The 115,343-nt window shown below is 62.5% G+C and carries 97 protein-coding genes and 4 pseudogenes; 48 read left to right on the top strand and 53 right to left on the bottom strand.

Translation table 11 applies throughout. The annotated features are described in order from the left end of the window. The first annotated feature begins 168 nt into the window (after positions 1 to 168). From NCS28_RS26260 to NCS28_RS26245, 3 genes and pseudogenes are all read left to right on the top strand, one after another. Complete coding sequence (locus tag NCS28_RS26260) at positions 169 to 1,008, top strand: hypothetical protein (protein ID WP_250516702.1); 840 nt, start codon at positions 169 to 171, stop codon at positions 1,006 to 1,008. A 196-nt stretch (positions 1,009 to 1,204) separates the two neighbouring features. After that, positions 1,205 to 2,784, top strand: a pseudogene (locus tag NCS28_RS26255) (GGDEF domain-containing protein). Positions 2,785 to 2,896: 112 nt separating this feature from the next. After that, positions 2,897 to 3,541, top strand: a complete 645-nt coding sequence (locus NCS28_RS26245; protein ID WP_250516699.1) for a LysE family translocator — start codon at positions 2,897 to 2,899, stop codon at positions 3,539 to 3,541. A gap of 121 nt (positions 3,542 to 3,662) precedes the next feature. On the opposite strand, the gene NCS28_RS26240 is transcribed toward NCS28_RS26245, so the two are convergent. After that, the gene (locus NCS28_RS26240) at positions 3,663 to 3,857 is read right to left on the bottom strand and encodes a hypothetical protein (protein ID WP_250516698.1); all 195 of its coding nucleotides are present in this window, start codon (positions 3,855 to 3,857) and stop codon (positions 3,663 to 3,665) included. A gap of 434 nt (positions 3,858 to 4,291) precedes the next feature. Here NCS28_RS26240 and NCS28_RS26235 point away from each other — a divergent pair. The 3 genes and pseudogenes from NCS28_RS26235 to NCS28_RS26225 form a co-directional block, all read left to right on the top strand. Further along, positions 4,292 to 4,522: pseudogene (locus tag NCS28_RS26235) on the top strand (cytochrome C); the annotation flags it as partial. Positions 4,523 to 4,666: 144 nt separating this feature from the next. After that, positions 4,667 to 4,852 carry a hypothetical protein gene (locus NCS28_RS26230; RefSeq protein WP_250516697.1) on the top strand — a complete coding sequence of 62 codons (186 nt, stop codon included), beginning with the start codon at positions 4,667 to 4,669 and terminating at the stop codon, positions 4,850 to 4,852. A gap of 213 nt (positions 4,853 to 5,065) precedes the next feature. Then, positions 5,066 to 6,115 carry an FUSC family protein gene (locus NCS28_RS26225; RefSeq protein ID WP_250516696.1) on the top strand — a complete coding sequence of 350 codons (1,050 nt, stop codon included), beginning with the start codon at positions 5,066 to 5,068 and terminating at the stop codon, positions 6,113 to 6,115. Here NCS28_RS26225 and NCS28_RS26220 read toward each other — a convergent pair. The 7 genes from NCS28_RS26220 to NCS28_RS26190 form a co-directional block, all read right to left on the bottom strand. After that, positions 6,112 to 7,260 (bottom strand): DSD1 family PLP-dependent enzyme, encoded by a 1,149-nt coding sequence (locus NCS28_RS26220; RefSeq protein WP_250516695.1) that lies wholly within the window; start codon positions 7,258 to 7,260, stop codon positions 6,112 to 6,114. The genes NCS28_RS26225 and NCS28_RS26220 overlap by 4 nt on opposite strands. Positions 7,261 to 7,353: 93 nt before the next feature. Then, complete coding sequence (locus NCS28_RS26215; protein ID WP_250516694.1) at positions 7,354 to 8,592, bottom strand: CaiB/BaiF CoA transferase family protein; 1,239 nt, start codon at positions 8,590 to 8,592, stop codon at positions 7,354 to 7,356. Beyond that, positions 8,589 to 8,948, bottom strand: a complete 360-nt coding sequence (locus NCS28_RS26210; protein WP_350029823.1) for a hypothetical protein — start codon at positions 8,946 to 8,948, stop codon at positions 8,589 to 8,591. Before NCS28_RS26210 ends, NCS28_RS26215 begins: the two co-directional genes overlap by 4 nt. A 92-nt stretch (positions 8,949 to 9,040) precedes the next feature. Continuing rightward, positions 9,041 to 10,330, bottom strand: coding sequence for an MFS transporter (locus NCS28_RS26205; RefSeq protein ID WP_250516693.1), 1,290 nt, complete (start codon positions 10,328 to 10,330; stop codon positions 9,041 to 9,043). 253 nt (positions 10,331 to 10,583) lie between these two features. After that, the gene (locus NCS28_RS33560; RefSeq protein ID WP_250516692.1) at positions 10,584 to 13,622 is read right to left on the bottom strand and encodes an FAD-binding and (Fe-S)-binding domain-containing protein; all 3,039 of its coding nucleotides are present in this window, start codon (positions 13,620 to 13,622) and stop codon (positions 10,584 to 10,586) included. 56 nt (positions 13,623 to 13,678) lie between these two features. Further along, the gene (locus tag NCS28_RS26195; RefSeq protein WP_250516691.1) at positions 13,679 to 14,443 is read right to left on the bottom strand and encodes a 2-keto-4-pentenoate hydratase; all 765 of its coding nucleotides are present in this window, start codon (positions 14,441 to 14,443) and stop codon (positions 13,679 to 13,681) included. Next, entirely contained in the window at positions 14,440 to 15,660 is a 1,221-nt protein-coding gene (locus NCS28_RS26190) for a pyridoxal-phosphate-dependent aminotransferase family protein (RefSeq protein ID WP_250516690.1), read from the bottom strand. Before NCS28_RS26190 ends, NCS28_RS26195 begins: the two co-directional genes overlap by 4 nt. A gap of 164 nt (positions 15,661 to 15,824) precedes the next feature. Between NCS28_RS26190 and NCS28_RS26185 the strand changes: the two genes are divergently transcribed. Together NCS28_RS26185 and NCS28_RS26180 are read left to right on the top strand one after the other, a co-directional pair. After that, on the top strand, positions 15,825 to 16,580 hold the full coding sequence (locus NCS28_RS26185) for a GntR family transcriptional regulator (RefSeq protein ID WP_250516689.1): 756 nt from the start codon (positions 15,825 to 15,827) through the stop codon (positions 16,578 to 16,580). A gap of 83 nt (positions 16,581 to 16,663) precedes the next feature. Next, on the top strand, positions 16,664 to 17,026 hold the full coding sequence (locus NCS28_RS26180) for a hypothetical protein (RefSeq protein ID WP_250516688.1): 363 nt from the start codon (positions 16,664 to 16,666) through the stop codon (positions 17,024 to 17,026). A gap of 15 nt (positions 17,027 to 17,041) precedes the next feature. On the opposite strand, the gene NCS28_RS26175 is transcribed toward NCS28_RS26180, so the two are convergent. Then, on the bottom strand, positions 17,042 to 17,209 hold the full coding sequence (locus tag NCS28_RS26175) for a hypothetical protein (RefSeq protein ID WP_250516687.1): 168 nt from the start codon (positions 17,207 to 17,209) through the stop codon (positions 17,042 to 17,044). 164 nt (positions 17,210 to 17,373) lie between these two features. On the opposite strand from NCS28_RS26175, the gene NCS28_RS26170 reads away from it, so the two are divergent. Together NCS28_RS26170 and NCS28_RS26165 are read left to right on the top strand one after the other, a co-directional pair. Then, a complete protein-coding gene (locus NCS28_RS26170; protein ID WP_250516875.1) occupies positions 17,374 to 18,297 on the top strand; it encodes a DNA-3-methyladenine glycosylase family protein in 924 nt (307 codons plus the stop codon). Between the two features lie 229 nt (positions 18,298 to 18,526). Beyond that, positions 18,527 to 20,536, top strand: coding sequence for an MFS transporter (locus NCS28_RS26165; protein ID WP_250516686.1), 2,010 nt, complete (start codon positions 18,527 to 18,529; stop codon positions 20,534 to 20,536). 17 nt (positions 20,537 to 20,553) lie between these two features. On the opposite strand, the gene NCS28_RS26160 is transcribed toward NCS28_RS26165, so the two are convergent. Further along, positions 20,554 to 21,702, bottom strand: a complete 1,149-nt coding sequence (locus tag NCS28_RS26160) for a peptidyl-alpha-hydroxyglycine alpha-amidating lyase family protein (RefSeq protein ID WP_350029822.1) — start codon at positions 21,700 to 21,702, stop codon at positions 20,554 to 20,556. 139 nt (positions 21,703 to 21,841) lie between these two features. Between NCS28_RS26160 and NCS28_RS26155 the strand changes: the two genes are divergently transcribed. Both NCS28_RS26155 and NCS28_RS26150 read left to right on the top strand, forming a co-directional pair. After that, on the top strand, positions 21,842 to 22,264 hold the full coding sequence (locus tag NCS28_RS26155) for a hypothetical protein (RefSeq protein WP_250516684.1): 423 nt from the start codon (positions 21,842 to 21,844) through the stop codon (positions 22,262 to 22,264). Positions 22,265 to 22,330: 66 nt separating this feature from the next. Then, positions 22,331 to 22,885: a TetR/AcrR family transcriptional regulator gene (locus tag NCS28_RS26150; RefSeq protein ID WP_250516683.1), complete on the top strand. Its 555-nt coding sequence runs from the start codon at positions 22,331 to 22,333 to the stop codon at positions 22,883 to 22,885. An 8-nt stretch (positions 22,886 to 22,893) separates the two neighbouring features. Here NCS28_RS26150 and NCS28_RS26145 read toward each other — a convergent pair whose 3' ends face one another. After that, the gene (locus NCS28_RS26145) at positions 22,894 to 23,847 is read right to left on the bottom strand and encodes a D-2-hydroxyacid dehydrogenase family protein (protein ID WP_250516682.1); all 954 of its coding nucleotides are present in this window, start codon (positions 23,845 to 23,847) and stop codon (positions 22,894 to 22,896) included. A gap of 209 nt (positions 23,848 to 24,056) precedes the next feature. Between NCS28_RS26145 and NCS28_RS26140 the strand changes: the two genes are divergently transcribed. The 3 genes from NCS28_RS26140 to NCS28_RS26130 all read left to right on the top strand — a co-directional run bounded on the left by NCS28_RS26140 (position 24,057) and on the right by NCS28_RS26130 (position 28,052). Further along, entirely contained in the window at positions 24,057 to 24,986 is a 930-nt protein-coding gene (locus NCS28_RS26140; protein WP_250516681.1) for a hypothetical protein, read from the top strand. Positions 24,987 to 25,128: 142 nt separating this feature from the next. Beyond that, positions 25,129 to 26,469, top strand: coding sequence for a TAXI family TRAP transporter solute-binding subunit (locus tag NCS28_RS26135; RefSeq protein ID WP_502801237.1), 1,341 nt, complete (start codon positions 25,129 to 25,131; stop codon positions 26,467 to 26,469). Between the two features lie 14 nt (positions 26,470 to 26,483). Beyond that, the gene (locus NCS28_RS26130) at positions 26,484 to 28,052 is read left to right on the top strand and encodes a phospholipase D family protein (protein WP_250516679.1); all 1,569 of its coding nucleotides are present in this window, start codon (positions 26,484 to 26,486) and stop codon (positions 28,050 to 28,052) included. A gap of 30 nt (positions 28,053 to 28,082) precedes the next feature. Here NCS28_RS26130 and NCS28_RS26125 read toward each other — a convergent pair whose 3' ends face one another. Beyond that, a complete protein-coding gene (locus NCS28_RS26125) occupies positions 28,083 to 29,060 on the bottom strand; it encodes an aldo/keto reductase (RefSeq protein WP_250516678.1) in 978 nt (325 codons plus the stop codon). A gap of 157 nt (positions 29,061 to 29,217) precedes the next feature. Here NCS28_RS26125 and NCS28_RS26120 point away from each other — a divergent pair, with 157 nt between their 5' ends. Further along, positions 29,218 to 30,069, top strand: coding sequence for an oxidoreductase (locus NCS28_RS26120; RefSeq protein WP_250516677.1), 852 nt, complete (start codon positions 29,218 to 29,220; stop codon positions 30,067 to 30,069). A 63-nt stretch (positions 30,070 to 30,132) separates the two neighbouring features. Here NCS28_RS26120 and NCS28_RS26115 read toward each other — a convergent pair whose 3' ends face one another. The 3 genes from NCS28_RS26115 to NCS28_RS26105 are packed head-to-tail and all read right to left on the bottom strand — an operon-like array spanning position 30,133 to position 37,122. Beyond that, positions 30,133 to 31,029 carry a transglutaminase family protein gene (locus NCS28_RS26115; RefSeq protein WP_250516676.1) on the bottom strand — a complete coding sequence of 299 codons (897 nt, stop codon included), beginning with the start codon at positions 31,027 to 31,029 and terminating at the stop codon, positions 30,133 to 30,135. Further along, positions 31,026 to 33,650 carry a circularly permuted type 2 ATP-grasp protein gene (locus NCS28_RS26110; protein ID WP_250516675.1) on the bottom strand — a complete coding sequence of 875 codons (2,625 nt, stop codon included), beginning with the start codon at positions 33,648 to 33,650 and terminating at the stop codon, positions 31,026 to 31,028. The genes NCS28_RS26115 and NCS28_RS26110 overlap by 4 nt, the downstream gene beginning before the upstream one ends. Positions 33,651 to 33,687: 37 nt before the next feature. Next, positions 33,688 to 37,122 (bottom strand): transglutaminase family protein, encoded by a 3,435-nt coding sequence (locus tag NCS28_RS26105; RefSeq protein ID WP_250516674.1) that lies wholly within the window; start codon positions 37,120 to 37,122, stop codon positions 33,688 to 33,690. Between the two features lie 161 nt (positions 37,123 to 37,283). On the opposite strand from NCS28_RS26105, the gene NCS28_RS26100 reads away from it, so the two are divergent. Beyond that, on the top strand, positions 37,284 to 38,354 hold the full coding sequence (locus tag NCS28_RS26100; RefSeq protein ID WP_250516673.1) for a zinc-binding metallopeptidase family protein: 1,071 nt from the start codon (positions 37,284 to 37,286) through the stop codon (positions 38,352 to 38,354). A 10-nt stretch (positions 38,355 to 38,364) separates the two neighbouring features. Here NCS28_RS26100 and NCS28_RS26095 read toward each other — a convergent pair whose 3' ends face one another. Together NCS28_RS26095 and NCS28_RS26090 are read right to left on the bottom strand one after the other, a co-directional pair. Then, complete coding sequence (locus tag NCS28_RS26095) at positions 38,365 to 39,372, bottom strand: alpha-E domain-containing protein (protein WP_250516672.1); 1,008 nt, start codon at positions 39,370 to 39,372, stop codon at positions 38,365 to 38,367. A 60-nt stretch (positions 39,373 to 39,432) separates the two neighbouring features. Beyond that, positions 39,433 to 40,905 carry a circularly permuted type 2 ATP-grasp protein gene (locus NCS28_RS26090; RefSeq protein WP_250516671.1) on the bottom strand — a complete coding sequence of 491 codons (1,473 nt, stop codon included), beginning with the start codon at positions 40,903 to 40,905 and terminating at the stop codon, positions 39,433 to 39,435. A gap of 411 nt (positions 40,906 to 41,316) precedes the next feature. Between NCS28_RS26090 and NCS28_RS26085 the strand changes: the two genes are divergently transcribed. The 6 genes and pseudogenes from NCS28_RS26085 to NCS28_RS26060 all read left to right on the top strand — a co-directional run bounded on the left by NCS28_RS26085 (position 41,317) and on the right by NCS28_RS26060 (position 47,208). Then, positions 41,317 to 42,024: a YceH family protein gene (locus tag NCS28_RS26085; RefSeq protein WP_250516670.1), complete on the top strand. Its 708-nt coding sequence runs from the start codon at positions 41,317 to 41,319 to the stop codon at positions 42,022 to 42,024. 3 nt (positions 42,025 to 42,027) lie between these two features. Further along, positions 42,028 to 42,744: pseudogene (gene mnmC2 / locus NCS28_RS26080) on the top strand (tRNA (5-methylaminomethyl-2-thiouridine)(34)-methyltransferase MnmC2); the annotation flags it as partial. Positions 42,745 to 42,955: 211 nt separating this feature from the next. Further along, positions 42,956 to 43,156, top strand: a complete 201-nt coding sequence (locus tag NCS28_RS26075; protein ID WP_250516668.1) for a DUF3311 domain-containing protein — start codon at positions 42,956 to 42,958, stop codon at positions 43,154 to 43,156. Continuing rightward, positions 43,153 to 44,634 carry a monocarboxylate uptake permease MctP gene (gene mctP, locus NCS28_RS26070; protein WP_250516667.1) on the top strand — a complete coding sequence of 494 codons (1,482 nt, stop codon included), beginning with the start codon at positions 43,153 to 43,155 and terminating at the stop codon, positions 44,632 to 44,634. The genes NCS28_RS26075 and mctP overlap by 4 nt, the downstream gene beginning before the upstream one ends. Positions 44,635 to 44,739: 105 nt before the next feature. Continuing rightward, entirely contained in the window at positions 44,740 to 45,699 is a 960-nt protein-coding gene (locus NCS28_RS26065; protein WP_250516666.1) for an LLM class oxidoreductase, read from the top strand. A 27-nt stretch (positions 45,700 to 45,726) separates the two neighbouring features. Further along, entirely contained in the window at positions 45,727 to 47,208 is a 1,482-nt protein-coding gene (locus NCS28_RS26060) for an amidase (RefSeq protein WP_250516665.1), read from the top strand. An 18-nt stretch (positions 47,209 to 47,226) separates the two neighbouring features. Here the strand turns inward: NCS28_RS26060 and NCS28_RS26055 are convergent, their stop codons facing one another. Beyond that, positions 47,227 to 47,691, bottom strand: a complete 465-nt coding sequence (locus tag NCS28_RS26055) for an H-NS histone family protein (RefSeq protein WP_250516664.1) — start codon at positions 47,689 to 47,691, stop codon at positions 47,227 to 47,229. Between the two features lie 285 nt (positions 47,692 to 47,976). After that, positions 47,977 to 48,417 (bottom strand): DUF3331 domain-containing protein, encoded by a 441-nt coding sequence (locus NCS28_RS26050; RefSeq protein WP_250516663.1) that lies wholly within the window; start codon positions 48,415 to 48,417, stop codon positions 47,977 to 47,979. Positions 48,418 to 48,874: 457 nt separating this feature from the next. Between NCS28_RS26050 and NCS28_RS26045 the strand changes: the two genes are divergently transcribed. After that, positions 48,875 to 49,144, top strand: coding sequence for a DUF1488 family protein (locus NCS28_RS26045; protein ID WP_250516662.1), 270 nt, complete (start codon positions 48,875 to 48,877; stop codon positions 49,142 to 49,144). Here NCS28_RS26045 and NCS28_RS26040 read toward each other — a convergent pair. The 4 genes from NCS28_RS26040 to NCS28_RS26025 form a co-directional block, all read right to left on the bottom strand. Beyond that, positions 49,141 to 50,409 carry a cytochrome c gene (locus NCS28_RS26040; protein ID WP_250516661.1) on the bottom strand — a complete coding sequence of 423 codons (1,269 nt, stop codon included), beginning with the start codon at positions 50,407 to 50,409 and terminating at the stop codon, positions 49,141 to 49,143. The genes NCS28_RS26045 and NCS28_RS26040 overlap by 4 nt on opposite strands. Before the next feature lie 10 nt (positions 50,410 to 50,419). Next, positions 50,420 to 52,654: a xanthine dehydrogenase family protein molybdopterin-binding subunit gene (locus NCS28_RS26035; RefSeq protein ID WP_250516660.1), complete on the bottom strand. Its 2,235-nt coding sequence runs from the start codon at positions 52,652 to 52,654 to the stop codon at positions 50,420 to 50,422. A gap of 1 nt (position 52,655) precedes the next feature. After that, positions 52,656 to 53,111 (bottom strand): (2Fe-2S)-binding protein, encoded by a 456-nt coding sequence (locus NCS28_RS26030; RefSeq protein ID WP_250516659.1) that lies wholly within the window; start codon positions 53,109 to 53,111, stop codon positions 52,656 to 52,658. Positions 53,112 to 53,385: 274 nt separating this feature from the next. Beyond that, on the bottom strand, positions 53,386 to 54,252 hold the full coding sequence (locus tag NCS28_RS26025) for a LysR family transcriptional regulator (protein ID WP_250516658.1): 867 nt from the start codon (positions 54,250 to 54,252) through the stop codon (positions 53,386 to 53,388). A 100-nt stretch (positions 54,253 to 54,352) separates the two neighbouring features. On the opposite strand from NCS28_RS26025, the gene NCS28_RS26020 reads away from it, so the two are divergent. Further along, a complete protein-coding gene (locus NCS28_RS26020) occupies positions 54,353 to 55,357 on the top strand; it encodes a zinc-dependent alcohol dehydrogenase family protein (protein ID WP_250516657.1) in 1,005 nt (334 codons plus the stop codon). A 4-nt stretch (positions 55,358 to 55,361) separates the two neighbouring features. On the opposite strand, the gene NCS28_RS26015 is transcribed toward NCS28_RS26020, so the two are convergent. Together NCS28_RS26015 and NCS28_RS26010 are read right to left on the bottom strand one after the other, a co-directional pair. Continuing rightward, complete coding sequence (locus NCS28_RS26015) at positions 55,362 to 55,889, bottom strand: chromate transporter (protein WP_250516656.1); 528 nt, start codon at positions 55,887 to 55,889, stop codon at positions 55,362 to 55,364. Between the two features lie 4 nt (positions 55,890 to 55,893). Further along, positions 55,894 to 56,505 (bottom strand): chromate transporter, encoded by a 612-nt coding sequence (locus NCS28_RS26010; protein WP_250516655.1) that lies wholly within the window; start codon positions 56,503 to 56,505, stop codon positions 55,894 to 55,896. A gap of 333 nt (positions 56,506 to 56,838) precedes the next feature. On the opposite strand from NCS28_RS26010, the gene NCS28_RS26000 reads away from it, so the two are divergent. Together NCS28_RS26000 and NCS28_RS25995 are read left to right on the top strand one after the other, a co-directional pair. After that, positions 56,839 to 57,963, top strand: coding sequence for a VIT1/CCC1 transporter family protein (locus tag NCS28_RS26000; RefSeq protein WP_250516654.1), 1,125 nt, complete (start codon positions 56,839 to 56,841; stop codon positions 57,961 to 57,963). A gap of 103 nt (positions 57,964 to 58,066) precedes the next feature. Next, positions 58,067 to 58,432, top strand: coding sequence for a VOC family protein (locus tag NCS28_RS25995; RefSeq protein ID WP_250516653.1), 366 nt, complete (start codon positions 58,067 to 58,069; stop codon positions 58,430 to 58,432). Positions 58,433 to 58,473: 41 nt separating this feature from the next. On the opposite strand, the gene NCS28_RS25990 is transcribed toward NCS28_RS25995, so the two are convergent. The 6 genes from NCS28_RS25990 to NCS28_RS25965 are packed head-to-tail and all read right to left on the bottom strand — an operon-like array spanning position 58,474 to position 64,516. Further along, positions 58,474 to 59,511 carry an NAD(P)-dependent alcohol dehydrogenase gene (locus NCS28_RS25990; protein ID WP_250516652.1) on the bottom strand — a complete coding sequence of 346 codons (1,038 nt, stop codon included), beginning with the start codon at positions 59,509 to 59,511 and terminating at the stop codon, positions 58,474 to 58,476. A 31-nt stretch (positions 59,512 to 59,542) separates the two neighbouring features. After that, on the bottom strand, positions 59,543 to 60,289 hold the full coding sequence (locus NCS28_RS25985) for an SDR family oxidoreductase (RefSeq protein ID WP_250516651.1): 747 nt from the start codon (positions 60,287 to 60,289) through the stop codon (positions 59,543 to 59,545). A gap of 10 nt (positions 60,290 to 60,299) precedes the next feature. Beyond that, complete coding sequence (locus NCS28_RS25980; RefSeq protein ID WP_250516650.1) at positions 60,300 to 61,292, bottom strand: sugar-binding transcriptional regulator; 993 nt, start codon at positions 61,290 to 61,292, stop codon at positions 60,300 to 60,302. A gap of 33 nt (positions 61,293 to 61,325) precedes the next feature. After that, positions 61,326 to 62,177 (bottom strand): carbohydrate ABC transporter permease, encoded by an 852-nt coding sequence (locus NCS28_RS25975; RefSeq protein WP_284506105.1) that lies wholly within the window; start codon positions 62,175 to 62,177, stop codon positions 61,326 to 61,328. Between the two features lie 11 nt (positions 62,178 to 62,188). Next, the gene (locus NCS28_RS25970; protein ID WP_250516648.1) at positions 62,189 to 63,118 is read right to left on the bottom strand and encodes a carbohydrate ABC transporter permease; all 930 of its coding nucleotides are present in this window, start codon (positions 63,116 to 63,118) and stop codon (positions 62,189 to 62,191) included. A gap of 27 nt (positions 63,119 to 63,145) precedes the next feature. Continuing rightward, a complete protein-coding gene (locus NCS28_RS25965; protein ID WP_250516647.1) occupies positions 63,146 to 64,516 on the bottom strand; it encodes an ABC transporter substrate-binding protein in 1,371 nt (456 codons plus the stop codon). Positions 64,517 to 64,694: 178 nt separating this feature from the next. Here NCS28_RS25965 and NCS28_RS25960 point away from each other — a divergent pair, with 178 nt between their 5' ends. Both NCS28_RS25960 and NCS28_RS25955 read left to right on the top strand, forming a co-directional pair. Further along, a complete protein-coding gene (locus tag NCS28_RS25960) occupies positions 64,695 to 65,816 on the top strand; it encodes an ABC transporter ATP-binding protein (RefSeq protein ID WP_250516646.1) in 1,122 nt (373 codons plus the stop codon). A gap of 286 nt (positions 65,817 to 66,102) precedes the next feature. After that, positions 66,103 to 66,987, top strand: coding sequence for an EAL domain-containing protein (locus NCS28_RS25955; protein ID WP_250516645.1), 885 nt, complete (start codon positions 66,103 to 66,105; stop codon positions 66,985 to 66,987). A gap of 276 nt (positions 66,988 to 67,263) precedes the next feature. Here NCS28_RS25955 and NCS28_RS25950 read toward each other — a convergent pair whose 3' ends face one another. From NCS28_RS25950 to NCS28_RS25940, 3 genes are all read right to left on the bottom strand, one after another. Further along, positions 67,264 to 69,171: a M60 family metallopeptidase gene (locus tag NCS28_RS25950; RefSeq protein ID WP_250516644.1), complete on the bottom strand. Its 1,908-nt coding sequence runs from the start codon at positions 69,169 to 69,171 to the stop codon at positions 67,264 to 67,266. Positions 69,172 to 69,303: 132 nt separating this feature from the next. After that, the gene (locus tag NCS28_RS25945; RefSeq protein WP_250516643.1) at positions 69,304 to 69,591 is read right to left on the bottom strand and encodes a DUF4148 domain-containing protein; all 288 of its coding nucleotides are present in this window, start codon (positions 69,589 to 69,591) and stop codon (positions 69,304 to 69,306) included. Between the two features lie 131 nt (positions 69,592 to 69,722). Then, a complete protein-coding gene (locus NCS28_RS25940; RefSeq protein ID WP_250516642.1) occupies positions 69,723 to 70,166 on the bottom strand; it encodes a MarR family winged helix-turn-helix transcriptional regulator in 444 nt (147 codons plus the stop codon). 144 nt (positions 70,167 to 70,310) lie between these two features. On the opposite strand from NCS28_RS25940, the gene NCS28_RS25935 reads away from it, so the two are divergent. Continuing rightward, a complete protein-coding gene (locus NCS28_RS25935; protein ID WP_250516641.1) occupies positions 70,311 to 71,852 on the top strand; it encodes a DHA2 family efflux MFS transporter permease subunit in 1,542 nt (513 codons plus the stop codon). 5 nt (positions 71,853 to 71,857) lie between these two features. Here the strand turns inward: NCS28_RS25935 and NCS28_RS25930 are convergent, their stop codons facing one another. The 4 genes from NCS28_RS25930 to NCS28_RS25915 form a co-directional block, all read right to left on the bottom strand. Further along, positions 71,858 to 72,247 (bottom strand): hypothetical protein, encoded by a 390-nt coding sequence (locus NCS28_RS25930; protein ID WP_250516640.1) that lies wholly within the window; start codon positions 72,245 to 72,247, stop codon positions 71,858 to 71,860. Between the two features lie 100 nt (positions 72,248 to 72,347). Continuing rightward, positions 72,348 to 74,417 (bottom strand): putative bifunctional diguanylate cyclase/phosphodiesterase, encoded by a 2,070-nt coding sequence (locus NCS28_RS25925; RefSeq protein ID WP_250516639.1) that lies wholly within the window; start codon positions 74,415 to 74,417, stop codon positions 72,348 to 72,350. A gap of 105 nt (positions 74,418 to 74,522) precedes the next feature. Beyond that, positions 74,523 to 75,797 (bottom strand): cardiolipin synthase, encoded by a 1,275-nt coding sequence (cls, locus tag NCS28_RS25920; protein ID WP_250516874.1) that lies wholly within the window; start codon positions 75,795 to 75,797, stop codon positions 74,523 to 74,525. A 95-nt stretch (positions 75,798 to 75,892) separates the two neighbouring features. Continuing rightward, positions 75,893 to 76,702 carry a DUF4410 domain-containing protein gene (locus tag NCS28_RS25915; protein ID WP_250516638.1) on the bottom strand — a complete coding sequence of 270 codons (810 nt, stop codon included), beginning with the start codon at positions 76,700 to 76,702 and terminating at the stop codon, positions 75,893 to 75,895. Positions 76,703 to 77,293: 591 nt separating this feature from the next. Here NCS28_RS25915 and NCS28_RS25910 point away from each other — a divergent pair. Continuing rightward, a complete protein-coding gene (locus NCS28_RS25910) occupies positions 77,294 to 78,082 on the top strand; it encodes an SDR family NAD(P)-dependent oxidoreductase (RefSeq protein WP_250516637.1) in 789 nt (262 codons plus the stop codon). A 2-nt stretch (positions 78,083 to 78,084) separates the two neighbouring features. Here the strand turns inward: NCS28_RS25910 and NCS28_RS25905 are convergent, their stop codons facing one another. Both NCS28_RS25905 and NCS28_RS25900 read right to left on the bottom strand, forming a co-directional pair. Beyond that, entirely contained in the window at positions 78,085 to 79,500 is a 1,416-nt protein-coding gene (locus NCS28_RS25905; protein ID WP_250516636.1) for a UdgX family uracil-DNA binding protein, read from the bottom strand. Then, positions 79,500 to 80,711 (bottom strand): putative DNA modification/repair radical SAM protein, encoded by a 1,212-nt coding sequence (locus NCS28_RS25900; RefSeq protein WP_250516635.1) that lies wholly within the window; start codon positions 80,709 to 80,711, stop codon positions 79,500 to 79,502. The genes NCS28_RS25905 and NCS28_RS25900 overlap by 1 nt, the downstream gene beginning before the upstream one ends. Positions 80,712 to 80,827: 116 nt before the next feature. Here NCS28_RS25900 and NCS28_RS25895 point away from each other — a divergent pair, with 116 nt between their 5' ends. The 3 genes from NCS28_RS25895 to NCS28_RS25885 all read left to right on the top strand — a co-directional run bounded on the left by NCS28_RS25895 (position 80,828) and on the right by NCS28_RS25885 (position 82,068). Further along, on the top strand, positions 80,828 to 81,049 hold the full coding sequence (locus NCS28_RS25895; RefSeq protein WP_250516634.1) for a hypothetical protein: 222 nt from the start codon (positions 80,828 to 80,830) through the stop codon (positions 81,047 to 81,049). A 68-nt stretch (positions 81,050 to 81,117) separates the two neighbouring features. Next, positions 81,118 to 81,486, top strand: a complete 369-nt coding sequence (locus NCS28_RS25890) for a hypothetical protein (RefSeq protein WP_250516633.1) — start codon at positions 81,118 to 81,120, stop codon at positions 81,484 to 81,486. 270 nt (positions 81,487 to 81,756) lie between these two features. Continuing rightward, on the top strand, positions 81,757 to 82,068 hold the full coding sequence (locus tag NCS28_RS25885) for a hypothetical protein (protein ID WP_250516632.1): 312 nt from the start codon (positions 81,757 to 81,759) through the stop codon (positions 82,066 to 82,068). Positions 82,069 to 82,080: 12 nt separating this feature from the next. Here NCS28_RS25885 and NCS28_RS25880 read toward each other — a convergent pair whose 3' ends face one another. Both NCS28_RS25880 and NCS28_RS25875 read right to left on the bottom strand, forming a co-directional pair. Beyond that, entirely contained in the window at positions 82,081 to 83,013 is a 933-nt protein-coding gene (locus NCS28_RS25880; RefSeq protein WP_250516631.1) for an aldose 1-epimerase, read from the bottom strand. Continuing rightward, on the bottom strand, positions 83,010 to 83,810 hold the full coding sequence (locus NCS28_RS25875) for a phytanoyl-CoA dioxygenase family protein (RefSeq protein ID WP_250516630.1): 801 nt from the start codon (positions 83,808 to 83,810) through the stop codon (positions 83,010 to 83,012). The genes NCS28_RS25880 and NCS28_RS25875 overlap by 4 nt, the downstream gene beginning before the upstream one ends. A 208-nt stretch (positions 83,811 to 84,018) precedes the next feature. Between NCS28_RS25875 and NCS28_RS25870 the strand changes: the two genes are divergently transcribed. The 5 genes from NCS28_RS25870 (at position 84,019) to NCS28_RS25850 (ending at position 89,806) form a co-directional block, all read left to right on the top strand. Further along, positions 84,019 to 85,107 (top strand): LacI family DNA-binding transcriptional regulator, encoded by a 1,089-nt coding sequence (locus NCS28_RS25870; protein ID WP_250516629.1) that lies wholly within the window; start codon positions 84,019 to 84,021, stop codon positions 85,105 to 85,107. A gap of 128 nt (positions 85,108 to 85,235) precedes the next feature. Further along, complete coding sequence (locus NCS28_RS25865; RefSeq protein ID WP_250516628.1) at positions 85,236 to 86,243, top strand: ABC transporter substrate-binding protein; 1,008 nt, start codon at positions 85,236 to 85,238, stop codon at positions 86,241 to 86,243. Positions 86,244 to 86,312: 69 nt separating this feature from the next. After that, a complete protein-coding gene (locus NCS28_RS25860; RefSeq protein WP_250516627.1) occupies positions 86,313 to 87,875 on the top strand; it encodes a sugar ABC transporter ATP-binding protein in 1,563 nt (520 codons plus the stop codon). Further along, positions 87,865 to 88,845, top strand: coding sequence for an ABC transporter permease (locus NCS28_RS25855; protein ID WP_250516626.1), 981 nt, complete (start codon positions 87,865 to 87,867; stop codon positions 88,843 to 88,845). Before NCS28_RS25860 ends, NCS28_RS25855 begins: the two co-directional genes overlap by 11 nt. Positions 88,846 to 88,852: 7 nt before the next feature. Next, the gene (locus NCS28_RS25850; protein ID WP_250516625.1) at positions 88,853 to 89,806 is read left to right on the top strand and encodes an ABC transporter permease; all 954 of its coding nucleotides are present in this window, start codon (positions 88,853 to 88,855) and stop codon (positions 89,804 to 89,806) included. A 329-nt stretch (positions 89,807 to 90,135) separates the two neighbouring features. On the opposite strand, the gene NCS28_RS25845 is transcribed toward NCS28_RS25850, so the two are convergent. Both NCS28_RS25845 and NCS28_RS25840 read right to left on the bottom strand, forming a co-directional pair. Further along, positions 90,136 to 91,524 carry an MFS transporter gene (locus tag NCS28_RS25845; RefSeq protein ID WP_250516624.1) on the bottom strand — a complete coding sequence of 463 codons (1,389 nt, stop codon included), beginning with the start codon at positions 91,522 to 91,524 and terminating at the stop codon, positions 90,136 to 90,138. A gap of 220 nt (positions 91,525 to 91,744) precedes the next feature. Further along, on the bottom strand, positions 91,745 to 91,999 hold the full coding sequence (locus NCS28_RS25840; RefSeq protein ID WP_250516623.1) for a DUF6723 family protein: 255 nt from the start codon (positions 91,997 to 91,999) through the stop codon (positions 91,745 to 91,747). A 162-nt stretch (positions 92,000 to 92,161) separates the two neighbouring features. Here NCS28_RS25840 and NCS28_RS25835 point away from each other — a divergent pair, with 162 nt between their 5' ends. Together NCS28_RS25835 and NCS28_RS25830 are read left to right on the top strand one after the other, a co-directional pair. Then, positions 92,162 to 92,938, top strand: coding sequence for a substrate-binding domain-containing protein (locus NCS28_RS25835; RefSeq protein WP_250516622.1), 777 nt, complete (start codon positions 92,162 to 92,164; stop codon positions 92,936 to 92,938). Between the two features lie 185 nt (positions 92,939 to 93,123). Beyond that, entirely contained in the window at positions 93,124 to 97,983 is a 4,860-nt protein-coding gene (locus tag NCS28_RS25830) for a response regulator (RefSeq protein WP_250516621.1), read from the top strand. A 5-nt stretch (positions 97,984 to 97,988) separates the two neighbouring features. Here NCS28_RS25830 and NCS28_RS25825 read toward each other — a convergent pair. Further along, a pseudogene (locus tag NCS28_RS25825) lies at positions 97,989 to 99,796 on the bottom strand (GGDEF domain-containing protein). Positions 99,797 to 99,936: 140 nt separating this feature from the next. After that, a complete protein-coding gene (locus tag NCS28_RS25820) occupies positions 99,937 to 101,055 on the bottom strand; it encodes a 3-deoxy-7-phosphoheptulonate synthase (RefSeq protein WP_250516620.1) in 1,119 nt (372 codons plus the stop codon). Between the two features lie 157 nt (positions 101,056 to 101,212). Between NCS28_RS25820 and NCS28_RS25815 the strand changes: the two genes are divergently transcribed. Together NCS28_RS25815 and NCS28_RS25810 are read left to right on the top strand one after the other, a co-directional pair. Beyond that, positions 101,213 to 101,887 carry an HAD family hydrolase gene (locus NCS28_RS25815; RefSeq protein WP_250516619.1) on the top strand — a complete coding sequence of 225 codons (675 nt, stop codon included), beginning with the start codon at positions 101,213 to 101,215 and terminating at the stop codon, positions 101,885 to 101,887. Between the two features lie 13 nt (positions 101,888 to 101,900). Continuing rightward, a complete protein-coding gene (locus tag NCS28_RS25810) occupies positions 101,901 to 102,926 on the top strand; it encodes an aldose epimerase family protein (RefSeq protein ID WP_250516618.1) in 1,026 nt (341 codons plus the stop codon). A gap of 7 nt (positions 102,927 to 102,933) precedes the next feature. Here the strand turns inward: NCS28_RS25810 and NCS28_RS25805 are convergent, their stop codons facing one another. From NCS28_RS25805 to NCS28_RS25780, 6 genes are all read right to left on the bottom strand, one after another. Continuing rightward, on the bottom strand, positions 102,934 to 104,070 hold the full coding sequence (locus NCS28_RS25805; protein WP_250516617.1) for a porin: 1,137 nt from the start codon (positions 104,068 to 104,070) through the stop codon (positions 102,934 to 102,936). Between the two features lie 187 nt (positions 104,071 to 104,257). After that, positions 104,258 to 105,763, bottom strand: a complete 1,506-nt coding sequence (locus tag NCS28_RS25800) for an ATP-binding cassette domain-containing protein (protein ID WP_250516616.1) — start codon at positions 105,761 to 105,763, stop codon at positions 104,258 to 104,260. Then, positions 105,760 to 106,686: a branched-chain amino acid ABC transporter permease gene (locus NCS28_RS25795; RefSeq protein WP_250516615.1), complete on the bottom strand. Its 927-nt coding sequence runs from the start codon at positions 106,684 to 106,686 to the stop codon at positions 105,760 to 105,762. The genes NCS28_RS25800 and NCS28_RS25795 overlap by 4 nt, the downstream gene beginning before the upstream one ends. Before the next feature lie 2 nt (positions 106,687 to 106,688). Then, on the bottom strand, positions 106,689 to 107,564 hold the full coding sequence (locus tag NCS28_RS25790; protein ID WP_250516614.1) for a branched-chain amino acid ABC transporter permease: 876 nt from the start codon (positions 107,562 to 107,564) through the stop codon (positions 106,689 to 106,691). A gap of 101 nt (positions 107,565 to 107,665) precedes the next feature. Beyond that, entirely contained in the window at positions 107,666 to 108,904 is a 1,239-nt protein-coding gene (locus NCS28_RS25785; RefSeq protein WP_250516613.1) for an ABC transporter substrate-binding protein, read from the bottom strand. 196 nt (positions 108,905 to 109,100) lie between these two features. Then, complete coding sequence (locus NCS28_RS25780) at positions 109,101 to 109,997, bottom strand: LysR family transcriptional regulator (protein ID WP_250516612.1); 897 nt, start codon at positions 109,995 to 109,997, stop codon at positions 109,101 to 109,103. A 92-nt stretch (positions 109,998 to 110,089) separates the two neighbouring features. On the opposite strand from NCS28_RS25780, the gene NCS28_RS25775 reads away from it, so the two are divergent. The 5 genes from NCS28_RS25775 to NCS28_RS25755 all read left to right on the top strand — a co-directional run bounded on the left by NCS28_RS25775 (position 110,090) and on the right by NCS28_RS25755 (position 114,805). After that, positions 110,090 to 110,869 carry an NAD(P)H-dependent oxidoreductase gene (locus NCS28_RS25775; protein ID WP_250516611.1) on the top strand — a complete coding sequence of 260 codons (780 nt, stop codon included), beginning with the start codon at positions 110,090 to 110,092 and terminating at the stop codon, positions 110,867 to 110,869. 120 nt (positions 110,870 to 110,989) lie between these two features. Beyond that, on the top strand, positions 110,990 to 111,616 hold the full coding sequence (locus NCS28_RS25770; RefSeq protein ID WP_250516610.1) for a glutathione S-transferase family protein: 627 nt from the start codon (positions 110,990 to 110,992) through the stop codon (positions 111,614 to 111,616). A gap of 16 nt (positions 111,617 to 111,632) precedes the next feature. Beyond that, complete coding sequence (locus NCS28_RS25765; protein ID WP_250516609.1) at positions 111,633 to 112,268, top strand: glutathione S-transferase family protein; 636 nt, start codon at positions 111,633 to 111,635, stop codon at positions 112,266 to 112,268. Positions 112,269 to 112,361: 93 nt separating this feature from the next. Next, positions 112,362 to 114,005, top strand: a complete 1,644-nt coding sequence (locus NCS28_RS25760; protein WP_250516608.1) for an acyl-CoA synthetase — start codon at positions 112,362 to 112,364, stop codon at positions 114,003 to 114,005. 20 nt (positions 114,006 to 114,025) lie between these two features. Next, complete coding sequence (locus NCS28_RS25755; protein ID WP_250516873.1) at positions 114,026 to 114,805, top strand: enoyl-CoA hydratase; 780 nt, start codon at positions 114,026 to 114,028, stop codon at positions 114,803 to 114,805. 4 nt (positions 114,806 to 114,809) lie between these two features. Here the strand turns inward: NCS28_RS25755 and NCS28_RS25750 are convergent, their stop codons facing one another. Next, positions 114,810 to 115,199 (bottom strand): DUF779 domain-containing protein, encoded by a 390-nt coding sequence (locus tag NCS28_RS25750; RefSeq protein ID WP_250516607.1) that lies wholly within the window; start codon positions 115,197 to 115,199, stop codon positions 114,810 to 114,812. Positions 115,200 to 115,343 lie beyond the last annotated feature (144 nt).

The following is a 115,343-nucleotide window of genomic DNA, read 5'->3' as shown; positions in this document are numbered from 1 at the left end:
ATAGCGCCGACACTTGCTGCGCTTACGAAGGCTTTACTTGTCTATCGGCACTCAAACGACACTCGCAATGGATCGAATTCAATATGACGCATGCAAGATGCCGATCCGCGCGCTTCGTTTTAAGATAGCCACTTCATCGTTACCGGCCCGATGCGCCAGGAGTGGCAGGTGCTTCTATTGAAACGTGGACGTGGCGCGGCGCTATGCATGACCTGCGCGTTGTCGTGCGGATGGATGTGCGCTTTCGCCGCCGCGCCGCACGGCGGCCATGCGGCGAGTGCTGTCAAGGCCGCGAGCGGCGCGTCGGCGCATGGCATCGTGTGGGCCGATGCGCTTGGTCCGAACTTCACCGGCGACGATCCCGAGCACGTCCGCGACGCGCTCGCGGGTCATCCCGCGCCGGGACAACCGGCGTCGATCACGAACCGCGTACGGGCATTTCTCTCGCGTCCGTTCCGCAAATCGCAGCAAGGCGCGTCCGCGGCTGTGAGCGCGAGTCAGACGCGCGAGCAGACCGATCGCACTTTCACGTTTGTCATTCCGGTTTCATATGGCGTGCGCTATCTGTCGAAGAAGAAGGTGCTTTCGGTGAACGTCTCGCTGGCGGCGCCTGAAAATCCCGACGCCATTCTGCTCAAGCAGACGGTAAAGGGACAAAGCGGCCGCAAGCTCGTCGTTGCGCCCGAGGCCAAGGAGAAGGGATTCGTTCAAACCTTCGATATCATCCAGTTGAAGCCGCAAAGCGGCATCAAGACGGCCGTCAGCGGCCGGATCGTGCTCCCGAGTTTCGATCACGAGCGTGGCAGCGGCGACTTCGCGATCGTGCTCATCTGCTCCCTCGCGCCGCCCTATCTGACCGATGACGTCGAGCACAGCGCGCCCACCGACGAAGAACCCACGGACATCACGCGCAGGACATCGACATTGAATGGACGAGTCGACGCGGCGTGGCTCGTCGACCGCAAAGAAGGCACGATCGTCACGAAGCGGCTGCATCTGGTGAAGTAGACGACTTCGTCTACCGTCATGCGCTGAGCTTCGAGCGACTACAATCGGTGTGCGAATGCGCGCAACCTTATTCATCAGACGCGCTTCGTATGCAACTACCCCCTGAAACACGGAGTTTTTTCGACGCAAAGGGTGATCGTGCCGCACATCATGTCGTGCCGGGTCGTGCGGAAAAGGCGTCGCGCGGAGAACCTGAATGCGCGTCAGATTGAATGCGGTTCGCAAGACCGGACGCATGGTCAGTCGCCGGCTGATGCGACGCAACAGCACCGCCGCGATGCGTTTCGCCGATGCGTTCTCGCGGTTTCCGGCGCTCGCCGGACTCATCGGCACCGCCATCGCCGTTTCAATGGCCGTGCTGTCGTTTGCCGCGCTATGGCAGGGGCGCGCGCAGGCGCTGCAGAACGCGCATCAGGCAGCGGCCAACCTCGTCGCCACCATGAGCGCCGATATCGCGCGCAGTGTCGAATCGAGCGACCTGTCGCTGCGCACCATCGTGAGCGGCATACAAAATCCCGCGGTGATGGCGCTTCCACCCGATCTGCGCAAGCTCGTTCTCTTCGACGGCGCCACCGGCATGGACTATGTCGGCGGTGCGTTCGTAATGAATCGCGAAGGACGTATCGTCGTCGAACGCGATCCTTCGGAGCATGCCGACCTGCTGTTCAGCGATCGCGATTACTTCAAGGCTCATGCCGAACATCCCGACGCCGGACTCTTCATTTCAGGGCCTTACGTGTCGCGGCTGCGCAAAGGCACGGCTTCGCTCGCGTTGAGCCGGCGCATCGATGCACCGGATGGTTCGTTCGCGGGTGTCGCGGTGATCGCGTTGAACGTCGTCTATTTCAAGAACCTGCTTTCGCGCGTGGACATCGGCCGGTCGGGTTCGGTGTTCATCGTGCAGCAGGACGGCGTGATGATCGCGCGCAAGCCCGCGTTGCCCTCGGACGACGCCGGATACGTCGCCAGGTCGCCGAGCTTCACGGCGATGCGGGACACGCCGTCCGGCTCGTACATCTCGAGATCGCCGCTCGACGGCGTGCGGCGGCTTTATACCTTCCAGCACGTACCGGGCACGCGGCTGATCGCGGCGGTCGCGCCCGCGGAGGATGACGTGCTCGCTGGCTGGCGCCAACGCAGCATCGTCATCGGCGGACTGACGACGATGTTCGGCGGCGGCTTTGTCGTCATCTCCTGGCTGCTCGCGATGTCTCTACGATCGCGGGCGATCGCGCAGGTGAAGTTGCAACGGCTCGCGGGCACCGATTCGCTCACCGGCCTTTGCAACCGCCGCGCGCTGGACCGCCGGCTCGACGACGAATGGCGGCGCGCCCGTCGCGCCGATCAACCGTTATCCGCGTTGTTCGTCGATGTCGACTACTTCAAGCTCTACAACGACACCTACGGTCACGCGATGGGCGACGATGCGCTCGTCGCAGTGGCCGATTGCATGCAGAATTCAGCGAAGCGTCCCGGCGATATCGTCGCGCGCTATGGCGGCGAGGAATTCGTGGTCGTGCTGCGGGCGCCGAAGCGAGCGGCGCGCTCACGTTCGCCGAGCGCCTGCGCGAGAAAGTGGAAGAACTCGCCATCGCCAACAGCGCTGCGCCCAGCGGCGTGCTGACGATCAGCATCGGCATAGCGACCGCCTCGCCGCGTCAGATCGACGACGCGCTCAAACTGCTCAACAGCGCCGACGCCGCGCTCTATCTTGCCAAGCGCACCGGACGCAATCGTGCGATCCATGAGGACAGCGTCGCGGGCGGCGGCGCGTAGAGCGAGCCGCACGCGGGAGGTCGCGCGTATCATGCATCGTGAATGCAATCGTGCGTTCTACATGCCGCATTCAAAACGCATTCGAGCGTAGTCAATAGAAGGAGACAATCCGATGACCCCATCCACCGCCGTATTCGCGATTCTGTTCTCGCTGCTGCTGGGCGCGATGATTCCCGGCCCGAGTTTCGTGATCGTCGCCCGCAATGCGATCGGCATTTCGCGGGCCGATGGTCTCGCGACCGCGCTCGGCATGGGTGTCGGCGGCATCTTCTTCGGCGGCATCGCACTCGCGGGGCTTTATACCCTGCTCGTCGCTGTCGAGTGGCTCTACGTCGGGCTGAAGATCGCGGGCGGCCTGTATCTGATCTACATCGCGTCGAAGATCTGGCGCGGCGCTGCGCAGCCGATGCATATGCCCACGCAAGCCGAAGCGCCGGCCCTCACGAGAAGGGCGCGCAAATCGTTCTGGCTCGGCCTCACGACGCAGCTGAGCAATCCGAAGACCGCCATCTGGTACGGCAGCATCTTCGCGGCGCTCTTGCCGCAACATCCTCCGCTGTGGTGCTACTTCGTATTGCCGCCGATGGTCTTCGCGATCGAGACGGGCTGGTACACCGTCGTCGCGCTAGGTTTCTCCAGCAAGCGCCCACGCGAGATGTATCTGCGTGCGCGGAAATGGATCGACCGCATTGCCGCGAGCGTGATCGCGATGCTCGGGCTTCGGCTCGTACTCACAGCGAGCAAAACCGGGCTGTAATTTCGCATGCAAAAGACATAACGCAACGGATATCAGACATTTTGAATGCAAAGGACCGGAGGCCGGGCGTGCCACGAGGTACGTCCGGCCTTTTTTCACAAGCAGACTTCAAGCGCCCGCATCACAGCGGATGCAGCTTGCCGTTGAGGTCCATCGTCCATTGTGAGCCGTCCTTGAACGTCAGCACGCCGCTTTGAGCGTCGATATGAATCGGCTTGCCGGCCGGCTCCTTCTTGTCGCCTCCGACGATCCGGGACATCTCGGACGAAGACAGTTGCTGGGCATGTTGCAGATCGTCGAGCTTCAGGTTTGCCATGAGGTTTCTCCTTGCGGTGCGTAAGCGGGCGTTCGTTGGAATCGAAATCGAGCGTATGTGGGCGCTCGCCCTGTCTTTTGCATTGGGTATGCCAACTGTCGGCACAGGAGGCTTCGAAGTCCGCTGCGCCTTATGGCGCGGGATTGCGGCAGGGAGACACGCTTCATCGATCAGCGCGGCCAGTCAGACGCGGGCCGACACATGGTGCGCGGCACTGTCGGCTTCGCAACGACATCTCTTACCCTTTCGATTCGCCAACACGAAGCTCGGTCGCGCTGACTGGCGCAGGACTTGCTTCTAGCCGCGCTCAACCATCCGGCGATACCACCGGAACTTGCGCACGAAGGGACGATGCAAGGCGACATCTGCGAGATTGCGGCGACCCACGATCACTGAGAGAGCGGCGCGCTGATCCCGTCGATCCCCAAGGCACACCTTCATTCGCGTCGCCATCGAATTCGCATCTTACTGTCGGCGGCATCTTCACCTACATGGCAACCGACATGCCCGAGGATCGTTCCAGCAAGATGAAAGGCCAGCACTATGCCTACATCATGGCCTTCCTGTTGATGTCGAACGGCTACAAGCCAGGCGAAGCGAAGCTGACCGCGGACAACGCGCGTGCATCGAAGCTGCCGCCGCTCAACGCCGGGCCCGCTCGATAAGTTCGCCATGCCGACGCCGGGCGCGTGGCTTGAATACGTCACAATGTGACATATAATTAAATTGTCGCGCGGGCGGACCGACATCGGCCGCAATGCGGCCTAATGCGCAACTCAGCCGGTGCAAAACGGCGGGAGGCCAGCGTCGTGCTTATCAATAACGAATTCGAAATCGGCTATCTTGTCGTCGTTTTCGCTTTGCTCGGCGTCATCCTGATCGGCGCGCTGCTCACGGCGCTGCATCTGGATCGCTGGCATCCGAAGCTCATCGGCGCGGCCATCGGGGCGCTGCTCGGGCTTGCGCTGATCGAAGCGGTGCCCATGCTTACCTGACGACACACCCTGACGCTTCGTCGAGACTTCGGCTCGTCGCGGCGCAAGGGCGGCAGCATGCTCGCTGACACAGAGCATGCGTGCCGCCCTGATTGTTTTCGTCCCTGACATCCTCTTTCATATCGTCCCCTGCGCATTGGCATAATGCAGCAGCGGGCGCGCGCATGCGTCGCGTCTTCGCGACCATTCCGCATCATCAACGATAGAGACCGCATGACAGCGATTACCCGCACGCGACGTCGCGTGCGCGCCTTCTTCGGCGCACCGGAAGCAAGACGCCTTCTTCGTACGCTGATGAGTTGCGCGATCAGCTACGCCGCGGCGCGACTCGCCGCATTGCCTGAAGGTTACTGGGCGCTCATCACGACACTCGTCATCGTGACGCAGCCTAGCCTCACGCAAGCCGTCGATATCGCTCGCGATCAGATCATCGGCGCGTTCATCGGTGCGGTGACGGGCGTGCTCGGTATCGTCGCGATGGAACACGGCGCACCGCCGCTCGCGGTGTTCTCCGTCGCACTCGTGCCGCTCGCCGCGTTGAGCGCCAAACGTCCCGCGTTCAGGCTTGCGTGCGTGACGCTCGTGATCGTCGTACTGATTCCGGGGGGACCGGGATCGCCTTTCGAACGGCCCATGCATCGCGTGCTGGAGATCTTGATCGGCGCGGCATCGTCGTTCGTCGTCTCGGCGCTCTGGCCGAATCGCGCGCTCACCTCCGCACATGGCAGCGTCGCCGATACCTTGAAGAGCCTCGGTCAGTTGATCGCGCTGTATCTGTCGGGCGAGCAGGACGAAGCGCGCGCGACGCGCCTCGAAACGCAAAGCACCGACGCGCAGAAAGCGTTCGACGATGCGTTGAAGGAAGCCGAGCGCGAGCACGTCATCGTGCTCGTGCAGAATCATCGCTCGGATGCCATCGACAAGGCCGCGCCTTTCTTGCGCCGTCTGCATAGCGATGCGCTCTTTCTCGCGAAGGCCGTATCGCGCCTCGATCGCGATACCTGCGCGGCGCGCCTCGGCGCAACGGGCCGCGAATTGCAGTCATTATTCGAGACGCTCGCGAACGTGCTTGCATCGAATCGTCAGGACGATGCGCGACTCGCGCACGCACGCGATGCCGTGAACGAACTCAAGAGCATGCTTGCGATGCAGGAAGCGACGCATGGCGCGCAAGAAGTGGCGCAGTTCGTCGTCGGACTGATCGTCGCGGATCTGGATGCGCTGATCGCTACGGTCTATCCGCCCAAGGAGCCATCGGTTTAGCGTGAGAGACCGCGCGCATCGATTGGCCATATGTCCGTCACCTGGCCGTTTCGATGGCACACGTATTCGTCGTAGAGATTCACTGTCGGATCGCAATGCCCTGGCGGCAATAGAAGGCGCTTGCCGACGAGCCCCGCGAAGTCGCCTTGAGACTCGTGTTTTGCATGCAACATGCCGTGCTCGTCGTTCGCCGCCACATAGCTGAGCGCGGGACCATCGTTCGCATCGAGCCAATGCACGCTACGCGGCAAACCTGAATCCACCGCCAGCCCTTTCAGGCCGACATCGCATACGGCCATGCCGGGCCGCGTCGCGCTCATGATCGTCGACAACACGAAAAAGCTATGACGCCAGCGCAATTCGCCGCCCCAGCCGATGCCGCCGTAATCGCCGTCCATGAAGAGATACGAACCGGGCTGCAACTCGGTGAAGACGCCGCTCGCGGCATCGAACTCGACGGTGCCGGTGCCGCCGCCCGTCACGATGCCGCAACGCACGCCGCGCGCATCGAGCGCGCGCACGTAGCGTGCGGCAACGTCGGCGGCACGGTCGGCTTCGTCCTTGCGCGCGGTCCAATCGGCGAGGTGTTGTATGCCGCCGTGATACGCCTGAATGCCCGCGAAGCGCAACGCGCTCTGCGACGCGATGCCGTCGACGAGCGCGAGCAGCGCGTCCTCGCTCGTCACGCCGCAGCGATGTTGCCCGGCATCGACTTCAGGCAGCACGTCGATCGTGACGCCCGCACGCGCCGCCGCATCGCCGAGCGCCCGCACTTGCGGCAATGCATCCACGCAAACCGAAAGGCGCACATGCGATGCCAGCTCGGTGGCCATTGCCAGCTTGTCCGCGCCGACGAACTCGTTGCTCACATGAATACTTTCGATCCCCGCCGCCGCGAACGGATAGGCCTCCGACAGCTTCTGACAGCACACGCCGACCGCGCCCGCTTCGACCTGACGCCTGGCGATTTCGCTCGACTTGTGCGCCTTCGCATGCGGACGCAACACGACGTCATGGCGCGCCGCGAACGCCGACATCGCCGCGAGATTGGCGTCGAAGGCATCGAGATCGATCGTCAGGGAAGGCGTGGCGACGGATGCGAGCTGGTCGCCCACGCGAGCGGCGGGCGGAGGTACGAGCGTCATGGCGGGTCGTGTGGATGAAGTCAGATCAGGCATCGATCATAACGCCGAATCTTGCATGTTGAATGCATAGAACCAGCGGACCCATAAGCGAGGTCATGCCGGAACTTCCGTTTCCAGGATCGCGCCTTCATCCTTGAGCGCCTGAATGCGCGCATCGTCGAAACCGTATTCGTTGAGCACTTCGGCGGTGTGCTGTCCGAGAAGCGGCGCGGGACGCGAAGCCTTCGTCGATCCCTCGGAGAAATGGATCGGCAAACCGATACCGCGCATCGGGCCCGCGAGCGGATGCTTCGTCTCGACGATCATTCCGCGCGCGATCGCCTGCTCGTGCGACGACGCTTCCGGCACACCGAGCACCGCGCCGCTCGGCAGGCCGATCTCGTCGAAAGCGACGAGCCACTCGTCGGTGGTCCGCTCGACGAGGCGCGCAGTAAGGATCTCGACGAGCGCCTCGCGATGCGTCAGGCGGCCCGCGTTGGTCTGAAAACGCTCGTCATCGGCGAGGCCGGGAATGTTCAGCACGCCGACGAGCCGCTCGTAGTTGCTCTGATTCGCCGCGCCGATATTGACCCAGCCGTCGCGCGTGCGAAACGCCTGATAGGGCGCGCTCGTCGGATTGGCGGAGCCCGCTTTCGGCAGCACCGTGCCGTCCGCGAAATAGTTGGCGAAGGCCCAGTACATCTGTTGCAGGCCGGCTTCGAAGAGCGACGTATCGACCATCTGGCCGAGGCCCGTCGTCTGCTTTCTGGCATAGGCCGCGCTGATGCCGAGCGCCGCCAGAATGCCCGCGTTGATATCGGTAACGGGCGAGCCCGCCTTGATCGGCGCCTGGCCCGGCTCGCCGGTCATGCTCATGAGGCCGCTCAAACCCTGCGCGATGAGATCGAAGCCGCCCTTGTCGGCCATCGGTCCGCTGCGGCCGTAACCCGAAATCGCACAATAGATGAGACCCGGGTTCATCGCCCTGAGCGTTTCGTAGCCCACGCCCAGCTTTTCCATCGTGCCGCGACGATAGTTCTCGGTCACCACATCCGCGCTCGCGAGCATCTTCCTGAGCACTTCCTTTCCGCCATCCGTCTTCAGATCGAGGGCGATGCCGCGCTTGTTCCGGTTCACGATGAGGAACGACGCGGACTCGCCGCTCGGGAGGATCGGCGCGAAACGCCGGCAATCATCGCCGTTTGGTATTTTTTCGACCTTGATGACATCGGCGCCCATGTCCGCGAGCATCATCCCGCAGATCGGCCCCGACATGATGTGTGCAAGCTCGATCACGCGCATGCCTGCGAGCGGCCCCGCGGCGGGCGCGGCCGCCGGTTTTGTGTCTGTCATGTCAACGTCCTTTGAATTGCGGTTTGATCTTGTCGAGGAAGGCCTGATAGCCGATGCGAAAATCCTCCGTGCCAAAGCATGCGAAGCCTTCGTCGCGCTTCCTCGGTGAGCGGCGCGGCGTCCATCACGCGACGCACGAACTGCTTGCGCCAGCGCGCAACGAGCAGCGCGCCGTCCGCGATGCGCCGGGCGGTTTCATAGGCGTGCGCGGCGACCTCCCCATCCGCGACGACGCGCGTGACGAGCCCTTTCGCGAGCGCTCTTCCCTCGCATCGAAGATCCGTCTTCTCGGGCCGGTCGATCACGACCGTCGAGATGTCGCCATCGCCCTCGGCCAGGAAGGATGGCTCCGTCACATCGCCTCTTTGAATTGAATGCTGCATGCCGAATGCTTTATCCGAAGCGGTTCAATGCATGCAAAATGCATCGAACCGCCGCGTCCGTTCGATCAGACGAACTTGCGCGCGTCCGCCGCGTCTTTCTTTTCCTCGTCGACTTCGAGCGCGCGGTCCGGGCGCATCGTGAACGAGAGGATGATGCCGACGGCCATCAGGATCATCGACACCGTGAACGGCAGGTTCCAGTTGCCCGTGCGGTCGATCAGCCAGCCGCCCACCACCGGGCTGATGATGGCCGCCAGCGCGGAACCGGAATTCATGATGCCGGACGCGGTGCCCGAGTGCTTCGGCGCGATGTCCATCGGCACGGACCACATCGGACCGATCGTCATTTCGTTGAAGAAGAAGCCGGCCGAGAGACACACCGCCGCGAGCGTAATCGAAATGTTGGAAACCAGCATGATCGGCGCGAGCGACAGCAGCGTCAGCAGCATGCACACGCCGACCAACACGTTGCGCGCGAGGCGCACGTTGCCGCTCTTTCTCAGGATGCGGTCGGTGAGAGAACCGCCGAGCCAGTCGCCGAGCACGCCTGCGAAGAACACGCCCGACGCGAACAGCGCCGACTTGCCGAGCTGCATGTGATAGCTATGCAGGAAGTACTGCGGAATCCAGCCGAGGAAGAGCCACAGCACCCAGCCATAGCAGAAATACACCGCGGTGACGGGCGCCATGCGGCCGAGCAGCGCGCGCCATGGCACAGGCGTGCGTTGCTTCACGCCCGAGTAATTCGCGAGCGTCGCACATTCCGATTCCGTGATGCGTGGATGATCGCGCGGGTTATCGCGGAAGTAGAAGACCCACACCAGCGCCCACAGGAAACTGATGATCCCGGTGATGATGAACGCGCCGCGCCAGCTCGTCGCCACCATCAGCCAGACGATGAGCGGCGGCGCCACCGCATTACCGATGCGTGATGCTGCATGCGTAATACCTTGTGCAAAACCGCGCTGGTCGGCTGGCATCCAGTTCGACATCGCGCGCGTCGCGGTCGGGAAGGTCGCGCCTTCGCCGAGGCCGAGCAGCACGCGCGCCACGATCAGCGACACGAAGCCGCCCGAAAGACCGGTAAGCACCGTGGCTCCCGCCCAGATCATCGCGCACAGAGTGAGCGTGCGGCGCGGCCCAAAGCGGTCGCCGACCCATCCGCCGATGATCTGGAACACGAGATACGGATACGCGAAGGCGGAAAACACGAAGCCGACCTGCGTGTGCGACAGGCCAAGCTCGGCGCCGAACTGGACCGCCGCCGTACTGACATTGACCCGGTCGATATAGGTGATGAAATACATCGCGCATAGCAGCAGCAGAACGCGCGTCGTGGCTCGACGGAACATCATCGTCTCCTTGTTGGCCGCGTGCGTGAGCGCGACGCCTTTCGTTCTCGAGAGGCGTCCGATGTCACAGCATGCGGAACTTCGCGTGGGTACGTCGGATGGGGATTGCAGCTCGATACGAGCTTGCTTATTGCGTTCGTCTGCGCAGCTTACGAATGCGTGGTTTGCGCGGTGATGTCATTGCTCGTCTCCTGGTCGCGGTTCGTGTGTGTCCGCTGTTTTTGTTTGCGTGAAAGAAACCTTCGTCCAGCCGTTTTCAATCCCTTGCATCGAGCGCCATAGCGAGCACGCGTGCAACGTGCAGCGCTTCCCGTTGCGCGCCATCCGCTATCTGATGACGGCAACTCGTACCGTCTGCCACGATCAGCGCATCACGGGCCGCACGCACCGCCGGCAGCAGCGACATCTCAGCCATCGCCTGCGATGCCGCGTAATGCTCCGCTTCATAACCGAAGCAGCCCGCCATGCCGCAACATGACGATTCAATCGTCTTCACATCGAGCCCCGGAATCCAGCCGAGAACTTTCTCGATGGGACGCACGGCATCGAATGCCTTTTGATGGCAATGGCCATGCAACAAAGCGCTCGGTCGATCCAACGCTTTCAGCTTCAATCGCAAGCGCCCTGCTGCGTCTTCGCGCACGAGAAACTCCTCGAATAGAAACGACGCTTGTGCAAGCTTGCGAGCGGCATCGCCATAGCCATATCCGAGAAACTCGTCGCGCAACGAGAGCAGGCATGATGGTTCCAGGCCGACGATCGCCACATCGCGCTCGACATAAGGCATGAGCGCATCGAGCGCGCGGCGCGCTTCGGCCTTCGCTTCATCGACGAGCCCGGCCGAGAGGAACGTGCGCCCGCAACACAGCGGCCGCTCGCCGGCCTTGACGTTCAGATGAACCGTGTAGCCCGCCGCTTCGAGCACACGCTTGGCAGCGCGCGCGTTATCGGGCTCCATGTAGTTGTTGAAGGTATCGACGAAGAGCAGGACTTCATTAGTCGCCGATGCTGCCGGTTTGCTGGCCGCATCGGCGAGAAAGGGCTTTGCGAAGCGCGGGAACGCTCGCTGCGGCGCGAGGCCGAGCTTCGACTTCAACCAGCGCGCAACGCCCGGCATATTCGCTTCGAATGCGCTCGACAGCGCGGGCATGCGGCTCGCGTATGGCGCGTAACGCGGCAGGAATGCAATCAGCCGCTCGCGCAGGCGCATGCCATGACGCTCCGTCCATGCTGCACGCGCCTCGATCTTGATGCGCGCCATGTCGACACCTGTCGGGCAATCGCGCTTGCAGCCCTTGCATGACACGCAGAGTTCGAGCACGTCCTTCACATCCTGGCTCGCCAGGCCCTCATCGCCCAACTGTCCCGACAACGCGAGCCGCAACGTATTCGCACGGCCGCGCGTGAGATGCTGCTCGTCCTTTGTGATGCGATAGCTCGGGCACATCGTGCCCGCATCGAACTTGCGGCAATGGCCGTTGTTGTTGCACATCTCGACCGCTTTCGCGAGCCCGCCCGACAAGTCGCCGCCCGATCCCGCCGCGCCCTCTTCGCCCGTCGAAAGATCGCGCGTCACGTTCCATGCGGACCAGTCGAGCCGCGGCGTCAACGCGCGCTCGCGATATGAAGGCGGAAAGCGGAAGTTGCGCGCATCGTCCATCTTCGGCGGAGCGACGATGCGATCCGGGCTCAGCCGGTTCTCCGGATCGAAGAGCTGCTTGATATCGCGAAAGGCCTCGTTGATACGCGGACCGTATTGCCATGCGACCCATTCGCCGCGGCACAAACCGTCGCCGTGTTCGCCCGAGAATGCGCCCTTGTATTCGCGCACCATCGCCGCGGCCTCTTCCGCGATTGCGCGCATCTTGATGGCGCCGTCGCGACGCATGTCGAGAATCGGCCGCACATGCAGCGTGCCGACGCTCGCATGCGCATACCATGTGCCTTCGGTTCCATGCTGCCTGAAGACTTCGGTCAGCCGGCTCGTGTACTCGGCGAGATGCTCGAGCGGCACCGCGCAATCCTCGATGAAGGACACCGGTTTTCCATCGCCCTTCATGCTCATCATGATGTTGAGGCCCGCCTTGCGCACTTCCCACAGCGCCTTTTGCGGACCGGCATCGGGCATCTGCACGACCGAGCCGCGCAAGCCAAGATCACCCATCAGCTCGACGAGTTGCGCGAGCTTCGCGACTTGCGCATCGTGATCCGCGCCCGCGAACTCGACGAGCAGCACTGCCTGCGGCTGGCCGACCAAAGCCTTTTCGATGACCGGGCGAAACGCGGGATTCGACATCGCGAGATCGATCATCGTGCGATCGACGAGCTCGACCGCAACCGGTCCGAGCTTGACGATGTGCTGCGTCATGTCCATCGCATCGTAGAAGCTCGGGAAGTTCACCACGCCGAGCGTCTTGTGGGCGGGCAGCGGCGCGAGCTTCAACGTCAGTTGACGGCTGAACGCGAGCGTGCCTTCCGAACCGACCAGCAGGTTCGCGAGATTCGGCTCGCCGTCGTCGCTGAAAGCGAGTGGGCTTTGACAATCGAAGAGATCGAGGTTGTAGCCCGCCACGCGCCGCAGCACCTTGGGAATGTGCTCGCGCATTTCCTGCTGCTCGCGCATCGCGATGCCGCGCACGCCATCGACGAGATCGCGCGTACGTGCATCGTTCGTCATGGTCGAGAGCTTGCCGAAACGCGCTTCGTGACCATCGGCGAGGATCGCGTCGATCGCATCGACGTTATGCACCATGATCCCGTATTCCATCGAGCGCGAGCCGCACGAGTTGTTGCCCGCCATGCCGCCGATCGTGCATTGCGCGCTCGTCGATACATCCACCGGAAACCACAGGCCGTGCGGCTTGAGCCACGCATTCAGATGATCGAGCACGACGCCCGGCTCGACCGTGACCGTGCACGCGTCCTTGTCGAAATGAATGATGTTGTTGAGCCACTTCGTCGTGTCGATGACGAGCGCCTCGCCGACCGTCTGCCCGCACTGGCTCGTGCCCGCGCCGCGCGCAAGGACGCTCGCGTGACTGTCGCGCGCGATCTGCAATGCGAGGCGCAGGTCGTCCTGATCCTTCGGCACGACGACGCCGAGCGGCATGATCTGATAGATCGACGCGTCGGTGGCGTAGCGCCCGCGCGATGCGCGATCGAACAGCACATCGCCTTTCAGTTCGCGTTGCAGTCGTGCCTGCAATGGCGTGGGCGCTGATGCCAGTCGCGCACGCGCGGAAGCGGGCATCAGATGGATCGGCTTGACGAGACGGTCTGTGGGGGAATTGAGCATCGTCGCTATCGGTGAATGCCAGAGCGCTGTACGGGATCTGGCCTTATGAATGCGCGTTATGCGAAATGCAATTCGACGGCCGGCAAGCCCTCTATGCTGCCCACGGCGGTGCCGGGCGCGTCGGGGAAAGCGATGCCGGTGTACGAGCCCGCCGTAAGCACGGTCCCGCGCTCGAAGGCAAGCCCGCGCGCGACGCTGTGATTCACCGTCCACGCGAGCAGGCGACGCGGGTCGCCCGCAGGGTTCGCGGGTGCGCCATCGAAGAGCGGCGCGCCGTCGAACGTGAACGTCATCGCGGGCGACACGAAGGGAAACGCCGCGTCGTAAGGCACGCCATCGCCTACGATCAACGCGCCGTGATTCTGCAAGTCGGCAAGCTGCCAAGGCTTCTCGACATCGGGCCAAGCGGCGAAACGGCTCGCGACCACTTCGATCGCCGCATGCACGGACTCGATCGCGGCGATCACGTCCTCATCGCTATAGGGACCGCTGCCCGGTTCGAAGCGTCGGCCCAGCTTGAAAGCGACTTCGAGTTCGAGTCCGGCTTTGCCGAACGCGTGCGTCGAGAGCCGCGCGCCGGAATAATGCATGCCGTCGGCAGGAAGCGGCGCGCCCTGAATCGGGCCATCGTGCGATTTGGCGCCGACCTTCCATCCACCGATCTGCGCGTTCAGCGCACGCAGCGTCGCTTCCTGCGCAGCGTAGGCGTCATCGGCGTTTTGCGGACGCGCGCCCTCCGGCAAGACATCGAGCTTCGCGCGATGCGCGCGGGCCTCGACGAAAAGCCTTGCGAGCGCGTTGGCGTCGAACGCGGCGTTCATGCGGCCGCCTTCAGCGCGGGCTTCGCGACGTTACTCGTCAGATAATCCATCGCCGCGGCGACACCGCTACCCTTCAGCTCGATGCCCGCGAGCCTCAATCCCATTTCGCAGCCGGTAAGCGCGGCCATCAGCGTGAGATCGTTGCAATCGCCGAGATGCCCGATGCGGAACATGCGCCCCTTCGCCTTGCCGAGCCCCGTGCCGAGCGACATGTCGAAATGTTCGTAGATGAGCTTGCGCACCGCATCGGCATCGACGCCTTCGGGCGTCATCACGCCCGTGAGCACCGGCGAATATACGGCGGGATCGGCGCATTGAATCTCGAGTCCCCATGCAGTGACTGCCGCGCGGCACGCGGCCGCGAGCCGTTGATGACGAGCGAACACGTTGTCGAGCCCTTCGCCGAGGATCATGTCGAGCGCTTCCGAGAGCCCGTAAAGCAGGTTCGTGTTCGGCGTGTAAGGCCAGTACCCCTGCTTGTTCATCTCGACGATCTCGGTCCAGTCCCAGAATGCGCGCGGCAGCCTGGCGTGTTTCGACGCCTCGCGCGCCTTCTCCGATACCGCGTTGAAGCTGATTCCCGGCGGCAGCATCAAACCTTTCTGCGAGCCGGACACGGTCACGTCCACGCCCCATTCATCATGGCGATAGTCCGCCGATGCGAGACCCGAGATCGTGTCGACCATCAGCAGCGCAGGATGCTTCGCGCTGTCGATTGCGCGGCGCACGGCGGCGATATCGGATGTCACGCCCGTCGACGTTTCGTTATGCACCACGCACACGGCCTTGATCACGCCCTGCGCGTCGTCGCGCAAGCGCTTTTCGATCATGTCGGCCTGCACGCCGCGCCGCCAGCCTTCGATGCCGGGCAACCCGAGGAATTCGGGCTTGAGCCCGAGGCTCTCCGCCATCTTCTTCCACAGCGTCGCGAAGTGGCCCGTCTCGTACATCAGCACCGTGTCGCCGGGACTGAGCGTGTTGCATAACGCCGCCTCCCATGCGCCCGTGCCCGATGCCGGATAGATCACCACCGGCTGACTCGTCTTGAAGATCTTCTTGATGCCGTCGAGCACCTTGAGCCCCAGCGCGCCGAACTCCGGACCGCGATGATCGATCGTCGGATAGCTCATTGCACGCAAGATGCGATCGGGCACCGGGCTCGGCCCCGGGATCTGCAGAAAGTGACGGCCAGCCGGATGGAAATCGAGCTTCAACATGGGTCCGCGTCCTCTTAAATGTAATTTTGCATGCAAAATACAATAACGCAGTGACTGGAGCGCGTAAAGGAATACATAGGCCGAACGGCCTAGGGATAACCCGCTGGCGTTTTTTTCCGCTGGCAGTGGGTTAAAATTGCCGCAAACGGAATTAGAGGTATTGAATGCAAAATCCCGATTTTCCAGAAGCGCACGTTTCGTCGTCGCTGCCGAAGGTGGAGCGGCTGCGCCTGCACGACACCGTCGTCGATCATTTGCGCGGTTTCATCGTCGAAGGCTTGCTGGCGCCGGGCATGAAGCTCAACGAGCGCAAGCTGTGCGAGACGCTCGGTATTTCCCGCACGCCACTTCGCGAGGCGTTGAAGGTGCTGGCCGCCGAGGGCTTGATCGAGATTTCACCGAACCGCGGCGCTTCGGTATCGCAGATGAGCGAGTTCGAGATACGCGAGATGTTCGAGCTGATGAGCGGGCTGGAGGCGTTTTCAGGCGAGCTCGCATGCGAGCGCATCACGCCGCTGGAGATCGCGGAGATCAAGGCGCTGCATTACGCGATGCTCGCGTGCCGCGCGCAGAACGATCTCTCCGGCTACTACAGCCGCAATCAGGCGATTCACGACAAGATCAACGAAGCCGCGCGCAACACGGCCTTGCGCCAGACCTATGTGTCGATCAACCGGCGTCTGATGGCGCTGCGTTTTCGCTCGAACTTCCAGACGCCGAAGTGGGACAGCGCCATTCGCGATCACGAAGAGATGATCGAGGCGCTCGAGACGCGTAACGGCAGGCGCATGGGCGAGATCATGCGCAAGCATCTGCTGTCGAAACGCGATGCGGTGCTCGCCGAGCGCACCCTGACGACGGTGAAGCCCGCGACGCATAGAAAGCGTGCCGCGGACAAGTCGGCGGTGGATGAGCGCTAACGGATAGAACGGTCGCGCGATTTCCCGGAAGCTAAGGTACGATACCGGCCCACGGCCGTCAGAGCCTTCAATCGGGGATAACGTTGATCAGGATACGAGGGGTATGCACCGCGCTGGCCGCGGTGCTCGTCGTCACGGGCTTTGCCTTCTATCACTCGCCGGACTTCGACACTGCGCAGGCCGCAATGGACCGCCAGACCGTCAACTGCCTCACGCGCGGACTCACACGTGATGAGAAAGTCCGCATCGCCCACTTGACGGCGGTGCACGACCGCGAAGGGCTTCGTCCTATCTACAGCGATGTTCTCGCGCGCTGCGTCGTGCGTTCCGATCAATGGGACCGCCGTCCTCAACTGGTCACGAGCGCGCGCCAGCTTCTTTCCCAGGATCCCGAGTTCAGGCAGATGCTGAACGCGAGCACGATGGACCTGGCGCGGCGCCCCTGATCCGCCGCGCATCGATCAAGCCGTCAATCCGCTGCCCGCGCCGAGATTAACCTCGGCGCGCGTGCTCGCCGCATGCGCGCTCAGCACGGCGATTTCGTGTTGCGTGTAATGCGTGACCGGCGCAACGGCCGCGAGCGCGGCCGTGATGACGATGGCGACGATGCTGATCGAGATGGCGTTCATGTTCGGCTCCTTTAGGTGGCTGATGTTGCTGAATCGTTTGCTGTCGATGTGAGGCATTGTCGTCGCCCAAAGTTAGTCGAGAATGAGCATGGCCGCGCGGCGATCGTGCAGACCGCCGGAGTAAGATCAGCATGCAATCGACCATCGCGCATACGGCATTCAAAATGCATTCGACCATCGACACCTCGGCCGCCACGCTCGAACTCCCCTTCAAACGTCCTTTTGACTGGGCGCGCATGCTGAAATTCATCGGCGGGCGGGCATCGGCGGGCGTCGAGTCGGTCGAGGACGGCGTGTATCGGCGCGCGATCGAATGGCAAGGCGACGACGGCACCGTCGAAGTCAGGCCGCACGAGAGCAGGCATCGGCTCGTCGTGAATGTCGATGGCGCAGTGGCGCGGCACGCGGACGCGCTCGCCGCGCCGCTCGCGCGCATGTTCGATCTGCATGCCGATCCGCGCAAAATCGCCCGCTGTCTCGGCGATGACCCGATCCTCGCGCCACTGGTCGAAGCCGCCCCGGGTCTGCGCGTGCCGGGCGCGTGGTCCGGCTTCGAACTCGTGGTGCGGACGATCGTCGGGCAACAGGTGAGCGTGAAAGGCGCGTCGACGATCATGAACCGCATCGTGCAGCGCGCGGGAAAAAGGATCGAACGCCATCCGCATGAAGCCACCGCGTGGCGTTTTCCCACGCCCGCCGAGCTCGCCGCCGCCGATCTGGAGAAGATCGGCATGCCGACGAAGCGCATCGAAACCGTGCAACGCTTCGCGCATGCCGTGGCGACGGGCGCGCTGCCGCTCGACGAACCGGACGCCGATATCGAACGCCTGAAGCGCGACATGCTCGCGATGCCGGGCATCGGGCCGTGGACCGTCGGCTATGTCGCCATGCGCGCGCTGCGCGATCCCGACGCGTGGCCCGACGCCGATCTCGTTCTCATGCAAGCGATCGCGCGACGCGATCCGTCGCTTGCGAAGCCTGCCCAGCAACGCGCGCACACGGAACGCTGGCGTCCGTGGCGCGCCTATGCGGCGATGCATCTATGGAACGGCGTGGCGATGGAAACGGGACTTGCGCGCGGCGGCTGATATTGCATGCATTCGACCGCGTCGGCATCTTGCGTGCAAAAGCATGCATGCAAAATGCCGGTCACATGGTCCGAGCCGAAGACGTTGCTGCCATCATTTCGTTCTGTCGTCTGAAAAATAGACTAATCTGCTTCGAGAGGCCGGGCGCCGCCGAGGGCGTGTATCCGCGGGCGGAGCGCGCCAGGTCCGATGCGAAGAAGCGCTGACGAAACGCCATCGGGAGACGTTCATGAATGCATCGTCCCTTGACGCGCAAGACCTCAAAAGCGAACCCGCCGCGTCGTCGGCGACGCCCGCGTCAGATATGCCGATAGCGCCGCGCGTGCAGAAGATCGTCGTCGCGATACACGGCATCGGCAATCAGTTGCACAGCGACACGGTGCGTTCCGTAGCGAGTCAGTTCGGCGCTCGCTACGACCCGCCGCTGCCTGTCATGCCGCTCGGCTATTTCGACATCGCGGGTGTCGGCGAAGTAGACGTTCGCCAGCTCGATCTCCCGCCGGGCGGCCCCTACACGGCCGAGCAGCGCGAGTTTTATTCCGCGCTCGGTTTCGCCGAAGTCTATTGGGCCGACATTCCGCGCGAGGTCGTGAAGCAGGACGACACGCTCGAGGAAAGCAAGGCGTGGGGACTGTCGATCGTCAGTCGCGCGCAGGCGGCCTATATGCTCAACGTCGACGAACGCAAGCTGGAGCCCGCCGATTTCTCGCTGGCGTCCGGTGTCGTCGAGGAGATCATCGAGACCGTGGCCGTCATGCAAAGCCTGCTTGCGGTGACGGAGAAGGCCGGCATCTTCAAGTTCGATCTCGCGCCCATGCTGCGCGATTATGTCGGCGACGTGCAACTCGTCGCGGATTTCAGGCAGCATCGCGAGACGATCGTCTTTCGGTTTCATCGCGTGATGGAGCGGCTCGTCGCGCTCGCCACCGCGCGTTGCCAATGCGCGCCCGAGGTGTATATCGTCGCGCACAGCGAAGGGACCGTCATCAGCTTTCTCGGCATTTTGCAGGCGCTGTCTACGCCGACCGTGTCGGACCCGAAGGACGGCAAACAGATCATCAGCACGGACTGGGTGCAAAGTCTGCGCGGCTTCATGACCATCGGCTCGCCAATCGACAAGCACATTCTGCTATGGCCGAAGCTCTGGGAAGGCATGGCGCTGAAAAGCGGCATGCAGGGCGATGCCGTGACGCAAGTGGACCGTCCGGGTGGACCGATAACACTGCCCTCACGCATCAGATGGCGCAACTATTACGACTTCGGCGACCCCGTCGGCTTCGCGCTCGATACGGCGCGCGCCTATCTCGATCATCATGGCTGCCGTGCATTCGAGTTCGAGCCGGCGCATGACATCGGCTTCTCGCGCTACTGGCTGCCGGGCAAGGCGCATACGGACTACTGGACCGATGGCGATGTCTTCAGCCACTTCATTGAAAACGTCGTGCTCGACAGAAACACCGCAAAAGCCCCGCAAAACAGGCGTTTTCGCGGCATCGTCAGCACGGCGATTCCTTATCTGTTGAGCTTCGCGCTGCATCTTCTCGCGGTGTTCTTCATCTACAAGGCCGTCACGGCCTCGTCCGATTCGGGCGCGGGCGGCACGAGCAGCACGCCCGAGTTCATCTATCTCACGCGCTCGGTGTTCGCGCTCGCATGTCTTTTGATGGGAACGACAGTCGCCGCGCGCCTTCCGCGTCTCGTCAAGGCACGCGGCGTTAAACGCACGGACGCGTGGCTGCGCTGGCGCGTCGTCGCGCTTCTGGCATTCGTCGCGGGCGCGCTGATCTTCTGGTTCGTGCTCTTGAGCGGCGTGGCCGCATTCCTTGCAAGCCCGTTTGCGGACATCCTGCAGCGCGATGTCGCCGATCCTGTCGTCGGCAAGGCGGTCTTCGTGCTCGCGGGATTCGTGTGCGCGATAAGCGGCTGGCTCGCACCACTCAAGCCGCATTGGGGACGGCGCATTCTCGTTGCGCTCGGCACGCTGATGATGGCGCTGATCGTCGGCGTGCGGTTATGGGGCGATCTGGCGGGCAAGCCGTTATGGCCCGTCGTGCTCGGCGGGGCGTTCTTTCTCTACGCGTGGTGGCTCGCGATTCTGATCTTCGATCTCGCGTTCGTGTGGCATCGCTATGTGCGCAATTCCGTCGCGCTCGATACGCTGCGCGCATGGCGCGAGAACCGATGCGATGCGCAGCCCAGGCCGATCATGTCGATGCGTGCAAAGACTGCGAAAAAGTGATGCGGGCCGATGCGAAGTTATCCATGCAACACGAGCTTCTGCACACGCCAGTTGAGCAATTCCGCGACGAACAAAGTATTCTCTGTTGGACACGCCATCTGATGAATCCATCCGAACTGCTTCAATTGCTTGCCCGATCGCCCGAGCACGCCGAGCAGCTTTCCATCGAGCGATAACTTGTATATGCGGCCAGGGAACGCATCGGCGGAATACAACACTTGATTCGGGCCCGGCGAAATACAAATGGCCCAGGGCGATCCCGGCGCGAACGTGCCCGCAGCGATCGCGGCCTCGTCGGGCATGTTGCCGATAGCCGGGCGCGCATCGGGCGGCACGGGCACATCGATCGTGAATTGCCGCTGAAAATTCCCTTCGCCGTCGAAGACTTGTATGCGCCGGTTGCTGCGATCGGCGACATAGACCAAGCCGTTTCTATCGACTGCAATGCTATGCGGCGTATGAAACTGCCCCGGCTCCTTGCCGCGCTCGCCCCACGACTTGAGCCAGTTGCCGTCCTTGTCGACCTTCGCGACGCGCGAGTTGATGTATCCATCGCTGATATAGGTATTGCCCGCGGCATCCCACGCGACATCCGTCACCTGTCTAAAGCGCCCGGGCTCGGAAGGCAAAGGCGGATTCGGATGCTTGAGCGGCGCGGTATCTTCGTCCGATGCTTCCTGCTTGCGTCCGAACACCATCGCGACGCGGCCTTCGGGCGTGAACTCGATGATCATGTCCGAGCCCTTGTCCGTGACCCAGACGTTGTCCCGCCGATCCACCTTGACCGTATGCGCGAACGACCACGCATAGAGGTTATGGCCGATCTCGCGCACGAAACGGCCGTTGCGATCGAATTCGAGCAATTGAGCCGCGGCTGCGCCATATGCGGGACCGATGCTATTGCCGCGCGAAAGCACGAAGATATGTCCGGCGGAATTGAGCGCAACGCCGGAGCATTCGCCGAAGTAGACATCGCGGGGCAAACGCACCGGATCGGGAACGGAATCGTAGGCTATGGCCGGCACGTCGTTGTCGGCATAAGCGAGATGTGGAAAGAGCGCGAGCGCGGCGGCGCCCTGACCTGCGAGCATCAGAAAGCGCCGGCGGCTTGCAGCGCCTGGCGCGATGTCGCAACATGGGCAGTACATCGAGTGTCGAAGACTCATTGTTATCCTCCGCTCGTACGTCGACTGCAATGATGAACATCGATGACCGGCTTGCTTCGCGATGCGAGAGGAAGTGTAGTGCATGAATCGCATTATTCACATGCGCGGCTTTTATCGCTTTCAATGCTGAAAGGACATCATGACCGAATCCTGGCAATACCAAGTTCGAATCCGCCTCGCGCCCGAGTACGCGGCTTTGGCGCGTCTAGACCCGTCGAACGAAAAGCTCGCGCCGATCAACGCGCTGCTCGTCGAGCACGACGCTCATATGAAATGCCAGTACGACGCCTTCGCCGATTACGTCGCGCAAGCGGAGCGGGATGGCATCGAGCACTATCCGCTTTATCGGTGGACGCGCGAAACTATCGAAAATGCCGCAAAAAAAGCGAAATATCTCGAAGCGTTCACGCTCTATGTGAACGGCGAGGAAGTCTACGACAAGGCGCTCGCCGATGCACTCGAAGCCGATCTCCAGTCGCTCTCGGGCGATGCGATCATCGATATCCGCAAGATCGATACGAACCCCGCGCATAATCCTCAACCGCCTTCGTATAACAACTGACAAGGTTGACGCCGTGCATCGCTCGCGCTAAGGTTTGGTATATCAACCAAACATGGATCGCGTCCCGTGCAGGATCGTCGACAAACCATACTCGAAGCCGCGCTCGCCACATTGCGCGAAGAAGGCTATTCGGGCTTCACGCAACCGCGCGTCGCCGCGCGCGCGGGCGTGCGTCAGAGTCATCTCACATACTATTTTCCAACGCGTCTTGCGTTGATCGAAGCCGTCGCGCGCGCCGCGATCGACGGCCAGCTCGCCGCCGTCGATGCCTTCGCGGGCGAAGCGTCGCCCAAGGTCACGGCTGCATCGATCGCCAATGTCGCGATGCGCCACGAGAACACCCGCGTCCTGATGGCGCTCGCGCAAGCCGCCGACGAAGAGCCGACCATACGCAGCCTCTTTCGCGAACTCGCGGAGGGCGTCGCGGTGCGCATTACACGCATGCTCGAAGCGATGGGCCTCGCCGTCACGAAAGAACGTGTGGCGATGGTGCATGCGCTCGTCGTCGGGCTTGCGGTCATCGATCTCGCGGTCGGCCGCGCGGACGGCAAGCGCCGCGCGAGCAGCGCAATCGAAACCTTGTTCTCGCTGTTGCCGCCCGACGAATCGAACGCGTCATAAGCGCAATATCACGCGTTGCGCGCATCGAGCCATTCGACGATATTGCGCACCGTATCGCCATAAAACGTGCGATACAGCTCCTCCGATACATAGCCGACATGCGGCGTCGCCAGCACGTTCGGCAGCGCGCGCAGCGGGTCGTTCGAAGAGAGCGGCTCTTCGTCATATACGTCGATGGCCGCGCCCGCAATCGTGCCCGATTTCAATGCATCGACGAGCGCCGCGCTATCCACGATCGGGCCGCGCGACGTGTTCACGATACGACTCGTCGGCTTCATCTGCGCAAGCTCCCTCGCGCCGACGAGATGATGCGTGCGCTCGCTCAGGCGCACGTGAATCGAGAGCACATCGGAGGTCGCGAAGAGCGTGTCCTTGTCGACGAGCTGCACGCCCTTTTCTTCGGCGCGCTCACGCGTGAGGTTCTGGCTCCACGCGATCACGTTCATGCGAAACGCGCGGCCGATCACACCGACCGCCGATCCCACGCGCCCGAGTCCGAGCAAGCCGAGCGTCTTGCCAGCGAGTTCGGTTCCGAGGCCGACCTGCCAACCGCCATCCTTGAGCGAGCGATTTTCGGCGGGAATGTTGCGCATCATCGCCAGAATCAGCGCCCAGGTGAATTCGATCGTCGGCGTCGAAGCATAACCCGTATGACGCACTTCGACGCCGCGTTCAGCCGCGGCATCGAGATCGATCGATGCATTGGCCGCGCCCGTCGACGCGATCAGCTTCAGGTTCGGCAACTGTTCGATGATGTCGCGCGAGAATGGCGTGCGCTCGCGCATTGCACAGATGACGTCGAAGGAACGCAGGCGTTCGAGCAGCGCTTCGCGTTCGGCGATGTGATCGTTGAACACGGTGATGGTGGCGCGCCCGTCGAGCGGCGACCAGTCGGCCAAGGACCGCGCGACGTTCTGATAGTCGTCGAGAACGGCGATGTTGATCGGATCAGATGTGACCATGATGATTCCGTTTGTTGTGACGAATGGATTGAATGGCAGCCGCCAGTGTGACGCAATGCGCGAATTCATGCCGCGCGCAAAGCCTTTTTTTGAACCCATGACATCGCGTGAAACAAGTTGCCGCGGGACTTCGCGCGCCCCCTTCTCTATAGTCACTTCCGTCGCCACACGAAACGCAACGTGGCCTACGGAACCGAGAAGGACATCCCGTGAACAACAGATCGACTTTCGCTTCAAACGTCCGCGTTGCGTCCACTCCCGACGCGCGTTCGAACAAGCGCCGCGTGCGGCACTTCCTCATCGTCGCCGCGGCCGCCGCCCTCACGCTATGCAGCAACTCGGCCTTCGCAGGCTGGGCGCGCGGCGGCACGGCCTACACGGGCCGGGGCGAATATCAGGGCGCGCACGTCGGCTCCTGCGGCGGCGGCAGCTGCTCACATGCGGGCGGCGTCGAGAATCCGTGGGGCCGCGTCGCCACCAACTCCGGCACCGTGACGCGCACCTCGCCGGGCCAGTTTGCCAACTCCGGCACCGCCTACGGTCCGAACGGCCGTTCGGTGCAGCACGCGGGCGACACGAGCTGCGCCGACGGCAGTTGCACGCACAACGGCAGCGCGACCGGCCCGAACGGCAAGACCGCGACCGGCAGCGATACCGTCACGCGCACAGCGCCCGGGCAATATTCGTCGTCGGGATCGGTGACGGGGCCGAACGGCAACACGTCGACGCACTCGGCATCGACGAACTGCGCGGGCTACACGTGCAACCGCTCCGGCACCGCCGAAACGTCGAACGGCGGCACGGTGACGCATTCGGGCAGCGCGACGAGCGTCGCGCCGGGCGTGGTCACCACCACGGGCACGGCGACGGTGACGAATGGCTCGCACAGTACGACGGTCGCCGGCGGCGGCACGGTCACGTCGAGCACGACGGTGGTGGCCGCAACGCCCGTCGTCACCGGGACAACGGTCGTTGCCGCGCCTGTGATCGTGCCGCCGCCTCCGCCGCCTTCGACCGCTGTTGTAGTCGCAACGCCCGCCCCCGCTCCGGTCAAGACCGTGTATGTGGTCCCGCATCGCGCAGTCCTGATCCCTGGCCACTGGGTCGGCCGATTCTGGGTGCCCGCACACTGGGCATAACGAAGAACAGCAACATCAATAAGGCCGGCCGCATACGCGCCGGCCTTCTCGTTTTGCACGCGCCTCGCGTTACACTGCGAAGCAACGCCGCTTACGACAGCACGCAAGCACTCACCACCGCACGCTCATGACGAGACATCGCATGAAACGCCCGCATCTGCCTCGCGATCATGCGAAAGGCGTCCTGCACGACATCACCTGGACCGCCGGTCCCGTCGTGCTGGTCATTGCGATCGTCGTCGCGCTCGTCTACTGGCTCGTCGATCCCGCGCCGCCCAAGACCATCACGATGAGCGCGGGCCAACCCGACAGCTCGTTCTACGTGATCTCGCAGGAATATGCGAAGCTGCTCGCGCGCAACGGCATCACGCTGAAAGTGCTGCCCTCGGACGGCTCCGTGCAGAACCTCGAACGTCTGCTCGATCCGAAGCAGCACGTCGATCTCGCGCTCGTGCAAGGCGGCATCGCAACGAAGGAAGAAGCGTCGAAGCTGATGTCGCTCGGCAGCGTGTCGTATGTGCCGCTCGTCGTTTTTTATCGCGGCAAGGGGGTTACGCTGCTGTCGCAACTGGAGGGCAAGCGCATCGCGATCGGTCGCGAAGGCAGCGGCACGCGCACGCTCTCGCTGAATCTATTGGAAGCGAACGGCATCTATCCCGGCGGCGACACGCAGCTTCTGCCGACGGACGGCTTGCAAGCCGCCACGCAACTCGTCAGCAACGAAGCCGACGCAGTCTTTCTCTCGGGCGACTCCGCGACGCGCAGCCTGATGCTGCGGCTCTTGCGCGTGCCCGGCATCTCGGTGATGGACTTCAATGAAGCCCGCGCCTACACGCGTATTTTCCCTTATCTCGACGACATCGAACTGCCGCCCGGCGTGCTCGACCTGGGCCGACGCATTCCGCCGGAGCCCGTGCATCTCATCAGTCCGACCGTCGAGTTGATCGCGCGGCCGACGCTGCATCCGGCGCTATCCGATTTGCTCATCGAAGCGGCGCAAGAAGTGCACGGCACAGCAGGTTTGCTGCAACGCGCGGGGCAGTTCCCGAGTCCCGTCGCGCACGAGTTTCCGATCAGCGAGGATGCGAGCCGCTATTACCGCTCCGGCAAGAGCTTCCTGTATCGGACGCTGCCGTTCTGGCTCGCGAATATCGCTGATCGTGCGCTCGTGCTGTTGTTGCCCGTCGCGGTGTTGATCTTTCCCGCGCTGCGGCTCGTACCCGCGCTATATCGCTGGCGTGTGCGCTCGCGCATCTATCGCTATTACGGCGCGCTGATTGCCGTGGAGCGCGGCGCGATGCGCGTCAACAATGAAGACGAGCGGCGTGCACTGCTCGTCGAACTCGATTACATCGAGGAATCGCTCGATACGCTCAAGCTGCCGCTCGCGTATGCCGATGCGCTCTATGTCCTGCGCGAGCATGTCAGCTTCGTGCGCGCGCGTTTGACAGAAGCGTCGCGCCGCGAAAAGAGCATGGTCTAACCAAGGATCAGGCGATGAAACTTCGTACATGGTTCGCCGTTGCAATGACGCTGTCGGCGGCGCTGTTGATGACGGCCTGCGCGAGCCTTCCGCCTCAAACCGGACGCGTGCAAACGCACGCCCTCGCCGACACCGCGAACACGCGCCTCGGCACGGCCTTCGCGCAGAGCGAAGCCGCGCATCCCGGCGACAATGCGTTTCACTTGTTACCGGATGGCACGGACGCGCTCATCGCGCGCGTGATCCTGAGCGAGACCGCCGATCGCACGCTCGATCTCCAGTATTACATCTGGCACGACGATCTGACGGGCCGCGAAATGGCCGCGTCGATCATGCGTGCCGCCGATCGCGGCGTGCGTGTGCGCCTCTTGCTCGACGACCTCGGCACCAATGCCGACGATCAATTTCTTCTTGCGCTCGCATCGCATCCGAACGTGCAGGTGCGCCTTTTCAATCCGGTGGCGAATCGCACGTTCAAGAAACTCGGCTCCGCGGCCGAGTTCTTTCGCGTGAATCGCCGCATGCACAACAAGGCGCTCATTGCCGATAACCAGGCCGCGATTCTCGGCGGGCGCAATATCGGCGACGAATACTTCGGTGCATCGAGCACGGTCGCGTTCGGGGATCTCGACGTGCTCGTGCACGGGCCTGTCGTGCGCGAAGTATCGAGTGCATTCGATATGTACTGGAACTCGGATGCGGCCTATCCGATCGATAGCCTGATGCGACGTCACGCCGATCCCGGCGCGCTTGAGGGTTATCGCGAGAAGCTGGATGCCTATTTGTTATCGGAGAAGCATTCGCCTTATGTGGCGGAAGTGCGCGAACGTCTTGCGAGCGTGATCCAGCAACGCGACACCGAATTTTCATGGGGCCAGGCGACGCTGCTCTACGACGATCCCGCGAAGATCACGCGCGCGCCGGGCGATGCCGAAGGCCATTTGATGTCGCAATTCAAGGCATTGAATCTCGCGCCCGATACGGACATGCTGATCGTGTCGCCCTATTTCGTGCCGCGCGAGGAAGGCGTGCGATGGCTGCGTTCGATGACATCGCGCGGCGTGCGCGTTACCGTGCTCACGAATTCCCTCGCCGCCACCGATGTCGCCGCGGTGCATGCGGGCTATCAGCGCTATCGCAAGGACATGCTCGAAGCGGGCGTGCGGCTTTACGAGCTGAAGCCCGTCGCATCGGCGAATGAAGACAGGAGCGCGAAGAAGTCCACGTTCGGATCGTCGAAGGCGTCGCTGCATGCGAAGACCTATGTGTTCGACCGCAAGCGCATCTTCATCGGCTCGATGAATCTCGACCCGCGTTCCGTGGAGTTGAATACGGAGATCGGCGTCTATTGCGAAAGCGCGGACGCGGCCGTGCAAGTGGCGGATGGCATCGGCAAGAATATCGATCGCATCGCGTGGCGTGTCGAGTTGCGCGATGACAGCAACGGCGGCACGCGCATGTTGTGGATCGATACCGATGCCAATGGCAGCACGACCGAACTCGATAGCGAGCCGGACGTGTCTGCAATGAAGCGCGCGGGCATCTGGATAATGGGCATCTTGCCTATCGAATCGCAGCTGTGAGCCGCGCGCTTACAGCCGTTTGTCGCCGCTTCACTTAAAGCCGGCGACTGCATGCGGCACATACGGCGCTTCGAGCTGCGCGATCTCGTCCGCCGTGAGATTCAGCGTCAACGCCGCGACTGCATCGCTCACATGATTCGGCTTCGATGCACCGATGATCGGCGCGGTCACCGGCGCCTTCTGCGCGACCCAAGCCAGCGCCACTTGCGCACGCGGCACGCCGCGCGCCTTCGCCACGGACGCCACGGCCTCGACCACCGCGCGATCGGCATCGTCCGTGCGATAAAGCGTGCTGCCGAAGGCATCCGACTCCTGCCGCGCGCTCGTCGCGTCCCATTCGCGCGTGAGACGTCCGCGGGCAAGCGGACTCCACGGCAACATGCCGATACCCTGGTCCTTGCAAAGCGGCATCATCTCGCGCTCTTCCTCGCGATACAGCAGATTCAAGTGATTCTGCATCGTCTTGAACTCGACCCAACCGTTCGCGCGCGATGTGTAGAGCGCCTTGCTGAACTGCCACGCATACATCGACGATGCGCCGATATAACGCGCCTTGCCCGCCTTCACGACGTCGTGCAGCGCTTCGAGCGTTTCTTCGATCGGCGTCGTGTAATCCCAGCGATGGATCTGATAAAGATCGACGTAATCGGTGCCAAGGCGCTTCAGGCTGTTATCGATCTCGTTGAAGATCGCCTTCCTCGACAGCCCCGCGCCATTCGGTCCGGGCCGCATGCGATTGAAGACTTTCGTCGCGATCACGATGTCGTCTCGCTTCGTGAAATCGCGCAGCGCGCGTCCGACGATTTCTTCCGACGTGCCGTCCGAATAGGTGTTGGCGGTATCGAAGAAATTGATGCCCGCTTCGAGCGCCTCCTTGATGAGCGGGCGGCTCTTTTCCTCGTCGAGCGTCCACGGATGCGTGCCGCGATCGGGCACGCCGTAAGTCATGCAACCAAGACAGAGCCGCGACACGTCGAGGCCGGTCGAACCGAGTTTCACGTATTCCATCGTGCGAATCTCCTTGCAAAGCGAAAGGACATGCGCGAATGCTTGCGCATGGCTACGAAACGCTAGACATTAACCCAGGTTGGCATCGCGTGCTTTCATCGCGCGGGCACGCAATCTGCAACGCAGGCATCCTTGATCAATCGCAGGAGAACCGCTCATGACATCGACGACTCAGCCCATCTGGTTCATCACCGGCTGCTCGACCGGCTTCGGCCGCGAACTTGCCGCCAAAACGCTCGGCCTCGGCTATCCCACGGTCGTTACGGCGCGCAATCCCGCCGCGCTCGACGATCTCGCGAAGCAATATGGCGATCTCGCGCTCGTACTGCAACTCGACGTGACGAAGCCCGATCAAGTGCAGGCCGCCGTGCGCGCAACGATCGAGAAGTTCGGGCGCATCGACGTGCTCGTGAACAATGCGGGCATAGGCTATTTCGGGTCTTTCGAAGAAAGCGATATGAACGAAGTGCGCAAGATGGTCGATATCAACTTCTGGGGTCTCGTGGACATGACACGCGCCGTGCTGCCGGAGATGCGCAAGCAGAAGCGCGGCGCGGTCGTGAATATTTCGTCGATCGGCGGCATCATCGCGTTTCCCGGCGTGAGCTTTTATCACGCGACGAAGTTCGCTGTCGAGGCGGTGTCGGAATCGATGTCGCACGAACTCGCGCCGCTCGGCATCAAGGTGCTGATCGTCGAACCGGGACCGTTTCGCACCGACTGGGCAGGACGTTCGGCGAATGAAGCGCCGCGCACGATCGCCGATTATGCGAGCACGGCGCAGGCCCGCACCGATACCATTCGCGGTTATAGCGGCAAGCAGCCCGGCGATCCGGTGCGTGCAGCAGAAGCGATAATCAAAGCGGTGGAAAGCGAGAATCCGCCGCTGCGTCTCTTGCTCGGCAAGGCGGCGCTCGCCAATGCGCGCATCAAGATCGATGCCTTGCGCAAGGACTTCGACGGCTGGGAAGCGGTGTCGGCGGGCGCGGACTATCCGGAAGGTCAGTAAGCAAACTGGATCGCGCGGCGCAGCTCGATCAGTGCGCCGCGCGCCTGACTTGGTCGATGCATCTCATAGCGCCAGCACATTCACCGCCACATCCACATGATGCGCACCACCGCCCAAAATCATCCCGCGCAATAACGACACATCGCTGTAATCTCGGCCCGTCGCAAGCGTCACATGATCGAGGTCCGCGAGCACGTCATTGGTCGGATCGAGATCGATCCATCCGCTTTGCGGACAATGCACCGATACCCACGCATGCGATGCATCCGCGCCAATCAGACGCGGATGCCCCGGCGGCGGATCGTTGCGCAAATAGCCGCTCACATAGCGCGCCGGCAACCCGAGCGCACGCAGACAACCGATCATCACTTGCGAGAAGTCCTGGCACACGCCATGACGCAATTCGAATGCGCGTGATGCAGGCGTATCGAATGCGGTGGCCGACGGCTTGTAGTCGAAATCCTCGTGAATGCGATGCATCAGATCGATGGCGCCCGCGACGAGCGGCGTGCCGGCATCGAAACTCACCTGTGCATAGGCGCGTAATTCGTGATCGAGCGAGATATTGGGCGACGCATAGCAAAACTCGCTTTCCGGGTAGAACGATTCGCCCGCGCGATAGCGCAGCCGCCTTGCGACGTCTTCCCACGGCGGCGTGGCCTCGGCGTCGAGAGCATTCCAGCGTGGCGTGAGCCGCACCGTGGTTTCGCTCGTCATCGAAAGACGTTCGTGCGGCGCGTCGAGCGAAAAGTACAGCACGTCATTGCCGAATGCATCGACGCGGCTATGCACGTAAGAAGGCACCGGCTCGATGCGCTCCGTATGCGAGATCACCTGCTGCCACGGGCAATGCAACGGACGAATGGTTGCGAGATGCTGCGCGATTTCGACGGGCGTCGAATAGCGATAGGTCGTGCGATGCGTGACCGCGAGCACCGTATCGTTGATGCCGAGACTCATGACGACACCTGCGCGGAAAGCGTGTTCGCATGACTGAAGTAGCGCGCGCTCACTTCATTCGATGCCGCGAAAACCGACGCCACGAGTCTGTCGCACAGCGCGATCAACGCATCGTGCCGGCCATTCTCATTGGTATCGCACAGGACGGCGAGATCGGGCAATGCATCGGCGTGAACGAGCAAGTCCGCGAAACGCGTCGCTTGTGCGCGGCGTGCGCCGCCCGCGGCAGCCGCGATCTCGTCGAGCTTCGTGCGCAGGCGCGTGTACACGCCATAGAGTCCGCGCGGATTGGTTTGGTCGACGACGATCAGATCGATCAGCGCCGGCACTTCGAGCCTGCCCGGATAGAGCGACCGATACGTGAGCGTGCTGTCGAAGAATTGCAGGAGAAGATCGAAACCCGCGGGCGAAGCAAGCGTCCCGCACTCGGCGACCACGCGCAGAATCGTCGCCATCGTCGAGACGCGTTCGATGTGCCGGCCGATGAACAGAAGCCGCCATGCTTCGTCGCGCGTCATGCGATCGCCCTGCGCGCCGCTGATTGCGGACAGTTGCGTCGCGAGGTGCTCGAGCGCGCTCGCGAGCATCAGACGATCATAGTCGCGGCCGATACGCACCGTGCTTTCGTCAGCGGTATCGCTGAGCACGAGGCGCGCAAGCGCATCGCGAAAGTCGTTGCGCGACGCGAGAATGGTGCGCCAGTGATCCGTCGAAAGCCGGTCGCGTATCTCGCCGCATGCGCGCGCCTGATCCGCCAGATTGCTGCCGATGCTCGTCGCCCTTCCCGATTCCGGCAGCCCTGCCACGAGCACGCGCTCGAACGCTTGCGGCGTGCTGCGCGCGAGCGTATCGACCGATGGAATCAGTCCGCATTCCGACGCGAGTTCGACGAGCGTCGGAAAGAGTTCTTCTGCGACACCGCCATCGAGCATGCCGAGCAAAAGACGGCACAAGCGCACGTTGTTTTCTGCGCGCTCGCCGTAACGCCCCGCCCAAAAAAGATTCTCCGCGGCGCGGCTCGATACGATGCGATGCTTGCGTAAATCGCCCGGCTTCATCGGCGTGGGGCGCAACGAAAGGGCGCCGCCGGGTTGACTCGACATCACCCAGGTATCGACACTGCTGCCGCCGAATTGCATGGACACCGTCGCGCGCTTGTCGGCCGCGAGCCGTGTGAAGCCCCCGGGCATCACGCTCCAGCTTCCGTCGATGTTGGCGATCGCGTAGGCGCGCAGCACGCAAGGACGCGATCCGATCGCGCCATCGTGAAAGCGCGGTGCAGTGGAAAACGGCAGATTCTCCTGCACCGTGAATACATCCGGCGCACGTTCGATGCGTTCGCGCCATGCCGCAAGGTCCTGGACGCCCGCATCGATGCCCGGTGCCTGATCGGCCTGCGAGCCCGGCCATGTCGGCGCAATGAGGGCGCTGTCCATGTGTTCGAATACTTCGCGTCGCGTGGCTTCCTCGCCGCACCACCATGTCGGGACGGTCGGCAATTCGAGCCTTTCGTCGAGCAACGCTTCCGCGATGCCCGGCAGAAATGCATTGAGCGCGGGAGATTCCGTGAAGCCCGCGCCCGGCATGTTAGACACCATCACATTGCCCGCGCGCATTACCTGCAATAGACCCGGCACGCCGATCGTCGAGTCCGCGCGCAATTCGACGGGATCGCAGAACGCATCGTCCAGGCGCCGCAAGACCGCATGCACGCGCGACAAACCGGCGAGCGTCTTGAGATAGAGCTTGTCATGACGAACCGTGAGATCCTTTCCTTCGACGAGCGTCACGCCGAGATAACGCGCGAGAAAGATGTGCTCGAAATACGTTTCGCTGAACGGGCCAGGACTCAGCAACGCGATATGCGGCGCATCTTTCGATACATCGCTGCGGCCGTCTTCGTCATCGCGCATCGTTGCGCGCGCGGCCTGCGCGATGGTCGCGATGAGTTGCGAATAGGTCGCCGCGAGACGGCTCACGCGCATTGCACGAAACGGATCGGCGAACAGGCTCGCGACGATCATTCGATTTTCGAGCGCATAACCAAGTCCCGAAGGCACTTCCGTGCGATGCGCGATCACCGTCCACGCACCCGATGGCGCGCGAGCGAGATCCACCGCGACGATCTGCAGGAAGCGGCCGAAAGGGGGCACGAAGCCCTTCACCGCGCGCAAATAGCCGGGGTGTCCGAACACGAGCGCGCTCGGCAAGAGCCCGCGTTGCAGCAGCGTCTGCGGGCCATAGACATCGGCGACGATCGCTTCCATCAATCGTGCGCGTTGCGCGACGCCGCGTTCGATGACCGCCCACTCTTCTTCATCGATGATGAGCGGTAAGAGATCGAGCGACCACGCGCGCGGCTTGCCGTTATCGGCATAGACGTTGTACGTGATGTCGTTGTCGCGCACTTGCTGCGCGACGGCGCTAACGCCATCGTCGAGACGCGCGATGCCTTGCTCGCCGAGCAGCTCGAAGAACTGCCGCCACGGCTCGCGCAACTGGCCCGCCGCATCGCGCAGTTCGTCCCAGTGCCCTTCGCGCGCAGGCAGCGTGCGCAGCAGCGCGAGTGCATCGATGCGCGCCGCGGCGATGTCGAAGGGCAAGGTCGATTGATAGGCCAATGTCGTCTCTGCTCGTTATTCGAATGATGATTGCATTTCAACGATAGCGCAGGTCGAGCGTGAACGGAAATTCGATGCTGCGTTCGCGGCCTTCGACGTGCATTGCGCCGGGCGTGTGACCCGTCGCGAAGAAGCGTGCACGTCTGCGGCTTTCCGCTTCGTACGCGTTGACCGGGAAGGTCTGGTAATTGCGCCCGCCCGGATGCGCGACGTGATACTGACATCCGCCGATCGCGCGTCCCGTCCATGTATCGACGATATCGAAAGTAAGCGGCGCATGCACGTCGATCGTCGGATGCAGCGACGCTGCCTGCGACCACGCGCGAAAGCGCACGCCCGCGACGTATTCGCTCACGCGTCCCGTCGGTTGCAGCGGCAACGTCTCGCCGTTCACGGTCACGACATGACGGTTGCCATTAAGACCAAGCACGCGCACTTCCAGACGTTCGACGGACGAATCCACGAAACGCACCGTGCCGCCGATCGCGCCCTCCTCGCCCATCACATGCCACGGTTCGAGCGCATTGCGAATCGTGAGCGCAATGCCGTTCGTATCGTATGCGCCGACGAGCGGAAAGCGGAACTCGAAGTGCGGCGCGAACCAGCTTCGCTCGAATGCGAAGCCGGCGTCACGCAACTCGGCGAGCACGTCATCGAAGTCCATCTGCACGAAGGTGCCGAGCATGAAGCGGTCATGCAGTTCCGTGCCCCAACGCGTGAGGCGCGCGGTGTAGGGCGTGTTCCAGAATCGTGCGACGAGCGTGCGCAACAGCAGTTGCTGCACGAGACTCATGCGCGCGTGCGGCGGCATTTCGAAGCCGCGCAGTTCGAGCAAGCCGAGCCGGCCGGTCGGGCCATCGGGCGAATACAGCTTGTCGATGCAGAACTCCGCGCGATGCGTATTGCCTGTCACGTCGATCAGGATGTTGCGCAGGATGCGATCGATGAGCCAGGGCGGCACAGTCGCACTGTCACGTCCGCCGAGCAGGTCGAGTTGACGCTGCAATTCGTTGAACGCGATCTCAAGTTCATACACCTGATCGTTGCGCGCCTCATCGACGCGAGGCGCCTGACTGGTCGGTCCGATGAAGAGACCGGAAAACAGCATCGACAACGATGGGTGGTTGTGCCAATACCGGATCAGGCTCGCGAGCAGGTCGGGGCGGCGAAGGAAAGGACTATCGGCGGGCGTCGCGCCACCGAGCACGAAGTGATTGCCGCCGCCGGTGCCGGTATGGCGGCCGTCGAGCATGAACTTTTCCGGGCTCAGATAAGACTCGTGCGCCGCGTTATAGAGAAACTCCGTATGCTCGACGAGATCGTTCCAGTTCGCCGCCGGATGAATGTTCACTTCGATCACGCCAGGGTCGGGCGTCACCTGCAACATCTTGAGACGCGCATCGCGCGGCGGCGGATAACCTTCGACGATCACCGGAATCTTAAGATCCGAGGCGGTCGCTTCGACGGCGGACAGAAGATCGAGATAGTCATCGAGCGAAGTGAGCGGCGGCATGAAGACATGCATGAGCTTGTTGCCGTTGCCGAGCTTCTCGAGGGCATCGGCTTCCGCTTTGGGACCGGCCGCTCGCGACGGATCGCGCGCTTCCACGCACAACGCGATGCGTGCGATCCGTCCGGCCGACTCGCCGCGCTGAGGCTTGCGATCTCGCGTTTCGCCCGGCGCTCCGGCGTGCCCCGTCACGCCCGCATTGGCATTTTGCATGCGCGATTCATTATCTAGATCGGCATATTGCATACGTAATTCAGTCGCCTTGCGCAACGGCGCGGATGGCGCGAACGGATCGTGCGCGTGCTGCCACGGGTAATCGCCTTCGGAGACCCACGGCAGCGAGTCGAGCGGCACGCGGTATCCCATCGGCGAATCGCCCGGAACCAGGTACATGCGCTCGTCGCGGAAGAACCACGGCCCGCTTACCCAGCGGGACGGCTGCGTCCCCGCGCCTTCTTCACGCGCGATCGGCAAGGCGTAGCCCGTGACGGAGCGCAAACCGGCATCGAATACACGGCGCAAGCGGGCGCGCTCCAGCTCGTCGCCGAGGCGCGAGTCGAAAGGATCGACGTTCACCGGCAAGCGGCGCTCGCGCCACAGGTAGTACCACGTGTCTTCGTATCCCGGCTGAATGTATTTTGAATCCAAAGAGAGCTTGCCCGCGAGATGGCGGATGAAGCGTGCGGCGTCATCGGACGTGTACGACGCGGGCTGTCTTTCATCCGCGAAAAGCGCCGGATCGTGCCAGCACGGTTCGCCGTCCGCGCGCCAGAACAGCGACAGCGCCCAGCGCGGCAATTGCTCGCCCGGATACCATTTGCCCTGTCCGATGTGCAGGAAGCCACGCGCGCCGTATTGCGCGCGCAGCTTGTCCATCAGCGAAACGGCGTACGCGCGCTTCGTGGGTCCGAGTGCGTCGGTGTTCCATTCCGGCTCGTCGCGGTCGCGCACCGAGACGTAGGTCGGCTCGCCGCCCATCGTGAGGCGCACGTCCGATGCATTCAATTGCGCATCGACCTGTTCGCCCATACGGAGCACCGCGCTCCAGTCTTCCTCGCTATAAGGCTTCGTGACGCGCGGCGTTTCGAGCACGCGCTCGATCGACATCGTGTGACCGAATTCGACTTCGCACTCGTCCACCGCGCCGGAGACCGGCGCGGCGCTGTCCGGCTCCGGCGTACACGCAACGGGAATATGTCCTTCGCCCGCGAGCAGGCCGGACGTCGGATCGAAACCGATCCAGCCTGCGCCCGGCAGAAACACTTCGCACCATGCATGCAAATCGGTGAAATCGACTTCCGTGCCGCTTGGGCCATCGAGCGATTTGGTATCGGGCGCAAGTTGCAGCAGATAACCCGACACGAAGCGCGCGGCCAGACCAAGATGACGCAGCGTTTCGACGAGCAGCCAGCCCGAATCGCGGCACGAGCCGGCTGCGCTTTCGAGCGTTTCCTCGGGCGTCTGCACACCCGGCTCCATGCGGATCAGATAACGAATCTCATGCGAAAGCCGCTGATTGAGCGCGACGAGAAAATCGATCGTGGCGCGCGGCGAAAGATCGATACTTTCGACGAATGCCGCAAAGCGCGGCGTCGGCTCGCGCTTGACCATGTAGGGCGCGAGATCGTGCAGCAATTCGGGCGCATACGTAAAGGGAAACTTTTCGGCGGCCGGTTCGAGAAAAAAATCGAACGGGTTATAGACGGCCATTTCGGCGACGAGATCGACCGTCACCTTGAATTCGCGCGTTTTCTCCGGGAAAACGAGGCGCGCCTGATAGTTCGCGAACGCATCCTGCTGCCAGTTGATGAAGTGATCCTCGGGCTCGACGCGCAGGGAATACGACAAGATCGGCGTACGGCAATGCGGCGCGGGCCGCAATCGAACGACTTGCGGCGACAGCCCGACGAGCCGGTCATAACGGTAGTGCGTGACATGGTTCAATGCGACACGAATGGACACACCGGACTCCTTTGTTCAAGTGACGCCGTGCACGCAACGCGCGCTGCAACGCGTTTTTTGCTTGTCATGGAAAAGCGGCATCTTCGCGGCACGATGTTTGCGTCTACACCGCCGACAGCGCGCATGGCGCATCGCGCGACAACACTTCCACCGGCCACACGATGAAGACCTTTCACTGCAACCGCTGCGATCAGCTCGTGTTTTTCGAAAACACGCACTGCGAAAACTGTGGTGCGCGGCTCGGTTATGTACCCGAGATCAATCAGATCAGCGCCTTCGAGGAAACCGATGACGGCCGCTGGCGCAGCCTGCATCCGCTGGCGAACGATCTCTTCTATCGGCCGTGCCATAACTATGCAGTCGAAAATGTCTGCAACTGGGTCGTCCCCGCACCCGAACCGGATACGCCCGAGACACTCTGCTGTTCGTGTCAGCTGACGAGCACCATTCCCAACCTCTCGACTCCGGAGAACCGCGTCTACTGGTATCGCATCGAAGCGGCCAAGCGCCGCCTGCTGTACACGTTCGCGGAGCTCGGTCTGCATGTGACGTCGCGTCAGGAAGATCCTGAACGCGGCCTCGAATTTCAATTCCTCGAAGGCGATTCGCAGGGCCACGGCGTAATGACCGGCCATAACAACGGCATCATTACGCTCAACATCGCCGAAGCCGACGACGCTCATCGAGAGAAAACGCGCTCCGCGCTTCACGAGCCTTATCGCACATTGCTCGGTCATTTCCGTCATGAATCGGGGCACTATTTCTTCGATCGCCTGATCGCCGACACCGCGCGCATCGCACCGTTTCGCACCGCGTTCGGCGACGAACAAGCCGACTATGCCGCCGCTCTCGATCGTCATTACAAGGAAGGTCCGCCCGATCAATGGGAAGACAACTTCATCAGCGCCTATGCCACGATGCATCCGTGGGAAGACTGGGCGGAAACGTGGGCGCATTACCTGCATATCGTCGATACGCTCGATACCGCCGTATCGTGCGGCCTCGTGCTCGTTCCCGATAGCCCGCACGAGCCCACGCTCACCGACCAGACGCCCGTCGAGGAAACGACCTTCGATAACCTGATGAAACGCTGGTTTCCGCTCACTTATGTCCTGAATAGCTTGAATCGCAGCCTCGGCATGCCGGACGGATATCCCTTCACGCTTGCGCCCGCTGTCATCGATAAACTGCGCTTCGTGCATCGCGTCGTCGCGGCGGCGGCCAAGCGCTGATAACACACGCTCAATCCTTACCTTGCGACTGCGTTTGGGTCTGCGTTTGCGTTTGTGTTTGCGCGGGCGGCTCCGGTGCGATCGGCAACAAGAACTCGCGGCTCACGCGACCCGCGAGATCATTCACGCGTGCGAGAAAGTCCACGAGATAGGCGTGCAAACCGCCTTTCAGAATGTCGCCAATGCGCCCGTTCTTCAGTTCCGAACTCAACTGCGCCGCAAGTCGGGTCGCGTCCGTATCGCGCCTTTTGGTGACGTGGCCGATCAGTTGCTCCACTTCGGCGATGCTCGCCGCAAGCGAACGCGGCCAGTCGCCATAAAGAATCAGGAGGCCCGCTACGCGTTCGGGCGTGATGACATCGCGATAAACCCGGCGATACACCTCGAGTCCGGACACCGAACCGAGCACCGCGACCCAGTGGTGGTAATCGAACGGTTGTGCTGAGGTATCGGCGCGCTGTTCCATCATTTCGAACTTGACGTCGAGAATGCGCGCCGTATTGTCCGCTCGTTCGATGAAAGTCCCGAGGCGCATGAAATAAAACGCATCGTCCTTGACGAGCGTGCCGAGCTGTACGCCGCGCGAAAGGTGCGAGCGAAACTTTACCCACTCGAAGAACGTATAAGGCTCGCGCTCTAGAATGCCGTCGGCGAGCATGCGTTGACAGTCGAGCCACGTCGTGTTGAGCGATTCCCATAACTCGCTATTCGTCGAGCTGCGCACGGCTCGCGCATTCTCGCGCGCGGCCCGCAAGCAACTGACTATCGACGATGGATTCGACAAATCGCGCGCCATGAAGTCGATCACGTCGCGGCTTTTCATGCCGTGGTGCGCCGCCGAATAGATGCCGCTCAATTCCGATATCGATAACATCGCGCGCCAGCCGAGTTCCGCATATTCATCGGACTGCGGCAGGAGCGAAAGCTGATAGTTCGCATCGAGCATCCGGGCAGTGTTTTCGGCGCGTTCGGTATAGCGCGCCATCCAGAAGAGATGATCCGCGGTACGGCTCAGCATGGGTGTTCCCGGTTGTTTGTCGTTGTCTTTAATGCGCAGTGCTTTCTTCAGGTCTATTCCTCAGCGTTCCAATACCCATGTATCCTTCGTGCCGCCGCCTTGCGATGAATTGACGACGAGCGAGCCTTCCCGCAAAGCAACCCGCGTGAGCCCGCCCGGGACCATGCGCACTTCGGTTCCCGACAATACGAAGGGACGCAGATCGATATGACGCGGCGCGATGCCCGCATCAACATAGGTCGGACACGTAGAGAGCGCGAGGGTCGGCTGTGCAATGTATTTCTCGGGATGCGCTTCGAGCACCGCACGAAACTCCGCGATCTGCGCCGCGGTCGACGCAGGTCCGACCAGCATTCCATAACCGCCTGCGCCGTGCGTTTCCTTGACGACGAGCTCGGGCAGATGATCGAGCACGTACGCAAGATCGTCGGGCTTGCGGCACATCCAAGTGGGGACGTTGTTCAGAATCGGCTCTTCGCCGAGATAGAAACGCACCATGTCCGGCACATAGGGATAGATCGATTTATCGTCCGCAATGCCGGTGCCGACCGCATTGCACAGCGAGACATTGCCCGCGCGATACGCGCCGATCAATCCGGGCACGCCGAGCGTCGATTCCGGCCGGAACACGAGCGGATCGAGAAAGTCATCGTCGACGCGGCGATAGATAACATCGACGCGCTGCGGTCCCTGCGTCGTGCGCATATATAGATAATCGTTCTCGACAAAGAGATCCTGCCCCTCGACGAGTTCGACGCCCATCTGCTGCGCGAGAAACGCATGCTCGAAATAAGCCGAGTTATACATTCCCGGCGTCATGACGACGATCGTTGGATTCTCGGCGCCGGCCGGCGCGGCCGCGCGCAACGTATCAAGCAGCAAGTCGGGGTAATGCGCGACCGGTGCAACGCGATTGCGAGCAAAGAGATCGGGAAAGAGCCGCATCATCATCTTGCGGTTTTCAAGCATGTACGAGACGCCCGACGGAACGCGCAAGTTGTCTTCGAGCACATAAAACTCGCCCTGCCCCGCCCGCACGATATCGATGCCCGCGATATGCGCATAGATATCGCGCGCGACATCGACGCCGCGCATCTGCGGACGATATTGCGCGTTGCCGAGTATCTGCGCCTCGGGAATGATGCCCGCGCGGATGATGTCCTGCCCGTGATAAATATCGTGGATGAAGCGGTTGAGCGCGTTCACGCGTTGTCGCAGGCCGCGCTCCAATGCGCGCCATTCATCAGCGGGAAAGATACGTGGAATGACGTCGAAGGGAATCGTGCGCTCCGGAATGATGCCCGGCAGATCGCTCGTTCCATAGACCGCGAATGTTATGCCGACGCGTCTGAAGTTGAGATCCGCTTCCGCGCGCTTGATATCGATCTGCTGGTCGCTCTGCGCGGAAAGCCAGGTCATGAAGTCGCGGTAGTGCGTGCGTGGATCGCCCACGCCGCGAAATGCCACCGCCGTCACGCCGCGCGCCTCCAGATCGCTGCGCTCGAACATCTCGTTGAAGAATGCTTGCGTCATAGCCGGTCTTCCAAATGAAGTGCATGCCGGGGGTGGCGGTTCCCCTTCGCTCGTATTACTGGTTGCACTCGCGAAACGCTTGAAGAGCCCGAAGACGCGGCGTACCCGGCGTTATGGATACGTCGATAGGCGACCTCGTAGCGCGATGATCTTTATGGAGCATCGATTGCGCGGGCAGCCCAGTGCCGAATGAGAAAAAGCAACTTCAATGCCAATGATCTGAGCGGTTCACCTCCATGAATAAAGCGCTTGTAGATGGTCGTTTATCAACGCTTTGCACCATAAAAGCGCATTGCGGACGAACGCTGCACACGCAGCGGTTGATTTTCATGCTGCATGGCGGTGCGCGAAATACGGAGACATTGCGCGACGCCGGTATCATAAGCGTCTCATTGCACGTCAATTACGCCTATGAACACCCCTTCCGATACCGCGCCCCGTCCCACTCTCCGCGAACTCACGCCGCTCGAAGCGCGCGTGCTCGGCGTGCTCGTCGAGAAACAGCATACCGTGCCGGACACTTATCCTCTTTCGCTGAATTCCCTAACATCGGGATGCAATCAGAAGACCGCGCGCTCGCCCGTGATGAACGTGAGCGAGGACGAAGTGCTGACGACCATCGATGGCCTGAAGCGCCTGAGCCTCGTCTTCGAAGGAAGCAGCAGCCGGGTGCCGCGCTTCGAACACAACGTGAATCGGGTGCTCGGCGTGCCCAGCCAGTCGGTTGCGCTGCTGGCAACCTTGTTCCTGCGTGGCCCGCAAACGGCAGCGGAATTGCGCGCGAACAGTGCGAGGCTGCATTCGTTCGCGGACATATCGTCGGTCGAAAGCTTTCTCGATGAACTCGCCGTGAACGATCCGCCACGCGTCGTGAAGCTGTCGCGTACACCCGGCGAGCGCGAAAGCCGCTGGATGCATCTGCTATGCGGCGAAGTGAGCGCAAGCGACATCCCTTTGCGTGAACCGCAGGGCGGCGAGTCCTATTCGCTTTCCGAATTCGAAGCATTGAAGTCCGAGCAAAAGCGCCTTACTCACGAAGTCGCGCAATTGCGCGCGATGGTGCAGCAAATGGCGAGCGAATTGGGCATTACGTTGAATCAGTCATCGTCCGATGACTAAGCGATGGATGAGCCGTTGATTTCCGCATCGCTCGTGTTTCGCGACGACGGAACACCGTACTCGCCGCGTCACGACGACATCTACCACAGCGCGGCGGGCGCGCTGGCTCAGGCGCGCCATGTCTTTCTCGATGGCAATGGGTTGCCCGCGCGCTGGCGCGAAAAGCCGCGTTTCACCGTGATCGAGACCGGCTTCGGTATGGGGATCAATTTCCTTTCGACATGGGCGGCATGGCGTGACGATCCGCAACGCCCGCCGGCACTTGAATTCGTGTCGATAGAAAAGCATCCATTCAGCGCGGACGATTTGCGTTCCGCGCACGCGGCGATCATCGATGACATCGCTATTGCGCCACTTTCGGATGCGCTGGCTTCGGCATGGCCAAAGCTCGAAGCCGGCGTGCATAAGCTTGCATTGGCCACCGGCGCGGTCACGTTGACACTCGCTTTCGGCGATGCCGGCGATCTCCTGCCCCGCCTCGCCGAGCACGGTCTGACAGCGGACGCCATCTATCTCGACGGCTTCGCGCCCGCCAGAAATCCGGACATGTGGACGCCCGCCATCTTCGCGTCGCTGGCACGCATCGCCAAGGACGATGCGACGTTCGCAACCTATACCAGCGCGGGCCACGTCAAACGTGCGCTTATCGACAACGGATTCGCCTATCGCAAGGTCGCAGGCTTCGGCGGCAAACGCGCAATGCTCGTCGGCAAGCGTGCTCTATCGGTCGGTCATTGATTCGTAAGCATCGATTGTATGTTCATGAAAGCACGATAGCTTCTCTCTCGTTTAACGGGCCGGGCAACAAAGCAAAATAAGTTGGATAATGCGCAGCCGTTAGCGGCGCGGCCCTTGCACGCAGCGGCAAAACGGATGTCGAGGCCGCGCGCCGGCACGTTCTTTTCAGCGCTGATTCACGAGGAGAGAAGCTTTGGAATCCAACAACGTTACGCACAGCAGCGCATGGCTCTGGGTCGCGCTATTGATACCCTACGTCGCCCTGCTCTGGCTGCCGTTCTATAACGACACGCGTCCTTCATTCGCGGGATTCCCGTTCTTCTATTGGTATCAATTCCTGTGGGTGCCGCTCACGTCGGTCCTGCTTTACGTCGTGCACAGGGGCCTGAAATGAACGATCTCAAGCCGGTCGATCCGGTTGCGATGACGATCTTCATCGCGTTCTTTGCGCTCGTAACTGTCGTCGGTTTCTTTGCCGCGCGCTGGAAGCGTGGCGATCTCACGCAGCTTCACGAATGGGGTCTGGGCGGCCGCCAGTTCGGTGTGTTGATTTCATGGTTCCTCGTCGGCGGCGATTTCTATACCGCCTATACGGTGATCGCCGTACCGGCGCTCGTCTATTCAGTCGGTGCGTACGGCTTCTTCGCCCTGCCTTACACGATCATCGTCTATCCGTTCGTATTCGCGGTGATGCCCAAGTTATGGACGATCGCGCATGCGAAGAATCACATCACCGGCGCCGATTACGTGCAGGGTGAATACGGCGGCAAGTGGTTTCCTGCGGCGGTCGCGATCACGGGCATCGTCGCGACCATGCCTTATATCGCGCTGCAACTCGTCGGCATGCAAGTGGTCATCAAGGGTCTGGGCGTAGCGGGCGAACTGCCGCTCATCATCGCATTCGTGATTCTCGCGCTTTATACCTACACGAGCGGCCTGCGCGCCCCCGCGATGATCGCCTTTGTAAAGGACATCATGATCTATATCGTCGTGATCGCGGCGATATGGCTCATTCCTGCGAAGCTCGGCGGTTATGCGCATGTGTTCGATTCGGCCGATCAATACTTCAAGGCGAAGGGCGGCCCGACTGGCATCATCCTCAAGCCGGGTCAATTCACGGCCTATGCATCGCTTGCGCTGGGCTCGGCGCTTGCCGCATTCATGTATCCGCATACGATGACCGCGGTACTCTCCTCATCGTCCGCGACGACGGTGCGCAAGAACGCCATCTTCCTGCCCGCTTATACCCTGCTGCTCGGTCTGATCGCGCTGCTCGGCTATATGGCGATTGCGGCGGGCGTGCATGTGAAGTCGGCATCGGATGTCGTGCCGGCATTGTTCGGCACGCTCTTTCCATCGTGGTTCGTGGGCTTTGCGGCGGCGGCGATTGCTATCAGCGCGCTCGTGCCGGCGGCGATCATGTCGATCGGCGCGGCGAATCTTTTCACACGTAACTTGTGGCGTCCGCTCGTTTCGCCCGACATGTCGTCCGCGGCCGAAGCATCGACTGCAAAACTCGTATCGCTCGTCGTGAAGTTCGGCGCTTTGCTGTTCATCGTGTTCCTTCCGACGCAGTATGCGATCGATCTGCAACTGCTCGGCGGCGTGTGGATCCTGCAGATCTTTCCGGCCATGGTGTTCACGCTCTTCACGCGACGACTGACGACGCCTGGGCTCTTTCTCGGCTGGCTATTCGGCATCGTATTGGGCACAGGCCTCGCGATCTCGCAAGGACTCAAGCCGGTCTATGCGGTGCATCTCGGCGACGCCTCGTGGCCGGTGTATATCGGCCTGATTGCACTCGTCGTGAATATCGTCGTGACTTACGTCGTTTCGCAGGTCACGCGGCGCAGCGTGGTGCCGGCGGCCTGAACGCGCGATGCATCGACAATGCCCGGTGCTTCACTGCGCCGGGCATTGTTTGCAAAGGCAGTGATACCATCGGCGTCAAGTCCTCTTCTTGACGCAATGCGTGTCATGACCGCAATCGAGAATGCTCCGGCCTCGTCTTCCATCGCGAATGCGGTGTTTGCGCAAGACAGGCTCTCCATCGGCATGACATTGCCGATCACACGGGATAACCAAAGTACCGTCGACTTCAACGAGCAGATAGCGCTTGCGCGACTCGCCGATCAGCTCGGCTTTCGCGCGCTCTGGATTCGCGATGTTCCGCTCAATAGTATCGATTACCCTGACCCCGTCGGACATCTCGACCCGTGGGTGTTGCTTGGCGCGCTCGCATCGAATACCGAACGCATCGCGCTGATCAGTGGCGCGATCGTATTGACGCTCAGGCATCCGCTTCATGTCGCGAAGGGCGCGACATCCGTCGATACGCTCTCGAAAGGACGCTTCATTCTCGGCGTCGGCTCAGGCGATCGTCCGCCGGAATATGCGGCTTTTGGCCGTGACCCCGATGAGCGGCGAGAACTTTACCGACAGCATTGGGAAACCCTCGCCGCAGCCGTCGCCGTGCCCTCTCGCGTGATTCCCGACCAGGCACCCGAAGGCGCGCCCGAGTTCTATCTCCTGCCTCGCCATAACATTTCCATTCCGATGCTGGCCGTCGGTTCCGGCGGTCAGAGCGTCGACTGGATTGCGCGTCACTCGCTTGGCTGGATGACTTATCATCGCGAACCGCAAGCGCAGCGCGGACGATACAGCATGTGGCGCGCGGCGGTCGATCGCGCGGCGTCGGGAGCGTTTCGTGTCTTTGGCGTCGCCATGCGGCTCGATCTCAGCGACGATGCCGATGAGCCCGCAACCGATATTTCGCTCGGCTATCGCACGGGACGTCGCGCGCTCGTTACGCTCCTGCATGAGATGCGCGAGAGCGGCACACATCACGTGACGCTCAACATCACATCGGAACGAAGGCCTGCGCGCGATATCATCGACGAAGTCGCCGCACATGTGCTTCCCGCGTTTCATCGCTGAATCCGTTCTCTCATTCACGACAAGACCATGACCGCACTCGATGCAAACTCCGCGTTCCTGCCTAGCGACGATATCGTCTCGCTCGGCGCCGTCGCTCTTTCTCGAGCGATTCATGCACGCGATGTCTCCTGCGTCGAAGTGATGAACGCCTACCTTGCGCAAATCGATCGCATCAACCCTGCGGTCAATGCGATCGTCGCAATGCAGGATCGCGATGCGCTGCGCGCGCTCGCCACCGAACGCGATGCGCAGTTATCCAAGGGCGAAAGCCTCGGACCTCTGCACGGCTTTCCGCAGGCTCCCAAAGACATTCTGCCCGTCGCCGGCATGGTCACGACGAAAGGCTCGCCGATATTTGCGGGCGAAATTACCCGTGTCGATGCAGTCGTTTTCGAGCGCATGCGCAAAGCAGGCGCAATATTCATCGGCCGTACGAATTCGCCGGAATTCGGCCTGGGCGGCCACACCTATAATCCGGTGTACGGCACTACGCGCAACGCATTCGATCAATCGCGCTCCGCGGGCGGCAGCAGCGGCGGCGCGGCCGTTTCAGTCGCGTTGCGGATGCTGCCGTGCGCGGATGGCTCCGACATGATGGGCTCTTTACGCACGCCCACCGCATTCAATAACGTCTTCGGCTTTCGCACGACACCGGGATGCGTGCCTTATGCGCCCAGCGACGACGTGTTCTTTCAACAATTCAGCGTCGCCGGTCCTATCGCGCGAAACATTCCTGATCTTGGATTGTTATTGTCGGTGCAGGCGGGATTCGATGCGCGCGCGCCGCTGTCCCGCAGAAGCGACAAGCCCGCTGATTTCGCGAATGCGCTCGAACGCGACGCGCGCGGTACACGCATCGGCTGGCTGGGCGACCTGAACGGACATCTGCCGATGGAAACGGGTTTGATGGACACGTACGCATCGGCGCTGCGTCACTTCGAAACAGTGGGTTGCACTGTCGAAGCGGCGAGGATCGACTTCGATTTCGATCGTCTCTGGAATGCATGGATCGATCTGCGCAGCCTCTCGTTCTCCGGCAACAACGAGCCCCTCTATCGCGACGCCGCCAGGCGCGAGCTGCTCAAACCCGAAGCCGTATGGGAAATAGAGCGCGGTCTGAACTTATCGGGAGAAGATGTTTCGCGCGCGGTGCGCGACCGCACGGCGTGGTATCAGGCAATTAACGCGCTATTCGATCGCTTCGATTATCTGCTGATGCCATCGGCGCAGGTTTTTCCATTCGATGCGGAACTCGACTGGCCTCATGCTATCGCTGGCCGGGAGATGGATACCTATCATCGATGGATGGAAACCGTCGTTCCCGCAACGATGGCTTCGCTGCCCGCGTTGAGCGCCCCGGCCGGGTTTGGTCCCGGAGGCTTGCCGGCCGGATTGCAGATTATCGGCCCAACACAAGGCGATCTCGGCGTGCTGCAAATCGGGCTTGCTTACGATTGCACAAGCGGATTCTCCAGCACGCGCAGTCCCTTGCTTGGTCGAAGCGAATAGATCAACGCGCGATAACCATCAGGCAGCAGCACTCTTGCGCGCGGCTCTCTTTGCGCCCGTGCGTCCTGCCCGCTTGGCGCCGGTAGTATGCGACACCGATGCCGCACGGCCCCGCCGCGCGCCATTCTTGCCCGATGCACCATCGATCAAGAACACGCTGCGGTCAGGCGCATCCTTTATCCATGCAGGCGGGCGCGCATGTCCGCTCCACGTCGCGCCCGATAGCGGGTCGCGATACTTCGGTGGAAGCTTGGACTTGACTGCACCATTCTTTGAGCCGGCCGAATTCTTCGAACCAGGCGGGCGGCCGCGTTGTTTCCTTGTCCCTAAGCCTGCTTGGGCAAGATCTGCCGTGGTCAAGCCATATTCGTCCATCATCGCCCGGATTTGAGCGATCACCTTGATTGACTCTCTTTCCCGCAATTCATCTGCACGGCGCTGCAATTTCAGAATCTGGCTTTCCAATTGAGCCAATGTAGCCATGTCCCCTCCCGGATCGTCCTGTTGTGAATCACGAGGCGTCCGTCTAATGAGTATGCTCGACGCCCGATTTCCGCCACAGGCAAATTTTATCTAAATAAGCCGATGCCAAGTACATTTGTGAAAAGATTGATTTCAAGTACTTCAATTTATTCACGGCGCATATCATGAGCGCGTCGGCATTTACGCTAGCGAGATATGCAGCTTGATTCAGACGATTAACATTGTCATCGCACTATCAAGCACGGACGCGTGCCTTGCGCACGCGTGCCCCTAGAGTGCAATCGATCACTCGGAAACGACGCTCGATTCCTGTTCAGCGGGCGTCAATGCAAGCGCGAGAATCATCGCGCCGCTATTGAGCGGCACCGAGCTGCCGACACGTCTAGGCCTATAGACCGGCTGTCCGCGCCTGATTGCCTGTCCGCTCAATGCGCATGTGCCGCGTTTGCGGGCCGTGCACAGCGCCCAGACCTGCTCCGAGTAATTGAACGACGTGGGATCGTGCCATGAGAGCGCCAGCGTCGATTCGCTCAGACGCTCCAGCACGCGAATATTGACGCAATGCTCTTCGCCAGATCCCATGCACGAACTTTTGCCCGGGACGTTGCGCACGAGCGATCGTGTCACTAGCGTCAATTTCTCGTTCGCTTCGGACGGGCGGCTCGGACGGCTGTCGAGCATCGCCAAGGTACGGCTCCAGGGATCCATCAACGATGGATGCTTCATGTTCCGCTCCTGCTGTCGACAACGCCCGCCGCGACAGCAGGCGCATGGACGTTGCCGGTGGAGTTCCGGGAAATGCGCCGCACGACCCGCTTCCTGAGCCGGTCTGGCACGCCGCTTCGGATAATCGTTCCTAGAGTAGTACACCTGAGCATGCTTTTCTTTTCATTTTTCTTGGACATAGTTAGGCAGGCGCGCCAGCTTCGATGGTTCGGATTCGCGTGCAACGTGCCCCACGGAAAGGTGCAACCCGAGTTAGTCAGCGGATTTTTAATGACGAAACGAGCGCGAACGAACGTTCGCTTGAATAATCAGATGTTTGCGGTACAAGCTGTGCGTCGTCCCTGACGAATGCTTGCTTCTGGCCGTTGGCGCACGTTTCACGTTGAATCGAGGATGCGCGAACTCATCGATTTCTGACACAATAAAAACCAGCGAACCGCATTTCTCCTGTCGAATCATGACAAGCAAGCTCTCGATCCATGCCACCATCTCGGCGGACCGTGCCTCCGTCAGCTTTGTCGCGTTCTCGCGCGAACAGGCAATTCAATGCAACATCACGCGCAAGGCATTGGAGCAGTGCTTCTGGGCGCCGGCCGGGGCGAGCGACGAGCGCCTGTTAAAAGCACTGAGCGACGGCTACGAGCGGATCAGCGCTCGCGTGCATCGAAAGTTCCTCGCTCATCCATCCGGGTCGGTTCATCTGGATGTCATGGATTTCTCTTCCTAGCGCGCAGCCTGCGTCGCCTTGCGCAGCTTCGCTACGTCCTCCACCTGGACCGCCGGGGTATTGTTGTTCCAGGCGCCGCGAATGAAGGTCAGCACATCGGCGACTTGCTGATCGCTCAGCACAGGCGCATAGCGAGGCATCGGATAAGGCGCAGGCACGCCATGCAGCACGAGATCGCCGGTGCCGTTCAGCGTCACGTTGATGAGTGACGATGGATCCTTCTCCAGAACGTTTGGATTGCCCGCAAGCGGCGCAAGCATCGGCGCAAAGCCCCGGCCATCCACGCCGTGGCAGTGCATGCAATAAGCGGTATAGACACGCGCGCCCGAGTCCGTCGCGGCCGGGCGTGTCAATGACACTCTGGTCGCTTTCGGATCATATGAATACGGCGCGCCGCCATTGCCGCCCGACGCAGGTAATGACTTCAGGTAGCGCGCCATCGCGGCGATATCCGCGTCGCTTAGTTCCTGCGTACTGTTATTGATGACGCTCGTCATCGAGCCGAATGCCGACGCATGCGCATTCGCGCCCGTGTTGAGAAAGGTCGCGACGTCCTGCTCGGACCAGCGTCCCAGTCCGGTATTGTGTTCGCCCGTCAGATTGGAAGCGAACCAGTTATCGAGCAGGCCGCCCGTCAAATAGGCGCTGCTGCTTTCGTCGAGTCCTTTCTCCTGAAACGCGATGCCGCGCGGCGTATGACACGACCCGCAATGCCCGAGGCCCTGAATCAGATAAGCGCCGCGATTCCAGGCGACATCCTGGCCGGCCTTGTTTCGATAAATCCCTTTGTCGAGAAACACCGCGTTCCATAACTTCAGCGGCCAGCGCATATTGAGCGGCCATTTCATGTCCGGCTCACGATTGGCCTGCTTGACAGGCGTTACGCCATGCATGAAATACGCGTAGAGAGCATGTATGTCCTCGTCGTTGACCTTTGCATAAGACGGATACGGCATCGCCGGATAAAGATTGTGACCGTCTTTCGCCACGCCTTCACGCATCGCTCGCGCGAAATCTTCTTCGGTGTAGCGGCCGATACCCGTGTCCGGATCGGGCGTGATATTGGTCGTGTAGATCGCGCCTAGGGGCGTCATCATCGGCAAGCCGCCCGCAAGTGGCTTGCCGCGCGGCGCTGAATGGCACGCAACGCAGTCGCCCGCCTTCGCGAGATACGCGCCGCGTGCGACGAGCGCATCGTCGGCCGCATGAGCCGAAGAGACGAAAGCAAACGACACCGCAAAGAGAAGCTTGAGTGCATTTTTCATGACGGCCTCCTCAAGCGTTACGCAATTGATTGCCCACCGGTAACTGCCTCAGCCGTTTGCCTGTTGCTGCATGAATTGCATTGGTGATAGCCGGTGCAAGCGCCGCTGTGCCCGGTTCGCCAATGCCTCCAGGGGCTTCCGTGCTCTTTACGATATGCACTTCCACCGGCGGCGTTTCGTCGATGCGCAGCATTCGATAATCGGTGAAATTGCTTTGCTCGACGCGCCCGTCTTTAATGGTGATTTCACTATAAAGCGCAGCCGTGATACCGAAGATGATGCCGCCTTGCACTTGCGCTTCGACCGTATTGGGATTCACGACCATGCCGCAATCGACCGCGCACACGATACGGTTCACCTTCACCGCGCCGTCTTTATCGACCGATACATCCGCGACGATCGCGAAGAAACTGCCGAACGCATGCATGACCGAGACGCCGCGTCCTTGTCCTTGCGGCATCGACTGCTTTCCCCAGCCGGCCGCCTGTGTCGCGACGTCGAGCACATTACGTGCGCGCGGCGACTTGCCGAGCAAAGCGCGTCTGTATTCGACGGGGTCTGCTTTCGCCTGAATCGCCAGCTCGTCTATAAAGCTTTCGACGACGAAGGTGCCGCGCGTCGGTCCCACGCCGCGCCAGAATGCGGTGGGTACATTACGCGGTTCGAGTCGAACATAATCGACAACTTGATTGGGCAGATCGTAGGGAAGGTCGGATGCCACTTCTACCGCATCGGGATCGATACCGTCCTTGAAAGCGGGCGGCGCAAAGCGCGCGAGCACCGAAGACCCGACGATGCGATGCGTCCATGCAACCGGCTTGCCGTTCGCATCGAGTCCCGCGGATAACTTGTCGTAATAGCACGGTCGATACATATCGTGCTGAATATCTTCCTCTCGCGTCCATGTGACCTTCACGGGCACGCCTAGCGCCTTGCCGATCTTGAGCGCTTGCGTGGCCATGTCGAATTCGAGCCGCCTGCCGAAGCCGCCGCCGAGCAGATGGTTATGCACGACGATCTTCTCTGCGGGCAAGCCAGTCGCTTTCATTCCGGCATCGCGGATACGCGTAGGCACTTGCGTGCCGAGCCAGATATCGCAGCCATCGGGGCGCACATGCACGGTGCAGTTGATCGGCTCCATCGTCGCATGCGCGAGAAACGGCTGGACATAGACTGCGTCGACGCGTGTCTTCGCCTTGGAAAACGCGTCGTCCACGTTGCCTTCCTTGCGCGCGACAGCGCCCGTGCGTTGCGATGCTTGCGCCATGTCATCGACGATCTGCTTCGTCGATACGCCCGCGCTCGCGCCTTCGTTCCATTGAATCTGCAATGCGGCGGCGCCTCGCTTGGCCGCCCATGTATGTTCCCCGATAACCGCGACGCCATTGTCGAACTTCACTATCTGACGGACGCCGGGAATCTTCTTCGCGTTGCTATCGTCGACCGATGCGAGCGTGCCGCCGAATACCGGGCAATTCACGATCGCCGCATACACCATGTCGGGCAAGCGCACGTCGAGACCGAACATCGCTGTGCCGTCGACTTTCTCCGGCGAATCGAGACGTTTGACCGGTGTGCCGATTATCTTCAAGTTATGCGGATCCTTCAGCTTGATATCTTGCGGCACGGGCAATTTCGCGGCCGCTTCGGCGAGATCGGCATAGCTCGCGCTGCGATCGCCCGATGCATGCATCACCTTGCCGCCTTGCGCAGTACAAGCCGACGGATCGCATTGCCATTGCTGCGCCGCCGCCGCGACGAGCATCATGCGCGCGGCCGCGCCGGCCTTGCGCAATGGTTCCCATGCATAGCGCACGGAAGTCGAGCCGCCCGTCAACTGGCCGCCCAATAGCGGGTCGGTGAAGAGCTTTTCGTTGGGCGGCGCATGATCGATCGTGACGCTTTCGAGCGGCACGTCGAGTTCCTCGGCGATCAACATGGGCAGCGCGGTATAGACGCCCTGACCCATCTCGACCTTCGGCATGATGAGCACGATCTTGCCGCTCTTGTCGATCTGTACGAAAGCATTCGGCGCGAATATGCCGTCTTGCGGAGACTCGTTGGCATCGCCGCCGATCACCGATTTGCCTTTGCGCTGATCCTGACTCGCGGCGGGCAGGCTAAAGCCGATCAGCAATCCGCCGCTTGCGGCGACCCCCGCCGTCAAACCGAGCTTCAAAAACGTACGACGCGATAAGCCCGCGCGAGCCGCATGCCGTCCCGCCTCGATCAATCCCTGCGACATGTCACGCCTCCTTCGATGCTTGCTTGATGGCGGCGCGGATGCGGTGATAGGTGCCGCAGCGGCAGATATTGCCCGCCATTGCTGCATCGATATCGGAGTCGTTGGGATCGGGAACGGCGGCGAGCAATGCCGCCGCGGACATAACTTGTCCGGACTGGCAATAACCGCACTGCACGACATCGAGTCGACGCCATGCTTCTTGCACTTTTCTGCCGGCAGGCGTGTCGCCGACGCCTTCGATCGTCGTCACCTTGCGATCGCCGACGGCTGCAATCGGCAATACGCATGAACGAACGGCGACACCATCGAGATGAACGGTGCAAGCACCGCACTGCGCGATGCCGCAGCCGAATTTGGTTCCTGTCAGTCCCACGATGTCGCGCAATGCCCAAAGAAGCGGCATGTCGGGCGGCGCATCGATCGTATGGTTCTGGCCGTTGATGGAAAGCGTAGTCATGAGCGGCTCCGGCTTATAACGTTTTCGGCGGATATCGCAAATGCGCGACTGCGTGGGGTAGCAGTCGGATTTAGTGCATCGGGATTGTAGCGCCGCTTTAAGAATCAGGCTTGGATGGCGGCGCGATTACGGATGACTCTGCTTTTGCGCTTTAGATTGGTGCGTGGTCGTTCAATGTTCCTGATTGCCTGAAACTCCAATACGGTGCGATAGCGCGATCAATTTAATGACGGTTATCGAAAAGGACAGTTAGTTGCATGAGTAGTCAACTTGCTCACCCGCCGAGCGTTGCAATCGTTTCATCGAGCAACGCACGCAAGCGCGCGAGGCGTTTCAGGTCGCGGTGATAACCCAGCCATACATCCCTTCCGGGCGGCGCTTCTCCGAGATCGAAGCGCGCAAGACGCGCGTCGGCATCGCCTAAAGGACATGGCAAAACCGCGTATCCCGCGCCTTGTGCGCACATATGCGCTTGCGCGTCGCGACTATTGCTGCCGAAAACGATTTTCGCGTTGGGCAACATGCGCTTCACCCATAGCACGTCCGGCAATTGATCGAATGCGCTATCCATGCTGATGAGCGTTTTCCCTTTTCCATCGCCTGCTTTCGGTATTGCAAGTTCCGCACGTCCATACAGCGCGTAATCGATATGCATGAGCTTGCGCTGAATGACGTCGGCTTCGTCGAACGGCGTGATCCGAAAGACGAGATCCGCCTCGCGCCGCGCGGGGTTATAGCGCCGCGCATCGGTGATAAGTTCGATCGATACATCGGGATGTTTCGCGAGAAAGCGCGCGAATACCGGCGTAAGCACATGCACGCCGAACCAGTCCGATGACGAAACCCGTAGCGAGCCCGTAAGCTTCGCATCCTGACCCGCGAGCGCCCGCGTAAAACCGAGCGCTTCTTCTTCCATGCGTTCGGCATAAGAAAGCACCGCCGCGCCCTCGTCGGTCAATACGAATCCATCGCTCGTACGCTGGAAAAGTACGTGGCCCAAGGTTTCTTCTAGCGCGCGTAATCGCCGGCCCATCGTCGGCTGGGTCTGGCCGATCATTCTCGCGGCCGCGCCCAGCGTGCCGCTTCGCGCAATCGCGAGGAAGACGCGAACATCGCTCCATTCGAGATTCGGCCCATTCATTTTCGTATGACCACCGTGCGGTTCTGTCGATTTACATGCTTCGCGTGCATGGCGGAGTATGAGCGTGTTGCAATCAACCTTCAATCTCCCGGAGCCGACGATGTCCACCATGCAAGCACTCGTTCTCGATCGTCATAATGGTCCGCTCGAACTCGTCGAGTTCGATCGTCCCGAGCCGGGGCCGGGTCAAGTCCTCGTGCGTATCGCCGCAAGCGGGCTCAATCCGCTCGATACCAAGATTCGCGCGGGCGCTGCGGCCCATGCAAAACATCCGCTGCCGCTCGTGCTCGGCATCGATATGGCAGGTATCGTCGAAGCAGTCGGTGCGGGCGTCGATTCGTTCAAGCCCGGCGATGCGGTCTATGGCATGACCGGCGGTGTCGGCGGCATCCAAGGCTCGCTCGCACAATATGCCGCGGTCGATGCCGCGCTTCTCGCGCACAAGCCCGCGAATCTTTCGATGCGCAGCGCGGCCGCGTTGCCGCTCGCTTTCATCACGTCTTACGCGGGCATCGTCGATCGCGCGCATTTGCAAGCGGGGCAAACCGTGCTCGTGCAAGGCGGCGCCGGTGGCGTGGGGCATGTGTCCGTGCAACTCGCACGCGCACTCGGCGCGAATGTCTTCGCGACCGCAAGCGAGCGCGATCACGCCTTCATTCATAGCCTCGATGCGACGCCGATCGACTACCGCAAGACGGGCGTCGAGCAATACGTCGCCACGCATACGAACGGCGCGGGCTTCGATCTCGTCGTCGATACGGTCGGTGGCGCTTCGCTCGATGCGTCGTTTGCAGCGGTGAAGCACTTCGGTCATGTCGTCAGCGCGCTGGGATGGGGCACGCATGCGCTCGCGCCGCTGTCGTTTCGCGAGGCGACTTATTCGGGCGTGTTCACCCTGCATCCGCTATTGACGGGTCAGCATCGCGCACATCATGGCGAGATGCTGCATGAAGCGACGCGGCTCGTCGAAGCAGACAAGCTCGTACCGCGCATCGATGCGAGACGCTTCGATCTGTACAGCGCGGAGCGTGCCTATGAAGCGCTCGTGGATGGCACGGCGCGCGGCAAGATCGTCGTCGATATCGACGCAGCGCTTGCCGATTAGGCGCTTAGCCGAACACGCCCGCCAGTCCAAGCAAAGCGCTCGCGGCGACGAGATAGATCGGATTGAGCTTGCTGCGATAAGCGACCACCGCGCACACGATCGTGCAAAGTGCGCGCGACACGTTCACATCCGTTTCGCGCGTGAAGACATAAGCGGCCGATACGAGCAAGCCCACGGTCACGGGTGCGAGTCCTTTGCGAATCGCGGTAACGATGCGCGAATCCTGCCTGCGCTCCACCCATGCGCTCACGAAATAGGCCATCAGTGAAGAAGGCAAGATCTTCGCGACCGTCGAAACCAATGCTCCGGAAAGTCCCGCCGCCTGAAAGCCAATCAATGCGACCGCCATGCCGTTCGGACCCGGCGCGGCCTGCGTGATCGAGAAGAACGTGACGAATTGCTCGCCCGTGAGCCAATGACGCGTATCGACTGCATAACACTCGATATCGGCGAGCGTTGCATTCATGCCGCCCACGGCGAGCAACGACCAGATCGAGCCATGCACGAAGAGATCTACGAGTGTGCTCCACATCGCGTCATTCCTTGCGCGCGCGGCGCAGCATTGCGATCGTTCCGAGCGGCCCGAGCACGGCAAGCACGATGAGAAGCGGAATCTTCATGAGCGCAATGCCGATGAACGTCGCCGCTACGAGCACGATGCTCGCCATGCTGCGCGGCAAGCTCGTCACGAGCTTGAGCACCGTCGCGATGACGAGCCCCGTCGCTGCAGGCATGAGTCCCGCGAAAAGATGTGCGGTGATCGGCGCATGTCCCCATCGGGCATACGCATAGCCGACGCCGATCGTGATGATGGTCGGCGCGAGATACAGCGCGAACACCGCGACTATCGCGCCCTTCGCACCTTGATATTGTCGACCGAGCACGGTCGCGATATTCGCAACGTTCGGCCCCGGCAGCAATTGCGCGAGCGGCAATAACTCCGCGAACTCGCGATTCGTGAGCCAGCCCAAACGCTCCACCAGCATGCGGCGCGCCCACGGCAACACACCGCCAAAGCCCGTCAGTCCGATGAAAAAGAAAGCCCTGAAAAGCGCGAACGAAGTGGGCACGGGCGGCACGCCGGATGTGTTCGCTTCACTCGACGACGCGTCGGCGGGCGAGATGTCGCGGATCGTATGGGCAGTCATCGTGATGCGTGTTATCGGAAAGAGGCCGCTTCGAACGTAGCCGCGTGAAAGACGACAGCCCTTGCGAATAATGACGGCGCAGGAAGGTTTCGAGTGTAGCGCGATTCGCGTCGCCGCCGTAGGACCGGTGATCATCGCCCATCGACTCGCGCGGCTTTCAATTGCCTTGAGCACGGCTGCGAACAATCAAGATTGCACGGTCCACGTCGAAACAATGACGACGATGAGACGCGATTCCATTCTCAGTCATCGCACATCGTAGGGTTATCGCCACGAGACGCCGCGTTCGTCTCTACTCTTGAATCAACGAGACGAACGATAAAGGGTGACGTCATGGCGTCCCACACCGAGCTCAAACGATTCGCCACCAATCTCGCCGACGAACTCGACAGCGCCGCGCTCTACGACACGCTCGCACAAGCCGAAAAGCAGGAAGACAAGCGGCGCGTGTATGCGGAACTGGCCGAGGCAGAGCGGCGTCACGCCGACATATGGGCCGCGAAATTGCGGGCGAACGGCGTGTCCGTGCGAGTGCATCGGATCGGGGCGAAAACGCGAATCATGCGCGCGCTCGCGCAGGCGTTCGGCCCGTACTTCGTGTTGCGCTCGGTCGCTGCCAACGAAATGGCCGATCGCGACAAATATGCGGAACAACCCGATGCGGCGCAGATGTCGGCGGAAGAAAGGCATCACGCGGATATCGCGCAGGACGTGGCGAACCGCAGCCAAGGCCTGAGCAAAGGCGGCGCGATCGCAGCGGCGGAATCGTGGCATCGCGGCGTGGCATCGGGCAACGATCTGCGGGCCGCCGTGCTCGGTGCGAACGATGGCCTCGTGTCGAACTTTTGCCTCATCATGGGCGTCGCGGGCGCGGGCAGCGACAGCAGAACGGTGCTTCTCACGGCGTTCGCGGGACTCATCGCGGGGGCTGCTTCGATGGCGCTCGGCGAGTGGCTCTCCGTCACCAACGCGCGCGAACTCGCGCGCACGCAAATCGCGAGAGAGAAAGACGAGCTGGACCACATGCCCGATGCGGAGCGTCACGAGCTCGCGCTCATCTATCAGGCGAAGGGTATCGACGCCGCCGAAGCGAAGCGCGTCGCCGCTGAAATCATGCGCGATAAGGACAAGGCTCTGGATACGCTGACGCGTGAAGAACTCGGCCTCGATCCGCGCGAGCTTGGGGGCAATCCCTGGACGGCCGCGCTCGCATCCTTCACGTTGTTCGCGGTGGGCGCGATCATTCCGGCAATCGCTTTTCTGTGGGCGAGCGGCGCGAACGGCATCGCGCAATGCATCGTGTTGAGCGGGCTCGGACTCGCGGGCATAGGCATGTTCACGTCGCTATTCAATGGACGTGGCGCGATCTTTTCGGCAACGCGGCAAGTGCTGATCGGAATGGTCGCCGCGGGCTGCACGTTCGGTCTCGGCAAGCTGCTGGGCGTGTCGCTTTCATGATCGATGCCCCGCGTGACGCACAGCGCATCGACGGCAACCCTGGGATCGTGTGGCGGTGGGCGGGACGTTACACTATGCATTCCCTTCTCACTGATCCATCCCGATGAGCCAACTCCTCGCGCTGCGCCCTTTCGTCCCCGCCAAAGACTTCGAGCTGTCCAAGCGCTTCTATGAAGCATTGGGCTTTCGTATCACGCATCAGGACAACGATATCGCGATGCTGAAAGCCGAGAGCTTCAGCTTCATCCTGCAGAACTTCTACGTGAAGGAATTCGCGGAAAACTGCATGTTGCAAATGCTGGTGCGCGATGTCGACGCATGGTGGCGCGAAACGAATCCCGAAGGACTGAGCGAGCGCTTTGCCGTCAATCCGGCGCGTGCGCCCGCGATGCAAAGTTGGGGAATGAAGGTCGGCTTCGTGTTCGATCCTTCGGGCGTGTTGTGGCATGTGGCCGAAGCGCCTTTCTGACGCGCCGATTTCGCATGCGGCGCGTCATGCGAATGACGCGCTCATTCTTCCATCACGATCTGCACCTTCACGTCGGTCGGAACGCCGCTCGCCGCTTCTTCGAATGCCTTGATGCCCTCCGCGAACGGGAACGTGCGCGAGATGAACGGCTTCACATCGAGCTTGCCCGACGCGATCAACTGGATCGCACGCGGAAAGATATTTGCGTAGCGAAATACCGATTCGATGCGCGCCTCCTTGATCTGCAGCGCGACCACATCGAGCGCAATCGCGCGCTGCGGCATGCCGACAAGCACGAGGCAGCCGCCCGGACACAGCAGATCGACGATGCCCTCGAACGCCTTTTCGTTGCCGCTCGCTTCGAACACGATATCCGCGCCCCAGCCGTCCGTCAGTTCACTCACGACATCGCGTACAGGCCTGTCGCGAATGTTCACGGCGGTCACGCCTTGCACGCCGCCGATCAGATCGAGCTTCTCCTGCACGAGATCGCAGACGATCGCGCGGCTGCATCCGCCCGCGAGCGCGGCGAGCGCGCACATCATGCCGATGGTGCCCGCGCCGAGGACGACGGCCACATCGCCCGGTTTGATCGCGGCTTTCTTCGCGGCTTGCAAGCCGATCGACAGCGGCTCGACGATCGCGCCTTCCGCGAAGCTCACGTTATCCGGCAGCTTGTACGTGAACGCGGCCGGATGCACGACATAAGGCGCGAGGCAGCCATTGACCGGCGGCGTCGCCCAGAAGCGTACTTTCGGATCGAGGTTATAGAGACCTTCACGCGATGCGCGCGATTCCATGTCCGGCACGCCCGGCTCCATGCAGACGCGATCGCCCGCCCTCAGATGCTTCACTTCCTCGCCCACTTCGACGATCGTGCCCGATGCCTCGTGCCCGAGCACCATCGGCTCGTTCACGACGAACGGTCCGATGCGCCCATGCTGATAGTAATGAATATCGCTGCCGCAAATGCCGACCGTATGAATCTTGATGCGCACGTCGCGCGGGCCCACGACCTGTGGCAAGCTGAACGGACGCAAGCTGATGCGCCTTGCTTCTTCGAGAACCAGTGCTTCCATCATCGTTCCTTTGATAGAGAAGTAGGCGGTATCAGCAGGACTGAAATCCGCCGTCGACCAACAGACTCACGCCGCTCACCATGCTCGAATCGTCGGAGAGCAGATAGGCGATCGTTCGCGCGACTTCCACCGGCTGCACGAAGCGGTTCATCGGAATGCGCGCGAGCATCGGTGCGGACTTGGCGGGATCGCTCCATGCGCGTTCGCCCATCGGCGTCATCGTGATAGTCGGCAGCACGGCGTTCACGCGAATGCCATGCTGACCGAGCTCGTTGGCCATCACGCGCGTCATGGCGTCGAGTCCGCCTTTGGATGCGCAATACGCCGCGTGCAGCGCGAAACCCACATTCGCCGAAAGACTCGACACGTTGACGATCGACCCGCCGACGCCGCGCGCGATCATGCTCTTCGCGCACTCCTGCGCGACGATCATCGTCGCGCGCAGGTTCACGTTCATGGTCATGTCGAACGCTTCGATGGTCGTGTCGAGGAACGGCTCGAGTATCGCGACGCCCGCGTTGTTCACCAGGAGATCGACAGGCTGAACCGCGCGCGCGGCTTCGCGAGCGGCGTGTGCATCGGCGAGATCGACGGCGATGGTGTCGCAGCCCGTCTCCTTCTTCAACGCGTCGAGATCGGCGGCGCTGCGGCTCAGTGCGATCACGCGCGCGCCGCGCTCGATCAGCAGATGCACGGTCGCATGACCGATGCCCTTGCCCGCGCCCGTGACGAGCACGGTCTTGCCCGTGAACTCGCGGTTTCTGTCGATGGCTGTCATGGTGTCGTCGTCAAGGCTCGTCGCAGAGACGTCTTGCGGTGTCTTCGTCGGTCACGAGCACCGACGGATAGCGCCCGCGCAACGCCGCGCGCGTCACATGGAATTTCTTCTTGCCGCCGCTCACGAGAATCACGCGCTTCACGCGGCGCAAGTCGTCCAGCGTGATCGCAACGGTGCGGCGGTTCAGCGGATGATCGATCAGTTCGCCGTCTTCATCCATGAAATGACCGAGCATGTCGCCGACAGCGCCCGCCTTTTGCAGCGTGCGCAGTTGCTCGGGATTGTCGATGCCGTATGTCACGACGAGCGATTCCGTCAGATCGCCGCACGTGAGCAATGCGAGGTCTGCGTTGCGCGCGCGTTCATATGTCTCGCGTACGGTTTCTTCCTGCAGGATCACGTCGCGCACCTTCTGACTGCTCACGTAGATCGGCGCGGCGAAGAGATAGCCGTCGGCGCGGCAGATGTTTGCGAAGTCCGACACGATGTCGAACGTGTTGATGCTCGGGCAATGCGACAAGCCGCCTTGCAGCGACACCGCCGACACCGCGCCATACGTGCGCTGCGGCATCGCGCGCAGCACGGCGCGGATCGTCCGGCCCCAGCCGAGTCCGATGGTTTGCCCTGCAACGATCTGCTTCGCGAAGTACGACGCCGCGCCGATGCCGAGCGCCGCGTTGTTCGCTTCGTTGTTCGCGCCGGTCGGCACGACGACCGCGCATTCGAGGCCGAAGCGTTTCGCGAGCGCTTCTTCGAGCGCGACGCACGGCGCGATCTTGCTGTTGATCGTGATCTGCACGAGACCGGATTCGCGGCTCGCGGCGAGCAACCGGTTCACGCGCACGCGGTTGCTGCCGATGCGTTGCGCGATCTCCTGCTGCGTCAGATTGCCGACGTAGTAATGCCATGCGACGCGCGCCTGCAACTCTTCTTCCGAATCGATGGAATCGTCCGCTTCCGCGATGGCGATAGTCGGTGCGCTCTTGCTCATGCTCGTGGTCATGCTGTGCGTTGTTTGATGAAAGGCCGCGGCATTCTATTTCACCGCGCCCATTGTCAGGCCTTGCACCAGTCGGCCCGACACGAGCAGCGCGAACACGACCATCGGCAGCACGATCAGCGTGCCCGTCGCCATGATCTCGCCCCACGGCAGTTCATAGCCGCTCATGTAGCTCGTTGCGGCAACGGGCGATGTGATCGCGTCGCTGCGCGTCAGCACGAGCGCATAGAGCAGATCGTTCCACGAGAAGATGAACGCGAAGATGGCCGAGACGACGATGCCGGGCATCGCGAGCGGCAGATTGATGCGCCAGAACACGCGCCACGGTGACGCGCCATCGAGACGCGCGGCTTCGTCGAGCTCGACCGGAATATTGCGGAACTGGTCCGTGCAGATCCATACGACGATGGGCAACGAGAACGTCAGATACAGCAGGATCAGCACGATATGCGTATCGACGAGATCGAGCTTCGTCGCGATCAGGAAGAACGGCACCGCGAGCACGACCGGGCTCACCATGCGGTTCGAGATGAACCAGAACCACAGGTCTTCCTTGCCGCGGAATTCGTAGCGCGCGAGCGCATACGCGGCAGGCGCGCCGAGCAGGATCGCGAGGACCGTGGTGCTGCTCGCGACGATGAGCGAGTTCAGCAAACTGCCCGCCACGTCATGCTCGAAGAGCGCCGCCGAGTAGTGATGAAACGTTGGCGAGAACAGCCATTTGGGCGGATACGCGAGCGCGTCGGCCTGGGTCTTCAGGCTCGTCGTAACCATCCAGTAGAACGGAAAAACCGACGACATGAACACGACCGCGAGACCGAGAAAATGCCATACACTGGCGCGTTTTCTTGCGGCGCGCGCGCGCTTCGCGCGTTGCGTGACTGGCATATTGATCGAACTCACGCAGCCTCCCGATACACGAAACGGATATAAAGACGCGACAGCACGATCGTCAAGATGAGCAGGATGATCGCCTGCGCGGACGCCATGCCCTGATCGAAGAGACGAAAGCCCACGCGCTGGATATAGACGCTGATGAATTCCGTCGCGGCTCCGGGTCCGCCGCGCGTCATCGTGAAGACGGCGTCGAACATCTTGAGCATGTCGGCGGAGCGAAGAATGAGAATGGCCGTGAGACCCGGAAGCAGATACGGACGCTGCAAGTGCCAGAGAATCATGCTCCACTTCGGCGTTTCGAGGCGCGCGGCTTCCTCGGCTTCCTTCGGCACCATCGAGAGTCCGGCGAGCAGGATCAGCGCGCAGAACGGCGTCCATTGCCAGATATCCATGATCATCACGGAGATGAACGCGAGCGTGGGATCAGCAAGCCAGTCCTGCGGCGGAATGCCGATGAGTCCGGTCAGATAGTTCGCGACGCCGAACTGTCGATTGAAGATCAAGCGGCCGATAAGACCGACGACCGCATATGTCGTCGCCATCGGAATGACAAGGCTCACACGCGCGGCGGCGCGCATCCACGGCAATTCCGTGCGATGAAGCAGGAGCGCGGCGAAGAGCCCGAGCGCGATCTCGATCGGCAAGGTCACGCACAGGAACAACGCCGTGCGTCCGAGCGCGCCCCAGAAGCTCGGATCGGTCAGCGTCGCGACGTAGTTGTCGACACCGATAAACGGCGTGCCCGAACCCAGATCCGCGAGCTTGTACTGATGAAACGAGTTATAGAGCGCAAGCAGCAACGGATAGATACCGATGACCGCAAGCGCTGCGATTGCGGGTATCAGGAACCAGAAAGCGGGCGAACGCGGCAAGATGCCGAAATAGCGCGCGGGCTTGCGCGGTCCACGCGCACGCATTGCAGGTGATGCCATTCGTCGCCTCCGGTTCCTTGAATGAAGTTACTTCAGCAAAGGCTTCTTGCCGTCGTAATAGCCCGCTTTCTTCAGGATGTCCTCGGTCTTCTGACCGATGGTCTGCGCGCCTTCCTTCACCGTCACCTGGCCGAGCATCATCTTGCTGCCCCATTCGCCGATGACCTCAGACACGGCAGGCCATTCCGGGAAGCGCGGACGATAATCCGGCACGCCGCCCTGCCACGATTCGACCATCGGTTTGACGAACGGATACTTGTCCTGCACGGCCTTGTCCTGATAGATAGCCATGCGCGCCGGCACGCCGCCCGCTTCGAGATAAGGCTTCGCCATGGCTTCCGACGTGATCCATTGAATGAAGAGCCACGACGCCGCCTGCTTCTTCGCGTTCGATTTTGCGTTCACCGCGAGCGAGAAGCCGCCGAGCGCGGGCTTGAGGCCAGCGGGACCCTTCGGCTCGGTGGTGATCGCAAGACAGTTGCCGAGCTTCGACTTGCTCGGATCGGTCAACGTGGGATAGAACGCGGACCACTCGGTGATCATCGCGACCTGGCCTTGCGCGAGCGCGTTGACCGCTTCCGCATGATCGAAATCGACGATGCCCGGCGGCATGTACTTCATCAGCTTCTGCCGGTATTCGAGACCCGCCTGCGATTGCGCCGACATCAGATTCGACTTGAACTTCGCATCGAGCAGCGAGCCGCCGTTCGGCCACAGCACGCGCATGAAGCTATCCGCCGATTGCGTCTCGCCGCGCCGCGATTGCAGCGCGAAGGCGAACTTGTCGCCCTTCGTGAGCTTCGGCGCATAGGTGTTGAGCAACTCGTCCCACGTCTTCGGAGGCTCGTCGAAACCGGCGTCCTTCAACATGCACTTGTTGTAGAACATGAGGCCGGAATAGTTATCGAACGGCAGACCGTAGGTGACCTTGTCCCACGTGCCGAACGAATCGAGCAGGATTGGGAAGAAGCCCTTGAGATTCAGGTTCGGGTCCGCGAGTTTCGGATCGTCGGTGAACTTCTTGATCGGCACGAGCCACTTGTTGCTCGCGAATTCGCCGATCCACACGACATCGACGAGCACGATGTCCTGATCGCCGCCGCCGACGAAGTTGAGCACTTCCTTCTCGCGCGTGTTCTCGTATGGAATCACTTCCCAGCGCACCTTGATGCCCGTCTCTTTCTCGAACTGCGGGATCAGTTGCTGCGCGGCCTTGTAGCCGGGACGATCGAGAAAGATGGCCTTGATCGTGGTGCCCGAGTACGGCTGCGCCGCTTCCTTCAAGGTCCAAGCCTGCGCGTTCGATGCGGCGAACGCCGCGCTCGCCGCCAGCAGCGCGAGCGCCGCGACGTGTTTGATCGGGCCGATCTGCGTGGCCGGGATGAAGCGCTTCTTCATGCCTGTCTCCTTGGTTTTTATCGAGCGAATGAGGCTTGCGAGTCCGGTTTCGTGCGGCGTCGTTTCACTTGTAATTTCGGTTTTACAATTGTATATTTTGGCGCGAACAGGTTGTCAAGAACAAATTCGTCGATGCGTCCGATGCTGCGCCGCCGCAGCACGCAACGGGAGACAACATATGAGCGCAGTTCATTTGCAGCAGATCCGCAAGAGCTTCGCGGGCGTCGATGTGCTGAAGGGCGTCGACATCGAAGTGACCGATCGCGAGTTCATGGTATTCGTCGGTCCTTCGGGGTGCGGCAAATCCACCTTGCTGCGCACCATCGCCGGACTCGAACGCAGCGACTCGGGGCAAGTGCTGATCGGCGGCGAAGACGTCACCGAGCTCGAACCTTCGCAACGCGGCGTCGCGATGGTGTTTCAGTCGTATGCGCTCTATCCGCACATGTCGGTGTACGAGAACATCGCGTTCGGGCTGCGCATGCTCAAGTTGCCCGAAGGGCAGATCAAGGAGCGCGTGCATCGCGCGGCGGAAATTCTGCAGATCGGCCAGTTGCTCGAACGGCGTCCGCGCGCATTGTCCGGCGGGCAACGTCAGCGCGTCGCGATTGGCCGCTCGATCGTGCGCGAACCGAAGGTCTTTCTCTTCGACGAACCCCTCTCCAATCTCGATGCCGCGTTGCGCGTGCAGATGCGCCTCGAACTCATCAAGCTGCACAAGCAACTCAACGCGACGATGATCTACGTCACGCACGATCAGACCGAAGCCATGACGATGGCCGATCGCATCGTCGTGCTGAATCACGGACGCGTCGAGCAGATCGGCTCGCCGCTCGAGCTGTATCGCACGCCGCACAATCGTTTCGTTGCGGGCTTCATCGGCTCGCCGAAGATGAACTTCATGGACGTGCGCGTGATGCGCGTCGATGCCGCGGGCGTCACCATCGAATTGCCCGGCGGCGAACCGCTCACGCTGCCGTTCGCGGCTTCGACCGTGAGAGCGGGGGAAACCCTGACGCTCGGCATCCGGCCCGAGCATTTCATCGAAGCAGGCGGCGGCGATATCGACAGCGGTCTGAGCGGCGAAGTCGTGGTGATCGAGCATCTCGGCGGCGAGACATTGCTGCACGTGCGTCTGCCGAACGAACTCGTGATTCAGGTGAAGGGCTCGGGCGAATCGACGGCCGTCGAAGGACAGCGACTGAACGCAGGCTTCAGCATTCGCCACGTGCATCTGTTCCGCGAAGATGGCAGCGCGCTCGAACGCATGCGGCCGGTTGCGGAGATTGCGACTGCCTGACGTAACGATGCGCTAGCGACTAGTCGGGATTACAAATGTTCCAGATTCATTCAGTACAAACTTCAAAACCGGCGTGTCGATAGGGCGCGGTGCGGCATCGTCTAATGTGCGCCAGCCCACATAGGGCGCAACGCGTCACGGATTCGTTACGTAACCCCGAGCGCGGCGCGACGCCTTTCGATACACCCATCGATCGGTGTGAAAGGCCTCATATGACGCGCGATAGCCCCATCTGGCACGACTCCTGCAGCTTCTTCCACGACCAACTGGGAGGGGTGGCTCAAGCATGAACAGAACGACACACGGCTCGCCTGTCGTGAAAGCCGCGCCGAACTCGGATCATGCATTCAGGCATCGCATACTCGATGGCCTCAAGGCCGGAGAATTCTGCATCGCCTATCAGGGAATCTACCGGGTGGACAGCGGTGATCTCGCGCAAATGGAAGCGCTCATTCGCTGGCGTCATCCGGAATACGGCGTATTGCTGCCAGGCGCATTCAGCGAGGCGTTCAAGGACGCCGACATCATGCGCGAACTCACATGGTTCGTGCTCGATACCGTTGCCGCCGAGATCGGAGCGTGGCGTGCACGCGGCGGCGCGCACTATTCGGTCGCGGTGAACGTGCCGCCATCGGTCGCGGCGCTGCCCGGCTTTGCGGAGCGCATGGATGCGATCTGCGGCGCGCATGGCGTCACACCGGATTGCATCGAACTCGAATTGCTGGAGAGCGAGGATCTGGCGCGCATGCCGTCGATGCCGAAGGTCGTACGGCATCTGAAGAACAAGGGCGTAAGCGTTGCGATGGACGATTTCGGCACGGGCTATTCGTGTCTTGCCGCGCTAGGTCCGATCGACTTCGGCACCGTAAAGATCGCGAAGGAACTGCTGGCCGAAGCGCCGCATTGCCCGAACGCGTGCATGGTGTTTTCGTCGGTGCTGGCGCTGCTGACGCGACTGAAAGTGGCGATCGTCGTCGAAGGTGTCGAGACGGCCGCGCAGGCGCAGTGGCTCGCGCAGTGGCCACACGTGCTCGCACAGGGCTTCTTTCTCGCGCGGCCCGCATTCGGCATCGATAACGTGCCCGGCGCGCGTATAGGCCGTGCGATGACGCGGCGCAGAACCGCGCGGCGCGATGGGCCTCGCAGCATCCGGCTCGCCGATGCGGCATGAAGCATTGAAGCGTTTCTGGCAGCCCTCGTAAGCCAGAACTTCGCCGGCGCCTCGAGCGTCGGCGTTTTTTTGCGGATCGCCGGAGCCGGAGTTGTGAGAAGAATTCATGGCCGCGGCGGATGCCGCGCACCGGCCCGCATCCCAGGTGCTGTGCGTTTGATGCGAGAGTTCATTCAGCGTCAGCCTGAAGCGCGAATACGACGCGTATCTGCGTGAAGAGGCTTCATCGTAAAGACCGCTTCCTCGGCCATGACACGTTCCCGCATTCGATACGTTTCAAATCCGCGTACGCGTCAAATCCGTCGCGGGCGCCTTCAGCTTCAACTTGCCGATAGCCGCGCGCGTGGCCGCATCGACCGGCAGTCCCCATCGCTCGAAGAAATCCCTCAAGTCCAGATTCGCCGCGATACACGCGCGCAGCACGAAGGTCTGCACTTCGCGCTTGTCGCCGCCTTCATCCTCCATCAGCGGATGCAGCCGATACGACTTGTGCAGCCGCGCATAGAAGCCGTCGCCGAGCGCGCGGCGCAACTGCTCGTACATCACGAGCCTGATCCAGAGCGCTTCGGATGGCGCGGGGAACGATGCATCGTTCAGAAAATTGCGCGTCGGCTGCGCTAGATAAAGCGCCGCAAGATCCAGCCGGTTCCTCCTGCCGCGCGCATCGACGACTTGCAGCAACGGCGAAGTCATCGGCATGCCCAGACGCTGCAACGCATGCAGCGAATAGATGTTGACCGTCGTCTCCGTCACGCCCGGCCACGTCCAGTCCCATTGCTGATACATGTGGCCTATCTCGTGCCACACGCCCCATTCATCGGTCTTCGCGGGCTGAAGCAAGGTCTCGGCTGCGCTGTTCAACGGCAGGCCGATCATGTAGTAGGTCGCGTACATATACGCGTTCTGCAACTCCGCGTGCGTCGAAATCGCGTCCTGCACGAAATGCACGCGCAGCGGCGAAGGCGCATCGAGCGCGCTTTCACCATCGAGCCCGGACAGTTCATCGTGATAGCCCATGACCCGCTCGACGTAGCCGAGCAGCGTGGCCGGGTCCGCCGCGCCCGCCTTGTCGTACATCGAGCGCGCGACCGTGAACATCGTGCGTCTGGCGGCCATCTCGACGAGCGGCGCATCGGCGTAACGTTGCAGCATCGCGCGCCATTCGACGAGCGTCGTCGTGCCTTCGATATAAAACGGCACCGCCTTTCCGCCTTCGCGCACGAAAACATCGATCGACGTGCGCGGCCGCTCGTTGAATCCGCTATCGACGTATTCGAAGTAAATCAGGCCATCGCGCGACGCGACGAATTCGTTGCGCCCTTCCGTCGCGAGGATGGTTTGTGGATCGCCGGCGGGCTGGCGTCGATAGAAGCCGTTCTTGTTGCCGACCATGACGACGAGGCCATCCGGGCCATCGTCGGCGAGACCGCTTACGTCGATCACGACGGACTCGCCCTTCGACACATACAGCCCCGACGGATGATAGTCGGTCCAGCGAAAGCCGCCGAGCCGGTCCGCTTCGATCGCGTCGGGCGCATAGGCGCTCAGGTGATAGCGCTTCGCCGTGTTGTCGTAAGTGGATTGCGGCGCTGCATCGAGCGTGCGATACGCATGATCGGCGCCTTCGTTGTGGACGGCGTACAGACGCCATTGCCCGGCCTGTGCGCCTACTTCGACGAATGCGCCGTCGCGCAGCGCATGACGCGCGACGACGAGGCCCGTCTTCGTGCCGCTCGCCGCGATGGTTACCGCGTCCGCATCGGCTTCGATGCTCCAGTTCTGCCGCGCTTCGCCCGATGGCGCTTCGAGATCCACGCGCGCACCGAGCGTCACGTATCGGCCGTAGAGCTTCGAATACAGACGATAGCCGCTGCCCTCTTTATCGACGGTCCAGATCTGGCTCGGGGCAAGTTCCGGCGCCCACTTCGCCTGGACGAGCACGATCGTGCCGTCCGCTTGCATGTGCGCGGTCAATGCCTTGAACGATGCGTTCGAGACGATATAGAAGTCGCCCTCGCCGACTTTCGCGCCCGCGCCGTAGGGCACTTGCATCGCGCCCGGCGCTGCCGCAAAACGCGAGACACGCACGGCGTCGTGCGGATAGAAGGTCGGCGGCGCGTAGTAGTGCGATGCCGCATGCGCGTCGCACAACGCGAAGATCAACAGCCACGATCGCCATCGCATGCTCTTTGCCCCGCTGCATCGGCCGTGTTTCCGGCTCTTCGTCGCGAAGTCCGCGGATCAACGCGACGTTGTCGTATCAGCTCGACTGATGACGCGGGATGCGTCCCGCGCCTTCACGCTACGACCGACCGCTCAAGGAGCCGATGCCGGGGCCGGCTTCCCGGCCTTCTGCGCATTGATTTTCGCCTGCGCGTTCTGCAGATTCTGCGGATAGTTCGTCTGTTCGCCCGCCGGGTTGTAGCCGTTCTGCTCCAGTTGCTTCAGTTCGGCGTTCTTCTTCGCGCGTGCCTCCTTGCGCTGGGCTTTCTTGATCTGCTTCGGCGTGGATGCGGCCGTGTCCTGCGCTTGCGCGACGGGCATCGCGACAAAAGCGGCGACGGACAGGGCGAGGACGGCCAACGGTGCGGTGCGTTTCTTCATGATCGATCTTCTCCGAAATGGATGGCGACGGTTGACAACGGCGCTTGCGTGGATCGCGCAAGCAATTCGTGATCCACGCGCGGCACGTTAGCACGGCGCAGGCAATCCGGCAGCGAAGGTATCGCGATCGATCACCGGTCGACGATGCGGCTCAGATTCCCGCGCACGCGTTGCAGCAGCGCGATCAACTGCTCGCTTTCCTGCCGGCTGAAGCCCGCGAGCGCCTCCGACGCGATCTCGTCGCCGACGCGCCGCGCCTTGTCAAGCGCCTTTTCCGCCTTCGCGGTCATGCGGACCTGGCGCTCGCGGCGGTCGTCGGGATTCAGGCGCCGCTCGATCCAGCCGCCCTCCTCCATGCGGTCGAGCAGGCGTCCGGCGGATATCGGCGCGACTTCGAGGAGCCCGGCGAGCCGCGCCTGATTTACTTCCCCGTAATGCGACAGATAGGCGAGCACGCGACATTGCGCGCGCGTGAGATTGAGCGATGACTTGGCCAATACGTCGAAACGATTGCCGCACAGGCGGTCCACGTCCGCGACCAGGAAGCCGAAGCGCTTGTCGAGTTGGGTTTCCATCGCGCGATTATAGGGAAGAGCCTTCGGCGCGTGCAGTCGGCGCGCACCCGGTATTAGACCGAATTGCGCCGCACCGTGTACGCCGTATAATAAGCCTGCTTATCATCACCCTACTTACAAAACCTGCCGTTTCGCGGCCCGTCCATGTCCTCCGAAGTCTCCACGGAAAGCGCCGCGGCGCCCCTGAATCGCGGCATGCTGACGGTCTCGATCATGCTCGCGACGCTGATCCAGACGCTCGACAGCACGATCGCGAACGTCGCGCTGCCGCATATGCAGGGCAGCCTGTCGGCGTCGCAGGACGAAATTACGTGGGTGCTGACGTCCTACATCGTCGCGGCGGCGATCGCGACGCCGCTCACCGGCTGGCTCTCCGACCAGTTGAGCGTGAAGAAGCTCCTGTGCATCTCGATCGCGGGGTTCACGGTGGCGTCGGCGTTATGCGGGCTGTCGGAGACGCTGGCGCAGATCGTCGCGTCGCGGCTGTTGCAGGGCGTTTTCGGGGCGTCGCTCGTGCCGCTGTCGCAGTCGATCCTGCTCGACATCAATCCGCGCGAGAAGCAGGGCCAGGCGATGGCCGTCTGGGGCATGGGCGTGATGGTCGGGCCGATTCTCGGTCCGACGCTCGGCGGCTGGCTCACCGACAGTTACAACTGGCGCTGGGTGTTTTTCATCAACGTGCCGATCGGCGCGTTCGCGCTCTTCGGTGTGGTGACCTTCCTGCCCGCGCAGGTCGCGCGGCGCGCGGTGAAGTTCGACGCATTCGGCTTCGCGACGCTCGGCCTCGCGATCGGCGCGTTCCAGGCGATGCTCGATCGCGGCGAACAACTCGACTGGTTCGGATCGATGGAAATCCGCATCGAAGCGCTGCTCGCGGCACTCAGTTTCATTTTTTTCATCGCGCATACGGCGACGGCCGGTGCGCGCTCGTTCTTCAAATACCAGTTGCTGAAGGATCGCAACTTCGCCACCGGCACGTGCTTCATCTTCGTGATCGGCGCGGTCATGTACGCGACGCGCGCGCTATTGCCGCCGATGCTGCAGAACCTGATGAACTATCCCGTCGCGACAACCGGGCTCGTCACGGCGCCGAGCGGCGCGGGCACGATGATCGCGATGCTCGTCGCGGGGCGGCTCCTGAAGCACATCGATGCGCGTCTGCTGTTGCTGTCGGGCTTCCTGATTTCGGCGCTGGCGCTCTGGCAGATGATGCATTACACGATCGTGCTGTCGGCGTCGGATATCGTGTGGCCCGGCGTGATTCAGGGCTTCGGGCTGGGGCTCGTGTTCGTGCCGCTGTCGGCGCTGACGTTCTCGACGCTCACGCCCGAACTGCGCGCCGACGGCACCGCCACCTACAGTCTCATGCGCAATATTGGCAGCAGTATCGGCATTTCGATCGTGCAGACGCTGATGACGCGCAATACGCAGATCGCCCACGCGGACCTCGCCGCGCAGGTGACGCCGTTCAATCCCGCAATGCAATCGATGCTGTCCGGCGGCTCCATGCAGGACATGGCTATGCTCGATCAGACCATCACACAGCAGGCGTCGATGATCGCGTATCTCAACGATTTCAAGCTGATGTTCGTCGCGACGTTGCTGGTGGTGCCGTTGTTGTTGCTGATCCGGCCCGCGCGCAGCGCTCCCGGTGACGAATCGGTGGCGCATGCGGCGATGGATTGAGGGCGTCAGCTTTGGTCATACGTCCGGCCGATGAACGCCGAGCCTCGTGACAGGCGGCTGCGCAACCCGTCCGCGATGAAGTTTGCCAGCTTCTTCTCGTCTTTCCATTTCGAGGAACGACGCGAGGGATCGAGATCCTGCCGGCGGATGATGGCCTTGAGGACATCGGCGGGCTGCGCGCTCAGCCACGCGCGGAAGTCTTCGTCGCCACGCGCTGCGAGTTCGGCGTGGACGTCGGGGACGTCGATGGCCTTGAGCTTGGCCGACGTTTTCGGACGCGCACCAGAAGGCTTTTCCGGCGGGCGAATCAACGCGTCGAGTTTTGCCGCAAATGCAGGATTGTTCGACGCCTCATCTTCGACCAGGGCGGAAAGACCTTGCAGCAACGCGATCACTGGGTTCAGTGCGGCGCAATGATTTTCACACAGATGAAAGGATGACTAAGTAATATTGCAAGTCAGGATCCGAGAACATCTCGAACCAGACCACGCCCGCCTACGCGCTCACCTCCCCCCGCTCCAGCATCACGCCGAACGCATCGGCGGATAGCGGCATCGCCAGCAAGAAGCCCTGCATTTCGTCGCACATCATGTCCTGCAGCCGGTCGAGTTGCGATCCCGTCTCGACCCCTTCCGCCACCACGTCCATATCGAGCGAATGCGCGAGCGCGATGATCGCCGATACGATCGCGCGCCCTTCCTGCCCGTTCTCGTCGAGTCCGTTCGTGAAGAAGCGATCGATCTTCAACTGCTTCGCGCGAAAACGCTGCAGATAGGCGAGGCTCGAATACCCCGTGCCGAAATCGTCGATGGCGATCTCGAAACCATTCTCCTGAAACGCACGAATCATCTCGATGGTGCGCGGCGCGTCCTGCATCGCCACCGTCTCGGTGATCTCGAACATGAGCTGCTCGCTTTGCACGCCTTCCTCGCGCACGATCTTCATGATATTCCCGACGAGATCCGCCTCGTGCAACTGCCGCGGCGACAGGTTGATCGCCACCTTCACCGGCGGACGCCCTTGCGCACACCAGCGCGCAAGCTGCCGGCACGTCTCGCGCACGACCCAGTAGCCGATCTCCACGATCTGTCCGGAACGCTCCGCGATCGGAATGAATTCGAGCGGCGTCAGCGTGCCGATCTCCGGATGATCCAGCCGGATCAGCGCCTCCGCGCCCGCCAACTCGCCGCTCTTGCCGCGGAATTTCGGCTGGAACAGCAAGTAGAAATGTCCGCCGCTCAACGCCTCGTGCAGCGCCTGCTGTATCTGCAAGGTCCGCACCGCCGCCTCGTTCATGCTCGCCTCGAAAAAGCGATACGTGCTGCGCCCGCCGCGCTTCGCCTCGTACATCGCTACGTCGGCGTGTTTGAGCAGCGACTCGACGCTATCGCCGTCCTGCGGAAAGAGCGCAATGCCGATGCTCGGCATCACCTGCAACGGATGATTCCCGACGAGCAGGCCTTTCTTCATCTCGTCGAGGATGCGCTCGGCCATCTTCTCGGCGTCGGTCGGCGCGTGCAGATTTTCCAGCATCACGACGAACTCGTCGCCGCCCAGCCGCGCGACCGTGTCCCCGCCGCGCACGCAGTCCTGCAGGCGCCGCGCGAACGCCTTTAGCACTTCATCGCCGACCGTGTGGCCGAGCGAATCGTTGATGGTCTTGAAGCCGTCGAGATCCATGAAGAGAATCGCGAAGCGGCTGCCGCTGTGCTTCGCGTGCCTGATCGCGCGATCGATGCGCTCGTTCATCGTGCGGCGGTTCGGAAGGTCCGTGAGCGTATCGAAGGTCGCCATGAGCACGATCTGGCCATTCAGGCGCGACACCGAGCCGGCGAGCAGCGCCGTGCGCGCATCGAAACGCGACAGCACGAGCGTGATGATCAGAATCGCCAGCGTGAAGAGCACGATGGTCGTTGCGAGCCAGTTCGCATCGACGTCGTTGGCCGCGCCGCAGATCGAGCCCGGCAGGAATTCGGCGGCCGCGTTGCCCGTGTAGTGCATGCCGGTGATCGCGATGCCCATCACCAGCGCCGACCCCGCGCGCTTGGCGAGCACGTTCGTCTGATTCGCATCCGAGAGCGTGTGCGCGATCCACAGCGCCGCGCCCGACGCGATCACCGCGATCGCGATCGACGCCGCGAAAAGGCGCGGATCGTAGACGATGGCCGGCTGCATGCGCATCGCGGCATCGCCGGTGTAGTGCATCGACGCGATGCCCGCGCCCATCAGCAGGCTGCTCGCGATGAGGCGTCTCGCCGTCAGCCGTTTGCTCGTGATGACGAAGAGCGCGAAGAACGACACGAGCACCGCGATGCCGAGCGACCCGGCGGTGATCCAGAAGTCGTAGCCGAGCGGAATCGGCAATTCGAAGGCGAGCACGCCGATGAAATGCATCGACCAGATGCCGATGCCCATCGACGCCGCCCCGCCCGCAAGCCAGATGTGCCGCACGCGCGATTGCGCAAGCGAGGCGATGCGGCCCGAGATGTCGAGCGCGGTATAGGAAGCGAGCGTCGCCACGACGAGCGACGCCGCGACCAGCCAGAAGTTGTAGGTGCCGTGCATAGTTGCCGATGGCCGAAGACTCGATTGCGTGAGCGTCTTATCGGCTTACGTGCGGCGATCTTGAGACCCGGATAGCAAATATTCGCGGTGCGCTTCACGCAAACGTCAAAGCTGCGAATCGAGCAGCGCGACCACGCGATCCAGGAGCTTTTCGGCGAGCGGACGGCGGCGCCAGTCATCGAGCGTAATGCGTTTCGCGTGAGCGACGTCGTCGTCGAAAACGGCCGTCTGTTGGCGCGCGAAATCGCGATCGTAGATATTCAGGTTGGCTTCGTCGTTGAGCTTGAACGAGCGGCTGTCGAAGTTGGTCGAGCCGACCGACACGAGATATTCGTCGACGACGATGAGCTTGCAGTGGAACATCGTCGGCTGATATTCGTACATCTCGACGCCCGCCGCTAGCAGGTCGCCCCAGCACGCACGCGACGCCTCGCGCACCGTATGCGTGTCGATGCGCTTGCCCGGCGTGATGATGCGCACCCGCACGCCGCGCTTCGCCGCCTCGACGATCGCGTTGATGGTCAGCTTGTCCGGCACGAAGTACGCGCTCGACAAATGGATGGAGCGCGTCGCGGCGGTGATCGCCATGAGGTACATCAACTGCATGTCGTCGCTGCCGCCCGAGGGTGAGCTGCTGAACATATGGGCGCAGCCTTCGCCCACGGGCTCGATATGCGGGAAATAGGTCGGGCCGTGCAGCACGTTGCCTGTCGCCTTGATCCAGTTGTCCATGAACACCGCCTGCATCTGCCCGACCGCGGGGCCCTCGACACGAAAATGCGTGTCGCGCCAGTGCTTTTCGTCCTGCGCGTGCCCGGTCCATTCCTCGGCGATGCCCACGCCGCCCGTGAAGCCGATGCGCCCGTCGATCACCAGCAGCTTGCGGTGCGTCCGGTCGTTCATGCGCCCGAGCCCGGTCCAGTGCGGCTTGTGATACTGGATGACCTCCGCGCCCGCGTCGCGCAGCATCTTCAGGTAGTGCTTGTCCATTTTCGACGAGCCGACCCAGTCGAGCAGCACATGCACCGCAATGCCCTCGCGCGCCTTGTCCGACAGCGCGCGGGCGATCTCCTCGCCGATCGCGCCCGACCAGTAGATGAAGGTTTCGAAGGTGATCGTTTCTCGCGCCCCGCGGATGCCTTCGAGCATAGACGGAAAGATCGCGTCCCCGTTCACGAGCATGTCGAAGCGATTGCCGCCGATGACGGGCGGCCCGAGCAGCAGACCCATCGAGCGGACGAATTGCGGGTCGTCGCTTGCGTATAGCCGTTCGATCTTGTGCTCGATCTTCTTTTCGCCGCTCGTCAGGTTCGCGATCAGCAGCACGACGACGAGCGTCACGACAACGGTCAGGACAATCAGGGCAATCAGAGCAATCATCGGCATGCGTGGGCCTCGCGAAACGAACATTCGTCCGGAATCATAGTGCAAAGCAGGTTCTGGACCGCGCATGTATTGCCTTATGAGCGCTTCGATCAGCTCTTCGCCGGCATCCAGCCCTGCTCCTGCCCGAGCTTGACGATCTGCTTGGCGATGGTGTCGGCGAGACGCTTTTCATCCGATGACACGCCCGCGCGCTTCGTCTCCGACACGGCGTGCAGCCCGCCCGACACCGCGAGCGAACTTGCGACATGTCCCGCCGCCGCTCCGACGTCGGCCATTTCCGCGACGCCCGGCGCGTGACCGCTGTCGGCTTTCGCGTCGAACTGTTCGAGCAGTTGCGGCGCGCCGTTGGCGGGCTTGAAGACGAGTTGCACGGTCGCGCCGACCTTGCTTTCGCCCGCGCCGAGGCCGATCACCATGCGGCGTCGGCGGTTGCCCGCGTCGATCGTGTCGATGCTGCCAACGACTTCGAGCACGTTCTGGTCTTGCGGCGGCGGCACGTCGGCGCGGATCGCGCGAAGGCCCATCGACTGGAGCTTCGCGACGATCTCGTTCGCGACTTCCTCGCGCGCCGCGACGGCGCCCTGCGCCTGCTTCTGCGCTTGTGAATCGCCGGACATCGCGGAGCCGATCTTCGAGATCAGGCCGTGATTGTCGAGCTTCACGTCGCTTGCATCGCTTGCGAAGGTGTAGACGTAGATGTTGTCGGGACGCACGGCTGGCGTTGCCGCGACGGTCTGCACGTACTGGCCGCCGCCCTGACTATATTGGCCCGATGCCTGCGCCGGATTGCTCGCACAGCCGGCGAGCAGCGCCGTGCCGACGACGAAGCCGGCCAGCACCGCGCCGCGCGCTTTCTTGAAGGCCGCGTTCAGCGACGAAAATTCGATCGAGTGGGACATGTTGCAACTCCGTACCGGCCGCGCCGGGAATCATCGATGTATGGATTCGTGAATGCGTGATACGGCTCTCGGTTCTCGCTGCTGCCTTCGTTCTCGATCACGCTGGCGCAACTATGGACGATGACCGCGACGGAGGCCATCGAGCATTTATGTCGCGGAGTTTCAAAGGCCTCTGATGCCCGCGGGACAAGGCTTCAGCGGTCGAAGAACCGGGCGGTTCGATCGCTTCTTAGCGCCCCGATTCGAACCAGGAGCGAAGCTGCCTACGAATTTCATGCTGCCCTGATGGATCAGACTGGAACGCGTGTCGATGGCCGGCAGAACGCGTAATCCTCGGACAGATAGAAGCCCGTTTCGGGATCGAGATATGCGTCGCCATGACAAGCGCGTTCATGGCTCTCCGAGGACGAGATTGGTCATTTGCAGCATAAGTTTTTAATTTGTTTTCCTAATTATTAAGCTCCTACGTGTCGTTTATTTATTCGATGATGCGCACGACTTCTGCAAACCGGGCCGCTTCTGGCTAACATGCTCGGAACGCGTCGCGCAGGCGCGTCGACGCAACCCGCCAACTCATTCGAAGGAGCAAAGATGGATCTCAAGATCGCCAACAGGCTCGCGCTGGTATCCGGTTCGACGAAAGGCATCGGTCATGCCATCGCGGTGGCGCTGGCGCGTGAGGGCGCGAGCGTGATCGTCAACGGCCGCTCGCAGGCGTCCGTCGATGCGGCGCTCGGGAAGCTGCGCGAGCTCGTGCCGAACGCGCAGGCCGAAGGTTTCGCCGGCGACGTTTCGGACGCTGCGCAGGTCAGCGAACTCGTGAAGCGTTTTCCGCACGTCGATATTCTCGTCAACAACATGGGCATCTTCGATCCGAAACCCTTCGAGGAGATCCCCGACGAGGAATGGCTGCGCTTCTTCAATGCCAACGTGATGTCGGGCGTGCGGCTGTCGCGCGCATATCTGCCGAAGATGAAGGAGAGGAACTGGGGCCGCGTGGTGTTCATCAGCAGCGAAAGCGGCATCCAGATCCCTGTCGAGATGATTCATTACGGCATGACGAAATCGGCGCAGATATCGCTCGCGCGCGGCCTCGCGGAAACTTGCGAAGGCACGGGCGTCACGGTCAATTCAGTGCTGCCGGGGCCGACGAGTTCCGAGGGCGTCACCGAGTTCGTCGAGAAACTGTCGGGCGGCAAGAGCTTTCACGAGTTCGAGACGCAGTTCTTCGAAGAAGCGCGGCCGACCTCGATTCTCAAGCGCTTCATCACGCCCGAGGAGATCGCGAACATGGTGGCGTATGTGTGCTCGGAATTGTCGTCGGCGACGAACGGCGCGGCGTTGCGCGCGGACGGCGGCGTGATTCGCGCGGCGTTCTAGATTTATCGGCCGATGAGTTCGCGCGCCCTTTCCAGCGCCTCGACGATGGCCGCGACGGTTTTCTCGCGCGCGGCTTCGTCGTTCTGTCGCAACGCATACGAAGGGTGATACGTCGCGACAACCAGTTTGTCCCGATACGGCACGACGCGTCCGACATGCGCGGACAGCGTTGCGCGCCGCCCGAAAAGCGCCGTCAACGCCGTCGCGCCGAGCGTGACGATCACGCGCGCGCCGACGTCGTGCAACTCCTGTTCGAGCCAGTACGAACACGCTTCGACTTCCTGTTGCGCGGGCGTCTTGTGCAGACGCCGCTTGCCGCGCGGCTCCCATTTGAAATGCTTCACCGCGTTGGTCAGATAGACCTGCTCGCGCGGCATGCCGGCTCGCTGCATCGCGTCGTGAAGCAGTTGCCCCGCCGGGCCGACGAACGGCTCGCCCTTCAAATCCTCCTGATCGCCGGGCTGTTCGCCGAGCAGCATGATGCGCGCATCGGACGGACCCGCGCCGCGCACCGCCTGCGTCGCGTTGCGCCACAGATCGCAGCGGCGGCAGGTGTCGAGCGATGTGGGCGCGTCGCGTTCCGGCTGCGCGTCTTGCGCCTCGACCTGCACCGCCTTGCCGCCGAGCGCGCCGACGCTTTGCGCCTGCGCGACGCGCCGTGCGCCGCCGCGCGCATCGCTCACGAGTTTCGGAATCAGCGCGCCTTCCGGCAGTCCTTTCCAGAACCGCACCGGCATATGCTGTTCGAGCGCGGATTCGTTCAGGCGCGCCGGGTTGAAAATGCTGCGGTAATAGGTCATCCAGAGCGTTTCGGCGGCATCGGGCGTATCGATCGCATGATCCGATGCCAGCGCACGGCGGCGTTCAAGTTGCAGGCGCTCGCCGTCGAACATCGCGGCTCCGTCAGGCGTCGCGATGAGCCAGGTCGAGCGCCCCATGCGCGCCGCGAAATGCTCCGCGCCCCAGGCGAGCACGTCGTGATCGGGCTCGTACCACGCGACATATTCGGGCGGTCCGAGCGACGCCTCGCGCTGCCGGAAGCGCACGTAGGCGATCATGTCGTGCTGCGCCCGGCGCACTGCCTTCGCCATCTTATAGAGGCGTGCGCCGTCTTCATCGGCGGGCGATGCAACCGCGCGGTCGCCTTGCGCCCAACGCCAAAGGACGCGATAGAGAAAGCTCCAGCGGCGCGCATCGCGGAAATGGGCGGCGTCTTTCAACAGCGACGCGAGTTCGCGTGAAACGCGGATTTGCGGCGCATCCGCAGCGTTTGCCGACGACGCCGCTTCGCTGAACAACGCCGGCTCTGCCTGCGGCGTGCGCCAGTCGATCGATTCGGGCGTGAGTCCTTGCGCGAGCGCATCGAGCGCGGCGGCGCGCCAGGCGTCGAATTCGTCGTCGATGACGATGACGCGCATCAGATCAGCGAAAGCTGCACGGGACCGGTGGCGAGCGCGCGCCGAAGATTGTCGGACGGCAACTCGGCGAGCGGTGGCCGGTAATCCGCCGTCACGACGAAAGGCTTCACCTTGTCCATGCCGCAACGCAGCTTCACGAGATCCTGATAGCGCACGCGCCGCGCACGCCGCAACTCGACGATGCGCTTCGCATTGCGCATGCCGATGCCCGGCACACGCGCGATCATGCGCGCGGGCGCGGCATTGAGATCGACGGGAAAGCGGTCGCGATGCGCGAGCGCCCACGCGAGCTTCGGATCGACATCGAGCGGCAGATTGCCGGCATCGCCGAGCAGTTCGGCGGCTCCGAAACCATAGCCGCGCATCAGAAAGTCCGCCTGATACAGCCGATGCTCGCGTAAGAGCGGCGGCGCTTTCGCCGGCACGCCCGCCGGGCTGTCGGGAATCGGACTGAACGCCGAGTAATACACGCGCTTCAACTGATACGAGCCGTAGAGCGTTTCGGCGGTGCCGAGGATCGTGCGATCGTCGGTTTCATCCGCGCCGACAATCATCTGCGTGCTCTGCCCCGCCGGCGCGAAACGCGGCGCGCGCGGCTCCGCCTCCGACTCCTCGCGCGCGACGCGGATATTGCCCATCGCCAGCCTGATCGTGCGGCCGCTTTTTTCGGGCGCGAGACGCTCGAGACTGATTTCGGTCGGCAACTCGATGTTCACGCTCAGACGGTCGGCGTAGCGTCCCGCTTGCACGATGAGTTCCGGATCGGCATCGGGAATGGTCTTCAGATGGATATAGCCGCGAAACTGATGCTTCTCGCGCAGCGTCTTCGCGACGAGCACGAGTTGCTCCATCGTATAGTTCGATGAACGAATCACGCCGGAACTGAGAAAGAGCCCGTCGATGTAATTGCGGCGATAAAAATCCAGCGTCAGGCCGACGACTTCCTCCGGCGTGAAGCGCGCGCGCGGCACATTGCTCGAGCGCCGGTTGATGCAATAGCGGCAATCGTAAAGACAAAAGTTGGTCAACAGAATCTTGAGCAGCGAGACGCAGCGGCCATCAGGTGTGAAGCTGTGGCAGATGCCTGAGCCGGTGCTGGCGCCGAGGCCGTCGATGCCGCGCGACTCGCGTTTCGGCGCGCCGCCGCTCGCGCATGACGCGTCATACTTGGCGGCATCGGCGAGGATTTCGAGCTTTTCAGAGAGATCCATCTTGCATATGATACTGTATGTATATACAGTATGTCACGAGAGGTGAGGAGTCGAACGCAAATATGTTTGCGCACGCTTCGCGCCTGCCCGTGATTCATCTTTCCCGGAGCCCGTTTATGCGATTCGACTACAAGACGTTTCATATCGATTGCACCGCGCATCACGACGAAGATGGCAGTTACTACGCTCACGCGAAGATCACGCATCTGCCGGACGAACACACGGCGCATGTGCAAGTTTTCGAATCCGGCGAACTCGATGCGTTCTCCACCGAAGCAGATGCCGTTCATTGCGCACGCGCATGGGCCATCGAATGGTGTGACGAGGCGCTCGCGTAGTTATCGCGTCTCTTCCCGCAGCATGGTCTCACGCTGCGCGCTTGCAAGCGGCACGGCGATTGCGCTATTTGAATCGCGACGCCGCAGCATCTTGTGAGGCGGCGCGCTTCGAGACCATCGATCAACGGGAGGAAACCATGAAAAACGCAAAGAGAAGTCTGCTTGTATCGGCCGTAATCCTGAGCTTGTCTGGCGCGGCGTTCGCGCAAGGCGCGGGTGGCGGCGGCGGTGCGGGTGGCGGCACGGCGGGCGGCAATGGAGCCGGCCAGGGCGGCACTGGAATGAGTACGCCCAATGCCAACGGTGTGACGGGCGCGACCTCGGGCGCATCAGGCGCCAACACAATGGACTCGTCCCAGAGCAGCAAGATGCAAAAGAACAAGAAGAACGGTTCCGGCTCGGGTTCGTCGAGCGGCGGCGCAGCCAAGACATACTAAGCGTATTGAAGTGAGTGTTTCAGCGCTCGGGCTTCTTGTGAGTCGGAGCGCTTTTTCTCGTCCCTATCACCCCTCCAAAGCGTCCCTGCCGAATAGGGATTTCTCCCGCTCCCGCATCGCCGTAACGTAAGCCCTGAGCGCTAGCCATTCGCCTGGTGCGTGTTCGATTGACGCGCCCGCGCCCGCGCTCGATCCCTTCCATCGACAACGCGGCAAGGAGTCCGAGAATCGTTCCCGGCTGCTTGTGCATTCGTTTCAAGGAGCTGGAGCATGAAGTCAAAAGTCAGTCCAAAACTCTTCGCGATGATGGCCGCATGCGCGGTCGTCGTCAATGTCGCGAGTATCGGTGCGGCACATGCTCAGGGCATGCCCGCCGATGCGCAGCAACTCGTCCACACGATGCGCCCCATGTATATGTCGCAGGCCACGCCCGAGCGCGAGCAGACCGCCGCCATGCCCGCAGCCCAGAGCGACGATGCCGCATACGGCGGCATGAATCCCGGCGCAAGCGCATCCGCGAGCGGACGCGCGCAGAACGGCTGCCTCGACACGCCCCGCTGCGACGTCTTCTTCGGTCAGTAAGCGGACGTGGTCCTACCCGAAGCGAGTCGTCCACGCGAACGACGCGGTGACCGACTTGCCCGGTTCCAGCACAGCACCGCCCTTCAGTGCGCGGTCGACATCGAGATTGACCCAATCCGCCACGTTGCTCACCGGCTCCACGCAGAGCAAATCGGGATGCGACGCCGGCGCGTACACCACCATGTGATCGAACGGCGACTCGGCGCTGAGCGTGATCGCGCGCCCTTCGTCCGGCCAGGCGATCGTCGCCGTGCGCGACCAGCCGGCGAAGTTGTTGTCGAGATCGAACGCATCGGCGGACATGCCTTCGTTCGACGCCATCGCATCGACGCACGGATGCGCACCCGCGTGCGTCGGCAGCAGATCCGGCGTGCTATGCCACATCGTCGCAACGCGTGCGTGAATGCGTGTGTTGCGCGTGCGCGGATAGTATGGGTGATGTCCCATGCCGAAGGGCATCGGCCGATCGGACAGGTTGCGCGCGGAGATCGTGACGATTAGCGTGTGAGCATCGAGCTCGATGTCCTGCGTCGCCTCATACGCGAACGGCCAGTGACGCGCCGCTGTATGCGAAGGCTCGTGCAAAAAATGCAACCGCGCGCGCGACTTCGCCACATCGCCCACGCGCCACGGCAAGCGCCATGCGTTGCCGTGAAGCGCATGCGCGAACGCATTGCCATCGCCGGACAGGTCGACGATCGCATCGTCGAAACTGAAGCGTGCATCGCGGATGCGGTTGCAGTACGGCAGAAGCGGAAAGCTCGCCATGCCGAGCGGATCGCGGGCGGCGAGCGCGGCAGGCGTCGCGGGACGCAGCCAGTCGATCGAACGGCCATCGCGTATTTCGTCGAAGGCCGCGATCGATCCGCCTACATACGGCGCGAGCAGCACGCGCCGCGCGCCGTGACGCAACTCGACGAGCGTATCGGGCGGCGCGGCGCTCAATATGCGAACTGCCGATAGCTTTCGTCGAAAACGCGCGCCGTCTTCTCGACCACAGGATTGAAGCGCAACAGACGCCGCGCGCGCGCAGGCAATTCGGCAAGCACGTCGCGCGGCACGTCGATATGCACCTCGGGCCGAAAATACCACGCGCGGCTGTAGCCGATCACCACCATCGGACGCGGCTCGCCGCTCAGATTCGGCGTGCCGCGATGCAGCCCGCGCACATCGCGGATCATCACGTCGCCGACCCTCATCGGCACTTGCTCGGCGGCGAAGCGTCCTGCCTCCAGACCGGCCAGCGCTTCGTCCCGCGACATGCGATGCGTGCCGCGCGTCGTTTCGAGCGGGCCGTTGCGTTCATCGACATCGACGAGCGGGAAATTCACCGCGAGCTGGAACGAAGGCGTTTCGGGTGCGTCGTCGAAAAGCGGCGGCGTATCGCGATGCCAGTCCTGGTATTCGGAGCCGGCGACGGGCGTGTCGGTGGCGAGTTGACACATCACAGGATCGCGCCCGGCCACGCGCTCGACGATGCCGACGATGTCGTCATCGCAAAAGACAGACGGATCCGCGAACTCGCCTTCGAACGGCAGCGTGACGTAATAGCGCCCTGGTCCGCGATTACCGCTCGTCGATGCTTCGCGCACGGCGTCGACGTGCGGTTGCAGAAGCTGCGCGAACGCATCGTTCCAGGCTTCGATCACTGCACGCGGGAAATGCTCGCGCAGCAGCAAGAAGCCGTCTCGTTCGAATGCTTCGGCGAATGCGTCCCGCGTGCTTTCGTCGTACTTGCCCATGCGCGATCTCCTCGTTGTCAGTGCGAAAACAGAATCGCACGCGTGTAATCCGTCCGTCAATATTATTAGTAATAACCGGTGAAAACCCTGACCTCAAATGGCCAATAAACACGTGCTTTCCGCGTCATTCATCACTAATATTAGTGGCAAGTTTCTCCGGCCCGCGCGAGATGATCCGCGGAGGGTTCAGCCGCACGCGCCACGCACAATGAAAAAATCCACGCAACGCCGCCCGACGATGACCGACATCGCGAAGCTCACAGGAGTCTCGCAATCGACGGTCTCGCTCGTGCTGAACAACGCAAGCGGCGCGAAGTTTTCCGACACCACGCGCGACAAGGTGCTGCGCGCCGCGCAGGAACTCGGCTATCGCATGACGCAGCGCGAACCGGTCGCCGCACTGGAGAGTCAGGGCGAACGCAATCTGATCGTCTATCTCGCCGACGAAATTTCGACGAGCCCGCATCCGGTCGTCAGCATCGACGGCGCGCGCGATGCCGCGTTCGCCAACGGCCGCATGCTCGCGGTCTATTCGACGCACGGCAACGCCGAGATCGAGGCGCGCGTGCTCGACGCGACGCTCGGCAATCCGAACGTGCTGGGCGTGATCTACGCGACGGTCTACACGCGCCGCGTGACGTTGCCCGCCGTGCTCGCCAGGGTTCCGACCGTGCTGCTCAACTGCTATATGAGCGATGCAAGCGTGTCGTCGGTCGTGCCCGCGGAGGTCGCGGGCGGCCACACCGCGACGGATCATCTCCTGGCCGCGGGGCACAAGCGCATCGGCTATATCAACGGCGAGCCGTGGCAGGACGCGGCGCGCGATCGACTGAAGGGCTATCGGACCGCGCTCGCGACAGCCGATCTGCCGTTCGCGCCGGAGCTCGTGCGCGAAGGCGACTGGAGTCCGGACACCGGCTTCGAACACACGCTCTCGCTGATGCGCGAGCCGAATCCGCCGACCGCGATCTTCTGCGCGAACGACCTGATGGCGCTCGGCGCGATCGAGGCGCTGAAGCAGCTCGGTCTGCGCGTGCCGGACGACGTCTCCGTGCTCGGCTACGACGATCAGGAGATCGCACGGCATACGCATCCGCCGCTTTCCACCGTCGTATTGCCGAACTACGAGCTCGGGCGCTGGGCGGTCGAAACGCTGCTTCAGGAAGAAGAGAACCGCGCAGCCGGCGCGCCCGTAAGACGCCGCACCGTGAAACTCGACGGACCGCTGATCGAGCGCGGCTCGGTCAGGGAAATCGCCGAAGCAAGACAGCTCGCAATTAATAATATTAGCGATTGACCGCTAATAAAACGCGATGAAATAATCGCCGAAACCGTCGTAGGCATGACTACTCTCGCAGCAGACTGACCGGGCAACACAAGCATCGGCACTACTAGAAAAAGGCAAACCATCCTATGGAGGAAGACATGCTGTCGCTAGAGAAGAAATCGCGCATGGGCTTGCGCCCGCTCGCCGCTGCACTGACCGCCCTGACGCTCGCGGCCGGCTTCACCGCCGCCCACGCCGCCGATGACGCGCTGCCAAAGATCCCGAACAAGAAGCCGTTGAAGGTCGGCTTCGCGCAGACGGAGAGCAACAACCCGTGGCGCCTCGCGGAAACGAAGAGCTTCAAGGACATCGCCGCGAAATGCGGCTGGCAGATGGTCATGACCGACGCCAACAGCTCGGCGGCCAAGCAGGTCTCGGACATTCAGAGCATGATCGCGCAGCACGTCGATCTGCTGGTGTTCCCGCCTCGTGAAGAAAAGCCGCTCGTGCCCGTCGTAATGCAGGCGAAGAAAGCGGGCATTCCGGTGATCCTCGTCGACCGCAACATCGACCAGTCGATGGCGAAGGCGGGCAAGGACTACATCACGTTCATCGGCTCGGACTTCATCGATCAGGGACACCGCGCCGCCGACTGGCTCGTGAAGGCGACCAACGGAAAGGCGACCATCATCGAACTGGAAGGCTCGACGGGCGCGTCCGCTGCGAACGATCGCAAGAAAGGCTTCGACGAAGTCATCGCGAAGAATCCGGGCATGAAGATCGTCGCGTCGCAAAGCGGCGACTTCGCGCGCGACAAGGGCCGCCAGGTGATGGAGACGCTTCTGCAGGCGCATCCGGATGTCACCGCCGTCTACGCACATAACGACGAAATGGCGCTCGGCGCGATCGCCGCGATCAAGGCGGCGGGCAAGCAGCCGGGCAAGGACATCGTTCTCGTGACGATCGACGGCACCAAGGGCGGCCTCGAAGCGATCAAGGCGGGCGAGCTCGGCGCGAGCGTGCAGTCGAGCCCGTTCTTCGGGCCGCTCGCATGCGATGTCGCGCAGAAGTACGCGAAGGGCGAGACGATTCCGCCGTGGGTGAAGGTCTCGGATCGCTTCTACGACAAGAGCAACGTCGACGCGAGCATGCAGTACGGGTACTGAGCGGAGTGTGTGTGTCTTGCGGGCGCCTGATCGAAGGCGCTCGCTTTTTCATTTCGACGGACTCACGGCATGGCTCAGACTCCCCTTCTCGACATGCAGGACATCGACATTGCGTTCGGCGGCGTCGCGGCGCTCAAGCGCGCGCGCCTCTCGGTCGCGGCAGGCGAAGTGCACGCCCTGATCGGCCAGAACGGCGCGGGCAAGTCCACGCTCATCAAGATCCTCACGGGCGCCTATCGCAAGAGCGCAGGCACGATTCGCTTCGATGGCCGCGAGGTCGATTTCCGCACACCGAAGGACGCACGCGAAGCAGGCATCAGCACGATCTATCAGGAGATCAATCTCGTGCCGTTCCGCTCGGTCGCGGAGAACATCTTTCTCGGACGTGAGCCGCGCCGTTTCGGTCTCATCGACTGGAAGACAGTGCAACGACGCGCGGCTGAACTCCTCGAATCGTTCGGATTACGAATCGATGTCAGAAAACCCGTGCGCGAATATTCCACCGCGATCCAGCAGATGGTCGCGCTCGCGCGCGCGGTGTCGTCGGATGCGAAGCTCGTTATCATGGATGAATCGACGTCCTCGCTCGACGAACGCGAGGTCGAGCTGCTCTTCACCGTCGTGCGCCGTTTGCGTGACGACGGGCGCGCGGTGATCTTCGTGTCGCACCGGCTCGATGAACTGTATGCGCTCTGCGATCGGGTCACCGTGATGCGCGACGGTCAGACCGTCGCTGAAAATTCGATGCAGGAGATGGACAAGCTGAAGCTCGTCACGACGATGCTCGGCCGCACGCTCGCCGCCGTCGTGCACGAAGACAGCGCGGTGAAGGAAGCGAATCTCGCGAAGCGCGGGCCCGTTGCGCTGTCCGCGCAAGGCCTCGCCGCTGGCGCGAAAGTCACGGACGTATCGCTCGATGTGCATGCGGGCGAAGCAGTCGGTCTCGCGGGCCTGCTCGGCTCGGGACGCACGGAGACGATGCGTCTTCTCTTCGGCGCGGATCGTCCGGCCAAGGGCGCACTCGTTGTCGGCGGCGAGCATGCGGCGTTCAAATCGCCGAAAGATGCGATTGCGCGCGGCATCGCTTATCTGACGGAAGATCGCAAGGCCGAAGGCGTCGTGCCGGAGCTCTCCGTGCGCGATAACCTGACGCTCGTTTGTTTGCCCGCGTTGACGAAGCGCGGCGTGGTCGATGTCGCGAAGCAGCGGGAGATCGTCGATGGCTTCGTCGAATCCCTCGGCATCAAGCTGCGTTCGCCGGACCAGCCGATACGTGAACTCTCCGGCGGCAATCAACAGAAGGTTTTGCTCGCGCGCTGGCTCGCGACGAACCCTCGCCTGCTGCTGCTCGACGAACCCACGCGCGGCATCGATGTCGGCGCGAAAGCCGATGTCGCGAAGATCGTGCGCGAGTTGCGCGATGCGGGCCTTGCGGTGCTGCTATCGGCATCGGAACTCGAAGAACTCACCGCTGTGGCCGATCGCGCGGTCGTGATACGCGATGGCGAAACGGTCGCGCAACTCGACGGCGCGCAGATGAACGAGTCCTCCATCATGGACGCGATTGCTTACGGCACGGGCGCGGAATCGACGCTTGCCGAAGCGGTGGAGGAGGCGAAACATGATCGATGACACGCAACGCGCCGCACAGATCGTGCAGGCGCCCGTGAAGAAAAAGCGCGGCGTCGCGATACAGCGCGAAGTCGCCGTGCTGCTCGCGATGATCGTCTTCAATCTGATCTTCACGCAGCACTTCCTGTCGCTGCAGACGTTCAACGTGAATCTCACGCAAGTGGTGACGATCGTGATCGTCGGCATCGGCATGACGCTCGTCGTCGCGACAGGAGGCATCGACTTGTCAGTCGGTGCTTCGATGGCGATCGCCGGTGCGCTCGCGCCGATGCTCTTCATGAATATCGACGGACCGCTCGGCATTATTCTCGCGTTCACGTTGCCGATCATCGCGGCTGCCGCATGCGGCGTCTTCAACGGCTTTCTCGTGACGCGTCTGAACGTGCAGCCTATCGTCGCGACGCTCGTGCTGTTCATCGCGGGACGCGGCATCGCGCAGGTCGTCACCGACGGCAGCCTGCAGGCGTTCAACAATCCCGCGTTTCAATGGATCGCGCTCGGCAAGGTCGCGGGCGTGCCCTTCCAGATTCTGTTGATGCTCGCGCTCGTCGTGTTGTTCACATGGATCGTGCGCAAGACGCTCTTCGGCAAGTACCTGCTCGTGACGGGCGGCAACGAGGATGCCGCGTATCTCTCCGGCATTCCGACCGCGCGCGTGAAAATGATCGCGTACACTGTGTGCGCGGCGCTCGCCGGACTCGCGGGGCTCATATCGATTTCGGTGAATTCATCGTCGGATGCGAACGTGGTGGGCCTCGGCGTCGAGCTCGATGCAATCGCGGCGGTGGCGGTGGGCGGCACTGCGCTGACGGGCGGCAAGGCGTATATCACCGGCACGTTGATCGGCGCGCTCATCATTCAGTTGTTGCGTTACACGCTGCTCGCGCACGGCATTCCGGATGCCGCCGCGCTCGTGCTGAAGGCTGCGATCATCATTGCCGCGGTGTACGTGCAACGCAAGCGAGGCTGACTTTGCCATGAAGAAGAACCTGCCCATTCTGGTTGCGCTCGTCGTGTTGCTCGTGCTTGGCGTCACGCGCTATGAGCATTTTTTATCGGCATATAACGTCACGTCGTTCTGGCGATACAACTCGATGTTTCTGCTGATATCGATTGGGATGGCGTTCGTGATCATCACGGGCGGCATCGATCTGTCGGTCGGCGCGGTGGCGGCGCTGGCGAGCGTCGTGTCGGCGCTGGCGAGTGCGCACGGCGCGTGGGCGGGCGTGCTTGCGGGGTCGTTCGCGGGGCTTGCAGTCGGCGTATTGAACGGGCTCGTCATTACGCATATGCGGATCTTGCCGTTCATCGTCACGCTGGCGACGAGCCTCGGCGCGCATGGGCTTGCGTTATTGCTCGGTCATAACGATTCGGTGGCGATAGCGTCGGATGGGAATTTTGCCGCGTTCGGGCAAGGCGATTTTTTTGGCTTGCCGATTCCTGGGATCGTGTGCGCGGTGGCGGCGGTGATCGGGTGGATTGCGTTGCGCAGCTCGCGCTTCGGGCGGCATGCGTTGGCGATCGGCGGCAGCGAGGAGGCATCGCGATTGATGGGGTTGAACGTCGATCGCACGCTGGTTTTTGTTTATGCCGTTTCCGGGTTGCTCGCTGGCATAGCAGGCGCGATTCTCGCCGCGCAGTTCGGGGCGGGACAGCCGAACGAGGGCGTCGGCTGGGAGTTGTTTGCGATTTCGGCGGTGGTGCTCGGAGGAACGCGTTTGACGGGTGGTGAAGGTTCCATCGCGATGACGATCGCCGGTGTCGCGCTGCTTGGGCTTGTGTTCAATCTTTTGAACTTTGAAAACGGATTGGGGTACATCTCGCTTTCGGCTTATTGGCAGTCGGTGATTCGCGGGCTGTTTTTGCTGCTTGTGATTGTGCTGCAGGCGCGGGTGCTCGGTCGCAAGACGGCGGTGAGGGTGGCGAGATGAAGTGACTACGCGCGCATCGGTGAGATAACGCAGATGGGGTTCGAGTTGATCGCTTCGTCAGGAAAGGAACATGGTCACTTCAAGAGCGTTCTTTCGCTCGCGAGTTATGCCGGAAATCGTGATACGGACAATGGAAAGCGTCCGCCGGCCAGCTCATCTCTAGTCTTGCGAGACACGCCGCGCCGTGTTTCATCAACGGGTTAAAGAGACTGTCTATCGGACATCGAGCAATTGCCGAATTAGAACCGGGCGTCGCGAGCGAACCGCACAAAAAAATCGGCCCGTGCGCACAAAACGCCGGGCCGCACACCGGCCAAAAAAACAACCCCTCAAGCGTGCCGATGCTCCGGCACCACCTCTACCCCGCCATCCCCCTGACGCGCCCCGGCACCAACCCCAGGCATCCCCCGCCCACGCAACGAGCACCCCACCGTCTCTGTCACGAACAACAACGCAACAGCCCCCACCACGCAAGCCCCCATCATGTAATACGCCGGCACCAGCGTATTACCGGTGCGCCCGATGAGCCAGTCCGTGACCATCGGAGCCGTGCCTCCGAAGATGGACGTCGAAATGTTATAAGCGATCGCCATCCCCGCATAACGGGCCTGCGTCGGGAACATAGCGGGAAACATCGCCGAAATGCTCGCGAGCTGCGGCACATAAAGCAGTCCCAGCACCCCAAGCCCGATCAGCGCGCCGGCGATGCCATGCGACATCAACGTGAACATCGGCACGGCCGCGACGAAGATGCCGGCGAGCGACAGCCACCACACCTTTTTCCTTCCGATGCGATCCGACAGCGCGCCCGCGAACGGCAGCAGCACCATCATCGACAACATGCCGATCAAGGGCAGCAGCAGCGAAAGGTTATCGCTCATGCCGAGTTCCTTCTTCATGAACGTCGGCATATACGCAAGCAGCACGTAGTTCACCACGTTCAACGCGACGACCAGTCCACCGAGCTGAAGCAACGGCTTCCAGTAGCTGACAAAAAGCTCACGCAACGGTACGCCCGCATGATGCTCGCGTTCCGCCGCTTCGGCGCATTCGCGAAACACCGGCGTATCTTCCATCTTCGAGCGCAGATACAGGCCGATAACCCCGAGCGGCGCCGCGACGAGGAACGGCAGACGCCAGCCCCAAGCGTGCATCGCGTCGTTGCCCAAGAGGACCGAGCATCCGAGCATCAGAAACGCGCCGAGCGAAAAGCCCGCAAGCGTGCCGAACTCGAGGAAACTGCCGCAAAAGCCGCGCTTGTGATCGGGCGCGTACTCGGCCATGAAAGTCGCCGCGCCGCCGTACTCGCCGCCCGTCGAGAAGCCCTGGATCATGCGCAGCAAGACGAGCGCCGCGGGCGCCCACCAGCCGATGCTCCCATACGAAGGCAAGAGGCCGACGAGCAACGTCGCCATCGACATGATGATGATGGTCAGCGCGAGCACATGCTTGCGGCCGAGCCGGTCGCCGAGCGGTCCCCAGAAGAGTCCGCCGAGCGGCCGCACGAGAAAGGAAATCGCAAAGGTCGCGAGCGCGAAGAGCGTCGCCTGCGCGGTGCTGCCGGGAAAGAGCGCAGCCGAAATATAGGTGAGGCCGTAGCTGTAGATGCCGTAATCAAACCACTCGGTCGCATTGCCGATGGCCGAAGCAGCCATCGCGCGTCTGATGGGCCCGCGCAATTGCGCGTCTTGCCTCGTGGATGGTTGCACATAACTCATAGTCGTCGTCCGGATGCGTCAGTGACCCGGTGCTGCGCCGCGTTCGCGCGCCACGCACCGCCTTGAGTTCAAGATACAGACGCATCCTGTGCGTCCCGCATGTCCTAGGACGATCGAGACGCTGGGGTTTTCCCCGAAGCCCGTGCGATTCTTGCCGATCGACGGGGGAACTCGCGTGGCTTTTACCGTGTGTCATAGGACATTCGCGGACGACGTGCGATCAATGCTCCGGATGGGAGATGTCCGCCGTGACGATTCGTCTGCCGAGCGCTTCGGCGGCGCGCCGCGCATCCTCGCTGGATTCGAATGGACCGATGGTCTCGCAGCCGTCGAATGGATAGAGCACGCGCTTGTCGCGCTTGCGAACCACCTTGAGTGTGCCGATATGCATGCCCGTCGCGTTGACCACGTAGGACGCGTAGATATCGAAGCCTTCGTATAGCCCTGCTTCGGAGGTGAGTGTGGTTCTGGGCATCGATCTGGACATGTTCTCGAACGTCGTGGCAGCGTGAGTACGCAATGTGCTTGTGCTGGCATCGTTTCAGCAAAAAGCGTTCCGAACGTCGAACCCATCACCGCCTTGCGCGTGCGCGCGGCTTTGCGGTCAAATGGCATCCCCTTCTTTTTTCGACCTTCCATGAAATCGCTCGTCACGAAGCTCATCGCGTTTTCGTTCATTACCATTTGCGCTCATGCCGTCAAGGCCGCCGACCTGCACGTGATGAGTTCCGGCGGATTCACGGCCGCGTACAAGATCCTCGGCCCGAAGTTCACCGCTGAGACCGGCGACACGCTCGACACCGCGCTCGGCCCGTCGATGGGCCAGGCGCCCGAAGCCATCCCCAACCGGCTTGCACGCGGCGAGCCGGCCGATGTCGTCATCATGGTCGGCTACGCGCTCGACGATCTCATCAAGCGCGGCCTCGTCATGCCAGATTCGCGCGTCGAGCTCGCCGATTCGCGCATCGGCGTATCGGTGCGCGCGGGCGCGCCCAAGCCCGACATCGGCAGCGTGGATGCGCTCAGACAGGCGCTGCTCCATGCGAAGTCCATCGCCTATTCGGACAGCGCGAGCGGCGTCTACATTCAGAACGAAATGTTCAGAAGACTCGGCATCGAAGATCAGGTGAAAGCGAAAGCGAAGATGGTCCCGAAGATTCCGGTGGCATCGGTCGTCGCGAACGGCGACTTCGAAATCGGCCTTCAGCAGGTCAGCGAACTGCTGCCGGTGCCGGGCGCGCAATTCGTCGGGCGGATTCCCGAAGACGTGCAGTCGGTCACGCGTTTCGCGGCCGGCATTCCCAGCGGCGCAAAACATCCGGACGAGGCGCGCGCGCTGCTGCGCTTTCTCGCGTCGCCGCAAGCGCAGGACACCGTGCGCGCCACCGGACTCGATCCGATCGCCGCGCCCTGAGCGCGATTCCGGCGGCCCTGCCACGCGTATGGCCGGCAGAAGCCGAAGCGTTTTCCGTGCGAGAATTCAAAAATCGCCCGCGCGCCTTTGCAAGCGCGGCGCGCCATCGATTCGATCCTTAATACGGGTATTGCCGCCACATGACGTCGCCGCATCGAGAGACCGGGCCAGGAGACCAAGGGTCGATGAAACCTGACAATCTGATCGCGGATACGAGGATGGACGGGCTCGACCCTAGCTTCCTCCTGGGCGGCGGCGACATGGGCGCGCTCATCCGCGCAATCGACTGGACGCAGACGGCGCTCGGTTCGCCCGCGCACTGGCCGCAAAGTCTCAAGACGGCCATCCGTATCATGCTGACCTCGCGCCAGCCGATCTGGGTCGGCTGGGGCTCCGATCTGCTCTTCTTCTACAACGACGCGTACAAGCCGATCATCGGCGGCAAGCATCCGCAGGCGCTCGGCCGGCCGACGTCGGTCGTGTGGCGCGAAATCTGGAGCGAAATCGGCCCGCTGCTCGACACCGCGCTCGCGGGCGTCGAAGGCACTTACGTCGAACAGAAGCTCCTCATCATGGAGCGCAACGGCTTTCCGGAGGAAACGTATTACACGTTCTCCTACAGCCCGGTTCCCGACGATCGCGGCGGCGCGGGCGGCATCATCTGCGCGAACAGCGACGACACGCAACGCGTGATCGGCGAGCGCCAGTTGCACGTGCTGCGCGAGCTGGCGGCATCCGCAGCCGACGCGCGCACGTGGCGCGAAGCGTGCGAACGTTCGATGAGCGCGCTCGAAATCGCCTCGCGCGACATGCCCTTCGCGCTGCTCTACGCGCTCGATCCGGACGGCGACACGGCGACGCTCGTCGGCGCGAGCGGCATCGAACCGGGGCATCGCGCCGCGCCCGCGACGCTGCATGCGGCGCAGCCAAATCCGTGGCCCTTCCCGGAGGTGCTGCGCGAGAACGAAGCGCGCATCGTCACGGATCTGGATCGTCTCATCGATGCGCCGCTGCCCACGGGCGCATGGAACGCCGCGCCGACGAGCGCCGTCATCGTGCCCATCGCGCCTTCGGGCGAAACAGGCCGCGCGAGCGTGCTGATCGCAGCGCTCAATCCCTATCGCGTGTTCGACGAAGCGTATCGCGCGTTCGTGAATCTGGTGGCGGGCCAGATCGGCGCGGCGATCGGCTACGCGCACGCCTACGACGAAGAGCGCCGGCGCGCGGAAGCGCTCGCCGAAATCGACCGCGCGAAGACCACGTTCTTCTCCAACATCAGCCACGAGTTCAGGACGCCGCTCACGCTGATGCTCGGCCCGCTCGAAGAACTGCTCGCGAGCCCCGATCGCGTGAGCCGGGAAGACATGCGGATCGTCGAGATCATGCATCGCAACGGCTTGCGGCTTCTGAAGCTCGTCAACGCGCTGCTCGACTTCTCGCGCATCGAGGCGGGGCGCATCGAGATTCACCGGCAGCCGACGGACATCGCCGTGTTCACCGCGGAGCTCGCATCGCTCTTTCGCTCGGCGATCGAAACGGCCGGCCTGCGCCTCGAGATCGATATCGGATCGACGCCCGTGATCGCGAACATCGACCGCGACATGTGGGAAAAGATCGTGATGAACCTGCTGTCGAACGCGTTCAAGTTCACGTTCGACGGCGTCATCCGTATTTCGCTGCACGCGAGCGCGGAGCACGGCATCGAACTGAGCGTGCGAGATACGGGCATCGGCATTCCGGAGCGAGAGCTCGCGCGCGTGTTCGAACGCTTTCATCGCGTCGCGGGCGCGGCGGGCCGTTCGATGGAAGGCAGCGGCATCGGGCTCGCGATGGTGCAGGAGCTCGTCAAGCTGCACGGCGGCACGATCCGCGTGGAAAGCACGCCGGGCGACGGCGCGTGCTTCACCGTCACGTTGCCCGCGCCGCGCGAGACCGCGCTCGATGTGCAAGGCGCGCAGCATGCGGAAGCGAGCATTCGGGCCCGTTCGTATGTCGATGCTGCCATGCGCTGGGCGCCCGACGCGCACGAGCAGCCCGTCGTCGAAAGCGAGGAAGACGCGCCGCTCGGCGTGGACGCGAACGGCGACGCGTCGCCCGGCCGCGTGCTCGTGGTCGACGACAACGCCGACCTGCGCGACTACATGCGCCGCATGCTGATCGCGGCGGGCCACGACGTGAGCGTCGCCGCCGATGGCGAGGCCGCGCTCGCGATGGCGCGCACGGTGCATCCCGAGGTCATCGTCTCCGACGTGATGATGCCGCGCCTCGACGGCTTCGGGCTCCTGCGCGCGCTGCGCGAGGACGAAGCGCTGCGCGAGACGCCGGTCGTGCTGCTGTCGGCGCGCGCGGGCGAAGAGGCGCGCGTCGGCGGCCTCGAAGCAGGCGCGGACGATTACCTGACCAAGCCTTTCGCCGCGCGCGAACTGCTCGCGCGCGTGGCGAGCAATCTGCGCCTCGCGCGATTGCGTCACGCGACCGAAGAGAAGCTGCGCGACGAATCGCGCACGCTGGAAGTTCTCAACCGCGTCGGCACGGCGGTCGCGGGCGAGCTGGAACTGAGCCGCGCGGTGCAGGTCGTCGTCGATGCCGCGACCGAGCTGACGGGCGCCGCCTTCGGCTCGTTCTTCTACAACGTGCTCGACGACAAGGGCGGCCGCTACACGCTCTATACGCTGTCGGGCGTGCCGAAGGACACCTTCGCCCAATTCCCGATGCCGCGCAACACCGCGGTGTTCGGTCCGACCTTCGCCGGCGAAGGCATCGTGCGCTCGGACGACATCACGAAAGATCGGCGCTACGGCCACAACGCGCCGCATCACGGCATGCCGAAGGGCCATCTCGCCGTATGCAGCTATCTCGCCGCGCCGGTCGTCTCGCGCGACGGCGAAGTGCTCGGCGGGCTCTTCTTCGGGCATCCTGAGCCGGGTATCTTCACGGAGCGCTCGGAGCGTGTGCTCGCGGGCATCGCATCGCAGGCGGCGATCGCCATCGACAATGCGCGTCTCTTTCAGGCGGCGCAGGACGAGATCGCCGAACGCAAAAAGGCGCAGGATGCGCTGCGCGATCTGAACGAGACGCTGGAGCGCCGCGTGGCCGATGCCGTCGCGGATCGCGACCGCTTGTGGGAACTGAGCGAGGACCTGCTCTTCGTCGCGAGCTTCGAGGGCGCGCTGCTGCGGGTGAGCCCTTCATGGACGACGGTCCTCGGCTTCGATTCGCAGCGCCTGCATTCGCACACGGTGATGGACCTCGTGCATCCGGACGATGTGCAGGCGGCCACCGCCGAACTCGGCAAGCTGCGCGCGAGCGGCCAGCCGGTGCGCTACGAATGCCGGCTGAGCCGTTCGGACGGCGGCTGGCGCTGGATCGCCTGGACGGTATCGCTCGATCCGCGCACGCGGCGCATACACGGCGTGGGCCGCGACGTCACGGCTGACCGCGAAACCGCCGACGCGCTGCGGCACGCCGAAGAAGCGCTGCGCATGGCGCAGAAGATGGAAGCGATCGGCAAGCTGACGGGCGGCGTCGCGCACGACTTCAACAACCTGCTGCAAGTGATCGGCGGCAATCTGCAATTGCTCGCGAAGGACGTCGCCGGCAAGGACAAGCCGGAGCAGCGCGTGCGCAATGCGCTCGCGGGCGTCGCGCGCGGCGCGAATCTCGCGTCGCAACTGCTCGCGTTCGGCAGACGTCAGCCGCTCGCGCCGAAGGTCGTGAATCTGGGCCGCTTCGTGCGCGGCCTCGACGACATGTTCCGCCGCGCGCTCGGCGATGGCATCGAGATCGAAACCATCGTGTCGGGCGGCTTGTGGAATACGCTCGTCGATCCGTTTCAGGTCGAGAACGCGCTGCTCAATCTCGCGATCAACGCGCGAGATGCGATGAACGGTCACGGCAAGCTCACGATCGAAGCGGGCAATGCCTCGCTCGACGAAGCCTACGCGATGCGCAACGTCGAGGTGTCGCCCGGTCAGTACGTGATGGTCGCCGTGACCGACACGGGCGCGGGCATGTCGCCCGAAGTGCAGGAGCGCGCGTTCGAGCCGTTCTTCACGACCAAGCGCGAGGGCCAGGGCACGGGCCTCGGGCTGTCGATGGTGTATGGCTTCGTCAAGCAGTCCGGCGGCCACGTGAAGGTGTACAGCGAGGAAGGACACGGCACGACGGTGCGCCTCTATCTGCCGCGCGCGCGTGAGGAAGAAGATCTCGAAACGCATATCGACGCCGGTCCGGCCAAAGGCGGCAGCGAAACCATTCTCGTCGTCGAGGACGATGAAGAAGTGCGCGCGACCGTCGTCGAACTGCTCGCCGATCTCGGCTATCGCGTGTTGCGGGCGAAGGATGCGCAGAGCGCGCTTGCGATCGTCGAGAGCGGCGTGCCGGTCGATCTGCTCTTCACCGATGTCGTGATGCCCGGACCGTTGCGCAGCACCGAGCTTGCGCGCAAGGCGCGTGAACGCGTGCCTGGCATCGCGGTGCTGTTCACGTCGGGTTATACGGATAACGCGATCGTGCATGCCGGACGGCTCGATGAAGGCATCGACCTGTTGAGCAAGCCTTATACGTACGAGGCGTTGGCGCGCAAGGTGCGGCATGTGCTCGGGCAAGCTGCGCAGCCAGCGGCGCCGGTTGTCGGGGACACCGACACGAGCGTGCCGCGTGTCGCCGAGGACGATGCGCCGTCGCACATGCGCGTGCTGTACGTCGAAGACAACGAGCTGGTGCGCACGAGCACTGCCGAGTTGTTGCGCACGTTGGGGCTGGATCTGATCGATGCGGGCAGCGTCGATAAGGCGCTTGCGTTGCTGCGCGAGCACCGCTTCGAAGTGCTGCTGACGGATGTGGATCTTGCCGGTCAATCCGGCGTGGAGTTGGCGATCGCCGCTTGCCGCAGCGCGCCGGAGCTGGGCGTCGTGTTCGTGACCGGCTACGATCTCACGCTCGGCGATGACGAAAGGCGCGCCCTGCCGAGGTCCGTTCTGGTGCGCAAGCCTTTCGATCCGCTCGCGATGATCAATGCGTTGAATGCGGCGGTGGCGAGGTAAAAGCGCTACATCACGCCCGCATCGAACTCCGATAGTTCCAGCACCGCAAACCCGCTCGCATGCTCCTTGGCCCAGCGCTTGGCCACGGCGGCCACGGTGCTCACATGCGCGCTGCCGCGCGCCGCGCCCGGCCCGATGCACACCGCCCCCGCCGATAACCTCACGAACCCGTAGAACGTGGGCCGCGCCAGCCGATCTTCGCCGTGAATGCCACCCGCGATCCGTTCCATCGGCGCATAGAAGCGCGTCACGAGTTCGTTGAACGTCCCGATCGCGCGCTCGACGCGCTCGCGCCAGTCGTCGCTCTGGAACAGCACCAGGAAATCGTCGCCGCCGACGTGCCCGAGAAAATCCCGCGTCGGCTCGCATACGGATGCGAGCGTATTGCCCGTCGCCTTCAGCACTTCATCGCCTTGCCAGTAGCCGTATCGATCGTTGAAGGGCTTGAAGTGATCGAGATCGAAATAGCATGCGACGAACGCGGCGCCGTTCGCGATCAGCCTGTCGATATGCGAATTGAGCGGGACATTGCCCGGCAGAAACGTCAACGGATTCGCATAACGCGCCGCTTCGACGCGCACTTCGGTCACCGCGCGCACCATGCTTGCGCCCGTCGCAAGTCCCGCATAGCGGCCGCCGTCCGTGACGATGAAGCCATCCGACAGATCGCGCTGATCGTCGTTCGCGAAGAGGCGCGCGATCTGCTCCAGCGTCGAACCGCGCTCGACCACGAGCGGCGTGAGATTTGCAAACTGCATGCAAGCCGTTTGCCGAAGACCTCGCGGTGATAAGGCAGCGCGTATTGATCCATGAACGATCGGCGATTGATCAGCGCGACCGGACTGCCGTCGTCGACGATCGCGACCGCGTGCAGCGAAGGCATCGCGTTGAAGAGCCGCACGACATCGTCGTTGCGCGACCTCACCGTGAGCGTCGGCGCTTCGACGAGCATGCGTTCGAGCAGCACCGCGTTCATGTCGGCGGTCGCGCTCGTGCGCGTGCGCGCCGGGTACACCGAAATCTGCGCCGAGCGCAGCGCGTTGGCGACCGCATCGGGCAGTCGCGCATCGGGGCTCGCGGCGGGCCGGCCGAGCAAATAGCCCTGCGCGCAGGCGATGCCGAGGTCGCGCACGATCTCAAGATCCGCTTCGGTCTCGATGCCCTCCGCGATCAGCAACGCGCCGCTCGCCTTGGCGAACGACACCATCGCCTTCACGGCTTCGAACTTGAGCGGATCGCGCGCGATATCGGCGACGAAGAAGCGGTCGATCTTCACGTAGTGCGGTGCGAGCCGCACCCATAAATTCATCGATGCATTCGCGCTGCCGTAGTCGTCGAGCGCGAATTGCGGACCGGACGCACGCAGCGCATGCACCCGCGCGCCGAAGCGCTCGGCATCGGCGATCACGCTTTGCTCCGTCAACTCGACGACGAGCCGCTTTGCATCGAGTCCGCCTTCTCTCGCGAGGTCGCCCGGCGCTTCGCATTCGTCGATGCCCGATTCGAGCGCCGCCGCGCTGAAATTGACGAAGAGCAGGCCCGTGCGCGCGAGGCGCGCGAATGAGCCGATGCAGGCTCGCGCGGCCGCCTGTTCGAGCGCGATGCTGTGCCGCTCGTGCACGGCCTGCTCGAAGAGCGCCGCGGGCGATTCCAGCGCGGTGCCCGCGGGCCCGCGAATCAACCCTTCATAGCCGATGATCTCGCCGTCCGCGAGACGCACGATAGGTTGAAACACGGCCGTCAACGCATTCGATGCGATGAGCTGCTGGATGCTGGAGTTGCGCGTCTCGGGGACGCATAGGCTGAGGGACATGGGCCTTTTTCGCTTGAACGGGCTATCGGCAAAACTAACGGCCCGCCTTGCGGCAACTTGAATGAACCTTTTATGAAGCGTTGCACTTCATTGGTGCTTCATTGGCGCTTCACTCATGTCCCTCTTCGACGTTGCGCCGCTCAGCCCGCGCGACGCTTTCTCACGGCTTGCGCAAGCAGTTCGAGCACCGGCTCGCTCTGCGTCCAGCCGAGGCACGCATCGGTGATCGACACGCCGTGTCTGAGCGGCACGCCCGGCTTGAGATCCTGACGGCCCTCTTCCAGATGGCTCTCGATCATCACGCCGGTAATGCGCCGCTCGCCCGCTTCCAGTTGCCGCGCGATGTCCTGCGCGACATCCACCTGGCGCAGATGCGACTTGTTCGAGTTGGCATGCGAGCAATCGATCATCACCTGCTCGCGCTGGCCGAGCGTGGCCAATGCGCCGCACGCCGCCGCGACGCTTTGCGCGTCGTAGTTCGGACCCGTCTTGCCGCCGCGCAGGATGACGTGGCAGTCGTCGTTGCCGCGCGTCTCGAAGATCGCGGCCATGCCCATCTTCGTCATGCCCATGAACGCGTGGCTTGCGCGCGCCGCGACGATCGCGTCGGCGGCGACCTGCACGCCGCCATCGGTGCCGTTCTTGAAGCCGATCGGGCACGAGAGACCCGACGCAAGCTGACGATGACTCTGACTCTCGGTCGTGCGCGCGCCGATCGCGCCCCACGCGATCAGATCGGCGATGTATTGCGGGCTCAACAGATCGAGAAACTCGGTCGCGGTCGGGAGACCCAGGCCGCTTAAGTCGAGCAGAAGTTCGCGCGCACGGCGCAGGCCTTCGTTGATGCGAAAGCTTCCGTCGAGACGCGGATCGTTGATATAGCCTTTCCAGCCCACCGTCGTGCGCGGCTTTTCGAAGTACACGCGCATCACGATGAAGAGATCGTCGCGCAACCGGTCCGCGACTTTCTTCAGGCGCTGCGCGTATTCCATTGCCTGATCGTGATCGTGGATGGAGCACGGACCGACGACCACGACGAGCCTGTCGTCGCGGCCATGCAAGATGTTCGCGATAGCCGCGCGGCTTTCTTCGACGAGCGTCTGCACGCCGGGCGTCACAGGCAGTTCGTCGAGCAGAAGTGCCGGCGAGATCAGCGGACGCACGGCGCCGATGCGCGTATCGTCGATGCGGGTCGTGTCTTGCGTGGAGTCGGCCACGCCTGCCTCCTGATCGCGGGAGGGATTGTCGATGCGGGTCAAGATAGGCTCCGTCATGCGTAATTGATGCAAAATTCAGGGACTTTATACGTATTTTCCGCGCGATATCCGGCACGCGGCGCAAACATCCATTATCGCATCTGCGTGGGTATGATGAAGTCGCAACCACGTACTCGAGCACATTCAAAGGGAGCAGATCATGCGCATAGAAACGTCATTTCTTTTCGACCTCGACGGCACGCTCGTCGATAGCGTCTATCAGCACGTACTCGCGTGGAAAGAAGCGCTCGACGCCGAAGGCATCGAGTTGTCCGTGTGGCGCATCCATCGCAAGATCGGCATGAGCGGCGGGCTCTTCACCAATCAGTTGCTGCGCGAAACGCATGGCGAGATCACAGCGGATCGCGTCGAGCGGCTGCGTCAGTTGCATGCGGAAGCGTATAAGCGGCTGCGTCCGCAAGTTTGCCCGCTGCCGGGCGCGCGCGAGTTGCTCGAAGCGCTGACGCAGGCAGGAACGAAATGGGCCATCGCGACGAGCGGGCGAATGGAAACCGCACAGGTCAATCTCGAAGCATTGGGCGTCGATCCGTCGAAGCAAGTGGTCGTCACGCGCGACATGGTGAAGTATGCGAAGCCCGACCCCGATCTTTTCCTCGCCGCGGCCGCGCGCCTGAACGTGCCGATCGAGCATACGGTCGTCGTCGGCGACAGCATCTGGGACATGCTGGCCGCGCGTCGTTGCCGCTCGCTCGGCGTCGGCCTGTTGTCGGGCGGATATGGCAGCGATGAGCTGGAGCGCTCGGGCGCGTTGCGCGTGTATGAAGATCCCGCGGATCTGCTGCTGCATCTGGATGAAGTCGCGGCGCGTCCATGAGATCATCGCGCGCATGACATCCTCTTCTTTCATCGACGCTCGTCCCTGGGGCGATGCGCATCTCTATACGTTGCGCAATGCATCCGGCATGCGCGTCGAGATCAGCGATCTTGGCGCGACGCTCGTCACATGGTTCGCGCCCGACCGTGAAGGCCATTTCGCCGATGTGCTGCTCGGTCACGACACGCCCGCCGACTATGTGAACGGCAGCGCATTCATGGGCGCGATCATCGGACGCTGGGCCAATCGCATCCGCGATGGGCGCTTCGTGCTCGATGGCATCACGCACCAGGTCGAGCGCAACGAGGGCGACAATCATCTGCATGGCGGTTCGGCGGGTTTTCATCGTCAGATGTGGCGCGTGGCAGCGGTCGAGCACGCGCTCGTCATGACGCTGCATTCGCCCGCGGGCGCGGCGGGTTTTCCCGGCAATCTCGATGTGACCGTGCGCTATGCACTCGGCGACGACGGCACGTTATCCATCGATTACGAAGCGCGCACCGATGCGCCGACGCCCGTCAATCTGACGAACCATGCGTACTTCAATTTGGGCAATGACGCGAGCATTCGCGATCATGAGATATCGATTGCATCGGATACCTACTTTGCGATCGATGCGACGTCGATTCCCGTTGCGCGCGAAGCAGTCGTCGGCAGCGTCTTCGATTTGCGCGAGCCTGCACCGATCGGCGTGCGACTCGAAGCATCGCATCCGCAACTCGCGCTCGCGGGCGGCTTCGATCATTGCTATGTGTTGAACGAAGACGCTAAAGAAGCGCGCACGGTCGCCGTGCTGTTCGACCCGTCGAGCGGACGCGAACTGAGCGTCGCCACCGACGCGCGCGGCTTGCAGTTCTATTCGGGGAATTATCTGGAAGGCGTGGCCGCGCGCAATGGCTCGCGCTATCGCAAGCATGCGGGACTGTGCCTCGAAGCAGGCGGCTTTCCGGACGAGATCAACATGGACGGCGAGCGCGCCGTCCTGCGTCCCGACGCGGTGTATCGTCAGCGCACGCGCTATACGTTGCGCGTGCGCTGACGCGCGATCAGAAGATGTTGCGCAAGCCGATCGACACGCCCGTCTGATTCGAACGGCCCGGCAATTCGACATCCGCCGCGCCCGTCACCTTGTTGAAGTCGACGGTGCCATACACTTCTGTGCGCTTGGACAGCGCATACTCCGCCAGCGCGACGCCCGTGTAGCGATTGCCGCTGCCCGTCGCGCCGCCGCCGATGGCCGCGTTCTTCATGTGGTCGTAGTAGAACGCGCCCGTGAGCAACAGCGCGGGCGTGACTTGATACGTGACGCCCGCGAAGGGACCGTCGTCGCGGCGGCCCGAACCCTTCAGGATATCCGTGCCCGACACGAGTCCGCGTTGCTGCAGGATGCTGTCGACGAAGCCGGTGTCGTCGGTCGAATGCAGATAGCCGACATAGAGCTTCGCCGCGCCGAGCGTATAGACCGCGTTTGCGTTCCAGATCTTCTGCTTGTTCGACGCGTTGTCGCTGTTCTGCTGATAGCCGCCGCCGATGGACAGCGGGCCCATCGCGTACGACGCCGTGAAGCCGTACATGTTGCCCGCGCCCATATGGCCCGGCACTTGGCCCGAGAAGCCGCCCGCGCCCGTCGACGTATAGTTCGTGCCGAACGAGTACATCGCGCCGAGCGTCAGGCCCGCAAACGTGCCGTTGTACTTCACCGCGTTATCCGCATAGAGACCCGCGCCCAGCGCAACGGGCAGCCATGCGTTCTCGAAGTAATTGCCGACGGTGAGCGGATCGTACGTGTCGCCGAGCATGTCGAAGAGCGGCGTCTTCTGGCGGCCGAGCGTCAGCGTGCCGTACTGGTTCGACAGACCGACGTAAGCCGCGCGATTGAATGCGCGCGCGCCGTCGGAGTATTGGCCGTTTTCGAGTTCCACACCGCTTTCCAGGCGGAAAATCGCCTTCAGGCCGCCGCCGAGATCTTCCTCGCCCTTCAAGCCGATGCGGCTGTTGGTGATCGCGCCGTTGGTCATGAACACCTTGCCGTCGTTATTGGCGTTGGCGTTCGTCAGATAACGCACGCTGACGTCGGCGACGCCATAGAGCGTGACCGCGCTTTGCGCGAATGCGGATTGACAGACGAGCGCGATGACCGATGCACCCATACCTGCGATGGCGCGCGATGTGATTGTCTTCATGATGTGTCGAGGCGTCGATTTATTAGCGATTTTTGCGGGACTTCGATGCGTCGCCTTTCAGTTCACTGTCTGAATGAACGCGGCTTCGGCGCGACGCATGAAAGTACGCGGATTTTTAACACATCAATCGGCGCGATGCGTGGTTTCGTGCAGTACGTGTGCTGTTTTTGTGCAACAGGCGAAGGTGTCAGGCTCTCGCGCGCATCGGCTCCGACGGCACCGCTTCGAGAAAGCCGCGCCCCATCTCCTTTTCGAAACGCGACGGACTGCCTTCCCACACGATGCGCGCATGTTCGAGCACATAGACGCGATCCGCATGAGGCAGCGCGAACGTCACGTTCTGCTCGCCGAGCAGCACGGTGATCGGCGTGGTCTTCTGCATCAGTTCCATCGCTTTCGACAGTTGCGCCAGAATCACCGGCGCGAGGCCGAGCGTCGGCTCGTCGAGGATGAGAAGCTTCGGCTGCATCATCAGCGCGCGAGCGATAGCGAGCATCTGCTGCTCGCCGCCCGAGAGCGTGCGCGCCGTCTGCTTCTCACGCGATTGCAGAATAGGAAAGAGTTCGAAGAGCCACTTCAGTTGATCGGCGCGTGTCTTGTCGGAGAGATGGTATCCGCCGAGATCGAGGTTCTCGCGCACGGTCATATCGGCGAAAAGCTCGCGCGTTTCGGGGCATTGCACGATGCCTGCGCGCGCGATCGACGCGCCGCTCATGCCCTTCAGATCCTTCGAGCCGTAGCGGATGGTCCCTGCATACGGCACGAGTCCGGAGATCGCGTTGAAGAGCGTCGTCTTGCCCGCGCCGTTCAATCCCACGACCGACACGAACTCGCCTTCGCGCACATGCATGCTCACGCTGTCGAGCGCGCGCGCCTTGCCGTACAGCACGCCGATATCGTCTATCTGAAGAATCGCGGGCTTGCTGTTCACCACTTCCGCGCCCCGCTCGCGCGCCTCGATCTTGCCGCCGAGATACACGCGCCGCACGGTTTCGTTCTGCATCACTTCGTCGGCGGTGCCTTCCGCAACGTACTCGCCGAGATACATCGCGAGCACGCGATCCGCGAGCGCCGCGAGGCTCTTCACGTTGTGATCGACGAGCAGCACCGCGCGCCCTTCCGCGCGAAAGCCGCGGATCAATTCGGAGAAAGTCTCCGACTCGGCCGCGGTGAGTCCCGCGAAAGGCTCGTCGACGAGCACGACGCGCGGATCGCGCGCGATCGCCTTCGCCATCTCCATGCGGCGCAGATCGGCGAAGGGCAGCGTCGCCGGATGACGATGCATCACGCGGCCGAGACCCACACGCTCCGCGATCTCGCGCGCGCGCCGATTGACGTGCGGATCGGCGGCGAGCTTCACGAGCGAATCGGGCAGCAGCGCGAGCTTGATGTGCTCGAGCACCGTCTGCCGATGCAAGGGCCGCGAATGCTGAAACACGATGCCCACGCCCGCGCGCGCGATGCGATGCGGAAGCCACCCGGCCATCTCGACGCCATCGACCTTGATCGATCCCGCATTGGGCCGCTCGATGCCCATGATGAGCTTCATCACCGTCGACTTGCCCGAGCCGTTCGGACCGATAAGACCGAGTATCTCGCCGGGTCTGATATCGAAGCCGATGTCCTTCACCGCGACGAGGCCGCCGAAGCGCTTCGTCAAACCACGCACGGAGAGCAGAGGTGAATCGTTCATTCGCGCTCCTTCACGCGCAGGATGTTGCCGAGCAACCCATCCGGAAAGAACAGGATGACAGCGAGCGCGACGGCGGCGACCACGAACGTGTTGATCTGCCCGAGCGGACGCAGGAACTCACCCGCGACGATGAGAAAGATCGAACCGAGCACCGCGCCGAGTATGGTGCGCCGTCCGCCGAGCACGGCCGCGATGATGATCTGCACGCCGATGCCGATATCGACCACCGTGCTCACCGACGCCGTTCCCTGATAGAACACGAGCATCGCGCCCGCGACGCCGGAGAACACCGCGCTGATGCAGAACGCCGCGAGCTTGTGCTTCACGACATTGAAGCCGAGCGCCTGCGCGCCGACCGTGTCCTGCCCGCTCGCCTGCAGAATGAGACCGATCGCCGAGCGCGAGAGGCCGAACAAAATGATCGCGCAGACGATCAGGAACGCAAGAGCGATCCAGTAGTTGTTGCCGGCATCGACGGACATCACATCGGGCACCATCATCCCGATCTCGCCGCCCGTGACGCCCGCGAAGATCACGATCGCGTTCTGCAAGAGCAACACGGCGACGAGCGTCACGAGACCGAAGTACGGCCCGCGCAACCGCAACGCGGGCACCGCGAGCAGCAAGCCGCCGACGAGCGCGACGAAGCCACCCGCCACCACGCATATCGGTATCGGCGCGGCGGCGTGCGCGTTCAGTATTGCGGCGGAATACGCGCCGAGGCCGATCAGGAAGGTCGGACCGAAGTTGACCTCGCCGGCGAATCCGAACAGCAAGTCCCACGACATTGCGAAGACGCCGAAGTAATACGCGACGGTCAACACGCCGAGGATATAGCCGGTGAGCCACCACGGCAGCGTCGCAGCGACGATCGCGAGCAGAATCGCGGCAAGGATCAGACGCGAGCGCAGGATGTCTTTCATGATCAGCGCCGTCCGAGAAAGCCTTGCGGCCTGACATATACGACGAGCACGAGCAGTAGCAGCGCGGGCAATGGCCGCAACGTCGGCGCGATGAGATACGCCGTGACGGTCTCCAGATAGCCCACGACATACGCGGCCATCAACGAACCCGACACGCTCCCGAGACCGCCCAGCACGACGATGGAAAACGCGCTCGCCGTAAGTTGTCCCGTGTTGTTCGTGCTCACGCCGAGAAACGACGCGAGCAGCACGCCCGCGATGCCCGCGAGCACGCCGTAGAGCGTCCATGCGAGCAGATAGATGTGCGACAGCTCGAAGCCGAGCAGCGTGAGTCCGCGCGGGTTCATCGATGCCGCGAGCAGCGCCTTGCCCGCTTTCGTGCGATTCACGAAGAGCCACAACAAGCCGATCACGACCCAGCACACGACGGCGATCATGATCTCGTTGTACGGCACGCGCACGCCCGCGACGTTCGCGACGCCGGGTATCAACGGGCGCATCGTGACGGGGTTGTCGGAGAAGAGATAGGCCATGCCCTGCTGGATCATGATGCCCCAGAGCAAGGTGCCCGTCAGCACGAAGATCTCCTTCTCTTCCCGCGGAATCGCGGCGGAGCGCTGAATGGGCCGCACCACCATGAAGTACGTGATGTACGCGGCGATCATCCCGCAGATGACGCCGAGCGGCGTGCCGAGATACGTGCCCAGTCCCGCTTCGCCGGCGAGCGCCCAGCCGAGCAGCGCGGCAATCAGCATCACGCCGCCGTGCGCGAGATTGAGCACGCCGGAGACGCCGAAGATCAGCGTGAAGCCGATCGCCCCGAGCGCGTAGAGCGAACTGATGGCGAAGCCATCGATGAGAATTTGCAGTGGCAACATGGCGGCCCTTTACGTCTTCTATGTCGATGCCTACGTGGAACCGGTCCCCGCAACATGCGCCGCGAGGCGCATGCCCGACCGCACGCGCCTCGCAATCACGTTCAGTTGGCGGCCGCCTGCACCTTCACGAAGGCCGGAAACTTGACCTTCGCGTTCGCCACCGACTTTGGCCAGATCGCCACTTGCTTGCCGTTCTGCCATTGCAGGTTGATGCCGGTGATATAGCCTTCACCGTACTTCAACGCATGCGTGAACTGATCGTTCTTGCCGTAGAACTGCCAGCGCCCGATCGTGCCGACGTAGTCGGTCTTCTCCAGCGCATCGACCATCTTGTCGGGATCGGTCGAGCCTTGGTTGCGATGAATCGCATCGGCGATGATGTACACGAGGTCATAGCTCGTGAAGCCGTCATATGCGGGCGACACGCCGGCAAAGTGCTTCTGGTACGACTCGACGAAAGGCATGGTCTTCGGCGTCATCGCCACGCCAGGCGCCGCCGCCGATGCGGTGATGACGCCTTCGGTCGCGCCGTTGGTGTCTTTCCAGAAGCTCGTCGTCGTGGCCTGCGAACTCTGGCCGGACATCGGAATCGGTACTTGCTGATCGTGCCATTGCACGGTCGGCTGCACGCCGACGTGACTGATGCCCGTCGTGATCGTGTCCGGATGCTTCGCTTCGATCTGGTTGAAGATCGGCGTGAAGTCCGACGTATCCGGATTGAAGCGGATGTGGTCCAGCACCTTCAGGCCCGCTTTCGGCAGACATTCGAGGTAGCGCTCGTCGAGCGGCTTGGTCCACGCGGCGTCTTCGCTCATCACGACGGTCGTCTTCATCTTGAACTCGCCGACGAGCACGTCATGCGAGAAATCGCAGATCGATTGCGCGATGAACGCCGACGTCATCCAGCCGTGGAAGGTGTACTTGTAGTTGGCGTAGTCGTCGTGAACGCGCTTCGAGATTTCGTTGCTCGCCGCGCCCGGCGTAATGAACGGCATCTTCAGGCGCGCGGACCACGGCTCCATTGCGAGCGCCACTTCGCTGATATAGCTGCCGATGATCGCGACCACTTTGTCCTGGCTCGCCGCACGCTGAAACGCGCGCACGCCGTCCGACGCCGACGAGTGGTCGTCATACGCGATGATCTGGATTTGCCGGCCATCGACGCCGCCCTTGGCGTTGATCTCCTCCGCGGCGAGTTGCGCGGCCTTGCTGATCGATGCGCCCGCGACGGCGGACTCTTCACTGATGACGCCGATTTTGATCGGCTCCCCTGCTGCGTGCGCCGTGGCCGAGAGGCCCAGCCCCGCCGCCACCGTTCCCGTTGCGATGACGGTACTCATTCCACGCCACGACTTGCCCTTGGACATCATCAGTCTCCTCTTTGTAATCGCTAATCGATCGTGGAGCGACGCCAGCCAGACACATGCAGCATTTAAGGATTTGCCGACAAACAGTAGCACTCGCGTTTCATGCGCTGAATCGGTACTAACGATAAAGACGGTCATGCGCAAAGATCATCAATGATTCGCCATGCTTTCAAACGGCTTGCGCGATGAAGTCCCGCAGCCACCGATGCGCCGGATCGCGATGCACGCGTTCGTGCCAGTACATCGACATCTCGTAGCCGGGGACATCGACAGGCGGCGCGACGGTGCGCAACTCGGGCCAGTGCTTCGCGAGCCTGAGCGGTTGCATGGAAACGAGATCGGTCGTCGCGAGCACGGAACGCACGAACAGAAAGTGCGGCACGGACAGCGCGACATGCCGCTTCATGCCGAGCGCCGCGAGCGCGGCATCCGTGGGGCCGAAGAAACCGCCGCCGTCGGGCGACACGATCACGTGTTCCAGCGCGCAGAATTGCGCGAGCGTCGGCCGCCGCTTCAATCGCGGATGATCTTTGCGCCCCACGAGCACATAGCTCTCCGTGAAGAGCGCTTGCTGATGAAAGCCGGCCGTTTCGGGCGATGCGATGTGAAACGCGAGATCGATCTCTCCATTCTCCGCCTGCTTCACGAGCCGCGGCGGCATGATCTCCAGCACCGCGATGCGCGTATGCGGCGCGGCCGCGCGCAAGCCGCTCAACGCGGGCAGCAGCACGGTCGATTCGGTGTAGTCGGTGGCGGCGATGCGCCATGTATTGTCGGCGGATGCGGGGTCGAACGCGGCTTCCGGCGACACCGCGCGTTCGAGCGACGCCAGCGCTTCGCGCAAGGGCTCGCGCAGACTTTCGGCGCGCGCCGTCGGCCGCATGCCACGCGGTCCGGGCAACAGCAAGGGATCGTCGAAGATATCGCGCAGCTTGGCGAGATGCACGCTCACGGACGGCTGCGAGAAATGAAGACGTTCGGCTGCGCGCGTGACGTTCTGCTCGGCGAGCAGGACATCGAGCGTGACGAGCAGATTGAGATCGAGTCTTCGCAAGATATTATTCATGGCAATGCCAGCAATGTCGGATATTCATTTCCAATATACCCGTTCGATCTTTAATCTGGCCTCCACTTATGTATCGAACCGGAGAATGCTTGATGAAAGTGCTGATCGTGTATGCCCATCCCGAACGCCGCTCGCTCAACGGTGCCATCAATGATTTCGCCGTCGAGCGTCTGCGCGCCAACGGCCACGACGTGCAAGTCTCCGACCTTTACGCGATGAACTGGAAAGCCTCGCTCGATGCGAACGACATTCGCGAGCGCAACAGCGACGCGCCGTTTCACGCGAGCCTCGATTCGAAGCACGCATTCGAGAACGGCCTGCAAAGTCGCGACATCGAGATCGAGCAGGACAAGCTGCGCTGGGCCGATGCCCTCATCCTGCAATTCCCGATGTGGTGGTTCTCGATGCCCGCGATCATGAAGGGCTGGGTCGAACGCGTGTATGCGTATGGATTCGGTTACGGCGTGGGCGAGCATTCGGACACGCACTGGGGCGATCGCTACGGCGAAGGCACGATGGCGGGCAAGCGCGCGATGATCGTCGTGACGACCGGCGGCTGGGAATCGCATTACAGTCCGCGCGGCATCAATGGACCGATCGACGATATCCTGTTTCCGATCCAGCATGGCGTGCTGTTTTATCCCGGTTTCGATGTGTTGCCGCCGTTCGTTGTCTATCACACGAGCACGATGGACGGCGCGCGTCTCGATGCGACTTACGGTAAGCTCGGACAGCGGCTGGACCGTCTCTGGGACGACGCGCCCATCGCCTTTCGCAAGCAGAATCACGGCGATTATGCGATTCCTCATCTCACGCTGCGCGATGAACTCGCGGTGGGGCAGATGGGCTTCGGCGCGCACATCGACTGCTAGTCAAGGTCGATAGGCTTTCGACGGATCCCGGCGACCAAAAAAACCCAACGCAGCAAAACTCGCTCTAAGATTGACCCTTCAACGCGCAAACGCGACACAAACCGAAGGATGACATCGAAAATGCTGACGATCTGGGGCAGAGCCAACTCTGTCAACGTGCAGAAAGTGCTGTGGTGCTGCGATGAACTAGGCCTCGCGTACGAGCGCATCGACGCGGGCCTGCAATTCGGTCGGACCAACGAACCCGGCTATCTCGAGATGAACCCCATGGGCCGTGTGCCCACGCTGGTCGACGGCGATTTCGTGTTGTGGGAATCGAACTCGATCATCCGTTATCTCGCGATGCAATACGGCGCGGCCAGCACGCTCTACCCCGCCGAGCCGAAGGTCCGGGCCAGCGCGGATCGCTGGCTCGACTGGACGCTTTCCACGCTGCAACCGGCCGAGCGTCCTCTCTTCTGGGGCTATGTCCGCACGAGCGCGGCGGATCGAGACGCCGAGCAACTCGCCGCCGCCGCGAGCGAAGTGGAGAAGCTCTGGCGCGTCATCGATGCCCATCTGAAAGGCCGCGACTATCTCGAAGGCAACACGTTCACGCTCGCCGATATCGTCATCGCCGCCTATGCGCGCCGCTGGTTCGGCATCGCCGAACTCGTGCGGCCCGCGCTTCCCGAGCTCGAACGCTGGTACGTGGGCATCACGCAGCGCACGGGCTTTCAGCGTCATGTGTCGCCTGCTTTGACCTGAACGGGGGCGCATCGTCATGACCATCGAACTGCATGCCTGGGACACGCCCAACGGACGCAAGATCAGCGTCGCGCTGGAAGAAATGCAACTGCCCTACGCCGTGAAGACCGTGAACATCACGAAGGGCGAGCAGCACGCACCCGACTTTCTGCGCATCAGCCCGAACAACCGCATTCCGGCGATCGTCGATCCGGACGGTCCCGACGGCCGGCCGATCAGCATCTTCGAATCCGGCGCGATCCTGCTTTATCTCGGCGAGAAGACCGGCAAATTCCTGCCCGCGAATCTGCGTGAGCGCGTGCCCGTGCTCGAATGGCTGATGTGGCAGATGGGCGGCTTCGGCCCGATGCCGGGACAGGTCCATCACTTCCGCATGGTCGAGGCGCAAAGCGATCGGCGCTATGGACTGAAGCGCTATTCCGATGAAACGCGTCGTCTGTACGGCGTGCTCGACAAGCGTCTCGCGCAAGTGGAGTATGTGGCGGGCGCGTTGTCGGTTGCCGATTTCGCGATTCTCGGCTGGGCGTGGCGGCACGAACGTCATCAGGTTTCGCTCGACGATTATCCCAACGTCGAGCGCTGGTATGAAGCGCTGCTCGCGCGCCCGGCCGTCAAACGCGGCTTCGAGGTGAAGCTGGACGATCTCGTCTGACGGAATCGGATCGAAGCGCCAGCGTCAGACGTGTGTAAGTCTCGCGCGCATAATCGAAGCAAGCGCATCGAAATGCGCGCACAGGAGACGACGATGACAGCCGGCATGTACGACGATGGCCTTCCCAAAACGGCCGCCAATTTCGCGGCGCTGACGCCGCTCATGTTCATCGAACGCGCGGCGTCGGTATATCCGGCGCGCCCCGCGATCGTGCATGGCGATGTACGGCGCAACTGGGCCGATACCTACGCGCGCACGCGGCGGCTCGCGTCGGCGCTCGCGGCGCGCGGCATCGGCTTGGGCGATACCGTCGCCGCGATGCTGCCGAACACGCCCGAAATGGTCGAAGCGCACTTCGGCGTGCCGATGACCGGCGCCGTGCTCAACACGCTCAACACGCGGCTCGACGCCCCCACGCTCGCATTCATGCTCACGCACGGCGAAGCGAAGGCGGTGCTCGTCGATCGCGAGTTCTCCGACGTCATGCGTAAAGCGCTGAAAGACGTGCCGCAAGACGTGCTCGTCATCGACGTCGATGATCCGCAATACACGGGCGCGGGCGAGCGCATCGGCGAAATCGAATACGAAGCGCTGCTCGCGAGCGGCGATCCCGCATACGAATGGTCGCCGCCATCGGACGAATGGAACGCCATCTGTCTGAACTACACGTCGGGGACGACGGGCAATCCGAAGGGCGTCGTCTATCACCATCGCGGTGCGTACACGAACGCGGTCAGCAATATTCTCGAATGGGACATGCCGAAGCACGCCGTGTACTTGTGGACGCTGCCGATGTTCCATTGCAACGGCTGGTGCTTTCCGTGGACCGTCGCTGCGCGCGCGGGCGTGAACGTGTGCCTGCGCCGCGTCGATGCGAAGGCCATCTTCGATCTGATCCGCAACGAACGCGTCACGCATTACTGCGGTGCGCCGATCGTGCAGAACCTGCTCGTCAACGCACCCGACGAGATGAAGGCCGGCATCGAGCAGAAGGTTCACGCGATGGTCGCGGGCGCCGCGCCGCCCGCCGCGATGATCGAAGGCATGGAGCGCATGGGCTTCGAGCTGACCCACGTCTACGGGCTCACCGAGGTCTATGGGCCGGCCACGGTTTGTCCGCAGCAGGCCGAATGGAGCGCGCTCGATATCGGCGAACGCGCACGGCTCAATGCGCGGCAAGGCGTGCGCTATCACTTGCAGGATGCGGTGACCGTGCGCGATCCAATGTCGATGGAACTCGTGCCATCGGATGGCGAGACCATCGGCGAGATCATGTTCCGCGGCAACATCGCGATGAAGGGCTATCTCAAGAATCCGGCTGCGACGGAAGAAGCGTTTCGCGGCGGCTGGTTCCATACGGGCGATCTCGCGGTCGCGTATCCCGACGGCTATGTGCGCATCAAGGATCGCAGCAAGGACATCATCATCTCGGGTGGCGAGAACATATCGAGCATCGAAGTGGAGGATGTGCTGTACCGGCATCCGGCCGTGCTCGCGGTGGCCGTCGTCGCGAAGCCGGATGCGCGCTGGGGCGAAACGCCGTGCGCGTTCGTCGAACTGAAGTCGGGCGCGCAAGTCAGCGCCGAGGATTTGATCGCGCATTGCAAGAAGCATCTCGCGGGCTTCAAGGTGCCGCGCGCGATCGAGTTCTGCGAGTTGCCGAAAACGTCTACCGGCAAGATCCAGAAGTTCGAACTGCGCAAGCGCGCGGGTTCGGTCGCCGCAATCGATGTCTGAAGGAGAGCATGAGCATGAGCATGAGCGAACTCGTTCTGATCGAACGCGATGCGTATGACATCAAAGGCGTCGTCAAGCTCACACTGAATCGGCCCGATGCGTTCAACGCGTTATCGCAAGCGCTGCTCGAAGCGCTCGAACGCGCGCTTACGGACATCGCCGAATCGGATGCGCGTGTCGTCGTGCTCGCGGGCGCGGGGCGCGCGTTCTGCGCGGGCCACGATCTGAAAGAGATGCGCGCGGAACCCGCGCTCGATTACTATCGCGAGCTTTTCGCGCGCTGCTCGCGCATGATGCTGACGATCCAGCGCATGCCGCAAGCGGTGATCGCGCGCGCGCACGGCGTTGCGACCGCGGCGGGCTGTCAGCTGGTCGCGATGTGCGATCTCGCGGTGGCATCGAGCGAAGCGCGTTTCGCCGTATCGGGCGTGAATCTCGGGCTTTTCTGCGCGACGCCGAGCGTGGCGCTGTCGCGCAACGTATCGCGCAAGGCCGCGTTCGAAATGCTCGTCACCGGCGAGTTCATCGATGCGGCCACCGCGCGCGAACGCGGCCTCGTGAATCGCGTTGCATCGCCAGGCGAACTCGACGATGCCGTGCGCACGCTTGCCGCGGCCATCGCCGCCAAGCCGCGCGAAGCGGTCGCGGCGGGCAAGGGTTTGTTCTATCGGCAACTCGAATCCGGCATCGAAGCGGCATACGCACTCGCATCGGAAACAATGGCCTGCAACATGATGCAAGACGCCACGCTCGAAGGCACGCAGGCGTTCATCGAGAAGCGTCCGCCGCAATGGGATTGAACGCTTAGCTCACATGCTCGACCGGATGCTTTTCCAGCCACGCGTTCTCTTCATCGCTGTATAAGCGCGAGCGCGTGAGAAAGCGCAAACCCGACGGACGCTCCAGCGAAAACATGCCGCCGTTGCCCGGCACGGCATCGATGATGAGTTGCGTATGCTGCCAGTACGCGTACTGCGATTCGGTCATGTAGAACGGCACGCCGCCGATCGCGCCGAGCTTCACGTCCGATCCGCCGACCATGAATTCCCTGACCGGAAAGCACATCGGCGCGCTGCCGTCGCAGCATCCGCCGGATTGATGGAACAGCACCTCGCCGTGCTCGCTCTTGAGCTTTTCGATCAAGTCGATCGCGGCGGGCGTCGCGGTCACGCGCAGCACTTCCTGTTCGCTCATGATGTCCCCGTCGTTCGAGTCGGCCGCCGCCGGCAAGGGCGGCGGCCCCCCTGGCTTTTGAAGAATCCCACCGGGTTTTCGCTATTTCTTAAGAGCAACTTCATACTCTGCTGATAGTGATAGAGCATCATAATGTTATTCTCA

Origin of the sequence: Caballeronia sp. INDeC2 (assembly GCF_023631325.1) — a bacterium.
Lineage (GTDB): Bacteria > Pseudomonadota > Gammaproteobacteria > Burkholderiales > Burkholderiaceae > Caballeronia.
Note: the sequence above shows the minus strand (reverse complement) of the source record. Positions and strands in the feature narration are given on the sequence as shown.

Bases quoted from the DNA above. Each gene is read 5' to 3' on its own strand.
- NCS28_RS25845 (WP_250516624.1), bottom strand. From the start codon at position 91,524: ATGAGTTATGTGCAACCATCCACGAGGCAAGACGCGCAATTGCGCGGG.
- NCS28_RS25835 (WP_250516622.1), top strand. From the start codon at position 92,162: ATGAAATCGCTCGTCACGAAGCTCATCGCGTTTTCGTTCATTACCATT.
- NCS28_RS26225 (WP_250516696.1), top strand. From the start codon at position 5,066: ATGACAGCGATTACCCGCACGCGACGTCGCGTGCGCGCCTTCTTCGGC.
- NCS28_RS25850 (WP_250516625.1), top strand. From the start codon at position 88,853: ATGAAGAAGAACCTGCCCATTCTGGTTGCGCTCGTCGTGTTGCTCGTG.
- NCS28_RS25775 (WP_250516611.1), top strand. From the start codon at position 110,090: ATGAAAGTGCTGATCGTGTATGCCCATCCCGAACGCCGCTCGCTCAAC.
- NCS28_RS25755 (WP_250516873.1), top strand. From the start codon at position 114,026: ATGAGCGAACTCGTTCTGATCGAACGCGATGCGTATGACATCAAAGGC.
- NCS28_RS25800 (WP_250516616.1), bottom strand. From the start codon at position 105,763: ATGAACGATTCACCTCTGCTCTCCGTGCGTGGTTTGACGAAGCGCTTC.
- cls (WP_250516874.1), bottom strand. From the start codon at position 75,797: ATGATTGCTCTGATTGCCCTGATTGTCCTGACCGTTGTCGTGACGCTC.
- NCS28_RS25960 (WP_250516646.1), top strand. From the start codon at position 64,695: ATGAGCGCAGTTCATTTGCAGCAGATCCGCAAGAGCTTCGCGGGCGTC.
- NCS28_RS26240 (WP_250516698.1), bottom strand. From the start codon at position 3,857: ATGGCAAACCTGAAGCTCGACGATCTGCAACATGCCCAGCAACTGTCT.
- mctP (WP_250516667.1), top strand. From the start codon at position 43,153: ATGAACGATCTCAAGCCGGTCGATCCGGTTGCGATGACGATCTTCATC.
- NCS28_RS25855 (WP_250516626.1), top strand. From the start codon at position 87,865: ATGATCGATGACACGCAACGCGCCGCACAGATCGTGCAGGCGCCCGTG.
- NCS28_RS26245 (WP_250516699.1), top strand. From the start codon at position 2,897: ATGACCCCATCCACCGCCGTATTCGCGATTCTGTTCTCGCTGCTGCTG.
- NCS28_RS26040 (WP_250516661.1), bottom strand. From the start codon at position 50,409: ATGAAAAATGCACTCAAGCTTCTCTTTGCGGTGTCGTTTGCTTTCGTC.
- NCS28_RS25785 (WP_250516613.1), bottom strand. From the start codon at position 108,904: ATGAGTACCGTCATCGCAACGGGAACGGTGGCGGCGGGGCTGGGCCTC.
- NCS28_RS25995 (WP_250516653.1), top strand. From the start codon at position 58,067: ATGAGCCAACTCCTCGCGCTGCGCCCTTTCGTCCCCGCCAAAGACTTC.
- NCS28_RS26195 (WP_250516691.1), bottom strand. From the start codon at position 14,443: ATGAACGCCGCGTTCGACGCCAACGCGCTCGCAAGGCTTTTCGTCGAG.
- NCS28_RS26050 (WP_250516663.1), bottom strand. From the start codon at position 48,417: ATGAAGCATCCATCGTTGATGGATCCCTGGAGCCGTACCTTGGCGATG.
- NCS28_RS26030 (WP_250516659.1), bottom strand. From the start codon at position 53,111: ATGACTACGCTTTCCATCAACGGCCAGAACCATACGATCGATGCGCCG.
- NCS28_RS26170 (WP_250516875.1), top strand. From the start codon at position 17,374: ATGCATTCGACCATCGACACCTCGGCCGCCACGCTCGAACTCCCCTTC.
- NCS28_RS25990 (WP_250516652.1), bottom strand. From the start codon at position 59,511: ATGGAAGCACTGGTTCTCGAAGAAGCAAGGCGCATCAGCTTGCGTCCG.
- NCS28_RS25950 (WP_250516644.1), bottom strand. From the start codon at position 69,171: ATGCGATGGCGATCGTGGCTGTTGATCTTCGCGTTGTGCGACGCGCAT.
- NCS28_RS25980 (WP_250516650.1), bottom strand. From the start codon at position 61,292: ATGACCACGAGCATGAGCAAGAGCGCACCGACTATCGCCATCGCGGAA.
- NCS28_RS26035 (WP_250516660.1), bottom strand. From the start codon at position 52,654: ATGTCGCAGGGATTGATCGAGGCGGGACGGCATGCGGCTCGCGCGGGC.
- NCS28_RS25915 (WP_250516638.1), bottom strand. From the start codon at position 76,702: ATGTCCCACTCGATCGAATTTTCGTCGCTGAACGCGGCCTTCAAGAAA.
- NCS28_RS25910 (WP_250516637.1), top strand. From the start codon at position 77,294: ATGGATCTCAAGATCGCCAACAGGCTCGCGCTGGTATCCGGTTCGACG.
- NCS28_RS25935 (WP_250516641.1), top strand. From the start codon at position 70,311: ATGTCCTCCGAAGTCTCCACGGAAAGCGCCGCGGCGCCCCTGAATCGC.
- NCS28_RS25805 (WP_250516617.1), bottom strand. From the start codon at position 104,070: ATGAAGACAATCACATCGCGCGCCATCGCAGGTATGGGTGCATCGGTC.
- NCS28_RS26060 (WP_250516665.1), top strand. From the start codon at position 45,727: ATGACCGCACTCGATGCAAACTCCGCGTTCCTGCCTAGCGACGATATC.
- NCS28_RS25790 (WP_250516614.1), bottom strand. From the start codon at position 107,564: ATGTTGCCACTGCAAATTCTCATCGATGGCTTCGCCATCAGTTCGCTC.
- NCS28_RS25875 (WP_250516630.1), bottom strand. From the start codon at position 83,810: ATGGGCAAGTACGACGAAAGCACGCGGGACGCATTCGCCGAAGCATTC.
- NCS28_RS26155 (WP_250516684.1), top strand. From the start codon at position 21,842: ATGACCGAATCCTGGCAATACCAAGTTCGAATCCGCCTCGCGCCCGAG.
- NCS28_RS26215 (WP_250516694.1), bottom strand. From the start codon at position 8,592: ATGACAGACACAAAACCGGCGGCCGCGCCCGCCGCGGGGCCGCTCGCA.
- NCS28_RS26165 (WP_250516686.1), top strand. From the start codon at position 18,527: ATGAATGCATCGTCCCTTGACGCGCAAGACCTCAAAAGCGAACCCGCC.
- NCS28_RS26185 (WP_250516689.1), top strand. From the start codon at position 15,825: ATGCAAAATCCCGATTTTCCAGAAGCGCACGTTTCGTCGTCGCTGCCG.
- NCS28_RS26135 (WP_502801237.1), top strand. From the start codon at position 25,129: ATGAAACGCCCGCATCTGCCTCGCGATCATGCGAAAGGCGTCCTGCAC.
- NCS28_RS26145 (WP_250516682.1), bottom strand. From the start codon at position 23,847: ATGGTCACATCTGATCCGATCAACATCGCCGTTCTCGACGACTATCAG.
- NCS28_RS26100 (WP_250516673.1), top strand. From the start codon at position 37,284: ATGAAGACCTTTCACTGCAACCGCTGCGATCAGCTCGTGTTTTTCGAA.
- NCS28_RS25780 (WP_250516612.1), bottom strand. From the start codon at position 109,997: ATGAATAATATCTTGCGAAGACTCGATCTCAATCTGCTCGTCACGCTC.
- NCS28_RS25955 (WP_250516645.1), top strand. From the start codon at position 66,103: ATGAACAGAACGACACACGGCTCGCCTGTCGTGAAAGCCGCGCCGAAC.
- NCS28_RS26160 (WP_350029822.1), bottom strand. From the start codon at position 21,702: ATGAGTCTTCGACACTCGATGTACTGCCCATGTTGCGACATCGCGCCA.
- NCS28_RS25815 (WP_250516619.1), top strand. From the start codon at position 101,213: ATGCGCATAGAAACGTCATTTCTTTTCGACCTCGACGGCACGCTCGTC.
- NCS28_RS25945 (WP_250516643.1), bottom strand. From the start codon at position 69,591: ATGAAGAAACGCACCGCACCGTTGGCCGTCCTCGCCCTGTCCGTCGCC.
- NCS28_RS25965 (WP_250516647.1), bottom strand. From the start codon at position 64,516: ATGAAGAAGCGCTTCATCCCGGCCACGCAGATCGGCCCGATCAAACAC.
- NCS28_RS25765 (WP_250516609.1), top strand. From the start codon at position 111,633: ATGACCATCGAACTGCATGCCTGGGACACGCCCAACGGACGCAAGATC.
- NCS28_RS25985 (WP_250516651.1), bottom strand. From the start codon at position 60,289: ATGACAGCCATCGACAGAAACCGCGAGTTCACGGGCAAGACCGTGCTC.
- NCS28_RS26125 (WP_250516678.1), bottom strand. From the start codon at position 29,060: ATGGAATACGTGAAACTCGGTTCGACCGGCCTCGACGTGTCGCGGCTC.
- NCS28_RS25770 (WP_250516610.1), top strand. From the start codon at position 110,990: ATGCTGACGATCTGGGGCAGAGCCAACTCTGTCAACGTGCAGAAAGTG.
- NCS28_RS25830 (WP_250516621.1), top strand. From the start codon at position 93,124: ATGAAACCTGACAATCTGATCGCGGATACGAGGATGGACGGGCTCGAC.
- NCS28_RS26015 (WP_250516656.1), bottom strand. From the start codon at position 55,889: ATGTGGAGCACACTCGTAGATCTCTTCGTGCATGGCTCGATCTGGTCG.
- NCS28_RS26020 (WP_250516657.1), top strand. From the start codon at position 54,353: ATGTCCACCATGCAAGCACTCGTTCTCGATCGTCATAATGGTCCGCTC.
- NCS28_RS26175 (WP_250516687.1), bottom strand. From the start codon at position 17,209: ATGAACGCCATCTCGATCAGCATCGTCGCCATCGTCATCACGGCCGCG.
- NCS28_RS25905 (WP_250516636.1), bottom strand. From the start codon at position 79,500: ATGCGCGTCATCGTCATCGACGACGAATTCGACGCCTGGCGCGCCGCC.
- NCS28_RS26085 (WP_250516670.1), top strand. From the start codon at position 41,317: ATGAACACCCCTTCCGATACCGCGCCCCGTCCCACTCTCCGCGAACTC.
- NCS28_RS26025 (WP_250516658.1), bottom strand. From the start codon at position 54,252: ATGAATGGGCCGAATCTCGAATGGAGCGATGTTCGCGTCTTCCTCGCG.
- NCS28_RS25750 (WP_250516607.1), bottom strand. From the start codon at position 115,199: ATGAGCGAACAGGAAGTGCTGCGCGTGACCGCGACGCCCGCCGCGATC.
- NCS28_RS25885 (WP_250516632.1), top strand. From the start codon at position 81,757: ATGAAGTCAAAAGTCAGTCCAAAACTCTTCGCGATGATGGCCGCATGC.
- NCS28_RS25940 (WP_250516642.1), bottom strand. From the start codon at position 70,166: ATGGAAACCCAACTCGACAAGCGCTTCGGCTTCCTGGTCGCGGACGTG.
- NCS28_RS25870 (WP_250516629.1), top strand. From the start codon at position 84,019: ATGAAAAAATCCACGCAACGCCGCCCGACGATGACCGACATCGCGAAG.
- NCS28_RS26095 (WP_250516672.1), bottom strand. From the start codon at position 39,372: ATGCTGAGCCGTACCGCGGATCATCTCTTCTGGATGGCGCGCTATACC.
- NCS28_RS26190 (WP_250516690.1), bottom strand. From the start codon at position 15,660: ATGTTGAAGCTCGATTTCCATCCGGCTGGCCGTCACTTTCTGCAGATC.
- NCS28_RS25840 (WP_250516623.1), bottom strand. From the start codon at position 91,999: ATGCCCAGAACCACACTCACCTCCGAAGCAGGGCTATACGAAGGCTTC.
- NCS28_RS33560 (WP_250516692.1), bottom strand. From the start codon at position 13,622: ATGCTCAATTCCCCCACAGACCGTCTCGTCAAGCCGATCCATCTGATG.
- NCS28_RS25760 (WP_250516608.1), top strand. From the start codon at position 112,362: ATGACAGCCGGCATGTACGACGATGGCCTTCCCAAAACGGCCGCCAAT.
- NCS28_RS26090 (WP_250516671.1), bottom strand. From the start codon at position 40,905: ATGACGCAAGCATTCTTCAACGAGATGTTCGAGCGCAGCGATCTGGAG.
- NCS28_RS26055 (WP_250516664.1), bottom strand. From the start codon at position 47,691: ATGGCTACATTGGCTCAATTGGAAAGCCAGATTCTGAAATTGCAGCGC.
- NCS28_RS25865 (WP_250516628.1), top strand. From the start codon at position 85,236: ATGCTGTCGCTAGAGAAGAAATCGCGCATGGGCTTGCGCCCGCTCGCC.
- NCS28_RS26205 (WP_250516693.1), bottom strand. From the start codon at position 10,330: ATGATGTTCCGTCGAGCCACGACGCGCGTTCTGCTGCTGCTATGCGCG.
- NCS28_RS26115 (WP_250516676.1), bottom strand. From the start codon at position 31,029: ATGAGTCTCGGCATCAACGATACGGTGCTCGCGGTCACGCATCGCACG.
- NCS28_RS26010 (WP_250516655.1), bottom strand. From the start codon at position 56,505: ATGACTGCCCATACGATCCGCGACATCTCGCCCGCCGACGCGTCGTCG.
- NCS28_RS25975 (WP_284506105.1), bottom strand. From the start codon at position 62,177: ATGCCAGTCACGCAACGCGCGAAGCGCGCGCGCGCCGCAAGAAAACGC.
- NCS28_RS25895 (WP_250516634.1), top strand. From the start codon at position 80,828: ATGCGATTCGACTACAAGACGTTTCATATCGATTGCACCGCGCATCAC.
- NCS28_RS25925 (WP_250516639.1), bottom strand. From the start codon at position 74,417: ATGCACGGCACCTACAACTTCTGGCTGGTCGCGGCGTCGCTCGTCGTG.
- NCS28_RS26045 (WP_250516662.1), top strand. From the start codon at position 48,875: ATGACAAGCAAGCTCTCGATCCATGCCACCATCTCGGCGGACCGTGCC.
- NCS28_RS26220 (WP_250516695.1), bottom strand. From the start codon at position 7,260: ATGACGCTCGTACCTCCGCCCGCCGCTCGCGTGGGCGACCAGCTCGCA.
- NCS28_RS25795 (WP_250516615.1), bottom strand. From the start codon at position 106,686: ATGAAAGACATCCTGCGCTCGCGTCTGATCCTTGCCGCGATTCTGCTC.
- NCS28_RS25860 (WP_250516627.1), top strand. From the start codon at position 86,313: ATGGCTCAGACTCCCCTTCTCGACATGCAGGACATCGACATTGCGTTC.
- NCS28_RS25900 (WP_250516635.1), bottom strand. From the start codon at position 80,711: ATGGATCTCTCTGAAAAGCTCGAAATCCTCGCCGATGCCGCCAAGTAT.
- NCS28_RS26000 (WP_250516654.1), top strand. From the start codon at position 56,839: ATGGCGTCCCACACCGAGCTCAAACGATTCGCCACCAATCTCGCCGAC.
- NCS28_RS26130 (WP_250516679.1), top strand. From the start codon at position 26,484: ATGAAACTTCGTACATGGTTCGCCGTTGCAATGACGCTGTCGGCGGCG.
- NCS28_RS25810 (WP_250516618.1), top strand. From the start codon at position 101,901: ATGACATCCTCTTCTTTCATCGACGCTCGTCCCTGGGGCGATGCGCAT.
- NCS28_RS26065 (WP_250516666.1), top strand. From the start codon at position 44,740: ATGACCGCAATCGAGAATGCTCCGGCCTCGTCTTCCATCGCGAATGCG.
- NCS28_RS25970 (WP_250516648.1), bottom strand. From the start codon at position 63,118: ATGGCATCACCTGCAATGCGTGCGCGTGGACCGCGCAAGCCCGCGCGC.
- NCS28_RS26120 (WP_250516677.1), top strand. From the start codon at position 29,218: ATGACATCGACGACTCAGCCCATCTGGTTCATCACCGGCTGCTCGACC.